Annotated in this window: 79 protein-coding genes, 4 tRNA genes and 1 pseudogene; 49 read left to right on the forward strand and 35 right to left on the reverse strand. The window is 40.0% G+C overall.

Annotation, left to right across the window (positions count from 1 at the left end; genetic code table 11):
- The first annotated feature begins 191 nt into the window (after window positions 1-191).
- The 11 genes and pseudogenes from NW213_RS12995 to NW213_RS13040 all read left to right on the forward strand — a co-directional run bounded on the left by NW213_RS12995 (window position 192) and on the right by NW213_RS13040 (window position 11038).
- Window positions 192-1178: a hypothetical protein gene (locus tag NW213_RS12995; RefSeq protein WP_258323043.1), complete on the forward strand. Its 987-nt coding sequence runs from the start codon at window positions 192-194 to the stop codon at window positions 1176-1178.
- A gap of 95 nt (window positions 1179-1273) precedes the next feature.
- Entirely contained in the window at window positions 1274-1486 is a 213-nt protein-coding gene (locus NW213_RS13000) for a DUF3791 domain-containing protein (RefSeq protein ID WP_154042757.1), read from the forward strand.
- Between the two features lie 2 nt (window positions 1487-1488).
- On the forward strand, window positions 1489-1959 hold the full coding sequence (locus NW213_RS13005; protein WP_258323044.1) for a DUF3990 domain-containing protein: 471 nt from the start codon (window positions 1489-1491) through the stop codon (window positions 1957-1959).
- On the forward strand, window positions 1956-2180 hold the full coding sequence (locus tag NW213_RS13010) for a DUF3791 domain-containing protein (protein ID WP_154042759.1): 225 nt from the start codon (window positions 1956-1958) through the stop codon (window positions 2178-2180). Before NW213_RS13005 ends, NW213_RS13010 begins: the two co-directional genes overlap by 4 nt.
- 79 nt (window positions 2181-2259) lie before the next feature.
- The gene (locus NW213_RS13015) at window positions 2260-2694 is read left to right on the forward strand and encodes an NfeD family protein (protein WP_154042760.1); all 435 of its coding nucleotides are present in this window, start codon (window positions 2260-2262) and stop codon (window positions 2692-2694) included.
- 35 nt (window positions 2695-2729) lie between these two features.
- On the forward strand, window positions 2730-3707 hold the full coding sequence (locus NW213_RS13020; protein ID WP_154042761.1) for an SPFH domain-containing protein: 978 nt from the start codon (window positions 2730-2732) through the stop codon (window positions 3705-3707).
- Between the two features lie 224 nt (window positions 3708-3931).
- Window positions 3932-7040 (forward strand): annotated as a pseudogene (locus tag NW213_RS13025) (efflux RND transporter permease subunit); the annotation flags it as partial.
- 128 nt (window positions 7041-7168) lie between these two features.
- A complete protein-coding gene (locus NW213_RS17025) occupies window positions 7169-8269 on the forward strand; it encodes a TolC family protein (protein ID WP_375338149.1) in 1101 nt (366 codons plus the stop codon).
- A gap of 9 nt (window positions 8270-8278) precedes the next feature.
- Window positions 8279-9190: an efflux RND transporter periplasmic adaptor subunit gene (locus NW213_RS13030; RefSeq protein ID WP_258323045.1), complete on the forward strand. Its 912-nt coding sequence runs from the start codon at window positions 8279-8281 to the stop codon at window positions 9188-9190.
- A 9-nt stretch (window positions 9191-9199) separates the two neighbouring features.
- Window positions 9200-10243, forward strand: coding sequence for a sensor histidine kinase (locus tag NW213_RS13035; protein WP_258323046.1), 1044 nt, complete (start codon window positions 9200-9202; stop codon window positions 10241-10243).
- Window positions 10244-10255: 12 nt separating this feature from the next.
- On the forward strand, window positions 10256-11038 hold the full coding sequence (locus NW213_RS13040; RefSeq protein WP_154042764.1) for a LytTR family DNA-binding domain-containing protein: 783 nt from the start codon (window positions 10256-10258) through the stop codon (window positions 11036-11038).
- A gap of 9 nt (window positions 11039-11047) precedes the next feature.
- Here the strand turns inward: NW213_RS13040 and NW213_RS13045 are convergent, their stop codons facing one another.
- Window positions 11048-12388: a cobyrinate a,c-diamide synthase gene (locus tag NW213_RS13045; RefSeq protein WP_154042765.1), complete on the reverse strand. Its 1341-nt coding sequence runs from the start codon at window positions 12386-12388 to the stop codon at window positions 11048-11050.
- A 184-nt stretch (window positions 12389-12572) separates the two neighbouring features.
- Between NW213_RS13045 and NW213_RS13050 the strand changes: the two genes are divergently transcribed.
- On the forward strand, window positions 12573-13376 hold the full coding sequence (locus NW213_RS13050) for an MBL fold metallo-hydrolase (RefSeq protein WP_258323047.1): 804 nt from the start codon (window positions 12573-12575) through the stop codon (window positions 13374-13376).
- Window positions 13377-13381: 5 nt separating this feature from the next.
- Here the strand turns inward: NW213_RS13050 and NW213_RS13055 are convergent, their stop codons facing one another.
- The 3 genes from NW213_RS13055 to NW213_RS13065 are packed head-to-tail and all read right to left on the reverse strand — an operon-like array spanning window position 13382 to window position 16708.
- Complete coding sequence (locus tag NW213_RS13055) at window positions 13382-13795, reverse strand: DUF1893 domain-containing protein (RefSeq protein WP_154043070.1); 414 nt, start codon at window positions 13793-13795, stop codon at window positions 13382-13384.
- Between the two features lie 20 nt (window positions 13796-13815).
- Window positions 13816-15192, reverse strand: a complete 1377-nt coding sequence (locus NW213_RS13060; protein WP_258323049.1) for an aldo/keto reductase — start codon at window positions 15190-15192, stop codon at window positions 13816-13818.
- Between the two features lie 16 nt (window positions 15193-15208).
- A complete protein-coding gene (locus NW213_RS13065) occupies window positions 15209-16708 on the reverse strand; it encodes a 4Fe-4S binding protein (protein ID WP_258323050.1) in 1500 nt (499 codons plus the stop codon).
- A 195-nt stretch (window positions 16709-16903) separates the two neighbouring features.
- On the opposite strand from NW213_RS13065, the gene NW213_RS13070 reads away from it, so the two are divergent.
- Complete coding sequence (locus NW213_RS13070) at window positions 16904-17695, forward strand: M48 family metallopeptidase (protein ID WP_154042769.1); 792 nt, start codon at window positions 16904-16906, stop codon at window positions 17693-17695.
- Window positions 17696-17739: 44 nt separating this feature from the next.
- Window positions 17740-19980 carry a family 20 glycosylhydrolase gene (locus tag NW213_RS13075; RefSeq protein ID WP_154042770.1) on the forward strand — a complete coding sequence of 747 codons (2241 nt, stop codon included), beginning with the start codon at window positions 17740-17742 and terminating at the stop codon, window positions 19978-19980.
- Between the two features lie 186 nt (window positions 19981-20166).
- Here NW213_RS13075 and xylE read toward each other — a convergent pair whose 3' ends face one another.
- The 7 genes from xylE to lon form a co-directional block, all read right to left on the reverse strand.
- On the reverse strand, window positions 20167-21645 hold the full coding sequence (xylE, locus tag NW213_RS13080) for a D-xylose transporter XylE (protein ID WP_258323051.1): 1479 nt from the start codon (window positions 21643-21645) through the stop codon (window positions 20167-20169).
- Between the two features lie 109 nt (window positions 21646-21754).
- Complete coding sequence (gene xylA, locus NW213_RS13085) at window positions 21755-23071, reverse strand: xylose isomerase (RefSeq protein WP_258323052.1); 1317 nt, start codon at window positions 23069-23071, stop codon at window positions 21755-21757.
- Between the two features lie 62 nt (window positions 23072-23133).
- Complete coding sequence (locus tag NW213_RS13090) at window positions 23134-24615, reverse strand: xylulokinase (protein WP_258323053.1); 1482 nt, start codon at window positions 24613-24615, stop codon at window positions 23134-23136.
- A gap of 17 nt (window positions 24616-24632) precedes the next feature.
- A complete protein-coding gene (locus NW213_RS13095; RefSeq protein WP_154042774.1) occupies window positions 24633-25364 on the reverse strand; it encodes an NUDIX domain-containing protein in 732 nt (243 codons plus the stop codon).
- Between the two features lie 433 nt (window positions 25365-25797).
- On the reverse strand, window positions 25798-26928 hold the full coding sequence (locus NW213_RS13100; RefSeq protein ID WP_154042775.1) for an LptF/LptG family permease: 1131 nt from the start codon (window positions 26926-26928) through the stop codon (window positions 25798-25800).
- Window positions 26929-26966: 38 nt separating this feature from the next.
- Entirely contained in the window at window positions 26967-28097 is a 1131-nt protein-coding gene (tgt, locus tag NW213_RS13105) for a tRNA guanosine(34) transglycosylase Tgt (protein ID WP_258323054.1), read from the reverse strand.
- A 24-nt stretch (window positions 28098-28121) separates the two neighbouring features.
- The gene (lon, locus tag NW213_RS13110) at window positions 28122-30581 is read right to left on the reverse strand and encodes an endopeptidase La (RefSeq protein WP_258323055.1); all 2460 of its coding nucleotides are present in this window, start codon (window positions 30579-30581) and stop codon (window positions 28122-28124) included.
- A gap of 150 nt (window positions 30582-30731) precedes the next feature.
- On the opposite strand from lon, the gene NW213_RS13115 reads away from it, so the two are divergent.
- Window positions 30732-31439 (forward strand): tRNA1(Val) (adenine(37)-N6)-methyltransferase, encoded by a 708-nt coding sequence (locus NW213_RS13115; protein WP_258323056.1) that lies wholly within the window; start codon window positions 30732-30734, stop codon window positions 31437-31439.
- Between the two features lie 69 nt (window positions 31440-31508).
- On the opposite strand, the gene NW213_RS13120 is transcribed toward NW213_RS13115, so the two are convergent.
- A complete protein-coding gene (locus NW213_RS13120; RefSeq protein WP_154042779.1) occupies window positions 31509-32561 on the reverse strand; it encodes a diacylglycerol kinase family protein in 1053 nt (350 codons plus the stop codon).
- Between the two features lie 176 nt (window positions 32562-32737).
- On the opposite strand from NW213_RS13120, the gene NW213_RS13125 reads away from it, so the two are divergent.
- Window positions 32738-33925: an aminotransferase class I/II-fold pyridoxal phosphate-dependent enzyme gene (locus NW213_RS13125; protein WP_204393717.1), complete on the forward strand. Its 1188-nt coding sequence runs from the start codon at window positions 32738-32740 to the stop codon at window positions 33923-33925.
- A gap of 111 nt (window positions 33926-34036) precedes the next feature.
- Here NW213_RS13125 and NW213_RS13130 read toward each other — a convergent pair whose 3' ends face one another.
- On the reverse strand, window positions 34037-34531 hold the full coding sequence (locus tag NW213_RS13130) for a thioredoxin family protein (protein WP_258323057.1): 495 nt from the start codon (window positions 34529-34531) through the stop codon (window positions 34037-34039).
- Window positions 34532-34888: 357 nt separating this feature from the next.
- Here NW213_RS13130 and NW213_RS13135 point away from each other — a divergent pair, with 357 nt between their 5' ends.
- From NW213_RS13135 to NW213_RS13155, 5 genes are all read left to right on the forward strand, one after another.
- Complete coding sequence (locus NW213_RS13135; RefSeq protein WP_204393713.1) at window positions 34889-36142, forward strand: DEAD/DEAH box helicase; 1254 nt, start codon at window positions 34889-34891, stop codon at window positions 36140-36142.
- Between the two features lie 17 nt (window positions 36143-36159).
- A complete protein-coding gene (locus NW213_RS13140; RefSeq protein WP_258323058.1) occupies window positions 36160-36591 on the forward strand; it encodes a BT0820 family HAD-type phosphatase in 432 nt (143 codons plus the stop codon).
- A gap of 203 nt (window positions 36592-36794) precedes the next feature.
- Window positions 36795-37100: a hypothetical protein gene (locus NW213_RS13145; protein ID WP_204392866.1), complete on the forward strand. Its 306-nt coding sequence runs from the start codon at window positions 36795-36797 to the stop codon at window positions 37098-37100.
- A gap of 113 nt (window positions 37101-37213) precedes the next feature.
- On the forward strand, window positions 37214-37936 hold the full coding sequence (locus NW213_RS13150) for an MBL fold metallo-hydrolase (protein ID WP_258323059.1): 723 nt from the start codon (window positions 37214-37216) through the stop codon (window positions 37934-37936).
- A 34-nt stretch (window positions 37937-37970) separates the two neighbouring features.
- The gene (locus tag NW213_RS13155; protein ID WP_154042786.1) at window positions 37971-38348 is read left to right on the forward strand and encodes a VOC family protein; all 378 of its coding nucleotides are present in this window, start codon (window positions 37971-37973) and stop codon (window positions 38346-38348) included.
- A 30-nt stretch (window positions 38349-38378) separates the two neighbouring features.
- Here the strand turns inward: NW213_RS13155 and NW213_RS13160 are convergent, their stop codons facing one another.
- From NW213_RS13160 to NW213_RS13175, 4 genes are all read right to left on the reverse strand, one after another.
- Window positions 38379-39155: a hypothetical protein gene (locus NW213_RS13160; RefSeq protein WP_258323060.1), complete on the reverse strand. Its 777-nt coding sequence runs from the start codon at window positions 39153-39155 to the stop codon at window positions 38379-38381.
- Between the two features lie 130 nt (window positions 39156-39285).
- Entirely contained in the window at window positions 39286-39735 is a 450-nt protein-coding gene (locus NW213_RS13165; RefSeq protein WP_204392858.1) for a DUF4293 domain-containing protein, read from the reverse strand.
- Between the two features lie 92 nt (window positions 39736-39827).
- Complete coding sequence (locus NW213_RS13170) at window positions 39828-40163, reverse strand: DNA-directed RNA polymerase subunit omega (protein ID WP_154042789.1); 336 nt, start codon at window positions 40161-40163, stop codon at window positions 39828-39830.
- 26 nt (window positions 40164-40189) lie between these two features.
- Window positions 40190-41032: an outer membrane protein assembly factor BamD gene (locus tag NW213_RS13175; RefSeq protein ID WP_154042790.1), complete on the reverse strand. Its 843-nt coding sequence runs from the start codon at window positions 41030-41032 to the stop codon at window positions 40190-40192.
- 140 nt (window positions 41033-41172) lie between these two features.
- Between NW213_RS13175 and uvrB the strand changes: the two genes are divergently transcribed.
- Window positions 41173-43200 carry an excinuclease ABC subunit UvrB gene (uvrB, locus tag NW213_RS13180; protein WP_258323061.1) on the forward strand — a complete coding sequence of 676 codons (2028 nt, stop codon included), beginning with the start codon at window positions 41173-41175 and terminating at the stop codon, window positions 43198-43200.
- Window positions 43201-43295: 95 nt separating this feature from the next.
- On the opposite strand, the gene NW213_RS13185 is transcribed toward uvrB, so the two are convergent.
- The 10 genes from NW213_RS13185 to NW213_RS13230 all read right to left on the reverse strand — a co-directional run bounded on the left by NW213_RS13185 (window position 43296) and on the right by NW213_RS13230 (window position 54197).
- Window positions 43296-44882: a peptide MFS transporter gene (locus tag NW213_RS13185; RefSeq protein ID WP_258323062.1), complete on the reverse strand. Its 1587-nt coding sequence runs from the start codon at window positions 44880-44882 to the stop codon at window positions 43296-43298.
- A 1-nt stretch (window position 44883) separates the two neighbouring features.
- A complete protein-coding gene (locus tag NW213_RS13190) occupies window positions 44884-46035 on the reverse strand; it encodes a C1 family peptidase (protein ID WP_375338150.1) in 1152 nt (383 codons plus the stop codon).
- A gap of 167 nt (window positions 46036-46202) precedes the next feature.
- Window positions 46203-47558 (reverse strand): MATE family efflux transporter, encoded by a 1356-nt coding sequence (locus NW213_RS13195; protein WP_258323063.1) that lies wholly within the window; start codon window positions 47556-47558, stop codon window positions 46203-46205.
- 126 nt (window positions 47559-47684) lie between these two features.
- Window positions 47685-48047 carry a hypothetical protein gene (locus NW213_RS13200; protein ID WP_154042794.1) on the reverse strand — a complete coding sequence of 121 codons (363 nt, stop codon included), beginning with the start codon at window positions 48045-48047 and terminating at the stop codon, window positions 47685-47687.
- A gap of 319 nt (window positions 48048-48366) precedes the next feature.
- Window positions 48367-49635 carry an NADH:ubiquinone reductase (Na(+)-transporting) subunit F gene (gene nqrF / locus NW213_RS13205; RefSeq protein WP_154042795.1) on the reverse strand — a complete coding sequence of 423 codons (1269 nt, stop codon included), beginning with the start codon at window positions 49633-49635 and terminating at the stop codon, window positions 48367-48369.
- Window positions 49636-49654: 19 nt separating this feature from the next.
- Complete coding sequence (gene nqrE, locus NW213_RS13210; RefSeq protein ID WP_154042796.1) at window positions 49655-50278, reverse strand: NADH:ubiquinone reductase (Na(+)-transporting) subunit E; 624 nt, start codon at window positions 50276-50278, stop codon at window positions 49655-49657.
- 19 nt (window positions 50279-50297) lie between these two features.
- Window positions 50298-50936, reverse strand: coding sequence for an NADH:ubiquinone reductase (Na(+)-transporting) subunit D (locus tag NW213_RS13215; RefSeq protein WP_154042797.1), 639 nt, complete (start codon window positions 50934-50936; stop codon window positions 50298-50300).
- A gap of 17 nt (window positions 50937-50953) precedes the next feature.
- A complete protein-coding gene (gene nqrC, locus NW213_RS13220) occupies window positions 50954-51634 on the reverse strand; it encodes an NADH:ubiquinone reductase (Na(+)-transporting) subunit C (protein ID WP_154042798.1) in 681 nt (226 codons plus the stop codon).
- Between the two features lie 15 nt (window positions 51635-51649).
- Window positions 51650-52813, reverse strand: a complete 1164-nt coding sequence (locus NW213_RS13225; protein WP_258323064.1) for an NADH:ubiquinone reductase (Na(+)-transporting) subunit B — start codon at window positions 52811-52813, stop codon at window positions 51650-51652.
- A gap of 34 nt (window positions 52814-52847) precedes the next feature.
- Complete coding sequence (locus NW213_RS13230) at window positions 52848-54197, reverse strand: Na(+)-translocating NADH-quinone reductase subunit A (protein ID WP_258323065.1); 1350 nt, start codon at window positions 54195-54197, stop codon at window positions 52848-52850.
- 300 nt (window positions 54198-54497) lie between these two features.
- On the opposite strand from NW213_RS13230, the gene trxA reads away from it, so the two are divergent.
- The 6 genes from trxA (at window position 54498) to NW213_RS13260 (ending at window position 60177) form a co-directional block, all read left to right on the forward strand.
- On the forward strand, window positions 54498-54941 hold the full coding sequence (trxA, locus tag NW213_RS13235) for a thioredoxin (RefSeq protein ID WP_204392843.1): 444 nt from the start codon (window positions 54498-54500) through the stop codon (window positions 54939-54941).
- A 230-nt stretch (window positions 54942-55171) separates the two neighbouring features.
- The gene (htpG, locus tag NW213_RS13240) at window positions 55172-57217 is read left to right on the forward strand and encodes a molecular chaperone HtpG (protein WP_154042802.1); all 2046 of its coding nucleotides are present in this window, start codon (window positions 55172-55174) and stop codon (window positions 57215-57217) included.
- 274 nt (window positions 57218-57491) lie between these two features.
- Window positions 57492-59804, forward strand: coding sequence for a patatin-like phospholipase family protein (locus NW213_RS13245; RefSeq protein ID WP_258323066.1), 2313 nt, complete (start codon window positions 57492-57494; stop codon window positions 59802-59804).
- Between the two features lie 93 nt (window positions 59805-59897).
- Window positions 59898-59971 (forward strand) — tRNA-Arg (locus NW213_RS13250).
- Window positions 59972-60000: 29 nt separating this feature from the next.
- Window positions 60001-60074, forward strand: a tRNA-Arg gene (locus NW213_RS13255).
- A 29-nt stretch (window positions 60075-60103) separates the two neighbouring features.
- A tRNA-Arg gene (locus tag NW213_RS13260) sits at window positions 60104-60177 on the forward strand.
- Window positions 60178-60284: 107 nt separating this feature from the next.
- Here the strand turns inward: NW213_RS13260 and NW213_RS13265 are convergent.
- The gene (locus NW213_RS13265; RefSeq protein ID WP_258323067.1) at window positions 60285-61373 is read right to left on the reverse strand and encodes an HpaII family restriction endonuclease; all 1089 of its coding nucleotides are present in this window, start codon (window positions 61371-61373) and stop codon (window positions 60285-60287) included.
- Window positions 61374-61428: 55 nt separating this feature from the next.
- On the opposite strand from NW213_RS13265, the gene NW213_RS13270 reads away from it, so the two are divergent.
- A complete protein-coding gene (locus NW213_RS13270) occupies window positions 61429-61884 on the forward strand; it encodes a LexA family transcriptional regulator (protein ID WP_154042805.1) in 456 nt (151 codons plus the stop codon).
- A gap of 8 nt (window positions 61885-61892) precedes the next feature.
- Here NW213_RS13270 and NW213_RS13275 read toward each other — a convergent pair whose 3' ends face one another.
- Window positions 61893-63170, reverse strand: a complete 1278-nt coding sequence (locus tag NW213_RS13275; protein ID WP_258323068.1) for a Y-family DNA polymerase — start codon at window positions 63168-63170, stop codon at window positions 61893-61895.
- An 18-nt stretch (window positions 63171-63188) separates the two neighbouring features.
- Window positions 63189-65657, reverse strand: coding sequence for a polysaccharide lyase family 8 super-sandwich domain-containing protein (locus NW213_RS13280; protein WP_258323069.1), 2469 nt, complete (start codon window positions 65655-65657; stop codon window positions 63189-63191).
- Window positions 65658-65876: 219 nt separating this feature from the next.
- On the opposite strand from NW213_RS13280, the gene NW213_RS13285 reads away from it, so the two are divergent.
- The 3 genes from NW213_RS13285 to NW213_RS13295 all read left to right on the forward strand — a co-directional run bounded on the left by NW213_RS13285 (window position 65877) and on the right by NW213_RS13295 (window position 70346).
- Window positions 65877-67109, forward strand: a complete 1233-nt coding sequence (locus NW213_RS13285; RefSeq protein WP_154042808.1) for a glycoside hydrolase family 88 protein — start codon at window positions 65877-65879, stop codon at window positions 67107-67109.
- Window positions 67110-67262: 153 nt separating this feature from the next.
- The gene (locus tag NW213_RS13290; RefSeq protein ID WP_154042809.1) at window positions 67263-68804 is read left to right on the forward strand and encodes a sulfatase; all 1542 of its coding nucleotides are present in this window, start codon (window positions 67263-67265) and stop codon (window positions 68802-68804) included.
- Between the two features lie 81 nt (window positions 68805-68885).
- Entirely contained in the window at window positions 68886-70346 is a 1461-nt protein-coding gene (locus NW213_RS13295) for a chondroitinase-B domain-containing protein (RefSeq protein WP_258323070.1), read from the forward strand.
- A 22-nt stretch (window positions 70347-70368) separates the two neighbouring features.
- Here the strand turns inward: NW213_RS13295 and NW213_RS13300 are convergent, their stop codons facing one another.
- Window positions 70369-70971 (reverse strand): hypothetical protein, encoded by a 603-nt coding sequence (locus NW213_RS13300; RefSeq protein ID WP_258323071.1) that lies wholly within the window; start codon window positions 70969-70971, stop codon window positions 70369-70371.
- Between the two features lie 323 nt (window positions 70972-71294).
- On the opposite strand from NW213_RS13300, the gene NW213_RS13305 reads away from it, so the two are divergent.
- The 12 genes from NW213_RS13305 to cdd all read left to right on the forward strand — a co-directional run bounded on the left by NW213_RS13305 (window position 71295) and on the right by cdd (window position 83304).
- Window positions 71295-72860 (forward strand): class I SAM-dependent DNA methyltransferase, encoded by a 1566-nt coding sequence (locus NW213_RS13305; RefSeq protein ID WP_258323072.1) that lies wholly within the window; start codon window positions 71295-71297, stop codon window positions 72858-72860.
- Complete coding sequence (locus tag NW213_RS13310; protein WP_258323073.1) at window positions 72847-74016, forward strand: restriction endonuclease subunit S; 1170 nt, start codon at window positions 72847-72849, stop codon at window positions 74014-74016. The genes NW213_RS13305 and NW213_RS13310 overlap by 14 nt, the downstream gene beginning before the upstream one ends.
- An 80-nt stretch (window positions 74017-74096) precedes the next feature.
- The gene (locus tag NW213_RS13315) at window positions 74097-75401 is read left to right on the forward strand and encodes an AAA family ATPase (protein ID WP_204404992.1); all 1305 of its coding nucleotides are present in this window, start codon (window positions 74097-74099) and stop codon (window positions 75399-75401) included.
- An 11-nt stretch (window positions 75402-75412) separates the two neighbouring features.
- On the forward strand, window positions 75413-75976 hold the full coding sequence (locus NW213_RS13320) for a hypothetical protein (protein WP_204404991.1): 564 nt from the start codon (window positions 75413-75415) through the stop codon (window positions 75974-75976).
- 37 nt (window positions 75977-76013) lie between these two features.
- Window positions 76014-79205, forward strand: a complete 3192-nt coding sequence (locus tag NW213_RS13325; protein ID WP_258323074.1) for a type I restriction endonuclease subunit R — start codon at window positions 76014-76016, stop codon at window positions 79203-79205.
- Window positions 79206-79716: 511 nt separating this feature from the next.
- The gene (locus NW213_RS13330; RefSeq protein ID WP_258323075.1) at window positions 79717-80820 is read left to right on the forward strand and encodes a YhcG family protein; all 1104 of its coding nucleotides are present in this window, start codon (window positions 79717-79719) and stop codon (window positions 80818-80820) included.
- A 229-nt stretch (window positions 80821-81049) separates the two neighbouring features.
- Complete coding sequence (locus tag NW213_RS13335; protein ID WP_154042818.1) at window positions 81050-81460, forward strand: hypothetical protein; 411 nt, start codon at window positions 81050-81052, stop codon at window positions 81458-81460.
- Between the two features lie 68 nt (window positions 81461-81528).
- Entirely contained in the window at window positions 81529-81771 is a 243-nt protein-coding gene (locus NW213_RS13340) for a hypothetical protein (protein WP_258323076.1), read from the forward strand.
- A gap of 106 nt (window positions 81772-81877) precedes the next feature.
- The gene (locus NW213_RS13345) at window positions 81878-82096 is read left to right on the forward strand and encodes a dephospho-CoA kinase (RefSeq protein ID WP_154042819.1); all 219 of its coding nucleotides are present in this window, start codon (window positions 81878-81880) and stop codon (window positions 82094-82096) included.
- 2 nt (window positions 82097-82098) lie between these two features.
- The gene (locus NW213_RS13350) at window positions 82099-82503 is read left to right on the forward strand and encodes a putative toxin-antitoxin system toxin component, PIN family (protein ID WP_258323077.1); all 405 of its coding nucleotides are present in this window, start codon (window positions 82099-82101) and stop codon (window positions 82501-82503) included.
- Window positions 82504-82563: 60 nt separating this feature from the next.
- The gene (locus NW213_RS13355; RefSeq protein WP_258323078.1) at window positions 82564-82812 is read left to right on the forward strand and encodes a hypothetical protein; all 249 of its coding nucleotides are present in this window, start codon (window positions 82564-82566) and stop codon (window positions 82810-82812) included.
- 12 nt (window positions 82813-82824) lie between these two features.
- A complete protein-coding gene (gene cdd, locus NW213_RS13360; RefSeq protein WP_258323079.1) occupies window positions 82825-83304 on the forward strand; it encodes a cytidine deaminase in 480 nt (159 codons plus the stop codon).
- Here the strand turns inward: cdd and NW213_RS13365 are convergent, their stop codons facing one another.
- Window positions 83305-84924, reverse strand: coding sequence for an ABC-F family ATP-binding cassette domain-containing protein (locus NW213_RS13365; RefSeq protein ID WP_235339617.1), 1620 nt, complete (start codon window positions 84922-84924; stop codon window positions 83305-83307).
- Between the two features lie 286 nt (window positions 84925-85210).
- Here NW213_RS13365 and NW213_RS13370 point away from each other — a divergent pair, with 286 nt between their 5' ends.
- Entirely contained in the window at window positions 85211-85822 is a 612-nt protein-coding gene (locus NW213_RS13370; RefSeq protein WP_204404986.1) for a nucleotide exchange factor GrpE, read from the forward strand.
- A 23-nt stretch (window positions 85823-85845) separates the two neighbouring features.
- Window positions 85846-87027: a molecular chaperone DnaJ gene (gene dnaJ, locus NW213_RS13375; RefSeq protein WP_204390378.1), complete on the forward strand. Its 1182-nt coding sequence runs from the start codon at window positions 85846-85848 to the stop codon at window positions 87025-87027.
- A gap of 71 nt (window positions 87028-87098) precedes the next feature.
- Here the strand turns inward: dnaJ and NW213_RS13380 are convergent, their stop codons facing one another.
- Window positions 87099-88634, reverse strand: coding sequence for an alpha-N-arabinofuranosidase (locus tag NW213_RS13380; protein WP_204390379.1), 1536 nt, complete (start codon window positions 88632-88634; stop codon window positions 87099-87101).
- A 135-nt stretch (window positions 88635-88769) separates the two neighbouring features.
- Here NW213_RS13380 and mltG point away from each other — a divergent pair, with 135 nt between their 5' ends.
- Window positions 88770-89795, forward strand: coding sequence for an endolytic transglycosylase MltG (mltG, locus tag NW213_RS13385; RefSeq protein WP_258323080.1), 1026 nt, complete (start codon window positions 88770-88772; stop codon window positions 89793-89795).
- Between the two features lie 80 nt (window positions 89796-89875).
- Here mltG and NW213_RS13390 read toward each other — a convergent pair whose 3' ends face one another.
- Together NW213_RS13390 and NW213_RS13395 are read right to left on the reverse strand one after the other, a co-directional pair.
- Entirely contained in the window at window positions 89876-90565 is a 690-nt protein-coding gene (locus NW213_RS13390) for a TrkA family potassium uptake protein (protein ID WP_204390381.1), read from the reverse strand.
- A 23-nt stretch (window positions 90566-90588) separates the two neighbouring features.
- Window positions 90589-92415 (reverse strand): TrkH family potassium uptake protein, encoded by a 1827-nt coding sequence (locus tag NW213_RS13395; protein WP_258323081.1) that lies wholly within the window; start codon window positions 92413-92415, stop codon window positions 90589-90591.
- 235 nt (window positions 92416-92650) lie between these two features.
- Here NW213_RS13395 and NW213_RS13400 point away from each other — a divergent pair, with 235 nt between their 5' ends.
- Both NW213_RS13400 and NW213_RS13405 read left to right on the forward strand, forming a co-directional pair.
- The gene (locus NW213_RS13400) at window positions 92651-94024 is read left to right on the forward strand and encodes a TrpB-like pyridoxal phosphate-dependent enzyme (RefSeq protein WP_154042828.1); all 1374 of its coding nucleotides are present in this window, start codon (window positions 92651-92653) and stop codon (window positions 94022-94024) included.
- A 236-nt stretch (window positions 94025-94260) separates the two neighbouring features.
- Window positions 94261-94332 (forward strand) — tRNA-Glu (locus tag NW213_RS13405).
- Window positions 94333-94391: the final 59 nt, after the last annotated feature.

Here is a 94391-nt window from a genome sequence, read left to right on the forward strand (position 1 = left end):
AAAAGATATATGCCCCACTACTTGTAGATATCACAAGTTCAGACTTCATAATCTTAAAACAACATCTCTTCCATGTCTACTACCTGATTAATTAGGTTACTTGCTTTAATTGTTATAGTCCACAAATTTAATTACGAAAACAGATTACAAATAATTACTCATCATATTCTTCAGTACATAGGTTTAAAAGTATGACAAACAAAATATATAAACTAGAAAAGCTTATATTATTAAAACAGAAAGCAGCATATCAAGAAATCCCACTTAGCGCCAGTGAACCAGCATTCAAAGCACATGCAAGGAAAAAGCAGTCACTTTTTCGTCAGATGGTGTTAGGAATTCCATACAATCCCAAACACAAGTTCGGTAAGTATGGGGCTTTCCTCATGGAGCCATTCGCTTCATTAGGATATAATTTCTGTGAGGTTTATCGAAACGATATACTTAATGGCATAAAGGAGCGATACGGGAAATTGAATACAGCTCTCCATGAGGGACTTATGGGCAATATGCTTAGGAGTGAACATATCCCATGGAATGTATTTTATCCAATGAAATCTGACCTGCAAGCCACAGCCGCTCTATTAAAAGAAATTCTGATAACCGACGAGATAGATAATGTAACAGATGTTCGTATAGAATGGGCTCCGCAAAAAGAAAGCGCACTTGATGACAACACTTCATTCGATACATATATTGAATATATGTACAATGGGAAAAAATGTGGTGTAGGTATTGAAGTGAAATATACTGAAGAAAGATATCCTTTTGGAAAATTAGAAAAAAAGAGAGTTATGGAGCAGGAAGATTCTCTATACGCTACCAAGACTCGACAATGCGGATTGTACACAAATGAGATATGCAACCACCACCTAAGTGAAACATTGCTTTGCAAAGATGACTACAGGCAGATATGGAGGAATCATTTATTAGGTGCTGCGATGGTTATGAACGAACAAATCGACAGATTCCATAGTATCACACTTTATCCCAATGGTAATATCCATTTCAAGAAAGTACTTCCTGAGTATGAAAAATTACTGTCGGAATATGGAAAAGCAACATTCGGCTATATTACCATCGAAAAATTCATCCTTCTTATATGTAAGCACTTTGAGATGAATGAAAAGAACAAGCAATGGGTAGACTATCTGAATACAAGATATCCTTTTATCTAAGAATGAATAAAAAAACATTACTCAATTATTTATAATAACCAAGTAATTTGTAATTTTGTTATAATTCATGCGAACTATTAAAATCTCAAATGATTATGGATAAAGAAGTTTTGGATTTTGTAACATTTTGCATCAGCTCATTGGCTGTACATCTTCATCTATCACAGAGAGAAGTTTATAAACGGCTTAAAGAATCAGGGATACTGTATGGATACATTGTCCCCTCATACGATGTACTGCATACATTTGGTTCGCGTTATCTGATGGAAGACCTGACAGATTATATGAAAGAGAAAGGAGTTCTATAATTATGAAAGTATATCATGCTTCAAGTGTTATAGTAGAAAATCCGGACACGATACATTCAAGGGAGTATCTTGATTTCGGACAGGGATTTTACATTACAACAATACGTGAACAGGCTGAAAAATACGCACAGCGTTTTCTGCGTAGAGGTAAACCTGCTTGGCTCAATATATATGAGTTAAGTTATAATATTGATAAATGGAACTTACTTCGTTTTGATTCATATAACAGCGAATGGTTGGATTATGTCGCAAATTGTCGTATAGGAAATCCTGTAGAACTTTATGATATGATTATTGGAGGTATTGCCAACGATCGTGTTATTTTAACATTAGACAGATATTTCGCAGGTGAATTATCCAAAGAGCAAGCGTTAGGTTTATTGAAATACGAAAAGCCAAATATCCAATTATGTATTCGGTCACAACAAATGATAGATGAATGTTTAACTTATATTGAAAGTATTAAATTATGACAGGAGTTTCAAAACAAATATATAAAGGAGTAAAATGCTCAAACATAATATCAAGCTTGAGTGAGATGTATCATATAACAATTGAAGAAGCTACAGATATATATTATAGTTCTGAAATAGCAGACCTTATAGACGAGGGTATTGCTGACCTACATTGCAGAAGTGACAAATATCTTGCTACAGAAATCTGGAATGATTATATCGCTCAAAATCATAATTAAGAATATCTCATATTCTCCTTTGAAAACCCGAAAACTTTTAATATCTTGACAACATAAATCTTTAAAAAACACTTATTTTATGGAAATCTGGCAAATATGGCTTGCCATAGCACTGGCACTTGTTATAATAGAAATAATCACCGTAGGTTTTGCAGCATTATGTCTGGCTATTGGAGCCGTTGGCGCAGCGGTGGCATCTTGTTTCACCGACTCTTTGGTATGGCAGATTACGGTATTCGCTGTTTTCACCTTAATATCATTTATCTATATACGCCCGTTCATGCTCAAATTTCTTTCAAGGAAGAAAGATTCGCCTAAAAGCGGAGTGGAAGCTCTTATCGGACGGACAGCCATCGTTGAGGAAGACATCATTCCGGAAACAAATAGCGGACGCGTAGCCATCGACGGGGACAGATGGAAAGCAGTATCAGAAAATGGCGATAGTATCACCGCAGGCGAGAAGGTAGAGGTCCTGAAAGTGGACAGCATAATCCTTACCGTCAGGAAAGTATGACTAACTGTATTATAAACTTATAAAAAACATTCATTATGGGAGCTTTGATTATTGTAGGGCTTGTGGCACTTGTTGTGATAGTTTTCGCAGTGCAAGGGCTTAAAATTATCCGACAGGGGGAAACAAAAGTGATTGAGAGATTGGGAAGATACCACAGCACGTTGTCTTCCGGTATAAACATAATATGGCCTATTCTTGACAGACCGAGAAAAGTTTATACACGGTATGTGGTGACCAGAATGAACGGCACTACACAGACACTGATAAGGATGTCGGACGTGATAGACCTTCGTGAACAGGTTTACGATTTCCCGGAACAGAGCGTGATTACCAAAGATAATGTGACTACCAGCATTAACGCATTGCTGTATTTCCAGATTACAGACCCGTTCAAGTCTGTATATGAGATAGAAAACCTGCCTAACGCAATAGAGAAACTTACGCAGACAACTCTACGTAACATTATCGGTGAGCTGGAACTGGACGAAACCTTGACATCGCGTGATACAATCAACTCTCGTCTTCGTGAGGTTCTTGACGAGGCAACAAACAAATGGGGAGTTAAAGTGAACCGTGTGGAACTGCAGGACATCACTCCTCCCGAAAGTGTACGCCGTGCCATGGAACAGCAGATGCAGGCAGAGCGCGAACGCCGTGCAAAGATCCTGAAGGCTGAAGGTGACAAGACATCGAAGATTCTTTATTCCGAAGGAGAAAAGGAAGCTCAGATAAACCAGGCCAAGGCACAGAAAGAATCGCAAATCCTTATGGCTCAGGGCGAGGCTGAAGCTAAAATACTTCAGGCTAAAGCGGAAGCCGAAGCCATTGAGAAAATTGCTGAAGCAATTAAAGGTTCCAGTTCAGACCCTGCTTCTTATCAGATTGCTCTGAAATACATTGAGACACTTAAGGAAATGACAAGCGGAAAGGATAACAAGACCGTTTATATCCCATACGAAGCGACCTCCCTATTAGGCTCTTTGGGAGGCATAAAAGAGATACTTAAAGGATAAACCCACGCTTAATTTAAACGTGCCCGTGTTTGACTTTAAACGTGCCCGCATTCGAAATCAAATGCGGGCACGTTTTTTTTCAGTGAAAACAGAATAAAATTTCACCTCCACAAACAGCCGTTTCACCTACGTTTTTATCAGCCTCGTAAAATACCGACACCGGAACAATGACATAATACATATTTTTGCACTATTATCAGAAATAACATAATCACGCAAAAACTATGTTTAAAAAAATCGTTCATTTCTCTATCAGAAAAAACTGTTCGTGGTTCTCACCACCTTTTTCCTGTTAGCGGGCGGAATCTATTCAATGCTTACGTTGCCAATAGATGCCGTGCCGGACATAACTAACAATCAGGTGCAGATAGTAACTGTATCGCCTACCCTTGCGCCACAGGAAGTGGAACAGCTCATCACATTCCCGATAGAAATCGCCATGAGCAACATCATGAATGTGGAAGAAATCAGATCTGTGTCAAGATTCGGACTTTCGCTCGTTACAGTGGTTTTCAAGGAAGACGTACCGACTCTGGATGCCAGGCAGTTGATTAACGAACAGATACAAACCGTGGCAGGTGAAATCCCGCCAGAATTGGGCACGCCGGAAATGATGCCTATCACTACCGGATTGGGAGAAATATACCAGTATGTACTTAAAGTAGCTCCCGGGTACGAGGACAAATATGATGCCATGGAGCTGCGGACCATCCAGGACTGGATAGTGAAAAGACAGCTCTCAGGAATACCCGGCATAGTGGAGATAAACAGTTTTGGCGGTTATCTGAAACAATACGAGGTGGCTGTTGACCCTGACGCTCTGTATTCACTGAATATCACTATAGGCGAAGTGTTCTCTGCACTCAGCAAGAACAACCAGAATACCGGAGGCAGCTATATAGAAAAGGTGAACCGTGCATACTATATCCGTTCGGAAGGTATGATTAATGACATCAAAGACATAGAACAGATTGTAGTGACCAACCGTGGCGGTATTCCTGTACACGTAGCAGATATAGGTAAAGTGAGATTTGGCGCTCCAAAACGTTTCGGAGCCATGACAAAGGATGGTGAGGGAGAATGTGTGGGCGGCATAGCGATGATGCTTAAAGGCGCAAACGCCAATGTCGTGACAGGGGAACTTGAGAAACGCATGGAGAAGGTCCAGAAGATGCTTCCCGAAGGTGTAAGCGTAGAGCCTTACCTGAACCGTTCTGAGCTTGTAAACAGAAATATATCCACAGTAATAAAGAATCTTATAGAAGGCGCCATAATAGTATTCCTTGTACTGATTATATTCCTCGGAAATGTCAGGGCAGGACTTATCGTGGCATCAATCATTCCTCTTGCCATGCTTTTCGGATTCATCATGATGAGGATATTCGGTGTGTCGGCCAATCTTATGAGTCTTGGGGCCATAGACTTCGGAATTGTGGTGGATGGTTCGATAGTGATACTTGAAGGAATCCTTGCGCATATCTACAGCAAAGGAATGATGGGCAGGACATTCACCCGCGAAGAAATGGATGAAGAGGTCGAGAAAGGTGCGGGCAACGTGGTGAGAAGTGCCACCTTTGCCGTACTTATCATCCTGATAGTGTTTTTCCCTATCCTCACTCTTACAGGAATAGAAGGAAAGTGCTTCACCCCTATGGCAAAGACATTGGTGTTCTGTATCATAGGAGCATTACTATTGTCACTGACATACGTACCTATGATGGCATCGCTGTTCCTGAAAAGAACCGTTTCTGTGAAACCTACTCTTGCCAGACTAGTTTTTCTCACGTCTCGCCTATTATTACAAAAAAGCATTGGACTTTTGTCTGAAACACATCTGGGGCACTATCGCTACATCGTTTGTGGCTCTTATAGCATCGCTGTTTCTGTTTACCAAGCTTGGAGCAGAATTTATCCCTACCCTCGATGAAGGAGACTTTGCAATGCAGATGACACTGCCTGCCGGAAGTTCCCTGAGCAAAAGTATCAGTGTCTCGCTTGAAGCAGAGAAGATTCTGAAAGAGAAATTCCCCGAGATAAAGCATGTAGTGACAAAAATAGGTACAGCGGAAGTGCCGACAGACCCTATGGCTGTGGAAGACGCGGACATAATGATTGTGATGAAACCTTTCTCTGAATGGACATCGGCCAAGAGCAGGGACGAAATGGTGGAAAAGATGAAAGCTTCACTCGAAAGTATTGAAGACGTAGAATTCAACTTCAGCCAACCTATCCAGCTCCGTTTCAACGAGCTTATGACAGGCGCTAAAGCTGATATAGCGATAAAACTGTATGGCGAAGACATGGAAGAGCTGTATAGCAAGACCAAAGAGGCAGCTCGGTATGTCGAGCAGATTCCAGGGGCATCGGATGTACTTGTAGAACAGGCTATGGGACTACCACAGCTTTTGGTGAACTATGACAGAGCCAAAATTGCCCGTTATGGTATCGATATTGAGGAGTTGAACACCATAATCCGTACTGCATACGCAGGAGAAACTGCCGGAGTTGTATTCGAAAACGAAAGGCGCTTCGACCTCGTTGTACGTCTTGACAACGAGAAGGTAAAGGATCTGAACATAAACAGACTGTTTGTACGTACTGCCGAGGGTGTACGCATACCGCTGAGTGAAGTAGCCGAGATTTCTTTCCAGAACGGACCTCTTCAGATAAACCGTGACGCTACGAAACGACGTGTGGTAATTGGTGTAAACGTAAGAAATGCGGACATCAAACAAGTGGTATCAAAGATTCAGGAGTCACTGGACAAGAACATAAAGCTCAAACCGGGATATTACTTTGAATACGGAGGGCAGTTCGAAAATCTTCAGAATGCCATCAACACTCTTACTGTTGCGATACCTATAGCGTTGATGCTCATCCTGCTATTGCTGTTTTTCGCATTCAGAAGCGTAATTTATTCGCTTGTGGTATTCTCTACCGTACCATTGTCACTTATCGGTGGTATCGTGGCGTTATGGCTCAGAGGATTGCCGTTCAGTATATCAGCCGGAGTGGGGTTCATTGCCCTGTTCGGGGTGGCAGTATTAAACGGTATTCTTATGATTAACCATTTCAACGATTTAAGAAAGAAAAACGAATACACCATGTGTACGGGAAGTATAATAAGACACGGATGTCCGCATCTGCTGAGACCTGTATTCCTTACCGGACTTGTGGCTTCATTGGGATTTGTGCCTATGGCTATAGCTACATCAGCCGGTGCGGAAGTACAAAGGCCATTGGCTACAGTGGTGATAGGCGGACTGATTGTATCTACAGTTCTGACACTGATTATCATTCCTGTGTTCTATAAACTTGTAAATAATATTTCACACTCGATTATGAGAAAAAAGAATTGCAGAAAGATGAGCGGTACAGCACGAACCATAGCAATGACAGCGATTATCCTGTCATTTGCCGTAGGTGCCAATGCCCAGAGCAGTGAGGCTAAACGAGTAAGCATGGAGGAAGCTATAGAGATTGCACTACAGAACCACCCAAGACTGAAAGTCGCTACTGCCGAGATAGAAAAGTCGAGAGCAACAAGAGGAGAAATATGGGACGGAGGAAGCACTTCTTTCAGCTATGCCTGGGGACAGTTGAACGGTGAGTTCAATAAAGACAATGAAATGAGCATAGAGCAGTCGCTAGGTTCATTCCTGACACCATTCTATAAGAATTCTCTTGTAAAATCGCAGGTCAGTACAGGAGAATACTATCGTAATATGGTTAAAAAGGAAATCATAGCCGAAGTTAAGCGTGCATGGACATATTACCAGTATGCCAACAGCATATACAGTCTGTACAAGCATCAGGATGAGATAGCACAGAGTGGAGATTTGCGCTATTCTCAGGGAGATATCGACCTGACAGAGAAAAACATGATTTCTGCTATGGCTGCAAATATGCGTACCATGCTGCTCCACTGGCAGGAAGAAGTTTCATTGGCAAAGAAAAGGCTGACATGGGTATGCTATTCAGACATTCAGATATTGCCTTCTGACGATTCTCTTGCAATATTCCAGAGCAGTGATACTGATTTATTGCCATCGGCAGACCATCTGAACTATTTCTTGGGAAAAGTGGATGAGCAGAAGAAACTGCTACAGATAGAAAGAAGCAAGTTCTTCCCTGAATTTTCATTCGGATATACACGTCAGAAAATCGCTCCTCTGAAAAACCTTAATTCGTGGATGGTAGGAGTTTCATTCCCGATATTGTTCTTCCCTCAGAAAAGCAGAAGCAAGCAGGCTAAAATCAGTCTGAGAATAGCGGAATGGGAAGCTGACAACAACAGAACCATGCTCAACAATAAGGTGGAAGAGCTGAAAGGCAGACTGAGACAGCAGAAAGAGAGTCTCCAGTACTTCACCGAAGCGGCACTCAATGAGGCAGAGTCGTTACAAAACAGCGCAGTGTCACGTTACGGTGCAAACGAGATAGACATCACTGAATTTGTACAGAGCATCAATTCAGCAAGAGACATAAAGAAATCATATATTGAGACTGTATATAACTACAACGTATCAGTACTCGAACTTGAACTATACACAGATAAATAACATCAAGACATGAAAAAGATATTTTTACCGATTAGCATATTCTCAGCCTTTATCATAATGGGCTGTTCGGGAGAAAACAGTTCATCAAATGAAACAGTAAGTGAAAACATCACTATTGAAGACACTACAGCAAATAGCAATGCGGAATCAGAAGAAACAGACGCCAACACCGGAGCTACACAGGTAATGCCTCCTGTGTCATTCAACGGAGTAATAATAATGCCTCCTAAAATGAGTTCCACACTTACACTGACCATGGGCGGCTCAATACACGAAATATCCGTATTTGAAGGCGACTACGTGAAAAGCGGAGAGATAATAGCCTCGCTAAAAAATCCGGATTTCATTCTTCTGCAGCAGGAATTCCTGACTGCCAATGCACAGACAGAATTCCTGGAAAAAGAATTCAAAAGACAGGAAAAACTTGTCTCTGAAGAGGCTGCATCTGAAAAGAAATTCGAACAGAGCAAGGCAGAATATCTTTCCATGAAGAGCCAGCTGGAAGCATCGAAAGCTAAACTTGCACTGCTGGATGTTGACACAGACAAACTTCTGAAGAACGGTATCAAAACGTATCTTGAGGTAAAGGCTCCGATAAGCGGATATGTCACAAATATGAATGTAAATCTTGGAACATATGTAGGTGAAGGAGAATCGGTATGTAAAATCATAAACAAATCGGAAATAATGCTTCTCCTTACAGCATACGAAAAAGATCTTGCACATCTGAACATCGGTGATAATCTGACATTTACTGTAAATGGCATAAAAGATACTACGTTTAATGCAGAAATTACATCTATCGACCAGACTGTAAACACAGAAAACCGATCTATAAACGTATATGCCAAGGTGAAGGAAACAAACAAATTATTCCGCCCGGGCATGTATGTAAATGCGCAACTGAATAAAAATATGTAACTTTGCGGAATGAAATATTTCAGCAGAAACAAATATCATTTGCTGGTAAATGCCATTGGGATAACCGTGGCATTTACCATGAATTTTCCGGAACTGATAGCGTTATTCAGTCCCGAAGAGGCCAACACTGTATATCCCGGGTTAGACTGGACACAGGTTGGCAGCGAAGTTCTGTTCACCTACCTCTCTATTATCATACTGTTCTGGCTTAACAGAATAATTTTCAGATTCAATGGCGAAAGCATAGAATTAAGTACAAAAAAAGTATTTATCATGTTTTTCCTGGATCTGTTGCTTAACGGAATCATGGGAAAGTGTTTCGTACTTCTTCACAGGACATACGGCATACCCGCCATTGAAGCCAGTGTACACGTATATACACATCCACTGAGAGATTTCCTTCTGGCAGGAATAATCACCCTGAGCTGTTATCTGATGAACAGAAGCCTGAAAAGCAGAAAGGTGATGATGGAAATGCAACAACTGAAGATAGAGAACATAGCCAATCAGTTTGAAGCATTGAAAAACCAGTTAAACCCACACATGCTTTTCAATTCGCTTAATACACTATATTCACTGATAAGGGAATCACCTGAAAAAGCCCAGGAATATCTGAACGAACTGTCAAAAGTAATGAGATATACCTTACAGAAAGACAGTGACTCACATTCCATATCAGTAAAAGAAGAAATGGAATTCGTGTATTCCTACATATATCTTCTGAAAATGAGATATGAGGACAATCTTACATTCAAATTCGAAATTGCCGAATCTGAAATGAACAAGAAGCTTCCAAAAATGTCTATACAGTTACTGATAGAGAACGCAGTTAAACACAACGAGATAAGCAACAGACATCCGTTAAGCATAGAAGTCAGAACAAAGAATGATTCCATTGAGGTTTCCAACAGACTACAGCTAAGAAGAGGCACTGTAAGCAGCACGGGCATAGGGCTTAGCAACCTGAGCAACAGATATAAACTGTTATATAAGAAAGATATTGAGATAATTGAAACAGATAACACATTTACTGTTGTTTTACCTCTTATATAAACCAAGACTGATATGAAGATATTTATCATTGAAGATGAAAAAGCAGCACTAAGAAATCTGAAAGCCATATTGGAGGATGTGTGCAGTGAAGCCGAAATAGTTGGCTGTGCTGACAGTATATGCGAAAGTCTGGAGTGGCTGGAAAACAATCCGATGCCCGACCTAATATTTATGGACATACATCTGGCCGACGGCTCTGCATTCGAAATTTTTGACAGTATAGATATAACCTGCCCTATTATTTTCACCACTGCATACGATGAGTATGCCCTGAAAGCTTTCAAGGTAAACAGTATAGACTATCTGCTGAAACCTATCAATGCTGAGGATCTGAAGAAAGCATTTGACAAACTAAAACTGCTTCACACAAATATGCCTTGCAAAGAACAGGAAGCAGCCCAACAGAACAACATGATAAATGAAATAATAAAAAGGCTGAATAAGGAAGAAAACTATAAATCGCATTTCCTTATTCCGGAAAAAGGCGACAGATTCATACCATTGGCTGTAGAATCTATTTTGTTCTTCTATATATCAGACGGACAGGTAAAGGCAGTCAATGCTGACGGAAAGCAATATCCTTCCACTCTTTCACTGGACGAACTTACGGAAATGCTGAATCCAAAACTTTTCTTCAGGGCAAACCGCCAGTTTCTCATTTCAAGAAAAGCAATAAAGGACATCAGCCTGTGGTTTAACGGACGTCTGGTAATAAACCTGAACATTCCAATGGACTTGAAGGATAAAATCATTATAAGCAAGGCTAAGGCCTCAGAATTTAAGGAATGGTTCTGATTTTGACTGTCATTTCCACAGCTTCATAATATCGGTTTCACCCCAATACCAATGGGTGAAGCCTGCTATCACATTCTTATATCTGTAAACTGGAGTACCGGCATCATTGCCACGTGTATTATTCACTGTCAGACACTTGATATCACGCAGTTCTGTTTTATCATCAATACCGAAAGAAGAATACCGGAATTCATGACCTTTAAGAGATATACCATTCAAATCTAAAGAACGGTATCCTGTATGCAGGCAGGAATCTTTCATTGTACAATGAAACGGAAACACGCCACTCATTTCGTATGCACTGCCACCATCGCGTACCGTCAGAGAGCTTGACAATAAAACCAAACCACCACACTCTGCCAATAAATGTCCACCGTTTTCAGCATATTCCTTCAATTGTTTCATAAAAGGTTTTCTTCTGTGTAATTGGCGTGCATAAAATTCGGGATAACCTCCTGGGATATACACAAGATCAGCTTCCGGAAGATTATTTCCGTACAGCGGACTGAAAAAAGTAATTGTACCTAAAGCCGATAGACAGTCAAGATTTTCCTTATATATCTGGTTAAATGCAGAATCGCGCGCAATCGCTATACGATATTTCCTTGGACTATAGAATTGGTATGCGGTTTCTTCTACATCGGAAGTATATGGTAACGTATATTCACATGGGAAAATACGTGTACACATTTTCAAAATACGGTCTATATCCATATTTTGCTCTATATAAACCGACACCTTTTCTGAAATCTCGTCTATTTCAGCCCTTACGGTCTGTGTATATGCTGAATGACGCGAAGGAAGTTTTAAGGTATCATCAAACGGAATATATCCCAGAGTGTGCAGCCCTGCATCGTTACAGGCATCCTTTAAATAAGAAAAATGCGTAGGAGATGACACTTGAGTGAAAACTACACCAACAATCCTTACCTGAGGACGGAAGAACTTATATCCATAAAGCATCGGAGCAATGGAATATGCAGCAGATCTGGCATTGACAACCAATATTACAGGAACTGAAAGAAGTTGCGAAATCTCCGCACTACTGCCTTGCATTCTCTTATATCCGTCAAACAATGCTGAATTACCTTCTATGACACTCACATCTGACTTCTCTCCATATTTGTTATACACATACTGGAGATGTGTCCGTCCTGCAAACCATGAGTCAAGATTTACAGAATCTGTTCCTGAAGAAATGGCATGCAATTGTGTATCCATAAAATCGGGACCACACTTGAACGGCTGCACCTTTATCCCCCTCTTTCTCAAGGCACGAAGAAGCCCTAAAGCGAAAACTGTCTTTCCGCTCCCGGATGTTGCTCCTCCTATGAGAAATTGTGGTTTCATTCAGTTACAGTCGATTAAAATTGCAGTTGCAAAAGTACAAAAAATATTCTTTCTGCATAGCATTGCCTGATGTCTATACCCATAAATTCAATGTTGCACTAGTTTTTTATGCCTATTTTTTGTAATTTCGCACAACTTTTTTCGACTTCAAAAGTCATAAGAACACAAAATACGAAATAACGATATGAATATAAAGTTTTTAAGCCTTGCCAGTGGAAGTAGCGGAAACTGCTATTATCTGAGCAATGGTAACACGTCCGTATTGATAGATGGTGGGTTGGGAATACGTTCAGTAAAAAAGATTTTTAAGGAACACTGCATAGATTTGAATGAGATTAAAGCCGTATTTGTTACACACGACCATGCTGACCACATCAAGGCTGTAGGCCATCTGGCAGGAAAGCACAACATACCTATATATGCAACACCGGAAGTGCACGAAGGTATGAAAAGAAGCTACTGTATGACTGAAAAGCTGGCCGAGAACATGAAAAGATATATCAGCAAAGGAGAGACTGTCCAGCTGAACGATCTTGAAATTACATGTTTTGAGGTCCCACACGACTCGACAGACAATGTCGGGTATAGCATAAAGATATGCGACAAGGTGTTTACGTTCATAACAGATATAGGACGCATCACTCCTACCGTAGCCCAGTTTGTAAGCATTTCCGACTATCTGGTGATGGAAGCGAACTACGATAAGACTATGCTTGACACAGGGCCTTATCCTACCCACCTGAAAGAAAGAATTGCAAGCGGCAACGGACATTTATGCAACAAGGAACTGGCAGAGTTTATTTCCTGTAATTTTCCTTCACAACTGAAATACCTGTGGCTATGCCATTTAAGCAAAGACAACAATCATCCCGAACTGGCTTTGAAGACAGTAGAAACCGCTTTAAAATCAAAGGATATAATTGTTGGCAGAGATCTGGAAGTTGTTCCTTTGAGAAGAACGTCGCCTACAGGAATCTTTGAACTGTAAATATTTCAGGAACGTATTTTGGAAAGAAAATCCGATATAAAAGGCAGCATTTTTTCCGGTTCAGACAGTCCATCGCACAATGTCTCGACAGGGCAACGTCCTGTTCCGTCACGGTTTATAATATAATTTGTCTCTATATCAAAATCGGTAATTACTCCGGCACTGCGCAATAAGGCCAATGCCGGAGTACTTATTATATGTGTATGAAGTCTTGAAACTTTTCCTAAAATCATTAGTGCAGCTGCTCCCTTCCCTACTACCTTATCGGCTATTGAAGCTCCTCCAAGTAATTCAGGCTCAGTCATAAGTATATTATACAAATCTGCTACACCTCTGCGTGAGAATGTCCGCATTTCAGCACCATTGCCTATGACGCACGACCAGCCGCCTTTCTGCAACTCATCTTTCAATGACGACATCTCACCATTCCAAGATTGAATCATAACTTATTTTGCTTTAATGACTCTACAAAACTGTCTATACGATGCAATTCACGAGGAATATTTATATCCTGCGGACAATGCTCTATACATTGTTTGCAGCCAATGCAATGGCTTGCCTGTCTCAGTTTAGGGACACTTCTGTCGTAACCTACAAGATATGCCCTGCGTGCCTTGTCATAATTCTCGTCCTTACTTGACTTCGGTACATTACCTTCGTTGACACACTTGTTGTAGTGAACCAATATGGCAGGAATATCTATACCGTATGGACATGGCATACAGTATTTACAGTCATTGCAAGGCACTGTAGGATATTTCTTTATAAGCTGTGCTGTCTCTTCAAGGAATTCCTTGTCCTCATCTGTAAGATGGACTAATGGAGAGTATGTACGGATATTGTCCTGCAAATGTTCCATATATGTCATACCGCTCAGGACAGTAAGCACCTTATCCCAAGTTCCGGCAAATCGGAAAGCCCAAGATGCAACACTCTCAGTCGGTCTGTTCTGTTTAAACCTGTCAACTATATGTTGTGGGACATTCGACAAACGACCACCAAGCAACGGTTCCATTATTATTGCCTGAATATTACGTTTTTCCAACTCCGCATAAAGATATTCTGCATTTACATTATTTCCTGATGCATGACGCCAGTCAACATAGTTCAACTGTATTTGCACGAAATCCCAATGCACCTTTTCGTGCATGGCAAGTACCTCATCGAACACTTCTTTTGTACCATGGAACGAAAATCCGAGATTACGGATTCTCCCTGCTTTTCTTTCCTCAATGAGATAGTCAAGCATTCCGTTCTCAATATATCTGGCACGGAAAGTCTTTATGCCGCCATTGCCGATGGAATGAAGCAGATAATAGTCGATATAGTCCACCTGAAGTTCCTCGAACGACCTCTTGTACATCTTTATGGAATTCTCGCGCGTATAGTTAGAGAAATTCGACAGCTTTGTTGCTACATAGAATTTATCCCTCGGATGACGTTTAAGAGCTATACCTGTCGATTTTTCCGACCATCCCTGAACATAAACCGGAGACGTGTCGTAATAGTTCACTCCATGCGCCATGGCATAGTCAATAAGCTCATTTACTGCATCCTGATCTATCACATTACCGTCACCTGCCGGAGATTTAAGTGTAGGCCATCGCATACAGCCATATCCCAGCAATGAGACCTTGTCACCACGGCTGGAAGTACGATATGTCATCTTATCCACTGGAACCGGCGAAGTAGGGTCTGAAGAGACATTTTCATCAGATTTACCTTTTCCACATCCATAAAACAGTCCGCTAACCGTAGCTGTACTTATCCCTACTATCTTTATAAAATCCCTTCGATTTATATTTTTCTTTTCCATACTACAATCTTTATTATTAAATCATTCTATGGCGTTCATGTCCCTCCACATATATTGCGCTGAAAGGACGTGACGGACAAAGGTTCTCACATGCTCCACAGCCTATACATCTTTCCACATTGACAGAAGGTATTCTAGGGGAGTTCTTATCGTCTTTATCCCGGCGTATCATCTTTATGGCGGCAGCAGGACAATGACGGGCACAGTTACCGCATTCCACTCCATCCTTAACCGCAACACAGTTCTCCATTATGAATACGGCATGTCCTATCTGGGTAGAAGCCTTGTCGGCCAGTGAGATAAGATTTATTGCACCTGTAGGACACACTTCGGAACACTTGGTACATTCCGGACGGCAATAGCCTTTTTCATACGACATTTCAGGCTGCATAAGACGCATAAGGTCCGTTGAAGGACGCAACACCTGATTGGAACATACAGAGACGCACAACTGGCATCCGGTACACTGCTTGGCGAAACTGTTCTTGCTCAATGCTCCCGGAGGAAGTATAGGTGTATTTCTATGAGGAACTTTCTTGTCTATTATTTTTGCAAGTCCGCCGTCAACCTTCATTTCCTGTGCCTTCAATGCACTTCCTGCTGTAATCACTGCAGCAGTTGTAAGAAATGCTCTTCTGGAATTGTCTGTTTCCCCCTTACTATCTGTCTTCACCTCATTTCCCTTGTCCTTACGGAAGCGAGATACATAATGTATAGCATCATGCTTACATGAATCAAGACAATTCATACATGCCACACAACGTGTGTAATCTATGTTATGATTCTTGATGTCGATACATGACGATTTGCACTGTCTGGAACAAAGACGACAGTTCTTACATTTATCTTTGTCTATCTCAATTCTGAAAATATAGAATCGTGAAATAAAGCCCAATATTGTACCTACCGGACAGATAGTATTGCAATAAGTACGTCCGTTACGCCATGCCAGAACAAATATTGTAATGAAAGTGACTATGGCTATAATAAATGTAGGAAGAGTCTTTATCCAAACCTCTGTAGAATAAAAAGCATAACTTTCTGCACGTTCTGCAAAATATGCCAGGATATTATTGCCAAACTGCCATATCGGAGCCAACAGATTTGAGGCTATCCTTCCGTATGAGCTATATGGCGACAGCAAAGCTACCACCGAGCCTGCTCCTAGAAAAAATGCGGCGATAAATATTGCCAGAACTACATATCTCAGATAAAAGAGTGCCGGCGAATAGGTGAACCTGTTTTTCTTATTCTTACGCATCCCGCCGATACGCGAAATCACATCCTGCATAATTCCTAAAGGACAAATAACGGAACAATATACACGCCCCAGAATTAATGTGAGCAGGAATAAGAATACCAATACCACTGCATTTACAGCAAATAAAGCCGGCATAAACTGAATTTTTGCCATCCAACCAAACCAGGCATGCACTGTCCCGGTAAAATCAAGGAACAATAGTGTTATACAAAGGAAAAACACCAGTGCAAGAATCTGTCTAACTTTTCTCAACATAATATAATAATGTCATTTATATACATATTCATACAAAAGTAGAAATAATAAGAATATTTTTGAAGAATTATACATGCAATGTGTAAGCGACAGGCTCTAATTAGAATGAGTATAGATAATCCGTTCCCACCACATACACTTTGAATAATCGTTTTTTTTTATCATATTTGCCTATAATATTATAATATCAACTTTATGGAAAAGAAATACATCTTTATATTCGCTCTAATATGTCTTCTCACAAGCTGTGGTTCAGTTCCACTGACAGGCAGAAAACAATTATTACTTGTTTCCGATTCTGAGGTTCTGTCGTCAAGCCTCACACAATATAATGATTATATCAAGACTGCACAAAAATCGACATCTTCATCACAAACGGCTATGGTCAAACGTGTAGGTCAGAAGATAGCCGCAGCTACAGAAGAGTATCTCAGACAAGCAGGGATGTCGGACGAGATCAAGAACTTTTCCTGGGAATTCAATCTTGTAGCCGACAAACAGGTCAATGCGTTCTGTATGCCTGGTGGAAAAATTGTGGTTTACGAAGGACTTATGAAACTAGTAGCATCAGACGATGAACTGGCTGTTGTGATAGGTCATGAGGTGGCACATGCCGTAGCTAAACACAGCAATGAAAGAATGAGCCAGCAGATTGCGGCACAATATGGGTCGCAAATACTTTCGGCTGCATTGTCTGAAAAAAGTGCTATGGTAAAAAACGTAGCTGGAACAGTTTACGGAATAGGTGCGCAGTATGGCGTGATGCTTCCTTTCTCAAGAACGCATGAGCTGGAAGCCGACTATATGGGGCTTATACTGATGACAATTGCCGGATATAATCCTGAAGTTGCCGTTAATTTCTGGCAGAAAATGTCGGCACAGTCCGGTGGCGGTGTTCCTGAATTTATGAGCACACACCCAAGTGATGCACACAGAATAAACGAAATAAACAAGATATTGCCAGAACTGAAAAAGTATAAAAAATAAGCTAATACTACCCTGAAAATCCTCAAACCACAAAACCTGATACAATGAAAAAAAGAACAATCTCATTCTTATTGTGCCTGTCGTTCCTAGCAAACTTCAATGTTACGACAGCACAAAATGTAATTCCGCACCCCCAAGAAATGACGGTGAAGGAAGGTAGATTAGAACTGTCCTCTGATTTGGCATTTAAAACAAATCTGACTGGAAAAGAGCTTGATGATATGGTGAGCTATATCAAAACTACTCCATTGAAAATAGACTATTCTGCCGACAACCGTTCGGACAGATTTATTAAAATGGAAACAGTCTCCGACAATAATTTAGGAGACGAAGGATATATTCTCAAAATATCTCCTAATGGCATAGAAATTTCAGCGCAAACATCATCAGGTCTTTTCTACGGCCTGCAGTCTGTATTACAACTGGCAGAAGAGAACGATTACAACTTCATTACTTCTATCGAAATTCTAGACAAACCGCGATTCGAATACCGTGGATTGCATCTTGACGAATCACGACACTTCAGCAGCAAGGAATTCGTAAAGAAACAACTTGATGCGCTGGCACGTTACAAGATGAACCGATTCCACTGGCACCTGACAGACGGAGCCGGATGGAGAATTGAAATAAAAAAATATCCCCGACTTACAAATTTCGCCGCATGGCGCCCATATGAGACATGGAAGGAATGGTGGAATTCTGACAGACATTACTGCAATCAGGACGACGCCAACGCTTACGGAGGCTATTACACACAAGATGATATAAAGGAGATACTTGATTATGCAGAAAAAAGGCACATCACAATAATCCCCGAAATAGAAATGCCCGGTCACTCGGAAGAGGTACTTGCAGCTTATCCCCTATTGTCATGCTCAAACGACATGTACAAGAATTCTGATTTCTGTATAGGCAAAGAAGCCACTTTCGATTTTCTGCAAGACGTACTTGACGAAGTGATTGACCTTTTCCCTTCACATTACATACATATTGGCGGTGATGAAGCAGTAAAGAGCGGATGGAAAACATGTCCTGACTGTTTAAAGAGGATGAAGGAAGAAGGTCTTGACAACATAGATGAGTTGCAAAGCTACATGATACACCGCATAGAACAGTACGTGAACAGCAAAGGACGTGACATCATAGGATGGGATGAAATACTTGAAGGAGGACTTGCTCCAAATGCCACTGTCATGTCATGGCGTGGAGAACAGGGAGGAATTACTGCCGCAAAAGCCGGTCATAAAGTAGTTATGACACCGGGAGAATTTTGCTACCTTGACGGTTATCAGGCAAATCCTTCCACCGAGCCTGAAGCCATTGGCGGTTATCTGACTCTTGAAAAGGTATATTCGTATAACCCTATACCAGCATCATTCAATAGTGAACAGGCAGAAATGATTTTAGGCGTACAGGGTAACGTGTGGAGAGAATACATGCCTACTCTTGAGCATACGGAATATATGATTTATCCGCGTATCCTTGCAATAGCAGAAGTGGGATGGACTATGCCGGAGAATAAGAACTGGAATAATTTCAAAGAACGTGTAAACAATGAAATTCCAAGACTTATAGACAAGGGATTCAACCCTTATACCCTTTCGGCAGATATAGAAACAAGAATACGCATTGATTATGACAAAAAAGAAATAAAAGTTGCCTTGACATGCGAGAAAACCGGTGTAAACATCCATTATACCACCGATGGAACAGAACCCGATGTAAACTCACCTATATATAAAGATTCGCTGACAGTGAAAGGAACAATGAAACTGTCCGCACGCGCATTTGCCAATGGCAAACCTGTAGGTAAAGTTCTCGAAAAAGACATTGATTACCATAAGGCAATAAAGAAGAAAATAACACTCAAGACCCAATATTCCAAAAACTATCCGGCATCCGGAGAAAGTACCCTTATAGACGGATATCATGGAGGACAAGGTTATAATGACGGAAAATGGCTGGGATTTCTCAATACCGATGTTGACGCTGTTATAGATTTAGGAGAAAAGACCGGCATATCAAATATATCTATTCTTGGAATGCAGGCCAAAGGGCCGTATGTGTGGCTGCCTAAATACATTCAGGTACAGATTTCGAATGACGGTAAGAAATTTAAGGACATGGACACTTTGACACATGATATTCCAACAGACATGGAAGGCGTAATATTCCATGATTTCACATGGGAGGGAAAGGCAACAGCCAGATTTATAAGAATATACGCTAAAGCGGTAGATATAGACGGAGGATGGATTTTCCTGGATGAAATTGTCGTTAAATAAATTCATGACATCAACATAAAAATATTTAAGCCCTAAAGATCATTGCGACCTTTAGGGCTTATTATTTAGCTGCAATACATTCAAAATAAATGAACGCACGTTTTACTAAAAACGACAGTTCATTTTATATAAAACGAACGCACGTTTTTTTCGCATGTCTATAATCAAAAAAATTACAACGTGGAATTACTTGTTTTTCTTCCAAAGTCTGGTCATATCTTCCAGAGTCTTGCCTTTTGTTTCAGGAACCATCTTCCATACAAATACAGCTGCAAGAATACAAATCACTCCATAAAGTCCGTAAACGAACATGTGGCCAAACTTCACACCCATATCACCTGCACTCATATTGTACATAGGAAGGAATGTAGAAGAAACAATGAAATTGAATATCCACTGGAATGCCACTGCTATAGCTACAGCTCCACCACGAATAGTATTAGGGAATATCTCTGCAATAAGAACCCAGCAGATAGGTCCCCAGCTGAACATGAACGAAGCACTGTAAATCATAATGCTGACAACAGGAACAATAGCAGGAAGGCCAGTAACTGCGTTACTCAATGCCACACCAAGTGCTCCTATGGCCATGCCTATAGATCCACATATAAGAAGAGGCTTTCTTCCAAGACGTTCAACTGTGAAAATAGCAAGAAGAGTGAATAATATGTTCACAACACCCATAAATACTGTCTGAACCATCGGGTTACCCATACCCATGCTTTCAAATATACGAGGAGCAAAATACAATACGGCATTGATACCTACAGCCTGCTGGAATACACTAAGCATGATACCTACGAAAATAACAGTCCATCCGTAAGTAAACAGTTTTTCTGTTTTTTCTTCGGCTGTAGCCTTGATATCCTGAAGTATTGCCTTAGCCTGAGTCAGACCATTGATTCTGCTAAGTACGAACAAAGCTTTTTCATCCTTGCCAACCATAGCAAGATATCTCGGAGTTTCAGGCACAAGCAAAACAAGCAATGTGAAAAGTCCTGCAGGAACAGCCTCGCTAACGAACATCAATCTCCAACCGGTCTCGATAGTCCAAGCGGCTTCTCCAGGGTTAATAATCTGATTTACACCTTCTACTGTCTTGATAACAGGATTTATATTGTCTCCCAAAATAAGGAAATTAACGAAATACACCACTAACTGACCGAATATAATGGCAAACTGGTTCCATGAAACCAATGTTCCACGAATATTACTTGGTGCAATCTCAGCTATATACATAGGACAAATGGCAGAAGCCAGACCGACACCAACTCCCCCTAGAACACGATAAAAATTGAAAGCTATCAATAATGAGTATGTAGGTTTTCCATAATCAAAGAAAAGGAACTCAGGCCAATATGAACCTAACGCTGATAGGAAGAACATAATACCTGCCATGAATAGTGAATTCTTACGTCCAAATCTTGAAGCAAAGAAACCTGATATGGCACTACCAATGATACAACCTATAAGCGCACTGGAAGAAGTAATGCCATGCCATGCATCGGTATATGTAAAATCACTTGCACCCATAAAGAATGCCTGAAGTCCTTTTTCCGCTCCAGAGATAACAGCCGTGTCGTATCCAAACAACAATCCTCCTAATACAGCTACCAGGACTATGGAAAAAAGATAAGCTTTGCTGCCTTTTTCTGTATTATTCATAATATCAAGATTATAAATTATAAAAACGAAATAAGCCGGCTCACAGCTGTCATAGGTTTAATACCGCCGACAGCCGTGCGCCGACCATGCTCTGACATTCAATCAGATATTAGCAATACATATTTACAATAGCCTCGTAAAGTTCCTGCTTACCGCTAGTCTGTTTTGGTTCGCCATTAGCCTTAGCATAAGCAACAACATCTTCAAGAGTAAGTTTACCTTCTTCGAACTCTTTACCCTTACCGCTATCGAATGAAGAATAACGGTCAGCAAGCATCTTCTTGTATGGAGATTCTTCGAGCAAACGAGCTGCATTTTCAAGAGCACGAGCCATAGCATCCATACCAGCGATGTGAGCGATGAAAATATCATCAAGGTCTGTAGAGTTACGACGAGTCTTAGCATCGAAGTTTGCACCACCGTTTCCAAGACCACCGCCACGGATAATCTGCATCATAGCCTGGATCAATTCGTAGTTGTCAATTGGGAACTGGTCTGTATCCCATCCGTTCTGATAGTCACCACGGTTAGCATCGATAGAACCAAGCATACCGTTGTCAACAGCTACAGCAAGTTCGTGTTCGAATGTGTGACCGGCAAGAGTAGCATGGTTTACTTCGATATTAACTTTGAAATCCTTGTCAAGGTTGTGAGCTTTCAAGAAACCAATAACTGTTTCAGTGTCAACATCATACTGGTGCTTAGATGGCTCCATTGGTTTTGGTTCGATAAGGAATGTACCAGTAAAGCCTTTAGAACGTGCATAGTCACGAGCAAGAGTCAACATCTGAGCCAAGTGTTCTTTTTCACGTTTCTGGTCTGTGTTAAGAAGTGACATATAACCTTCACGTCCGCCCCAGAATACATAGTTAGTACCACCAAGTTCGATAGTAGCATCGATAGCATTCTTGATCTGAACAGCAGCACGAGCTACAACGTCGAAATCAGGGTTTGTAGCAGCACCGTTCATATAACGTGCGTGTCCGAATACGTTTGCAGTACCCCACAACAGTTTAACGCCAGTTTCAGCCTGTTTCTGTTTCAGGTAAGCAACAACTTCTTTCAAGTTAGCTTCATATTCTTCGATTGTTTCTGCTTCATCACAAAGGTCAACATCATGGAAGCAATAATATTCTATACCCAATTTCTGCATGATTTCAAATCCAGCATCTGCTTTATCTTTAGCAGCCTGTACTTTGTCAGCATTTCCTTTCCAAGGGAAAGACTTAGTTCCGCCACCGAACTGGTCGCCACCTTCAGCGCACAAAGTGTGCCACCAAGCCATAGAGAACTTCAACCAGTCTTTCATCTTTTTACCCAAGATTACTTTTTCAGCATCGTAGTAACGGAAAGCCATAGGGTTTTTACTTTCTACACCTTCAAATTTGATTTTTCCAATTCCAGGAAAGTACTCTTTTGTTGCCATAATATTCAAAATTTAAAAAGTTAATATTAAAGTTGACAATTAATCTATTATATTATTTTTTATTAAAGTTTTTCCAAATATTCTACCCAACGTCCGTAAGCGTCAGCATAAGCAGCGGCATCACTCAGTTTCGGTTCGATAACTTCAAGTTTTTCGAGTGTTGCAAATGCCTCGTTATTATCCTTATAGATACCTGCTCCCATACCGGCACCTTTGGCTGCACCTACAGAACCGTCAGTATCATACAATTCAATTGTAGCACCTGTCACTCCGGCCAATGTCTCACGGAATATAGGGCTGAGGAACATATTGGCATGTCCTGCATGGATTTTCTGTACATCCATACCCATGCCCTTCATAATATCTATACCATATTTGAAAGAGAACACAATTCCTTCTTGTGCTGCACGTATAATATGGTTGCGTGTATGAAGATTAAAGTTTACACCATTTATAGAGCATCCTACTTCCTTGTTCTGAAGCATACGTTCAGCGCCATTACCGAAAGGCAATATACTAACGCCACCCGAACCTATAGGAGCCTGAGCTGCCAGATTATTCATTTCAGCGTATGAAACACCTTCAGGAACAACTGTACGCTTGATCCATGAGTTCAATATACCTGTACCGTTGATACACAGCAACACACCGAGACGTGTCTGTTCTTCTGTATGGTTGACATGAGCGAAAGTATTTACTCTTGATTTAGGATCGTAGTTCACTTTACCGTTTACACCATATACAACTCCTGAAGTACCTGCTGTAGAAGCTATTTCACCAGGATTGAATACATTAAGTGACAATGCATTGTTAGGCTGGTCTCCGGCACGATATGTAACAGGAATACCTTCTTTCAGTCCCAATTCCTGTGCTGCAGCTGCAGTAACTCTACCCTGTTCTGAGAAAGTCGGTTTGATGTCTGCAATGATTGACTTGTCGAAGCCGTAATAATCCATGAGGAAGTCAGCCACACGGTTGTTCTTGAAATCCCAGAACATTCCTTCTGACAATCCTGATACTGTAGTACAGATCTCGCCTGTCAATCGCATTGCGATGTAATCGCCCGGAAGCATTATCTTATATATCTTCTCGAATATTTCCGGTTCGTTTTCTTTTATCCATGCAAGCTTTGATGCAGTAAAGTTACCCGGAGAGTTCAGCAAATGAGACAGACATTTCTCTTCGCCTATTGTTTCGAACGCCTTTTGTCCGTATGGGACAGCTCTTGAGTCGCACCATATAATAGCAGGACGAAGAACATTCTGATTTTTATCTACACATACAAGTCCGTGCATCTGATAAGAAATACCAATTGCCTTGATATCTTCAGCCTTAACTCCGGACTCTGCCATTATTGCCTTAGTGGAAAGTTTGAGGCTTTCCCACCAGTTTGCAGGTTCCTGTTCTGCCCATCCCTGTTTAACTGCTATAATAGCCGCTTCAGTTTTAGGATAAAAAGCAGAAGCTACACACTTGCCAGTAACGGCATTTACCAAACTCGCCTTAACAGACGAACTACCAATATCATATCCTAATAAATACATGTTATTATGGTTTTAGATTATCTTCTTGTCTTATTATATATCTTCTTGTCAAATCTGTAATATCTCGCAGCCCTGTGTGAGACCCCTTGCTGGAACTCGTCCATAGGAATTACGTATTCCATCATCATAATCTTCTTATGGAAGTTTCTGACGTCGATCTGTTTGCCGAACAGAACTTCATAAAGAACTCTCAACTGCAACGCTGTAAATTTTCGTGGAAGCAGATCGAACAAACAGGATGGATTGAACTCCACATACTGACGTATGAACTTCATCGCTTCCTCTATTATAAGATTATGGTCAAACGCCAAATCCTTCACCTCATCCAAAGGAACCCATTCTGCCTGAAAATTATCCAGATTCTTGTTTAATGCTCTATCTATTTTCACAAGAGAAAGATATGCTATGGTAACAATACGTTCCACCTTTGCTTTCTCTGCCCTTTCAAGCCATCTGACGTCTTTAGGATTTTTTGTTCTGTCTTTTGAACCGAACGCTTTGAATTGCATAAGATTCACATTCTTGAATCCTGTCAACTCGTTTAACACACGCATAGCGGCTCCATCCAAATCTTCATCCATATATATAAGACTACCCGGTAATTTCATATCGTGAAATACTTCTCCGCTATCCTCGCCTATTCGTCTAAGCAGTAGGACCCTCAGTCGTTCGCCATCGAAACCAACCACTACGCAGTCAACTGAAATATGATTGTTAGCCAAAGGCATTTTGTGTTCCATACTATTCATGTGTTTATCGTTTTCGAGTGCAAATAAAAAGCATTATTTTTAATTAAGCAAGAAATAAAAGAAAAATTTTCGCAAGCTATACACGGTTAATTATCAGATAAATACATATCATATATATTACAATATCACCTTATAGTCTTTTCATAAAACATACAATATGTAATTTACGTAATATTGCCACTTTTAATTCCTGCCGGAACAAGTATAGCAAATTCTTTATATTACAGATATTTACAAATCCATTACATAAAGACAAATGTGTATAGTTATTGTATTTTTCAAACACAAAATATCCTTACATAAATTGACATGATTTTTTATAGCGACAAACTGAAAAAGCAGTACGTTAAAAAAGTATAACGAAATAACGCCCTGCAAAACAGACAACTGTTTTACGAGGCGTTACGGAATAAACTACCAACAATATTTTTTGTTATTTTGGAGCTTTTATATACAAATATATAGCAATAAACAGGAATAATATATTAGGTATCCAGACGGCCAGTACCGGCGGCACATTACCACTTATGGCAAATGTGGAAGATATGGTCTGGAAAAGTATATATGAAGCACTCAAACCTAAACCAACTCCAAGATTGAGTCCCATACCACCTTTCACTTTCTTGGAAGAAAGCGAGGCTCCTATAAGAGTCAGAATAAATGCCGCAAAAGGAGTTGCTATACGCTTGTAATATTCCACTTCAAACTCCTTTATATTTGCAAAACCACGACGTTTCTGATTGTCTATGTAGGTTTTCAATTCAGGACTTGTCAAGGTTTCATACTGATTTCGGGTAATAAGGAAGTCCTGCGGCTCCATCTTTATTATGGTATCAAGTCTCTCTCCTTTTGTGATAACCTCCTTCATACCTTTCATTTCCCTTATCATATAATCCCTCACTATCCATCTGTGCACCTTTGTTGTATCATACGTAGCACGTCGGGCTGTGAGATGCGAAACCAACTTGTTATCCTCAAACTTGTCAAGAGAGAACCTGTAGCCTGTCAGATTATAATTCTCATATCTTTCCATATAGGCGATAGTTCCAGTATCGACTACAAGCTGGATGTTCCTTGCATAATTTACTTTCTTTTTATTCTTGTATTTGGCTTCGAAGTCTATTCGAGTAATACTGCCTTTAGGTATATATTGCGAACTTAGGATATAGCTTCCAATTGCAATAATGGCAGCAGACAAGAAATATGGCACCAACAACCTCTTGAAACTCATACCCGTGGAAAACATAGCTATGATTTCCGAATTCTCCGCCAACTTACTGGTGAAAAATATCACAGATATAAAAATAAACAGAGGACTGAAAAGATTGGCATAATAAGGAACAAAGTTCATGTAGTAATCGAATATGATAGCCTCAACAGGAGCTTTATTATTGATAAAACTATCAATATTTTCATTTATATCGAACACTACAGATATAGACAGAATAAGAGCCAGGGCAAAAAAGAATGTGCCCAGGAATTTTTTCATTATATATCTGTCTATACGTCTTAACCAAAAACGTTTCAGATATTTATCCTTTATCTTTTCAAGTTTCTCCTTCATATTTTTATAGGGGTTCAATGGATTTTACTGTCCACAAATCACAATCTGGTAGAAAGACGCTCAACCATAGCAGGCTTCCAGGTAGAGAAATCACCGGCTATTATATGTGCTCTTGCTTCCTTGACAAGCCATAAGTAAAATGCCAGATTATGTATAGAAGCTATCTGCAATGCCAACAATTCTTCGGCATGGAACAAATGACGAAGGTAGGCACGACTGTACAAGGTATCTACATACGATGCACCATCAGCCTCAATAGGAGAATAATCTTTCTCCCATTTCTTATTGCGCATGTTCATTATTCCGTTCTTAGTGAACAGCATACCGTTTCTACCGTTGCGTGTCGGCATCACACAATCAAACATATCGACTCCTCGTTCTATACCTTCAAGTATATTTACTGGAGTACCTACTCCCATAAGATATCTAGGCTTATCCTGAGGGAGTATTTCATTTACCACCTCAATCATTTCGTACATCATCTCTGTAGGTTCGCCCACTGCAAGTCCGCCTATCGCATTACCATCAGCCCCTTTCGAAGCTATATATTCAGCAGAACGCTTACGCAAATCAGGATAAACACATCCCTGCACTATAGGGAACAATGACTGGTTGTATCCATACTTCGGCTCTGTCTCATTAAACCTTGTAATACACCTATCCAACCATCTGTGAGTGAGTTCCATTGATTTTTTTGCATATTGATAGTCGGAAGTACCTGGAGCACATTCATCGAATGCCATCATAATGTCCGCCCCTATTGTACGCTCAATATCCATAACCTTTTCAGGCGTAAACAAATGTTTCGAACCATCAATGTGTGAACGGAATTCTACACCTTCCTCACGCATTTTTCTTATGCCTGAAAGAGAAAAAACCTGAAATCCTCCACTGTCAGTCAGCATAGGACGGTCAAATCCGTTGAACTTATGCAATCCTCCCGCACCTTCAATAACATCCAGTCCAGGTCTCAGATAAAGATGATATGTATTGCCCAGTATTATCTGAGCTTTAATATCTTCTTTAAGTTCCGGTAGCTGCACACCTTTGACCGTACCCAATGTACCTACAGGCATAAATATCGGAGTTTCTATCTGTCCGTGATCTGTAGTGATAAGCCCCGCTCTTGCATTTGATTTGGGATCGGTATATTGTAATTCAAATTTCATATGATTATTCTAATATGGCAGTAATTATTTATTGTCATTATCTTTATTCGTCTCAGGTATAGTAAGTTTTGGCGCATTTGTAACTACTTCATCAGTCAATGCTATATCCAGGACTTCCCTAATATCATTTACATAATGGAATTTAAGACCCTTGAGATATATTTCAGGTATATTGTCTATATCCTTCTTATTTTCCTTACATAAAATGATTTCTTCTATACCGGCACGCTTTGCTGCTAGAATTTTCTCCTTAATACCTCCAACAGGCAGGACTTTTCCACGCAATGTTATTTCTCCTGTCATGGCAAGGCGATTCTTGACTTTTCTTCTTGTAAGCGCAGAAGCCAACGAAGTCACCATAGTTATACCTGCAGACGGGCCATCCTTAGGAATTGCTCCTTCTGGTACATGGATATGGATATTCCAGTTCTCGAACACTTCTTCAGGTATATCCAGCAAATCATTATGAGCCTTAAGATACTCCAGAGCAAGCATAGCAGACTCCTTCATAACATCTCCAAGATTTCCTGTCAGAGTAAGACGACTTCCTTTTCCTCTACTGAGACTGGTTTCCACAAAAAGAATTTCACCGCCAACAGCTGTCCAAGCCAGACCTGTAACTACACCGGCATAATCATTTCCCTGATATTTATCTCTTGAATACTCTACAGGACCAAGACATGCAGGTATATCCTCCGGTTTCAGTTCCTTTGAAGCCACTTCCTTACCAAGCGCTATATTATAAGCGGTACGTCTCATCACCTTGTTTATTTTCTTTTCAAGCTCGCGCACACCACTCTCTCTGGTATAATTCTCCACGATGAATTCTATAGCAGATTTTGAGAACTTGATATTGTCTTTTGTAAGTCCGTTAGCCTCCATCGCTTTAGGTATAAGATGTCTTCTGGCTATTTCTACTTTTTCTTCTGTTATATATCCGCTGACCTCTATCAGCTCCATTCTGTCAAGAAGAGGAGCAGGTATTCCACCAAGATTGTTAGCAGTAGCGATAAACATCACATTCGACAAATCATAATCAATATCTATATAGTTGTCATGGAATGTACCATTCTGTTCCGGATCAAGGACTTCAAGCATAGCAGATGCAGGATCACCCTGATTACTATTACCCAATTTATCAATTTCATCAAGAATTATCACCGGATTTGAAGAACCTGCCTTGATAAGGCTCTTTATGATTCTTCCCGGCATAGCACCTATATACGTCTTCCTATGTCCTCGTATTTCAGCTTCATCGTGTACACCTCCCAGCGACATTCTGACATATTTTCTCTTCAGAGCCGTTGCAATGGAACGTCCAAGCGATGTCTTACCCACCCCCGGAGGGCCATAAAGGCAAAGAATAGGCGATTTCATGTCACCTTTCAGCTTCAGTACAGCAAGATGTTCCAATATACGTTCTTTTACTTTTTCAAGACCATAATGATCATGATTCAAAGTTTTTTCTGCCGATTTCAGATTGAATGTCTGCGGAGTATATACATTCCATGGCAATGCCAACAAATTCTGCAGATATGAATACTGCACATTATAATCAGGCGACTGGGGATTTATACGTTCAAGTTTTGTGACTTCCTTATCGAATATTTCAGCCACTTCCTTCGACCATTGTTTTTTCTTTCCCTGTGCGCGTAAGTTATCAATCTCGCTTTCGGCACCGTTACCTAATTCATCCTGAATATTTTTCAATTGTTGCTGCAGGAAATACTCACGCTGCTGTTTGTCCAGCTCTTCGCGAGTACGCATCTGGATATTCTGTTTCAGCTTGGCAATCTCAAGTTGCTCATTCAAATAACCGATAAGGTGAATTGCCCTGTCTTTGATGTTGTCATGCTTCAGCAATTCATACTTGGAGCTCACCTCTAAAGGGAAATTAGAACATATGAAATTGATTCTTACAGAATCCCCTTCCATATCCCTCAATGCCATAAGGAAATCAGGGCCAAGTTCTTCCATACTTTCGTGTAACTTTTTCATTACATCAAAGCATGTACTCATTATAGCCTTGAATTCATTGGTTTTAGGTGATTTATTGTTTTCCACTACCGGTTCGGCAGTTCCCATAAGGAACGGATCAGTAGAAGTGATTTTCTCTATCCTGATTTTCGGACCTCCTGTATGTATCAAAGCATTTGTAGCTCCTCCCGGCAATTCTATTATACGGACTATTCTGCCTATAACGCCGAGCGGATACAAATCCTCAAATACAGGATTATCTACAGAAGCATCCTTCTGTGTAGCAAGAATTATTGGACTTTTTTTCTTATAAGCAGACTTCACCAATTCAAGTGTACTTCTTCGGCCAATGGCTACAGGCATTACTATTTCAGGGAAAATTATCATATTTCGCAACGGCAGAACCGGCATTTCCCCATTCAATTCCTCTGTAGGCATTTCAGACTGGTCAATATCTATTTTGGCTATCAAAGCTACTTCTTCTCTTTTATTTTTATCCTCAGACATATATTAATTTTGAATTATCTGTTTAAACAAACGGCTACAAAGTTAATGATTATACACATAATAATAAAACATTTTATACCAAATGTTATACTTCAGCATATGCAAACCGGGCTATTTGCGTATCTTTGCACAAACTTAACAAGGGCAATAATGGGAAACGAATATTTCAAATTTAAGAAATTCACGATCAATCAGGACAAGTGTGCAATGAAAGTAGGAACTGACGGAGTTTTGCTTGGAGCGTGGACTAATACAGAAGAAGCATCAAAAATAGCAGATATAGGAACAGGAACAGGACTTATAGCAATAATGCTTGCACAAAAATGCAATGCCACTATCACCGGGATAGAAATTGACGAAGAAGCTGCTGCACAAGCCGAAGAAAACATGAACAATACTTTATGGAAGGACAGGCTAAATGTAGTAAAAGCTGATATAAATGAATACTTCCAGAATCACAATGCAGAATATGACTTGATAGTATCTAATCCTCCGTTTTTCAATGAAAAGACAAAAGGATTCTCAGAAAAAAGGAATATAGCAAGACATACAGACGGACTATGTTTTAGCCATTTGGCACGGACTGTCTCATTTATGCTCAAAGACAAAGGTAGATTCTGCGTTATCTTACCTGCAACATCCGCTATGGATTTTATCAGTGAGGCTATAAAAAACAATTTAAGCCTGACAAAAAAGACAGAGGTCATAACAAAGCCTGGAGTTGCTCCCAAACGAGTACTCATGGAGTTCAAAAAAGATTGCAGAAATAATATAACGATTATATCACAACTACTTCTTTCAGAAAATGGAGTCAGGAGCAAAGAATATGATGATCTGACCTCGGATTTCTATCTGTGATAAAAAACAGAGAAGTACTGCAATGCACATATGTAGTAGTACTTCCCTGTCTGTATCGGTAAAAGAACATCATTCTTCAGGAGGATTGTTTTTCTTTACCAGTTTTTTCATTATTGTCTTGTTCATCTCCATCAATTGTCTATGTTTCTCGGCAATAGAAGCTGAAACAGGTTTGGCCTCAATAAAATCCGTTATGTGCTGCAAAATATTATGCGGTTCATAAATGCTTTTATTAGGTTTAGGCGGGCATATTACTTTTAAAGCAGACGGTATAATCTCAACCACAAGATCTTTAGGCCCCATCATCGGATCACCGTCAAAATGGAACACTCCCTCTGTCGCCCTATGAATAGTTATCTTCTTATCCTTCATGGTTTTTATCCGGCTATTCATGTCGATAGTTTTCGTAAATAGCTGGAAAGACAAAGATGGCACATCAAGCACAGTAAAAGGTTGCAATACTGTAATGTCCATCATACCGTCGGAAAGAGAGGCTTGCGGAGTAATATATGCATTGTTTCCATACTGTGAGGCATTTCCACACGCAATAAGAAAAGCTTTATACTTAACTGTACCCTCCGAATTCTCTATTTCATATGTTTCCGGTTCATAATGAAGACTCTCCATCAATGTATTTTCAAGATAAGTTACAAGGCCTCTTCGTTTCGATCCGGCAAATTTCAGGCTCACAAAAGCATCGAAACCTACTCCACATGTACAGAAAAAAGGATGACCGGCGATTTTTCCATAATCAATGGAACGCACATTAGCTTTATTGATAACCTGAAGTGCTTTCTGATAGTTCATAGGTATATGCAAATGACGTGCAAGACCGTTGCCGGAGCCACAAGGTATAATGCCCAATGCCGTATCGGAATGTACCAATGCACTTCCTATCTCGTTTATAGTTCCATCACCTCCTATTGCAACTACAAACGACACTTTATCTTCCACAGCCTTGCGGGCTATATCATAGCCATGACCGGCATATTCTGTCTTTATAATTCTAGGATTAAATATATTCCGATTAATATTGGATTCTATATATTCAAGGATGGCTGCTTTGTCTTGAGTGCCTGAAATAGGATTCACTATGAATATAATATCCTCTCTGATGTCCATATCTAGTACATGTTGGTTGTTTATGCAAATGTAATATATAATTTGAATATAAAACTTTCTAATAATACAAAATCTTATTTACAGGTATAAAAAATGTTCCGTATTGTTACCCTTTGTTGAAATTTTACTATCTTTGCAGGCTGTTAAAACAACGAAGAAAATCTATCTAATAAAATATGGGATTATTACAAGAAAAGTTAAGTAAATTCAGACTCCCGCAAATGTATATGGAGAAGGGGGTTTATCCTTATTTCCGCGAAATAGACAGTCACCAGGATACAGAGGTGATGATGGACGGCAAAAAGGTGTTAATGTTCGGATCAAACTCATATATGGGTTTGACATACGACCAAAGAATTATTGATGCAGCAATAGCCGCAACACGTAAGTACGGAACAGGATGCGCCGGATCCAGACTGCTGAACGGCACTCTAGACATCCATGTACAGTTGGAAAAAGAACTTGCTGAATTTATCGGTAAAGACGAAGCTCTTTGTTTCTCTACAGGTTTCACCGTAAACGAGGGAGTAATACCTCAGCTTGTGGGACGTGGCGATTACATCATTTGTGACGACCGTGACCACGCATCTATCGTTGACGGACGACGTCTTACTTTCGCTACACAGCTGAAATACAAGCACAACGATATGGAAGCTTTGGAAAAAGAACTTCAGAAATGCGAACCTGACGCAATTAAACTGATCGTTGTTGACAGTGTTTTCTCTATGGAAGGTGATTTGGCGAACTTGCCTGAGATAATCCGTCTGAAGAAAAAATACAATGCAACAGTTTATGTTGACGAAGCTCATGGAGTTGGAGTATTCGGACGTAACGGACGTGGTGTTTGCGACCATTTCGGATTAACTGACGAAGTTGATATCATAATGGGTACATTCAGTAAGTCATTGGCTTCAATCGGTGGATTCGTGGCTGCAGATAAAGACATCATCAACTGGTTACGCCATAACGCACGTTCATACATATTCCAGGCCAGCAGCACTCCTGCCGCAACAGCTGCAGCGATAGAGGCACTTCACATTTTGCAGACAGAACCGGAACGTCAGGAAAATCTGTGGAAAATAACCAATTATGCATTGAAACGCTTCCGTGAATGCGGTTTTGAAATAGGTGACACTGAGAGTCCTATCATACCATTGTATGTACGCGACACAGACAAGACTTTCCTTGTAACAAAAATGGCTTTCGATGAAGGAGTATTCATAAACCCTGTAATACCTCCTGCATGTGCACCTCAAGATACTCTTGTAAGATTTGCACTTATGGCAACACATACCAAGGAACAGATTGACTATGCAATTGACAAATTGCTGAAATGTTTCAAGGAGCTTGAAATCATAAAATAAGAGAGAGACAAAAAAGCAAAAGAGGCTGTCTTAAGGTAATAACCTAAAAGACAGCCTCTTTTGCTTTTTTGTTGTATTCAATAATTTCATCTTCAAAATCTCGAATGAATATCAATTCATATACGAGACCAATTCTTCGGCAGTAACATTCTTTGCCACTATCATTCCGTCACTATCAATAAGATAGTTGGCAAAACCATCTCTAAGACCAAACTCCTTAAAGATTTCAGAAGACTTGCCGTCTGTTTCAATGCAACAAAGCGCTGTTTCCAATCCGTCTTGTTCTACAGCCGCACGAAAAACAGATTCGTAACGGTCCATTGAAACAGAAATCATCTTAATGCGGTCCGTATTCTGCAATGCATGGCATAATTCTGCGTTCTTTACTCTCGACACTGCATCATATCCCGCCCAAAAGCTCAACAATGTATATTTGCCTTCATCGGCACGCAGGTTGAGCGACTGCTTTTCAAATTCAAGAACTGGCATCGGTGTTTTGTCACCAGGTACCAATTTCTCTGTAGGGTCTTTCTTCTCAATAAATGAGAAAGAAATTAAGGAACTGAATACTAATACAACAAAAATCGGCTTTACACTTTTAATCATGTAATGTGATTTTAGTTAATACTATCCGAGCCTGTCCTTAACAGTGATTTCATCTCGGAACATTATTTTTACATCCATATATCCGTCACGGATAATAAGTTTTGGATGCATTTATTGTTTGAAATCGACGCAAATATACGTCTTTTTTTAAGTAGCAGCATAATTTTCATAAAAATTTTTATGTTATTCAACATATTTTTATGATATACATCAATAGAAAAACTCATTATTTATGAGGTTAAAATACAAAAAAAACGTGTTTATATGGCTTATAAAGCATATTTTGATTAACTTTGCAACGTATTATCCGAAGTAATACTTTCATAACGAACACATCAGCATAAAATACAATCCAAAATGGAGTTTTCAGAATTAAATTTAGACGATAGCGTTTTAAACGCACTTGACGCCATGAACTTTAAAGAATGTACCCCAGTCCAAGAACATACCATACCTGTTCTGCTGGAAGGACATGACCTTATAGGAGTGGCACAGACCGGAACAGGTAAAACTGCAGCATATCTTTTACCTGTCCTAAGCAAATTGTGCAGTGGCAATTATCCTGAAGACTCTATAAACTGCATAATAATGTCCCCTACCCGTGAGCTCGCAATACAGATAGACAGGCAGATGGAAGCATTCTCATATTTCATGCCGGTATCAGGTGTTGCAGTATATGGAGGTAACGATGGTGTACGTTTTGAACAAGAAAAAAAAGGACTCACATTGGGAGCTGATGTCGTAATAGCTACTCCTGGACGTCTCATCAGTCATATCAGCTTAGGATATGTTGATTTATCAAAAGTGTCATTCTTCATATTAGACGAGGCCGACAGAATGCTTGACATGGGATTTTATGATGATATTATCCAGATAGTAAAGCATCTGCCTAAAGAAAGACAGACAATTATGTTCTCTGCTACTATGCCGGAAAAAATCAGACAATTGGCAGAAAACATTCTAAATAATCCTACAGAGGTAAAACTCGCAGTTTCAAAACCTGCAGAAAAAATAATTCAGGCTGCATATATCTGTTATGAATCACAGAAACTCGATATAATCAAAAGCCTCTTCTCATCACAAGAGCCGGAAAGGGTCATCATTTTTGCTTCATCCAAGATGAAAGTCAAGGAAGTAACAAAAGCACTTTTACGCATGAAGCTGAAGGTTGGTGAGATGCACTCCGACCTGGAACAGAGCCAAAGAGAGGAAATACTGCATGAATTCAGAAATGGCAGAGTAAATATCCTTGTAGCTACAGACATAGTTGCAAGAGGCATTGACATTGACGATATCAGACTTGTTATCAACTACGATGTACCACACGATTGTGAAGACTATGTACACCGTATAGGCCGTACGGCACGTGCCAACAATGACGGTTGTGCCATAACATTTGTTAGTGAAAACGAACAAACCAAATTCTATCAGATAGAAAAATTCCTGGACAAAAATATCTATAAACTACAAATGCCCGAAGGAATGGAAGATGGTCCTGAATATGCTCCTAAAACAGAAAAGAAGAAATCTTCACGTAAGCCAAGAAACGGCAAAAAGAATACTAAAAGCAGAGAAAACAAAAGCAAAGACACAAAGAAAAAGGATAAATAAATATAGGAGAAGAAGTTATGATTATAGCAGTTGACTTTGATGGTACAATAGTTGAGCATAAATATCCATACATAGGTAAGGAAATTCCATTTGCTATTGATACACTCAAAAAACTAAAAGAAGAAAGACACACCCTGATTCTTTGGACTGTGAGAGAGGATAAACTTTTGGAAGAGGCCGTAGAATTTTGCCGTGAACGTGGATTGGAATTTTATGCTATAAACAGTAATTATCCAGAAGAAAAAAAATCGCATGATCATTTCTCCAGAAAGCTGAAAGCTGATTTATTCATTGACGACAGAAATCTAGGAGGACTCCCGGACTGGGGAACTATATATAGAATGATTTCTGAAAAGCTCACTTATGAAGATATTTATAATGAAAATATAAATTCATACGAAAATAAAAGCAATAAAAAGGGTGGAATATTCAGTAAAATATTCAAATAGATTATAACTCACAAAAGTCTTATGGTTTCTATCATAAGACTTTTTTTCACACTATTCCACACTTAAGTGTAGATAAATTCCACACACCATCTATAGATATCAGACAGAAGACAACTGATTTTCAAGACATTACATCTTATTCATATTTGGCATACCATTTGAATTAAATATGATATAAACAATAAAAACAAAACAAACAAGATATGAAAAAGATTATTGCAGTATTAATGATGACTATAGGAATAGGTAATTTATTTGCTAACAGTATCGAAAAAACAAACAACTATTCTGATAACACAAAGACTTACAAATCATTTACAGAAATTGATATAAACGATTTGCCATCAAATATTCGTGAGATTTTATATTTTGATTTCAAAGATTATATCGTAAAGTCAGTAGAGGTAAAAACAGTAAACGGTACAAATATCTATCAGGTTACATTACTGGATATAGAAAATTTTGAATACTGTATTTACATAACAGAAAAAGGAACAATCATCGAATAAACTAATTTCATATTTTAAATTAAATGCCTGTCTGGACAAAAATAGATGTTCAGATGGGCATATTTTTTCTCTAAATGTGTATTTTTGCAGTAAATACTTAATATCTCCACAACATGGAAATAATATATTTGCATCATAGCGGATTTGCCATACTGGCAAACCAATTCACCATTATCATTGACTTCTTTGAAGATTCCGAATCGGAATCCTGCGGAATTATCCATGATAAATTACTCAATAAGAACGGAACAATGTATGTTCTTTCAAGTCATTTCCATGCAGACCACTTTAATAGACAAGTCCTTGAATGGAAAAAACAGAAGAACGATATTAAATACATATTCTCACATGACATTTATAAAAGAAGAAGGATTGAAAAAGATGCAGCCGTATGGTTGAAAAAAGATGAAGAATATGCAGACAATAATATTAAGATAACGGCTTTCGGTTCTACAGACGTAGGAATATCATTTATGATTGAAGCAGAAGGAAAAACATTATTCCATGCCGGCGACCTGAATAATTGGCATTGGATGGACGAAAGCCCAGAAGAAGAATGGAAAAGGGATGAGCAGAAATTTTTGAATGAACTTAAAATCATCAAAGAAAAATATGATAAAGTTGATATTGCAATGTTTCCTATAGATCCACGTCTAGGAACAGAATATATGCGTGGAGGAAAACAGTTTATAGATGCAATACAGACATCTACCTTCATCCCTATGCATTTCTGGAACGGCTATACTTCTGCAAACAAATTTCAGGAATATGCAAGGTCGCGAAATATCAACTCTCCCGAGATCAATCACAGGGGACAGATTTTCAGTAATTTATAATAGTATTTTATTCAACAAATAAAAAATAACAGACATGAAAGTAAAAGGACATTTTGATCATTTCAACATCAATGTTACAAATCTAGAAAGAAGTATCAAGTTCTATGAAACAGCATTAGGGCTTACTGAAGACCATAGAAAAGAAGCTGCCGACGGTTCATTTATATTAGTTTACCTTACTGACAAATGCTCAAACTTTATGCTTGAGCTGACATGGCTAAAAGACCATACAGAAGCATACGAGTTGGGAGAAAACGAAAGCCACCTGTGCTTCAGGGTTGAAGGCGATTATGACGAAGTAAGAAAATTCCATAAAGAGATGGAATGTGTATGTTTCGAAAACGAAAGCATGGGATTATATTTCATAAACGATCCTGATGACTATTGGATAGAAATACTTCCTGTAAAATAAAAACAGATATGGGCGGCATTTACCGCCCATTTATTTTTCAAGTTTCACATACCCCAAACGTGTATATCTCACCCCTCTACTCTCATAATGGGACATGACTTTTGCAGACAAAACATGTAATGTCTCTCCATTTTCAACCAGTCTTGAATGACAACTCAATTCGTTTGGAGAAAGGCTTCTGCCGGCAGCCTTAACAAGAAAGACAAACCTGTTACCATCACGATCTGCCGCCAACACATTCTGATCCACATAAAAATCAGCCTTATATCCATCAACTTGTTTTCTCACATTAAGAACTTTGAGTAACAACCCTTTAAGTTTATCACCCTTTTCTCCGACAAAATGGCTGACCGAGGATATTCTGTTTTTATGAACTGTTAGCTCGAAATGTACCTTCGAAAAAAGTCTTGCAAGATATACCAACTTGTCAAAACGGTCTGTATCAGGTTTAAATTTATTTGCCAACCACAACACATATGACGGTTCTACATAATATATTTCAGCCAAACGTTTTCCACGATACTTTCCAAATGGAATTATATCATCAGTACGGCCATAACTATTCTCAAACTCGGAATTATCTGAACATTCCAATCGGACGTTACAATTCTGAAGTATATCCTTAGCACGCTCTAAAGCAGCCTGAAAAGTAACTGCAAGTGTTCGTACAAATAGCGGTTGTTCACCAGGGAACAGTCTCCACAAGGCATAATAAGGTCTGAAATCGGTAGCCATACTTATTGCATAAACACCATTTGCAGATGTACGGCCATAATTAAAACTATCAATAGCGCTTGTATCAAACATAAAAGACCTCCTTCCTTTTCCTTTTATGCAATATAATATAAATATTATAAATATACAAGCGTATAATAAAAAAACCGACAAACCAATTGGTCTGCCGGTATAATATAAAAAATATATTAATCTATTTATCTCATCTCAATCTCTCATATGCCTTTACAAGCATCTCATCCTTTCCTATGGCACGAATAGCCAACCAGTCAAGAACAATACCTACAAATGGCAAACATACAATCCATGAAGGTACAAAAGTAGCATCACCCTTCAACATAAAGACGAATGCCACAACTGCCACATAATAACCTATAGCCAAAATGATATTAAACAAAGTGAACCGTATCTGCAACATTCTTTTCTTATAGATAAATATCGTTACCAATGAGATTATTGCAGAAATTATTTGAATAGCAAACAAAGCCCATGGTTCATAATTCTCTGTCCCATCCTGAGCTATCAAAGAAAGATTTGTAAATTCCGTAATAGAATTATCTGTTCCAACAAAACTACCAATAGGATTTGAAATTACTATAACAGAAAGAATTGCTACAATGAGCAAATATACAGATTGAATACGTTGTATCATAAATTAAAATTCAGTTTTCAGATTAACAATAAAAAAGCCGCTCCTTTACGAAACGGCTTTAATTTCTTCTAAGGAATATTACCAGCCCTCTTTTATTTAAGCTTCTCTATTTCCTTTGCAGGATTTCTATAATAAACCTTACCTTCTATATACTCCTGAGTAGCAATCAAAGTTGGTTTTGGAAGTTTTTCATAATAACGAGAAATCTCTATTTGCTCTCTGTTTTCAAAAACTTCTTCCAAGTTATCGTTATACGATGCAAACTCCTGAAGCTTCTTTGAAAGGTCATTCTTCATTTCAACCGCGATTTGATTAGCACGCTTGCCTATTATTGCAACAGTTTCATATACATTGCCTGTGTCTTCACACAGTTCCATCATGTTACGTGTTACGGTGTTGGTAGGAGCATTTGATTTTTTGTAATCCATAATTCGATATTTAATTATAAATGTTTTTAATATTCTTCTTCTACAGAGCCAACAAACTTGCTGGCTTCTTTAAATATATTCTCTACTTCCTTGGTGTACTTACTTTCAGGGAATTCATTCTTAAATGCATAATACTCATCTATAGTCTCACGCATACGATCTTCCTTCTTCTCAAGGACACTCTCACGAGCCATATCATATTTGGCACGGAGTATAAGTATTGACAAGTCTTCGCGAAGTTTTGTATAAGGATATTCTTTAAGAATGTTCTGTGCTGTTACAACAGCAGCCAGATAATTGTTACCTGAACTAGTCATTGACGAGTTACCTGTATAAGAACCCAGATCATAATACAACTTAGCTGAAAGATACTCCTTTTCTACCAGTTTGTCCTGCAACTCAAATATCATATTTTGAGCAATCTCATGACGTTCTGTTCCAGGGAAATATTCCATATACATCTGCAATTCCTGTATTGCCTTATATGTACTACTCTGATCAAGTCTAGGTTCAGGTGTATCCAGATACAACGCTTTTCCTGAATTAAAACGTGCCAGTTCAGTATATGTGCCACGAGGATAAGTAGTATAATATGTATTGAAATAATGAGATGCTGTAACGTAGTCACCTTGATTGAAATATGTCATAGCCAGCATATACAATGATTCCTCGCCAAATCTTGTTCCTTTCATTATAGGAATAAGTTCTTCCAGAATAGTTGCAGCCTTACTATTCTGTCCTTTGGCAAAATATGCTTTTGCAGCTTCATATTTATATTCGTAATCCGTACTCTTTAGTACGCTATTATACTCTCCACAGGAGCTCAGCAACCCTGCAGAAAGAAGAACCATAACAATATATTTTTTCATATTAACAAAAATAGTTTTGCAAAATTACTGTTTTATTGTGAATAATACAACATCAAAATCATTTTTAATGTTATTTTTACTTACCACATAGCTTTAAAACAAATATTTATGTACTTTTACACCATAAAAAACATATTTACATGAAATTCGAATTAATATCAGAATACAAACCTACCGGGGATCAGCCGGAAGCCATCAAACAACTGACAGAGGGCATCAAAAACGGTGTCAAGGCACAAACACTGCTTGGAGTAACTGGTTCCGGAAAGACATTTACCATAGCAAATGTAATAAAGGAAATAAATAAACCGACACTTATACTGAGTCACAACAAAACTCTTGCAGCACAGTTATACGGCGAATTCAAACATTTTTTTCCTAACAATGCTGTAGAATACTACGTATCATACTATGACTATTATCAGCCGGAAGCATACCTCCCATCTACCGATACTTATATCGAAAAGGATCTTGCTATAAACGATGAGATAGACAAATTAAGACTGGCTGCCACATCGGCACTTCTTTCAGGAAGAAAAGACGTGATAGTTGTTTCATCAGTGTCATGTATATACGGTATGGGAAATCCGTCTGACTTCTACGACAATGTAATAGAAATAAAGCGTGGAAAGCTGATAGACAGAAATGTTTTTCTCCGACGCCTCGTAGATAGCCTTTATGTCAGGAATGATATAGAACTGAACCGCGGAAACTTCAGAGTAAAAGGTGATACCATAGACATTTATCTAGCATATTCCGACAATATCCTGAGAGTAATATTCTGGGACGACGAAATAGATGCAATAGAAGAAATAGATCTTGTTTCCGGACATAAAATGGCAGACTTTGATGAATACAAAATTTATCCTGCCAATCTGTTTATGACTACAAAGGAAAGCACCTTACGAGCTATTCATCAGATAGAAGACGATCTGAGCAAACAAGTGGCTTTTTTCGAAGAGTCTGGCAAATTCCTTGAAGCAAAAAGAATATATGAAAGAGTGACGTACGACATGGAGATGATCAGAGAACTTGGACACTGCTCAGGTATAGAGAATTATTCCAGATATTTCGACGGACGTGAGGCTGGTACCCGCCCCTATTGTCTGTTGGATTTTTTCCCGAAAGATTTTCTCCTTGTTATTGACGAAAGCCATGTCAGTGTACCACAAATCAGAGCAATGTACGGAGGAGACAGAGCCAGAAAGAAAAACCTTGTAGAATATGGTTTCAGGCTTCCTGCAGCCATGGACAACAGACCGCTCAAATTCGAAGAGTTTGAGGAAATGGTAAATCAGGTTATATATGTCAGCGCAACACCAGCCGATTATGAACTTGTACAGAGCGAAGGTATAGTGGTCGATCAGGTAATACGCCCTACAGGGTTGCTTGACCCAATAATAGAGGTACGCCCAAGCCTGAACCAGATAGACGACCTCATGGAAGAGATTCAGCAAAGGATTGAGGCAAACGAACGTGTACTCGTCACTACACTTACCAAACGAATGGCAGAAGAACTTTCCGAGTATCTTCTGAACAACGGAATAAAATGCAGTTATATCCACAGTGATGTTGACACACTGGAACGTGTTAAAATTATGGATGAATTAAGACAGGGTATTCATGACGTGCTTATCGGTGTAAACCTTCTTCGTGAGGGCCTTGACCTGCCCGAGGTATCACTTGTAGCCATACTTGATGCTGACAAGGAAGGTTTCCTCCGTTCACATCGTTCGCTCACACAGACAGCCGGACGTGCTGCAAGAAACGTAAACGGAAAAGTGATAATGTATGCCGACAAGATTACTGAAAGCATGCAACTTACAATTGACGAAACTAACCGTCGACGCGAAAAGCAGCTTGCATACAACCAGGAACATGGAATAACACCTCAACAGATAAAGAAAGTAAGAACTCAAATTCTAGGAGATAAAGATAATAGTGCAGAAAATAAAGCCAATGCACCGAAAGCTTATACTGAACAAGCAGAAACATCATTTGCTGCGGCAGATCCCATTGTACAGTACATGTCGAAGGAACAACTTAAGAAAAGCATCGAACGCACAAGGAAACTCATGCAGGATGCAGCAAAAAATCTCGACTTTATCGAAGCTGCCCAATATAGGGATGAACTTATCAAATTGGAAGAAATGCTTAAAGACAAATAAAACAAGTATTATCTTTTATTCCTGAATAGACAAAAACAGCCACAAAAGATGTTTACCCAATAATGGCAAATGAAATCTTTTGTGGCTGTATATTTTTATTTTTCCTGCATAAGACTTTGCAGTTTTCCGGATAGAAGGAACAGCACTACAGCTGCAGTACCACTCATAAAAACGAACAAGAGAAAGAAGTCATACAGATTTTCCACATGATATCCTAAAAAACTTTTCGCTACTCCACCTTCAGGGTAATATCCGCTCAACATTCCTGCCATTTTATTAGCAGCAGATGTACTAAGATACCAAACACCCATCAAAAGAGAAGAAAACCGTGCAGGAGAAAGTTTATACACCAATGACAGTCCTATCGGAGCAAGACACAACTCGCCCATAGTATGGATAAGATATAATCCCGTAAGCCATATCATACTCACCTTGACTCCAGGTTCTACATCCTTAACACCGAAAGCAATGAACAGATACCCCATAGCCAAAAGGAAAAGACCTATGGCTTGTTTCTTTACAGAACTAGGTTCTAGTCCATTCTTACCAAGAAAAGACCATAGACCGGCAAACACAGGAGCCAATAGCACCAACATGATAGGATTAAACGATTGAAAATATGCTGCCGGCATCTCCCATCCTCCAATGTTACGGTCTGTCTGCTCATCAGCAAAGAACGTCAATGAAGCTCCGGCCTGTTCGTATGCAGCCCAAAAGAAAATCACAAAGAATGCTATGATATAGATAATTCCAATCTTTATCTTTTCACTGCGATTAAGACTATGATCTGTTATTATCAGTATAGGCATCACTATCACAGTGGCATATATAAGAGAGCCTATCCAGTCCGCCCCTGAGAAGACACTACCTCCTGTAGAAATCTGATTACCGGTTATCCAATCCCAATTCACAGAGAAAACGAGCGTCAGTGCAATTGTCGCGACTATCGCCACTATGCTTTTCGCAGAAAGCCATCCATCACCTTTTTCTAATGATTGCAAATTGTCATCTTTCTTCTGAGGCGCAATTCCTACAGGATTACCATCAGGATCGCAGATATATTTGTTCTTGAATATCTGAAAAACAACAGCTCCCAGAATCATACCGATACACGCTGCAAGAAATCCCCATTTAAAATCTTCCGGATGTCCAGTATTTCCTATCAGCCCACAAATAAGCGGGGCAAGAGTAGAACCTACATTAACCCCCATATAGAAGATAGTAAAAGCAGAGTCCTTACGCTTGTCATTGTCAGAATACAGACGGCCAACCATTGTAGATATATTAGGCTTGAAAAATCCGTTACCCATTATCAGTAGTCCTAAGCCACAGAACATCAGCCATTTTGCCACATCAACCTGATGAAAATAACATGCACTTAGAAATAAAAGGAACTGTCCTACCGCCATAACCAACGCACCAACAACAATTGACCTTCGGTTTCCCCAATATTTATCGGCAATATATCCCCCAATAAGCGGAGTCAGATAAACAAGTCCTGTGTAACTGCCATAAACCTGCGAGGCAAACTCTTTATCAAAGAGCAGTGCCTGAACCATATAAAGCATAAACAAGGCACGCATGCCATAATAACTGAAACGTTCCCACATTTCAGTCACAAAAAGAAGATACAATCCTTTGGGATGCCCTTTACTATTGTTTGTCACTTCCGTACTGTTCATCTTATTTTATTCCAAGTTTCTTCTTCAGTTCTTTACTCAAAGCATCCTTGTGCATCATTACATAAACAGTCTTGGCACGCACAAAGCTTTCAGACATATTGATATATCCACCAAAACGGTTTCTCTCAGTTCCCCATGAATTCTTTGTTATATAATATTTTGTACCGTTCTGGTCTTTTGTCAACCCAGTAATATGCATCAGATGATCGTCTGTAGTAACAAACGATTCATAACCTTCTTGCCTTATTTCAGGAGTAACATTTACTTCCGGATAAGGATGCTCGAATTTATATACTTCCTCCAGTCTTTCACCGGTTTTCATATTTTCAAAGCGTGCCCTGTCTGTCTGACTGTAATCATCCATTTTTGTTACCTCAGGATTTATGGCAACACCATTTGTAAATGAAAAACCTTTCTCGCTTACATCACCGTCCCAGCATACAGTATATCCGTTCTTCAAGGCATTGTCTGTAGCATCCATCATCTCATCAAGCGGAAGATTATACATTTTAGCATGTTCCCAGTTGTCCGGAATTTCAAGTTCAAACCTCTCATAATAAGGTTTATGCGTGAAACTTGTAAGCATAACATAATCATCCATATTCAGTCCGAGACTCTCAGCAAAACTTTTCGGAGTATATTCCTTACCATTATATGTAAATGTTTCAGGAAGTTTACCCATATAAATGTCGAACAAAGTATTCAAAAGCTCGTTATATTCAGGACTACGGTGTTTCATTTTTACAGCCTGTCCTGCTATTGCAGACATATAAGCTTCAAGCTCAGTATGATTATGAGTCTTTGAATCATAATTTATTCCACTATAAACTTCTTCTGGAACAATACCAACCTGCTGAAAAGCAGTCATCCAACTTGGCGAGATACTACCCTGTCCTATATTTCCCCTTCCACGACGAAGATAGTTATCAGCCAATTGATTCATATACTTTTGTCTGACAATAAACATTTCCGACAGATCATACTCACCTTTCCCCATTCTAAGCAACTCTGACTCCATAAAAGATGTAGTTGCAAAACACCAGCATGTTCCTGTTGCTGCCTGATTCTTTACTGAAGTAGCCTTGTTTGAAACTATGTCTGTAAACTGATACCCATTACCCTCTTGTGCCATAACGGCAGATGCAGCAGCCATTAATGCTACAAATGTCAAGTTTCTTACTCTCATCTCTCTATTTTTTAATGTCAAAAAATAATATTTATTTACATAATGAAATTTCCGTTTGCAAATATACGCAAAGCCGGGAGCAGAGTCAAGCGAAAAACACAGTTTTTCAAACTAAAATGTGTAGAGACACATAATTAGGCCCTATAAGTCATCAATCTTTTCTTGTGTTTGGACTGATAAAACCAAACTCCAATGATATCGGCCAAAGCCCAACCTATAGGAACTGACCACCATATACCCGTATAACCGATGGCAGGGACAGAAGCCAGGAAATATGCCAATGCTACACGTGTTCCTAAAGAAACAACGGTCAGCACAACAGACATTGACGGCAATGCGACAGCCCTATAATAACCGTAAAGAAGGAACAAATAGCCTATACCTACATAGAAACTTCCTTCAATGCGAAGATACTCCACACCTATATTGATAATGTCAGTCTCTTCAGGCGAAACAAAGAAAGCCATAAGCCAAGGTGACAGCAAAAAGACCAGAAACGAAACAAAAATAGAAAACGCCGTAGTAATACACACAGCAATACGAATTCCTCGGCGGATACGTTCCACACGTCCTGCCCCAAAATTCTGCGCTATAAATGTGGAAAAGGCGTTTCCAAAATCCTGTACAGGCATATATGCAAAGGAATCTATCTTTACAGCAGCTGCAAAGGCTGCCATAACGGCTGTTCCGAAACTGTTTACAAGCCCTTGTACCATAAGAATACCGAAATTCATAACGGACTGTTGTACTCCAGTTAAAAATGAATATGATGTAATCTTTGCCAGTGACTGCCTGCTGACAATGCAGTCTGTACGTTTCAGACGCAATTCCGGAAAATGCTTATAGGTATATAAACAAAGTCCTAAAGAACCTACAATCTGAGAAATCACTGTGGCAAGTGCAGCTCCTTCTACACCCATATCCAGTGTAACCATCATCAATACATCAAGAACTATATTAAGAACAACCGAAACTATCAGAAAGACCAACGGGACTACAGAATTTCCTACCGCACGAAGAAGAAAAGCATAAAAGTTATATACACAGACAGGAATCATCCCTAAGAATATAATGAGAAGATAATCATGCACCATCCGCTCCACCTCGGGAGGTGTCTGCAAGATACGTATTATAGGCGAAAGGAAAACTAAGGAACAAACATTAAGAAATAATGTTACACCCCCTACAAGCACTATCGATGAAAATATACTCCGGCGCATTTCTTTGAAATCATTCGAACCATACTGCATGGAGAACACCGCACTGCACCCCATACACAGACCTATAAAAACTGAAGTAACGAAAACTATTAGGGCGTACGATGATCCTACAGCAGCCAAAGCATCGGCACCAAGGACACGTCCTACTATCAAAGTATCAGCTATATTATAACACTGTTGTAAAAGATTTCCCAGCATCAAAGGAAAAGCAAAACGCAACATTGCTCCTGTTATGTTTCCGTTTATCAGATCTTCCTTTCCAAAATTCATATTAAACCTACTTTCCTTAAATTTTACAGGAATACAAAGTAAATATATTTTTTCCGTAAGGACAACAAAAAAAGTCTCCGCAACAAAACAAATGCTGCGGAGACTTCATATAGTTTTTATCGTTAATTACTTCTTTTCGATATCGATACCTTTGTTACGAAGAGTCATACCCATAAGTTTCAAGTAATCTGAGTACTGCTTTTCATTTAAAGTATTTTTCATCAACTTCAAATTGCCATAAACAGCCTTACGAACTTTTTCGTCCTGACCTTCTTTTGCTCTATTAGCCATTTTCATTTCTGCTTCAAAGAAATCGCAAATGTCAGCAACTTCTTCACTCTGATCAGAAGAAAGTTTAAGATACTTTCCTAACTGAGCCTTGTTGATTGAACCATTCCATTTTTCTGTAGTTTTAGTCTGGTTACCGTTTGCAAATACTGTTGCAGAAAGTGCCAATGCGGCGATAAATGTTAATCCTGATTTCATAATACCTAAAGTTTAATTTTTGTTGTTACCTAAAATACAATCTTTTTATGATTGCCTTAATTTAATCTCCAATTGACAAGTCTTGTCAAATTTTCCTGTCGTTTAGCTTAAGCTTTTATCTTTTTACCGATGCAAAGATAAGCACGTTTTCGATAACGGAAAAACAAATGAAAGGAAATATTCATTTATGCCGTCATTTGTTGACATGTATCAAGAAATGCGCGACATAATGAACAATAATGTCATTTTAATATTAATGCAATATACATAAAAATAAAGCCCGATACTTTAATGTACCGGGCTTTATATATGTAGTCAGATATTATCCACCGAAATTATCATACATGATAGAAGAAGATTCAACGCCAAGGCTGTCAAGCATCTTGACAACTGCATTCGACATCGGACCAGGACCACACATGTAGTATTCAATATCTTCAGGAGCTTCGTGATTCTTCAGATATGTGTCAAGCATAACCTGATGAACAAATCCCGGAGTATATTTAACACCGGCAGCATCAGCTGCTGGATCAGGACGGTCAAGCGCAAGATGGAAGTGGAAATTCGGGAAATCTTTTTCCAGTGCCAAGAAATCCTCAAGATAGAACACTTCGTTCAAAGCACGAGCACCATAGAAGTAGTGAAGTTCGCGGTCTGTAGTATGCAGAGTACGTGTCATGTGCATAATCTGTGCACGCAAAGGAGCCATACCGGCACCACCTCCTACCCAAATCATTTCTTTCTTGGAATCGAAAATCGGGTGGAAATCACCGTAAGGACCACTCATCAACACCTTGTCGCCCGGTTTCAGAGTAAAGATGTATGAAGAGGCTATACCTGGATTTACATCCATGAAACCGCTGCGGTCCGGTTTGAACGGAGGAGTAGCGATACGTACTGTCAACATGAATACATCACCTTCAGCCGGGTAGTTAGCCATAGAGTAAGCACGGATAGTCTCCTCTTCGTTCTTACATTTCAAGCCGAACAAACCGAATTTTTCCCATGCAGGAAGATATTCGTCACCGATAAGGCTCTTGTCGATATCCTTGTTGTAATCCATTTCAAATTTAGGAATCTTAATCTGCGCATATGAACCGGGGATAAAGTCCATATGGGCTCCTGCAGGAAGCTGCACTTTGAATTCCTTTATAAATGTAGCGACGTTCTTGTTGGAGATAACCGTACATTCGTATTCCTTGACACCCATTACTGATTCAGGAACCTTTATTGACATATCACCCTTGACCTTTACCTGACAGCCAAGACGCCAGTGGTCTTTCTGCTGTTTGCGGCTGAAGTGGCTTACTTCGGAAGGAAGAATTTCGCCGCCACCTTCTACAACCTGACACTTGCACTGACCGCATGAACCCTTACCTCCACATGCCGAAGGAAGGAATACGTTGTTCACTGCCAACGTATTGAGCAGCGTAGAACCTGATTCAACCTCCAACTGATTTTCACCGTTTATTGTTACCTTAACCTTACCGGAAGCAACAAGAAAATTCTTAGCAACCAGAAGGATTACTACCAACACCAGAATAGTCACAAGGAATACTCCAATGCTTGCCAAAATAAAATTCATATCCATTGTCTTATTCCTTTCTTTATTAGATGTTCAAACCAGAGAAACACATAAATGCCATAGCCATCAGACCCACAGTGATAAAAGTGATACCAAGCCCTTTCAGCGGAGCCGGCACATCAGAGTAAGCCATTTTTTCACGGATGGCAGCCAGGCCTACGATAGCCAGCATCCAGCCCAGACCTGAACCTAATGCATAAGAGATGGCATCAGCGACGCCTCCGATGTATTTCGGGTCTGAAGGAGTAAGGTTGATACGCTGCTGCATGAACAAAGAGGCTCCCATGATGGCACAATTCACGGCTATCAATGGCAGGAAAATACCCAGCGAGGCATACAGCGAAGGGCTGAAACGCTCCACAATCATTTCTACCAATTGTGTAATCGCCGCAATAACGGCAATAAAGAGGATAAAGCTCAAGAAGCTGAGGTCGATGCCCAAGATGCCGTCGGCAGACAATACCTTAGTCTGAAGCAAATAGTTGACAGGCAAAGTCACCACCAATACAAAAGTCACGGCTATGCCCAAGCCGACAGCTGTTTTCACATTCTTCGAAACAGCTAGGTATGAACACATACCCAAGAAGAATGCGAATATCATATTGTCCACAAAGATGGAGCGGACTAATAAACTGAAAAAATGTTCCATAATGTCTTTCCTTTACTTGTTATTCCTTATCTTGTAATTCAGGATGCTTCGCACGCTGGTACCATATCAGGCAAGCCACGATAATCAACGCCATCGGCGGCATCAGCATCAATCCGTTATTCACATAGCCTGCCTCGCTAATAGCCGGATAGTTCAGTACATTGAATCCCAACAACGTGCCAGAGCCTAAAAGCTCGCGGATGAAAGCCACAATGACCAAAATCTTGGCATAGCCCAATCCGTTGCCGAGACCATCAAGACAAGATTCCCAAGGACCGTTTGCCATCGCAAACGCTTCAAGACGTCCCATCAGGATACAGTTGGTGATAATCAGGCCGACATACACTGAAAGCTGAACGCTTACATCGTATGCAAAAGCCTTAAGCATTTCGCTTACTATAGTCACTAACGCGGCAACAACCACCAACTGGACAATGATACGGATACGGTTTGGAATTGTCTTGCGGATTAACGAAATAACCACATTCGAGAATGCGGTAATAATGGTTACCGAAAGCCCCATCACGATGGCCGGCTCTAGTTTTGAAGTTACGGCAAGTGCCGAACAAATACCCAGCACCTGCACGGTGACCGGATTATTCATGCTTATCGGGTTGGAGAACACTTCCCTATTCTTGGCTGAAAATAAATTTCCCATATTAATTTCTCCTCCTATTATTCTTTAGCGGTTAAAAACTTGGTATAGTTTCCCATGCAGTTCTTCAGCATCTGTCCTACGGCAACTGAAGTAATCGTACCTCCTGAAATACCGTCCACCTGGAATTCAGGCTTATCGACCTTTCCATTCTTTACGACATCCAGCCCGATAGCATCTCCGTCCAGCACGTTTTTATCTTTGAATTCATTCTGAAAATGCTCGGTAGCGATTTCCGCGCCCAATCCTGGAGTTTCTGATGCATGTGAGAAGTAAGTGCCGTAAACCGTATCCTTGTCATCGTTCAAAGCCACATAACCCCAGATGGCACCCCACAATCCTGTTCCGTAAACAGGAATAACGTACTTCTTCTGTCCGTCTATTTCGCAGACGAAAATATGGGCTTCTCCTTTTTCCTTATATGCTTTCTCATATCCGGTAACAAAACTGCCTTCGTACGGCTTCAGCGAACCGTCTTCAGCCACCAGCATATCTTCTTTCACTACTTCGGCAAATTTGGCTTCCGCATTTTCCACTTCACGGATACCCAAAGCCGAAAGAATTTGTTTTTTCGTATCCAGCTCTACGTTCTTTCCCTGCAGGTCGCGCAAAGAAGAATTTACGAAAGCCAGCAAGAATGCTACGATAACAACCATTACCGAAGCATAAATGATAGTATAAGAGTTACTATTCGTATTCATCGTATTTTCGGTTTTTTATTTGTTAGACATAGCACGTTTTGCACGACGCGAAATATTGTTCTGCACTACCACATAGTCAATCAGCGGCGCAAAGATATTCATCAGCAGGATAGCAAGCATCATGCCCTCAGGATAACCGGGGTTGAGCACACGTATTATGATTGCCATGGCACCAATCAGGAATCCATAAATATATTTGCCGTTCTCCGTACGTGAAGAAGTGACAGGATCGGTCGCCATAAATACGGCACCAAAACAAAAACCGCCCAAACACAAATGTTCATACCAAGGCATGTGGGCTATCGCAGTATCAGGTCCCCATTGGTTGAACACCAAACCCATCACGGCACCTCCTACAAATACAGACAGCATCGTTTTCCAGCTTGCCACACCCGACCATAACAAAATCACGGCACCGATGGCAATGGCAATCACACTGGTCTCACCAATGGAACCAGGTATCAAACCAGTCACCATGTCCCAAGAGAAGTCAGGGCATTCGGCAACTTTTGCCACACCCAACGGAGTAGCGGCAGTCAACCCATCTACAGTCTTGCCTAAACCGAAAATGCTGTTGCTAGCCACCCATACAGTGTCACCGGACATCTTAGTAGGATAAGCGAAGAACAAGAATGCACGTGTAATCAATGCAGGGTTGAAGATGTTCATACCTGTACCACCGAATACTTCCTTAGCGAAGATTACAGAGAATGCTGTAGCTACGGCAAGCATCCACAACGGACAGTCAACAGGAACAATCATAGGAATCAACATACCAGAAACAAGGAAACCTTCCTGAATTTCTTCCTTCTTCCACTGAGCTACAACGAACTCGATTCCAAGACCTACAACGTATGAAACGATGATTTTTGGCAATACGGCAAGAAAACCGTAACCGAATTTCTGAATGAAGCTACCTTCGATGCCTGCAAAAGCATAGTGCTGGTAACCTACGTTATACATACCGAACAGCAATGCCGGTATAAGCGCAATAACCACGATAGACATGATACGTTTGCTGTCTATAGCGTCGTGGATGTGCGTACCAGTCTTAGATGTTGTATTCGGAACGAAAAGGAATGTTTCGAAACCGTCGAATACAGAACGGAAAGCCTGGTATTTGCCGCCCTCTTCAAAGTTTGGCTTTATCTTATCGATATAATTTCTTAACGCTTTCATTATTATTTATATTCTTATATACACATTATATATATTAACACATTTCACGACGGAGCATGTCAAGACCTTCGCGGACAATACGCTGAAGTTCCATCTTCGAAGAACATACGAACTCGCAGATAGCGAAATCTTCAGGAGCTACTTCGTAGATACCAAGCTGTTCCATGCGGTCGATATCACCGGCAATGATAGCTTTGATAAGATATTCAGGAAGAATATCCATAGGAAGTACGCGGTCGTATTCGTTTGACATAATCATGTGACGTTCTCCACCTTTGATACGAGCGTCAAGAGTATATTCTTTCTTGCCCATCAACCAGCTGAAATATGAGTGGCTTGTACTGAACTCGTTGAAACGAGGCATGATCCATCCCAACATTTCGTGAACATCGTTACCTTCAGGGATTACAGTTACCTGACTGTGGAATGCGCCAAGGAAACCGTTGGCAGGAATCTGTTTTCCTGTCAAAGGATTACCGCTGATGTAGCGAAGTTCCTTATCCTTATTTACATTACCTGCAAGGATGTCTGTAAGCAGAGCACCAACTTTCAGTTTGCAGTAAGCCGGTTTCTTAACTTCAGAACCTGTGATAGCTACTGTACGAGTCATATCAACACGTCCTGTGTTCATCAGACGTCCGATGAAGATTACAGCCTGTGGGTCGATAGTCCAGACAGTTTCACCTTTGTTTACAGGAGCGATGTTGTTGATCTGAACACCAACATTACCTGCAGGATGAGGTCCGTCGAAAGCTGTTACAGTAACGTTCTTAGCCTGTGTAAGAGCTGCTGACTTCTGGTTAACACTAATACTTAAATAAGTCTTGGCCAATTTAGCCAAAGCATCAAGTCCTGCCTGGAAGTTGTTCTCTTCGCCTTTCAGAGCTACTTCAAAGTCAGGAGCAAGCGGATTTGTGTCGAAAGCAGAAACGAAGATAGCTCTTGGAGCCACTGTCGGATCTGCGATTACATCGTAAGGACGCTGCCTGAAGAAAGCGAACATACCTGAATTAAGAAGAAGTTCCTTAACTGCCTCTGCACTCATGGCAGATACATTCTGCTTACCGAATTCTTCGTAATCCTGTTCGGCTGCTGCCTCTACAGTAATACTCATTACCTTACGTCTAGCTCCGCGCTCTACGCTTGTCACTACGCCACTAACTGGCGAAACAAATTTCAGTTCAGGATGATTCTTGTCAATAAACAAGGGTCCTCCGGCCATTACATACTCTTGTTCTTTAACGACTACCTTAGGAGTTACTCCTGTAAAGTCATCCGGTACTATAGCATAGAACCCAGGTGCCTTTACAGCCACAACTTCTGCAGCTGCCTTACCTTTCAAGTTGATGTCCAGGCCTTTACGTAATTTAATTACATTTGCCATATCGGGTTATAAAAAATGGTTTTTAAATTTTGCCGCAAAATTAAAGAAAAAATAAGTAAAAAAGAACTTTTTCGACAGATAAATAAGGAATTTTTTCCTTATTTAAAAGAACAGTTATAAACAAATACTTATTTGGTCTGCAACATGCATTTATCATTGCTTTTTGCTTCTGTCTCCATTATAGTTTTTATCTATAATACAATAGATAAAGACTGTTGTAAACCAATAATAAAATTGATATATTTGCAAAAGAAAATCATCTGATAAAACAAATCATTCACACTAAAACATTAATTTGATATGAAAAGACTATTATTTTTCTTAGCATCTGCCGTTATCATAGCTCTTTCCACTAAAGCCCAATCCGTATCATCTGACAGCAACGGCAAAGTTATACATATAGGAAAGACAGAATTCGTGGAGAAAATATATGATTATGAAAAGAATCCTGATAAATGGATTTATAACGGAAAGAAACCTGCCATCGTAGATTTCTATGCTGACTGGTGCGGACCTTGCCGCATGTTGTCTCCAACATTGGAAAGCCTTGCCCAGAAATATAAAGATAAGATTATTATATATAAGGTGAACACAGACAAGGAACGCGAACTTGCTGCAGCTTTTGGCATAACCAGCCTTCCTACCCTGCTGTTTATTCCGATGGACAAAATGCCTCAGGTTGCACAAGGAGCACTACCAAAAGAGGACCTGGAAAAAGCAATCAACGATTTCCTGTTGAAATGACATAAAAAACGCTTTGACGTTTTACTTAAAATGCTTTGTTATTTTGCCTAAAATGACAAAGCATTTTATTTTTTAATTATTCCGCCATCAATAACGCTCCACAATTAGCCTAAACAGTCATGACATAATGTCAGTCATCAAACGTATGGCATTTATTTTGCTGATAGAATTCACGTCGATATTTCCAAATATCATAAAATCACGATTTATTAATAAAAAACATAACAGATATGCAAAAAGGTAATATCGGGGTAACTACAGAAAACATATTCCCCATCATTAAAAAGTTCTTATACAGTGACCATGAAATTTTCTTGCGCGAACTTGTTTCAAACGCTGTTGACGCGACACAGAAGTTGAAGACTCTTGCTTCGAAAGGAGAATTCAAGGGTGAATTGGGAGACCTTACCATTAGAGTAAAAGCTGAAAACGACACTATCGTAATTTCAGACCGCGGACTTGGTCTTACTGCTGAAGAAATAGACAAATATATCAACCAGATTGCATTTTCAGGTGCAAATGACTTCCTAGCCAAATATAAAGACGATGCAAACGCAATCATCGGTCATTTCGGTTTAGGTTTCTACTCTGCTTTCATGGTAGCAAAGAAGGTGGAAATCGTAACCAAATCATACCAGGAAGGTGCACAGGCTGTAAAATGGACTTGTGACGGAAGTCCTGAGTTCACTCTTGAGGAAACTGAAAAGGCTGACCGTGGTACAGACATCATACTTTATGTCGATGATGACTGCAAGGAATTCCTTGAAGAAAACCGTCTGAAAGGATTGTTGAACAAATATTGCCGCTTCCTGGCTGTGCCTGTAGCATTCGGAAAGAAAAAAGAATGGAAAGACGGCAAGCAGGTGGATACTGACGAAGACAACATCATAAACGACACATGCCCTATATGGACAAAGAAGCCAAGCGAACTTAAGGACGAGGACTACAAGAAATTCTACAGAGACCTCTACCCTATGTCAGACGAGCCTTTGTTCTGGATACATTTGAATGTTGACTATCCGTTCAATCTGACTGGTGTACTCTACTTCCCGAAAATAAAGAGCAACATCGACTTGCAGAAAAACAAGATACAGTTATACTGCAATCAGGTTTATGTAACAGACTCGGTAGAAGGTATCGTTCCTGACTTCCTGACATTGCTTCACGGTGTAATCGATTCTCCGGATATTCCGCTTAACGTATCACGTTCGTACCTGCAGAGCGACTCTAACGTAAAGAAGATTTCTACATACATAACAAAGAAAGTTGCAGACAGACTTCAGTCAATCTTCAAGAACGACCGTAAAGAATTTGAAAACAAATGGGATGACCTGAAGATTTTCATCAACTACGGAATGTTGACTCAAGAGGACTTCTATTCTAAAGCTGACAAATTTGCACTCTTCAAAGATACAGAAGGCAAATATTACACTCAGGAAGAATACAAGACTCTTATCAGCGGAAACCAGACCGACAAAGATGGCAACCTGATTTACTTGTATGCAAACAACCGTGACGAGCAGTATGCTTATATCGATGCAGCCGTAAACAAAGGCTACAACGTACTGATGATGGACGGACAGCTTGATGTTCCGATGATAAACATGCTGGAACAGAAACTGGAAAAGAGCCGTTTCACACGTGTTGACAGCGATGTTATAGACCGTCTGATTGTAAAAGACGAACAGAAAGGCGAAGAGTTGAAAGAAGACAAGCGCAGCATACTTTCTACAGTATTCAGCGGTCAGATGCCAAAACTGCAGAAGACTGAATTCCATGTAGAAACTCAGGCTATGGGCGAAAACGGTTCTCCGATAATAATCACTCAGGCCGAATATATGCGCCGTATGAAGGAAATGGCAAATATTCAGCCGGGAATGAGCTTCTATGGAGAAATGCCTGATATGTACAGCCTTGTACTGAACAGCGACCATAAACTGATCAAACAGGTTTTGAGCGACACAGAAACAGCATGCGCCGAAAAATTGGTTCCTGTAGAATCTGAAATAGCTATACTGTCACTCAGAGAAAGCGAACTCCGTAAAGCTCACGAAGGCAAGAAAGATGAAGAAATCCCTGTTGCCGAAAAAGACGAGCTGAAAGATGTAGAAAAGAAACTTGATGAACAGAAAAATCAGAAAAACAGCATTTTGAATGAATATGCAGCCGGAAACAAAGTTGTACATCAGCTTATTGACCTGGCATTACTGCAGAACGGAATGCTGAAGGGTGAAGCTCTTACAAACTTCGTAAAGAGAAGCATCGAAATGATTTAATCCCAACATTATTAATATTTAGGGCTATGCCGTTATACCAAAATGGCATAGCCCTATTTTTCACCTTATAGATACAAATCGAAATGCATATTATATATGCATATTTAGCAACAAAGCACAGCGACTAACAGCCTGGGGAAACACCGGTCAGAGTAAACAAATGCGATTTTATGTCAAACAATAAAAAAATACGGATATAATTCGACTTAGATATAAAATTTGAGTATCTTTGATAATTGACAATTACGTAACACAATCATTACTTAAAGATGGTATGAAAAAAGCATTTGCACTAATATTATTTCTAATAATCCATATAAGTGGTTCAATATTCGCACAAAAAGTCGGATTGGTTCTTAGTGGTGGCGGTGCAAAGGGAATGACACATATAGGAATAATACGTGCTTTGGAAGAAAACAACATACCTATAGACTATATTACAGGAACATCTATGGGAGCCATTGTAGGCTCATTATATGCCATGGGCTATTCTCCTGATGATATGGAAAAAATGCTCAAATCGCCTGACTTCAAGAAATGGTACTCATCCGGAGGTATAGAAGAAGACTACATGTACTATTTCAAGATGAATCCTACCACACCGGAATTTATCAATATACATCTGTCTAATATGAAAATGGCAAAAAAGGTAAAACCACGTTTTTTGCCATCAAGCGTTGTCGATCCTATGCACATGAACATTGTATTCGTTGAATTATATGCTCAGGCAACAGCAAAGTGCAAAGGCAATTTCGACAATCTTTTCATTCCATTCAGATGTGTCGCTTCGGATGTGTATAACAAAAAAGCGCTCATAATGGACAAAGGAGACCTTGGAGATGCCGTAAGGGCATCAATGAGCTTTCCGGGAATGTTCAAACCTATTGAAATAGATTCTGTATTGGCATACGACGGAGGTATATATGACAATTTCCCCGTATCTACCATGATAAAAGACTTCCATCCGGATGTAATAATAGGCAGCGTAGTCAGCTCAAATCCAAGCAAGCCCAAGGAAGGCGACATCATGGGACAGCTGGAAAACATGATTATGCAAAAGACAGACTATTCTATTCCTGATTCATTAGGCATAATGATGACATTCAAATACACCGATGTAAGTTTAATGGATTTCGACAGATACGATGAACTACACGATATCGGTTATAACAGAACCATACAGTTAATGGATTCCATAAAACAAAGGATATCCAGAAGAACAAGCTACAGAATGCTTGAGAAAAAACGTATTGACTTCAAACGTGAGATGCCGGAATTCAAATTCAGAAAAATAATAATAAACGGCACCAACGAGCAGCAGAAAAAATATATTATACGAGGATTCCATGCAAAAGACAATGAAATCTTCAGTCTGGAAGACTTGAGAAAAGGATATTTCAGACTGTTATCAGACAATATGATTGAAGAAATATTGCCACATGCTCAATATGACTATAATGACAGCACATTTACACTTATACTGGATGTAAAAATAGCAGAAGATATATCATTAAGGATAGGCGGTAATGTAGGTTCAAACGGAGCGAACCAAATTTATTTGGGGGCATCATACCATAATCTTGGAAAATACTCCAAAGAGTTTGCCATCGAAGGACAGTTGGGACAGATATATAACAATCTACAGCTTACAGGAAAAATAGACCTGCAAACAGAAATTCCGACATCGTATAGAATGATAATGTCATTATCATCATTCGACTATAAGGGACAGACACAAAACTTCTTTAACCAGATAAACAGTCCTGTTTTCAATAAGAAAGACGAAAGGTTCCTGAAAGCATATATTAGTATGCCATTCCTGAGCAAACACAAAGCTGAATTTGGAATAGGCATAGCAAGTCTTTACGACCAATATTTCCAGACCAATGTAATAGATTTCACGAACAGCGCAAGAGATAAAAGCAAATACGAGATATTGGGAGGCTCCGTAGTAATGGAAGGAAACACCCTCGACAGCAAGCTTTATGCTGTAAACGGAAAAAGGGAAAGACTTGCGGCAAATATTTACTGGGGAACGGAAAGATTTGAACAAGGTACCGGAACCGACCCATACGACGGTAATTTCAAATATACTCAGGCATGGCTGCAGATTTCATACGAACTTGAAAAATACTTCCGTCTTGGGAAGAAAATATCATTAGGTTCTTATCTGCACGCTTATTACTCTTCACGCAACTTCAGCAATAACTATCGTGCCACCATGATGCAGGCAGGAGAATTCTCTCCTACTCCACACAGCAAGATCAGTTATAACGAAGCCTTCAGAGCCAACCAGTTTGCAGGTTTAGGAGTCATACCGGTTTATAAATTCAATAATATGGTACATGCCAGATTAGGCATATACGGCTTTGTTCCTTTCTTCCCAATATATTGCAATGAAACAAATAAGGCTACTTACGGCAAAATATTCAGCAAATTTGAATATATGGGAGATTTATCATTAGTCGTAAGATTGCCGTTCGGCTCTGTAAGTGCATATTTGAACTACTACAGCTCGCCAAATAAGAATTGGAATGCCGGAATTTCCCTAGGATGGCAGATTTTTGGAGAGAGATTCATGCAATAAACAAATATTTTTTATTTTTCTTCAAAAAAATCTCTCAAAAGCTTGCACAATTAAAAATAAAGGCATACCTTTGCACCCGTTAAAAAAAGATATGGCCGCGTAGCTCAACTGAATAGAGTAGCTGACTACGGATCAGCCGGTTACAGGTTTGAATCCTGTCGCGGTCACTCTTTAATTTTAACAAAAATATAGCATTGGCCGCGTAGCTCAACTGAATAGAGTAGCTGACTACGGATCAGCCGGTTACAGGTTTGAATCCTGTCGCGGTCACTCTTTAATTTTAACAAAAATATGGCTTTGGCCGCGTAGCTCAACTGAATAGAGTAGCTGACTACGGATCAGCCGGTTACAGGTTTGAATCCTGTCGCGGTCACAAAAAAAGACATCTTTAATAAGATGTCTTTTTTGTATATCTCCATTACAATAAAGGCTTATGAAAATTCAATATTAATGAATTGCTTCATAAGCCTTTATCAATTATCAGCGTTTCAAAAGTCCAATCTTAAAATTCAGTTTAAAATAATATACGCCATTTTCACGTTCAAGGTAGCCGTATTTATCTTTTTCTGTAGAACCTTTTTCCAGGCGTGTGTTATAATAAAGGAAATCGGCAAACACTTGTCTGTATGCTTTCTGATAACACAATACCTCACCTTCAGAAGTAACAAACATAAAACCGGAAATTGCCGATTCAGTGCCATTATACATCTTGGCAGGACGCATACCCATAGCCAGCGCCAAAAGCAACTCCTTTACCTTATATTCATAGTAGCCGTGCTTGTTTATCAGTTCATCCTTTATTTTAAGCGGATTAAGTTTCTTTATTTCTTCTGTAAGCTCGGAAACTTTTGTAATACCGTCAAGCCACATTATACGTACCATCTCCGCAAACATACGGCCTGCATGCAAGTCTATCAACGAAAGATTGCTTCTGAATATCTTGTCGGCAACATCATTATATTTTAATACGCCTCCAAGGCGTTCTATCATCAACATTCGTGTTGTCACGTCGTCCTCCTCGCCTTCCGCATTTATTTTATTAATTGTAGGCACTGCAAACTTGATACCAGTCTGTTCGAACTTGAAATTGGCAGAACGGCCACCATCCAACAAAGGCAACATTTTACCTCCCAGTCTGGAGCGCACACAAAATCCTACAAGAGGAGCATTTACATCATAGAAAGCCACAGAAAAATCCGTACGATCCTCTGTCTGCGCCTCAAGATTGAAAATAGCCACTTCATCAAGGAATTCCTCTACCCCATCAGGCGACATAACATCATTGCCTGAAGTATTTTTTATAGCTTCGCGGATGAGTTCAGCCACAGTTTCAAAATCCTCTCTTGGTATCTGCTTGTCGATGTTCTCGCCCTTAATTCTTATATAATCCTTCTCAATGATGTATTGACGCGTACCATCATGTTCCTCACGCTGTACCATTGCAACCGGTATCACATTCGTTTCATCAGGTTTCACATCAGGAGTTCCCGCAGAGACATTACCATCCGCCAGAATTCTAAAAAAAGCGTATAATTCGCCCCATTCTCTTTTTGTTGCTTCAAATGCCATATTAATCATTATTAATCCGTTACAAAGATACGGATATTTATTTAACTTTGCAGACATGAAACTAATATTCTATTCAGCGGATTTAAGTACAGAACTGGATTTGCCTTTTGCCACAGAAGGCATACGTGCAGGATTTCCCAGTCCGGCTCAGGACTATATGACAGACAGCATCGACTTAAACAAGGAACTGGTGCTACATCCTGCCACAACATTTTATGCCCGTGCCGTAGGCAATTCAATGACAGGCTTTGGAATATCAGATGGCGATCTTCTGGTAATAGACAAATCCATTGAGCCTGTTGACGGAGATATAGTAGTGGCATTTATCGATGGAGAATTCACTCTCAAAAAAATAATGAAAGATGAAAACGAATGCAATCTTTGGCTTGTTCCCGGTAATGAAGACTATCCTCCGATAAAAATTACAGAAGAAAATGATTTTATTGTATGGGGAGTACTCACATATAATATAAAGAGGCAGCTGATAAGGTCGAAAAGGAAAAGAGAATAGAAACAGGATCAATCCAGATGCACCTCAATTATATCATTTATGTTTGTTGTAAAACGTTTGGACACATGTTCCCTTTTAAGTCCCCATTTCATGTCATAACCTTGTACAGCAAGTCGCACGGTATTAAATCCATTTTTACGGTTAATCTCATCAATGGCTTTTGTCAATGAAGCCCTCTTTTCACGATCTACAACATCAAACAAATCCCCCTGTACGGCATTGTCGCTGCAAGTATTCCATACCACCACTCCGGCTTTTTTATAGTAATAGCATCTACCGTCGGTTTTCCAGTTTTCCCTCAACACTTTTACTGCCGTTGAAACAAGTTCCATCATATCATTTGTAGGGACGGGGAAATACACATTAAACTGCATATAATCACTTGGCAAGTCATTCCTGAACCTGCTTGTATATGCAAACACGCTCATAGCTCCACATACAGTACCATCTTCTTTAAGTTTTCTAGAGCATTGAGATGCAAAATTGGCAACAGCTTCTTCCATCAGACCAAGGTCACTAATTCCTTCGTCAGGAAAACTGCGACTTGTACATATAGACTTCTTATTAGGCAATTCCTCTATACTGATACAACTTTCTCCTCTCAATTCCTTCCATGTGCGTACACCTGTCACAGTCAATTCTCTTCTCACCCACGCCTCGGATTTCTGCACAAAATCCCATGCCGTCTCCACTCCTATGCTTTTCAGCCTTCTGGCTATCCTGCGTCCTATCCCCCACACATCGGCTATATCAAAAAGTTTCAGTGCCTTCTCTCTTTTTTCATCAGTATCAATCATACATACTGAATGATAGCCCTTATACTTTTTGGCAAATTTACTTGCCATTTTTGCCAAAGTTCTGGTAGGCGCAATTCCAAGAGATATAGGTATTCCTGTTCCTCTGGTAATATATTTCACTATATCATGCGCATATACAGAAAGTTCTTCCGGGTTTCCCATTCCTGACATATCCATGAAAGCCTCATCTATGGAATATATGTCCAGTTTTGGCGTACATGCCGACAGTAGCGTCATAACCCTGCGGCTCATATCGCCATACAGCACATAATTACTGCTGAATACAGCAACGCCATTATCCTCAAGCAATTGCCTGACCTGATAAAAAGGTGCCCCCATCTTTATACCTAATGCCTTTGCCTCATTACTGCGGGCTATCACACAACCGTCATTGTTTGACAGTACCACACAAGGAGTGTTCCTCAAATCAGGACGGAACACTCTCTCGCACGATACAAAGAAATTATTACAATCCACAAGGGCTATCATAGGCTACTGACAGATATATTAAATTTTAAATTCAGCGGTTACCGAACTTCCGCAACGTATTCCTTCAGGAAGAGTCACTTCATACTGTTTTCCATTTATTGTTATTGTAAGACTCTTTATGGCCGGATTCATAGTAGCCTCTGTAACAGAAATTCTATATTTCCCGTCTGTTTTCTGCACCATAACTGCAGCAGGCTCTGAAACCGACATTGACAAGCCCTTATATTTCAATCCTTTATTACCAGGATAGAAGACTGCCTGCACTACTGTTTTGTCCAGTGACCTAACAGCCTGCACCAACGTGTCATTACTCATAACCTCAAACGGCAATTTCCCTTCAGGAATTCCTTTACCGGCATATACCACATATCCGTATTTGTCATCTACTGGTTTACGTCCATGCTCTGCCCAAATTCTCAGAATATTCACGTTTTTAGGCATTGACGGTGTTATCTTATTGGAAGGATTAAGTTTCTTCCAGTCAGTAGGACGTGTTTCACATGATACAAATGCTTTATTGGTGAATTCAGGTAGGACAGTATAACAGAATTTTCCGGTCTGTGACAACCATACCGGATTTTTCATGTCTGACTTCAATACCACAGCTTCACCTTCGTTTACAGGACTTATCTTACCATTCTTTACAATACACACATCATTCTCCCATGCAGTCTGGTCAATGGTGGTGCGCAAATCACCTTCTATTTCAGGTTCCATATTGGTAAGTCCGGCACCTAAAGCCACAAAATAATCTCCCAGAATGAAATATCCTTTATAGACCTTAAAACCATAAAGCATTTCATTTTCAGCTTTACCGGCATCACCTTTGTCATTTACGCCTTTCTTTTCGGAGCCGTTCATTTTTTCAAAAATAATTCCTGCCACTCCATTCTCACCACCGTCTGTTGCTCCTGCCGCAAAGTTATGCTTACTGCAATACCCTCTCCAGTTTGTCACAGGAACAAGTCTATCCATTCCTTCTCTTGCAGTTACACCAGGCATGGCCGTCACATCCCAGCCTCCCATAACTTTGAAATACTCATCACCATCACGCTGGAACAACGTAGCTCCATCAGTAGGATAGAAATTATAATTATCCGCAAAAGCCGCACTTTCCAGACCATCCGTTCTGAATGAAGCCATATTTATATCTATATGATAATCTGAGTTTTTCTTTATAAGGTCATCGTTATTGAAAAACCATCTCACACCTTTATACATTCCGTCAGAATATCCATCCATGAAAATTCTGTTTGTCTTCACTTCCTTCTGTAATGCCATAAGTTCTTTCTGTTCTTCTGCACTAAAAGAAGAAAGCCAGTTTTTCACTACCCCATCCAACATTTTTGCATATGGGATACTTTTTTCATTTGGATTATAAACATATGACCCTCTATCAAGTCCTGGAAGTCTGTAACCTTTATAATAATACCAACTTCCCCCTCTGAAAAAGTTCATCAGGGCATCAGTGTTTGTTTTATCCAACTGTTGTGCCCATGGAGTACCACGCAGCATTGTAAGCATATTGAGTGCATTTGAAGCCCCGTCTATAGGATATCCCCAAACCAGGCACTGCATACCGTGTCCCCATCCCGCACCATCTGCTGTAAAGCCTTCTGTCCAGAACGACTCTTCGTAAGTCACCTGCGAAGTCATACTTATACTTCTCTGGCATACTTCAGCAAGCAAATCAACCATAGGAACAGAGCTATACATGGCTGCTACAGGCAACAACGAACGGTATGCCAAAGCATTGCCTCCAACCCACCACACGTGATTACGAAATCTCTCGATAGAAACCACATTATTATCTGTAGCATCATTTCTCAATGGTTGTGTCCATGCCTGAAGACCTACTACCTTCAACATATCACAGGCATCTGTCACCAAAGGACCGGCTTCTCCTTTTTCAGCCTTGTCCATCAAGTCAACCATTGCAAAATAAATATTTACAGCAGCAGTAGGAATAGCAAAACATGAAGCATGGAAACGCGGTTTGTCATTAGGACGTGAGATTTCCAGCATACCATAATGTTTTATTGCTTTCATTACCTTATCAGACAAAGCTTCTTCAGCGGGCAGGTATCCCATTCTGTAAGCGCTGCATATCTGAAAGATTCTTTCCAGCGCATCGCCTATAAAGATTCCCACCTTATCGTCCGATGTATTTGCAAAACCTTTATTATATGCATCGTTCTCCTCAAAAGCTTTTTCCGTCGCATCCATATCAGAAAATGTACCATTCCCGGTAAGCAAAGAAACATACTCGCGTGCCTTCACACCATCTTTCAAAACTTTCAACCTATAAGGATTCTCGTGAAAATAGCTGCGCAATCTTTTTATAGCCTCTGTTTTATCCGAACTGGCTTCAACAGATTCTACATTATAATATTTCTTATAATTCTCAAACGCCAGATTAATTTCACTTTGCTGGGCATATACCGAACATCCCCAAAAAACCGGTAATAATAAAAGATACTTTTTCATTGTATTTATTGATTTCTTGTTTGTCGAGCAAAGATATAAAAATATTATAAAAATAGATCTTCAAAAAGGCATATACAGCATTTTATTTCGTCACGAGCGCATATTTGCGTATTTTTTTTAACCAAGAACCTTTACTAAGCCGATAAATTACATAAAAAGACAACTATTTATTCATTTTTTTATTTTATATTTGCGCAATAAATTCAAATTATTAATATCATGGAAATTAAAAAGAATTTAGGATTGGCACTTTTGTCTGCTGCAGTACTAGCATCATGCAGCACAAAGCCTGAAAAGACTGAAAGTTTTATTGATGCCGAAATCAGCAACATGGTAGCACAGCATACCATTCAAACAGACATTATCGAAAAGAGCGGTAAGATTCTCAACCCTCGTACTCTTGACAAGAACGGAAATATTCACTATGTACCTATCGATGATTGGACAAGCGGATTCTTCCCTGGAAGTATGTGGTTGGACTACGATCTGACAAAAGACGAGAAATGGAAAAAACTTGCTGAGAAATATACTGAAGCTCTTGATTCAGTGAAATACCTTAAATGGCATCACGATGTAGGTTTCATGATAGGATGCAGCTACCTTACAGGATATAGAGTTGCAGACAAACCAGAATATGTTGACGTAATCGTTGAAGCAGCAAAATCACTTTCCACTCGTTTCCGTCCGGGAGCAGGTGTAATCCAGTCATGGGATGCTGACCGCGGATGGCAGGGTAAACGCGGATGGGAATGCCCGGTTATCATTGACAACATGATGAACCTTGAATTGCTTTTCGAAGCTACTAAACTATCCGGCGACTCTACATTCCACAAGATTGCGGTTTCTCACGCTGACCAGACAATGAAGAACCACTTCCGTCCTGACAACAGCTGCTACCACGTAGTTGACTACGCACTGAAAGACGGAGCTGTTCGCAGCCGCCAGACAGCACAGGGATACGCACACGAATCAGCATGGGCTCGCGGTCAGGCATGGGCTATCTACGGATACACTACATGCTACCGTTACACTCACGACAAGAAGTATCTTGACCAGGCAGAAAATACTCTTAACTTCTACCTCAATGACAAGAACCTTCCTGAGGACCTTATCCCATACTGGGACTTCGATGCTCCTAACATTCCTAACGAACCAAGAGACGCATCTGCTGCAGCATGTATAGCATCTGCATTGTACGAAATGGATGGCTATTGCCCGGGAAAGAACTATAAGGAACTTGCAGACAAGATTCTGACAAACCTTTCTTCTCCTAACTACAAAGCCAAAGTTGGTGAAAACGGTAATTTCATCCTTATGCACTCTGTAGGTAGTATTCCTCACGGACAGGAAATAGATGTTCCATTGAACTACGCCGACTACTACTATCAGGAAGCAATTGTTCGCAAACGTAATCTGGAGAACAACCAGCCATTACCATTTGTAGGAAAATAAATTACAAGAGAGAATAAGTTAATAATTAAAAATCAAATCGGGAGAATCCCGTAGAAATATCTGTATTGCTTTGGGATGAAAAAGAATCTCGACATCACTATACGCAATACAGATATTTTTTTCTTGAAACCATCAATCAAAGCTATAAAAATCATGAGAAATCTAATTCTTCCTCTTACCGGTCTGTCACTCTTTTCTGCCGGATGCGCACAAAAGCAGGAGCAGAAAACACCGGAAATGCCTAACGTAGTATATGTTTTCCCGGATCAGTACAGAAACATGGCTATGGGCTTCTGGAACGAACCGGAATTCAACAAGAACGTCAACTTCAAGGCTGACCCAGTACACACTCCAAACATAAACAGATTTGCCAAAGAATCACTCGTGCTTTCAAATGCCATGAGTAACTGTCCTTTGAGTAGTCCGCACCGTGGAAGTCTTCTCACAGGAATGTATCCTAACGAAAGTGGAGTACCTTTGAACTGTAACTCCAACCGTCCTATCAGCTCATTGCGCACAGACCTTGAATGTATAAGCGACGTTTACAGCAAGAACGGATACGACTGTGCATACTTCGGTAAACTGCACGCCGATTTTCCAACCCCTAATGATCCGGAAAACCCGGGCAAATATGTAGAAGAGAGAATACCTGCATGGGATGCATATACTCCTAAGGAAAGACGTCACGGATTCAACTACTGGTATTCTTACGGAACTTTCGACGTACACAAGAACCCGCATTATTGGGACAACGACGGAAAGAAACACGAGCCAAAAGAATGGTCGCCTATACACGAAGCGAAAGAAGTCGTTTCATATCTGAAAAATGAAAGAAACCAGCGCGACACAAGCAAACCGTTCTTCATAATGGTAGGTATGAATCCTCCTCACAGCCCATACCGTTCGCTTGACGACTGTATGGAAGAAGATTTCAATCTCTATAAGGACCAGCCTATTGACAGTCTGCTTATCCGTCCTAATGCCGACAAGAAACGTGAGAAATCCGAATCTGCAAGATATTACTTCGCATCCGTAACAGGTGTTGACCGTGCCTTCGGTATGATACTCGACTGCCTGAAAGAAATGGGATTAGACAAGAACACAATAGTAGTATTTACTTCCGACCACGGCGAGACCATGTGCAGCCAGTTTACCGATGATCCGAAGAACTCACCGTATGCAGAGTCAATGAATGTTCCTTTCATCATCAGATACCCGGGACACCTTCGCCCAAGAGTTGACAATCTGATGATTTCAACTCCTGACATCATGCCTACAATGCTGGCTATGTGTAACCTCGAAAAGTTCATCCCAGAAGGAATACACGGACATAACTACGCTCCACTCTTCAAAGAAGAAAACACAGAGACAATAGTACGTCCTGAAGGAGCCCTCTACATACAGAACATGGATGGAGAAAAAGACAAAGACGGAAAAGTAATAAGCTATTTTCCACGTTCTAGAGGTATAAAGACACACAAATATACTTTGGCACTCTACATCGACAGGGAAAACAAGCTTACAAAGACATTACTTTTCGATGATGAGAAAGACCCGTATCAGCTGAACAATCTTTCACTTGACGAGAACAAACAGGCAGTAGAAGAGCTTCTGGCACTTATGGGCAAACAACTGAAAGAAATAAACGACCCATGGTATAAGGAACAGATACTTTCCGACATGGTAAAATATTAATACCTATTATGTCCGGCTGCCTTAATCATTCTGATTATAAAGCAGTCGGATATTTTTATCATTTCTCATAATAAATTTAAAATGAAACGCATATTATCAATTCTTCCATCACTGGCCTTTGCCACCTGTGTCATGGCTGAAAACATTACAGTAGGCACAACGCAAGACCTCGTAAATGCTGCGGCAACAGTAAAACCCAGCGATACTATTCTATTGACCGACGGAACATACAGAGACCTACGTCTTACGGTAACTGCAGACGGAACAGGCGACAAGATGATAACCATAAAAGCCAAGAACCCGGGCAAAGCATATATCTCCGGCAATTCAGCAATCGAACTACGCGGAGATTACATCCACCTGTCGGGATTGTATTTCAAGGACGGCAGCAGGAATCCTAGCGAATGGAAAACTCACGGCCCTGGTATAGTAAGCATTTATGCCGACCATTGCGAAGTGTCAGACTGCCTGTTCTACGATTTCGATAACGCTAACTCATCATATATATCTACCAATCTCGACGAAACAGGCCATGTACCTCAATATTGCCATATACACCACTGTGCATTTGTAGGCAAAACAACCCAAGATCAGGTTATAAATCTTAATAACACCAAAAAGAAAACCCTTGAAGGAGAACCTGGAAAACCGATGTATCACCGCATCAGCTATTGCTATTTCTCCAATCCCCCAAAGAAAGGCAATGCCGGAGGCGGTATCAGAGTAGGCTACTGGCGCAAAGACTACGGAAGATGTCTGATAGACCACAACCTGTTTGAAAGACAAGACTCTGAAGCCGAGATTGTGACAAGCAAATCTATGGAGAATGTATATTTCGCCAATACATTCATCAACTGTCGCGGAACACTTAATTTCCGTCATGGCGACAAGCAGGTTGCCCTGAACAACATATTCATAGGATCAGACGAAATGTACGGTTATGGCGGCATGTACATCTGGGGCAGTAACCACATTATAGGCAATAATTTCTTTTATCTTCCTAAAACGATGAAAGACAGAGGATATGCAGGTATATATTTCAACTGTGGACCGAAAGCAAGCGAACACGCTCTGGCATACGATATGGTGGTAGTGAGCAATACTTTTATAGCTGTACAAGGAACAGCATTCAACCTTGCGCCTATGTATGACAGACGTCTGAAAGCCTTTGGAGATGCAGCAGAATTGCCTCACGACATAACATTTGTCAACAATTATATATCTTCCCACAACAAGACAAAGTCTATCTGGTACGAGGAAAAAGGCAACTCAGCCAATCAGAAATGGGAAGGCAATGTGTGTTCAGGCATAGATGTTACGGGCATAAAAGGCTGGGAGAACGGTACAGCACCAAAAGGCATCACCGCAGAAGAGTTAACAAGAATTCTTCCATACACATCTATCGAAGGAATAGACATGGATTTCGTAAAGGTACTCTCCACTCCTCTTCAGGACAAACCTCTGAACAAAAAGATTACCGGCCCTTCATGGTGTGACGAATACCCGGGCAATTATGCCGAAACGGGCATCTTCGCACAGTAAAATACAGTTCTGGTGGACACGGTCACTCCTTTCCTGCCAAGATATAGACAGGATGGAATTTCGAAGCAATGTTCTTCAACACACCGTTGTCCACCAGAAGTTTTATATACCTCGACGATTTTGACAAGTTGAATCCCGTCAGTTTCTCAAAATCCTTACGCTGCATATATTCATTTTCGGCAAAATAGCCTTGCAGTCTTTTCATCACTTCCTCATCAGTCATTTTCTCCGAGTGTCGCGACTTGTCTGTCACTCTCTGTAAGTTCGCTGTTTCAAATTTTTCCAGAAGTTCCTTTTCGGGAACAAATTTTATTCCCCTCACCCATACATCAACATCAGCCTTATTTTCCGAACCGGCTTCAGAATTACATCCAAGACTCAGACTGAAATACCCCAGCCCGTCAATATGTACCGAATAACCGTCGCTCAAAGCATTATACAGTTCGTCGCTTAAGGCTGTAAGCACCGCAACCACATCGGCAGGTGTAGCGGTACACTTCATTGTGATATACTCACGAATATTTTTTGTTGTAATGACGTCCTTAGTCACTACCTTGGCATGCAGTTTTTGACTGCCGTTTTCCTCATTGCCGGGATTCTCATATAAATCATATTCTATTTCCATAATTTAAAAAACTTTGTTTCGTTTCACATTTCCAGACGTCATTATTCGTCTGTCTCCACACGTTCGTGTCAAGATCTCCACACGCTCGTGTGGAGTACTGCGCACGCTCGTGTGGAGTACTCGACACGGCCGTGTGGAGGTAAAGATGCTTAAATTTTTCGAAACGACAAAACTAACGGATAAGTTATAGTTTACTGTAACAGTATTTGTCCGCATTCGGTCTATAAAACGGAGGGAAATATCGGGATAGTGAGAAAAACTTATTATTTTTGTAGAATATTCAGCAAACGGGGAAGTCCCTGAAACAAAATTGAAAAACAGTTATGGCAAAGAAAGCAATCAAAGAAAAAAGCATAGAAGAAACATTGTGGGAATCAGCAAACAAACTGAGAGGTTCCGTAGAACCATCGGAATACAAACATGTAGTATTAAGCCTTATATTCCTGAAATACGCAAACGACCGTTTTGAAGAACGTCGCAACGAACTTATTGCCGACGGCAAGGAAGCCTTCATAGACCAGGCAGTGTTCTACAACGCAAAGAACGTATTCTTCCTGAACGAAGTAAGCCGCTGGAGCTATATCATGGAGAATGCCAAACAGAACGACATAGCCATAAAGATAGACACTGCACTTTCCACAGTGGAAAAGGACAACCCCACTCTGAAAGGAGCTTTGCCAAGCAACTACTATTCCGGTCTTGGACTTGACCGTACCAAGCTGGCCGCCCTGCTTGACGAGATAAACAAGATAGATACACTTAAAGACCCTGAACACGACCTCATAGGCCGAGTATATGAATACTTTCTTGCCAAATTCGCCATAGCCGAAGGTAAGGGAAAAGGAGAATACTATACCCCAAAGACAATAGTCAACCTCATAGCCGAAATGATCGAGCCATACAGAGGAAAGATTTACGACCCGTGTTGTGGTTCTGGCGGCATGTTCGTACAGAGCATGAAATTCATCGAAGCCCATCACGGCAACAAGCGCGACATCTCCGTTTACGGTCAGGAATACACCAACACCACATATAAGCTGGCTAAAATGAACCTTGCCATCCGTGGTATAGCCAACAATTTGGGCGAACAGGCAGCCGATACATTCCACAACGACCAGCACAAGGACCTCAAAGCCGATTTCATAATGGCAAACCCTCCTTTCAACCAGAAATCATGGCGTGCCGACAATGAGCTCAAAGACGACCCACGCTGGCACGGCTACGACGTTCCTCCTACAAGCAATGCCAACTACGGATGGATATTGAACATTGTGTCCAAAATGTCAGCCAACGGCATGGCCGGTTTCCTCCTTGCCAATGGGGCATTAAGTGGCGACGGAACAGAGCTCAACATACGCCGCCAGCTGCTGAAGAACCACCTTGTGGAAGCGATAGTAATCCTTCCCCGCAATATGTTCTATTCCACCGACATCAGCGTAACACTATGGATATTGGCAGGCAACCGCAAGGCACGCACCGTAGAACAGAACGGCGAGCTTGTGAAATACCGCAACCGCGAGAATGAAGTTCTTTTCATCGACCTCCGTCAGTGGGGCGAACCGTTTGAGAAGAAGTACATCCAGTTCCCGGCTGACCATATATCCCAAATAGCCGAGAATTTCCATAACTGGCAGCGTGAAGGACATGAAAATACCTATAAGAATATCCCTGAATACTGCTATTCCGCCACACTCGACGAAATCGAGAAGAAAGGCTGGAGCCTTGTTCCAAGCAAATACATCGAATTCAAGAACCGAGATGAGGGTGTGGACTATGACACAAAGATGAAGGAACTGCAGGCAGAAATGAAAGAGCTGCTGCTTCAGGAAGAAGAAAGCAAGAAAGAATTGTTGAATCTGTTTAAGGAATTGGGATATGGAATTGAATAAAACGGATTATAAACGATTGGGGGATTATATCCGCGAGGTGGATGTGAGGAACAGAGATTTGAAGGTGACAAAACTTGTAGGCCTTACTATTGATAAAGCATTTATTCCTTCAGTCGCTAATGTAATAGGTACAGATCTATCCAATTATAAGGTTATACGCAAAAAACAATTTGCATGTAGTCTTATGCAGGTCAGCCGCGACCAGAAAATGCCTGTAGCTATGTTTAAAGAAGATGAGGCAATCATGTCTCCTGCTTATCCTATGTTCGAGGTAATAAATGAGAAGGTATTATTACCTGAATATTTAATGATGTGGTTTACACGAAAAGAATTTGATAGGGAAGCAAGCTTTTATGCCGTTGGAGGTGTTCGTGGTAGCCTGACATGGGAAGATTTTATGGATATGACCCTTCCCATCCCTCCTATCGAACGCCAACGAGAAATAGTTTCAGAATATGAAACCCTCTCCCGCCGTATTGAGCTAAACAACAAAATGATTTCCCGCCTTGAAGAAACAGCCCAAACCCTCTATAGCAAAATGTTTATAGATGGGATTGATAAAGAAAATTTACCGGATGGGTGGAGAATGGGAACATTAGGAGAGATTGTAGATGTGAATACAAACAATTATTCATCAAAAGAAAATTGGACATATTTGAAATATATAGACAGCAGTAGCGTTACAGAAAATATATTTGAAGAATATCAAATATTTAATAAATCAGATTTGATTCCGAGTAGAGCAAAAAGGAAAGTACAGAAAAATGATATATTATATTCAACAGTACGTCCAAATTTAAAACATTATGGCATTATAAAGGACAATACAGAAAATATTATAGTATCAACAGCTTTTGCCGTTATCAGATCAAAAGTTAATTATTTTTCCAATGACCTAATATATCTTTTACTAACAGACCCCAAAAATACAGAGATATTACAAGGTATTGCCGAAATGAGTAAAGCAACGTATCCTTCTATAACACCAGAAAATATTTTAAATTTAAAAATTAATATACCAAAACATATAGATAATGAAATAATATCAATTAATAAAAATATAAAGAAAATTTTTGATTATGTGTATTTATTACATCAAGAGAATAAAAATACTAAAAAATTACAATCTATTTTATCTACGAGAATGGGAAAATAAAACATTTATAAATACACATAGTTTTGATATATAAGTGCAATTAATTACTTTTGTGAAAGATTAAATATGATTTTTTACAGATGGAAAATAAAACATATATAGAAATAAAATCAGTTGGACCGATAAAGGATGTAAAAATCTTTCTCAACAAAATAAATCTGTTTATCGGACCTCAAAGCAGTGGTAAAAGTACAATTGCAAAAGTGATTAGTTTCTGCTACTGGTTGGAGAAAAATGCGTTAATGAATCAAGGAATACAGCATATTGGTAAAACATTCTTTGAAAATAAACTTATTGTTTTCCATAAGATGAGCAGTTATTTCAGTGAAGATTCATACCTGAAATATGAAGGAGAAGCCATTAGGTTTGAATATACTACGGAAAGTTTCAATATTGAAAAGACTGAAAATTTCGGTCAACTGAAAGTTGGCAAAATAGCTTATATTCCATCTGAAAGAAATATCATATCTCTACCGGGAATATCTTCTCTTCCTTTGCCGGAAAACAATATAAGGAGTTTCCTGTTCGACTGGCTGAATATTCACAACAAATACACAAAAGAGAATGCAGTTCCATTATTCGACCTCAAAATGAAATATTACTTTCAAGAAAGTTCGAATAAGGACATCATTGTATTGGAAAACAACAAAGAAATATCGCTTGACGAAGCTTCAAGCGGAGTGCAATCTGTGGTACCTCTCTATGTTTATCTTTATTATTATACAAAATGGATATACGATAATGAAGAGGATATCTCATTCGAGAAAAAAGAAAGAATAGAGAAGGCTTTGATAAAAAGATTCATGGACGAAACGACAGTTCATTTAGGCTTAAAGAACAATTTTACAGACGAAACATACGACAAGTTCTATAAAGCGGATTTTGCTAAAGAAGTCAGAGATACATTAATAAATCGTATATATAACGATTCGGATAAATTATTATCAGAAGTAAGAGATAATATAAGCAGACCTCATTTCTCAAATATAATAATAGAAGAACCGGAACAGAATCTGTTTCCACAGACACAGGTAACACTGATGTATGATATTCTGAAAAATATCAACAAAGACAGGGACAGTCTGGTTATAACGACTCATAGTCCGTATATTCTTTATGCGCTTAACAACTGTATGTTGGGATGGATAGTAAGAGAGAACGTTCCTGAAGAGGACGAGGAATGCATGGCACAGAAAGATTCATGGATAAACCCTGAGAATGTTTCTGTCTGGGAAATAAAGGATGGCAAGTTTACTCCGTACATGGACAGCGAGAACGGAACAATACAAGACAAAAACGGCCTGATAAGAAATAACTATTTTGACAGGATTATGAAAAACGTAATGGCCGACTTTAATTCTTTGATCGGTTACTGGGACGATTAAACGGTACGGATATGGACAAAATCTTTAACAAAGCCAAGACTTACTGCAGTGACTGCTACGTTGTGGACTATACCAACGAAACTAGCAGCAGACGTGGTGTTGAGATTCACACAGAGCAACCTGAAGATATAGCCTACTTTCATGTAAAAGATCCTAAGAAGATTGAATACTGGGGAATTAACTTTGAAGAACATCCGGCTTTTTTCAAAGGTGTGAGTCAATGCGAATGCATGTTCGCTTCAAAAAAATTCAACAAGAAAGGATGGGCGTGTTTGGTAGAACTTAAATATTGCCTGGAGAAAAATGTTGAATCAAATTCAGGAGCGGCATTCGCACAGTTGAACAACACTTTGGATTTTCTTAAGGAAAAAGGTGTTCTGGACTCTGACAATTATAGAATATATCTGAACATATCTATACCTGACCACAGCAACAAAGAACCTTTTCTTTCATTCATAAGTACGCAGGATGATGTACTGGACAAACTGAAGAATGAAAGAGTACAGGTATTAGGATATAATCAGGTTTTGATTCTCAACGAAGGATTTATAAAAGTTCCAAAACAGGAAATATGATATTTATTCCTATTGCCTGAATATAAACGATAAGATTATGACCCACTTCAACGAACATTCCTTAGAAATGGCTATAATGGAGCTGTTTCAGAATGAGGGATACATATATACTAATGGCGAAGAGATACACAAGGAAATGGACGATGTACTTCTTCGTGATGATCTGCGTATGTATTTGCGAAGCCGGTATTCTGCACAGGGAATAACACAGCTTGAAACGGAAAGTGTGATTGCAAAGCTGACTGCCGACAACGGATTTACGCTTTACGACAGGAATGTGGCTACTTATCGCCTCATGACGGAAGGATTTTCGCTGAAAAGGGAAGATGCAGGACAGCCGGATTTGTTTATCGAGCCTATAGACTTTGAGAATGAGGGAAATAACATTTTCCGTATAGTAAACCAACTGGAAATACAGGGTGAGGTAAAACGTATTCCTGACGGAATTGTATATATAAACGGGCTTCCTGTAGTGGTGCTGGAATTCAAGAGTGCAGTAAAGGAAGATACCACCATAATGGATGCTTACAGGCAACTGACTGTACGCTATCGTAGGGATATTCAGGAACTGTTCAAATATAACGCGTTCGTTGTGATAAGCGACGGGGTGAACAGCAAGTACGGTTCTCTGTTTACTCCATACGATTTCTTCTACGCATGGCGCAAGGTTAATGCCGACGACAAGGCAACGGACGGTATCAGTTCGCTGCTCACAATGGTACAGGGGCTTTTCAGAAAAGAAAGGCTGCTGAGTGTGATGAAAGATTTCGTATTTACACCGGATTCGTCGAAAAAGGAAGAGAAGATAGTTTGCCGCTATCCTCAGTTCTTCGCTACTCACAAACTGTTTGAGAATATCCGCAAACATTCCAAACTGAATGGCGGAGGAGACGGTAAGGGAGGTACTTATTTCGGAGCTACGGGGTGCGGAAAGAGTTATACTATGCTGTTCCTGACACGCATGCTGATGCGAAGCCGTGAATTTGCCAGTCCTACCATTCTGCTGATTACGGACAGAACGGACCTCGACACGCAGTTGGCGGCACAGTTCGGAAGGGCAAAGGCCTTTATTGGCGACGAGTGTGTGGTGGAAGTGGAAAGCCGCGCCAAGCTGAGGGAACATCTTTCAGGCAGGACAAGCGGCGGGGTGTTTCTGACTACTATACATAAATTCACCGAAGACACGCAACTGCTGTCCGACCGTGCAAACATTATCTGTATATCAGACGAGGCTCACCGCTCGCAGACAAATCTGAAACAGCAGTTACGCCAGACTGACAAAGGATTGAAACGCAGCTACGGCTTCGCCAAATATCTGCATGACTCATTGCCTAACGCCACTTACGTGGGATTTACAGGTACTCCGATAGACGCAACCATTGACGTGTTCGGTCAGGTGGTGGATACTTACACCATGACAGAATCTGTAGCAGACGACATTACCAGAAGAATAGTATATGAAGGCCGTGCCGCAAAGGTTCTGCTTGACAACGAGAAACTTCAGGAGATTGAGGACTACTACAAGCAGTGTGAGGAAGAAGGAGCCAACGAATATCAGATAGAGGCAAGCAAGAAGGCTGTCACAAAAATGGAACAGATATTGGGCGATCCTGACAGGCTTCAGGCTGTAGCGGAGGATTTTATAAAGCATTATGAAAACCGTATAGCCGAAGGAAGCACCGTTGAAGGTAAGGTCATGTTTGTTTGCTCAAACCGCACTATAGCATATAATCTGTACAAGAAAATTGTAGCCTTACGTCCTGAATGGGCAGAAATCCCCAAAGCTAAGGTAGTAAACTTAGGTACAGGCGACACTTCGCTGGAAATTGCGGCAGCCCCTATTACAGAATATGGCAAGAAACCTCTTCCTATAGAGAGAATCAAGCTGGTAATGACACGAAGCAAGGACGATGAAGAGGATTTATACAACCTGCTGGGCAATGACGAAGACAGAAAGAAACTCGACGTACAGTTTAAAGACCCGAAATCGAATTTCAAAATCGCTATTGTTGTGGACATGTGGATTACCGGATTCGATGTGCCGTGTCTGGACACTATGTATATAGACAAACCTTTGCAACAGCATACTCTGATACAGACCATTTCAAGAGTGAACCGTGTATATCCGGGAAAGGACAAGGGACTTGTAGTCGACTATATAGGTATAAAGAACAATATGAATACTGCCCTGAAGCGTTATGCTATGGGTGACGCGAATACAGACTCGGTGGAGAGTGTGGAACAGTCTGTCACAATGGTCAAAGACGAGCTGGACATACTGCGACGCATGTTCTCCGGATTCGACTATTCAAAATTTACAGAAGGTACTCCATTGGAGCAGCTGGACTGTCTGAACAAAGGAGCCGAATTTGCACAGGCTACAAAGGAAACCGAGAACAGGTTCATGGGACATACACAGAAAATGAAATCGGCATTCAATCTGTGTACCAACAGCGAAATGATTTCTAAAGAAGAGCGTGAGGATATACATTTCTTCTGCGGTGTGCGCTCAATCATCTATAAACTTACCAAAGGAGAAACACCCGATACGTCTCAAATGAACAGACGTGTAAGCAAAATGATAGAAGAGGCTTTACAATCGGACTATGTAGAGGAAATTATCCAGATAGGAAATGATAAGGAGAATCTGGATGTCCTGAGTGAGGCATACATGGAAAGGCTGGAGAAACTGAAGATGCCAAACACTAAAGTGAAACTGATGGAAAGACTGCTGAAAATGGTTATCGGCGACTTTTCAAAGGTTAACAAGAAGCAGGGTGTGGACTTCAGCAAAAGGCTTAACGCCTTAGTGGACAAGTATAATGACCGTAAGGACAGTGCTATTTTTGCTGACGAAGTTCTTACCGAAGTGGCAAGCCAGATGGCTAACTTGCTGAAGGAGATAAACAAGGAAAAACAATCGTTCAAGGAAATGGGTATATCGTACGAAGAAAAGGCTTTCTACGACATACTGAAAAGTATAGCCAGACAATTCGGATTTGAATATCCTGAAGAAAAACTCAAAATTCTTGCAGCGGAAATAAAAAAGATTGTTGACGACAAATCAAAATATACCGACTGGGCAGCACGTGACGATATAAAAGCCGAACTGAAAATGAATCTTATCTTGGTATTGGCTGAACACGGCTACCCTCCTGTCACAAACGATGAGGTCTTCAAGGAAATTTTCGAACAGGCAGAAAACTTCAAGAAATACAATAACGAATAAGGCTTTGCAAACCTTTTGCAAAACATTTTCAAATGCCATTTAAATACTGCTTAATCAGTGTTTAAATGGTATTTAAACAGAGCATAGAAAAATGCTTGTTTCTGTAAATGACTTTTATTTAGGCAGTCTGAATGTTTGCCGTAATCCAATTAAAATGTTCAACCTGATACTGTATCATTGTATCTTTATCGTAATGGAGCTAATGATACAAGCTTGGATGTTAATGATACAAGCTTAAGTGCCAATGATACAAGTTTGAATACCAATGATACAAGCTCTTATAAATGATTTCGTAAACCGACAGCAATATGTAAATATTATATTTCCAAAGGATATAAAAAACTAAAACCTGAAAACATCATTCCAAATAAATACTTATCTTTGAATGCATTATTTGCCAGATAAAATGAGAAAATATATGGTAAAAACCATAGGGATATAATAAAGAAGACCATATTTCAGCAGAAAGAAGTCAGAATAATGACTTAAGAACAAACGAAAGGAGAAGTTTATGGAAAGCAAGAACATTATACATTCACAGGAACATCAGTTTGGTGAGGTCGTTGATATAATACTTCAGCATCGTAGCCGCGCTTCGAAAGCAGTAAATGAAGAAATGTTGCTCACTGCATGGAGTGTAGGATCTTATGTCTCCGGAAAGTTGAAAAGTGAAGAATGGGGAAGCAAGGTTGTCACACAGCTATCTGAGTACATTCGTTCACACCGCCCGGATTTGAAAGGATACAGTCGTAGCAGCATTTACAATATGGTGATGTTTTATGATGAATATTCTTCTGAGGCGTTCAGAAACACTGTGCAGCAATTCTTTTCTAATGGAATTGTGCAGCCAAAAACTGCACAATTGATGGCAAGTGATAAAGAATTTGTCCAGACAGCGTCTGGACAAATATTCAACATACTGAAAATGACGTCATTATCAAATCATTTCGAGATACTTTGCCGTTGTCGTAGTCAGGAAGAGCGTCTGTTTTATATCCTTTATTCATACAAAGAGAAATTGGCATATAGGGAACTTCAACGTTGTATATCCAACCAGACATACGCAACACTATTAGGCAATAAAAGTAATATATCGAAGGGGATGCTTGAGATTTATCCAAATGCTCCGATAATGTTCAAGGACACACTATTTGTGGATTTTCTCGGACTTCCGAAGAAACATAGTGAAACGAAATTGCGTAACGGGCTGATAGAACACATGAAGCAGTTTATTCTTGAACTGGGAAAAGACTTTATCTTTATGGATCAGGAATACCGTTTGAATGTTGGTGCATCGACTTACAAAGCTGATTTGTTATTTTTTCATAGAGGTTTGCAGGCTCTTGTGGCAGTAGAACTTAAAAAGACAAAATTCCATCCTAAAGACTTGGGACAGTTGGAATTCTATCTGGAAGCTCTCGACAGAGATGTAAAACGGTCCAATGAAAATCCGTCTATCGGTATCATTCTTTGCCCTGAATCAGACCGGGTAGTTGTGGAATATGCCATGAACCGCTGCATGAGTCCTACTATGATTGCTGAATACAAACGTATCCTCATTCCACAGGAGCGTATGCAGGAACAGCTCAGAGAGTTTTGTAATTTCTTTATATGAAGGATGAAAACGCTTATTCCTGTTGATGACCTTTATGTAGGCTGTCTGAGTGTTTGCCATAATCCCAATAAAATGTTCAACCTGATACCATATTATTGTGTATCTTTATCTTAATAAAGCTAATGATACAAGCTTGGATACCAATGATACAAGTTTGGATGCTAATGATACAAGCTCTTATAAATGATTTCATAAACCGACAGCAATATGTAAATTATTATATTTCCAAATGCTGAAAGAATTATGTTCTGAAGGTTATCTTGTTTCTGACGGTATCGGAAGAGGAACTACATATCATTTGAATAAAGATAGTAATCTTAATAGTTCAGATGGAAACCTTAACAGCTCAGATGAAAACCTTAATAGTTCGGATGAAAACCTTAACAGTTCCAATGATGATTATCTTAAGACAAATACTCAAAAAACAATTAAAAAGAAATATAGCCAAAAAGAATTATTTGGAATAATACAGAATAGTACCCAAACTTGGAAATCAGTTGAGGAAATAGCCCTTGAAATAAGGCGAAGTACACAATATCTGAAAGGGGAAATTATTCCAGTGATGGTGAATAAAGGACTTTTGGAAAGAGAACATGCTATGCCTAATCATCCGGCTCAAAGATATAAAAGGAAGTTTTGAAATTTACTCAAAAAACAGGAAAATGAGCGTACAAGAATTCATTTGCAGATTTCTAAAAACTTCACACTATGAAAGAACTGAAACAACAAGTCATTATAGAGGAACATCCTGATATAGAGATAAATTATGTAGAGGATGCAAATGTCCCTCAAGATGTCCCTCAAGATGTCCCTCAAGAAGAAGATTTAGATACCTGGATTGAAGAACAGGTTGCCACTTATCCTAAAATTACAACTGAAGAATTGGCTTCACAATCAGGGAAAGGCATAAGAACGATTAAACGCCATATAGCTAAGATGAAGAAGCTCTGATATTGATGCTACATCATTTGAGAAGTTTGAGAAGTTTTTAAAAGAAAATTAGGAAATAAAGAAATAAATTGTACTTTTGCATTATATAGATTATAAATCCAAATATATGAATGTGACAGTTTTTAATCCGGCTCAATTGCAAGTGCTTGAAATGATGTCGTTTGTGGACAGTCCTGAAGCATTAGCTGAACTTAAAAAGGCTATTTCTGACTATTTCGCCAAGCAAGCGCAAAAGGAGATTGACCGCTTGTGGGAGAATGGAGAATTGAATGAGGAAAAAGTCGATAAATTCCATCAACTACATGAACGTACTCCATATAAATGAATATGAGAAACATTGTATTGGATACTAACTCACTTATTATTGCTATTTCAGCAAAGAATGACTGCCATAAAGTGTGGCAATCATTCTTAAATGGGGATTATACGCTATGTATAAGCAACGAAATCTTAGAAGAGTATCTGGAAGTCATGACACGCAACATAAACAAATATGTAGCTGAAGCGATTATCTATACGATTCTTACTCGCGAAAACGTAAAAAGACTAACTCCACACTACCGCTTTCATTTAATTACATCAGACCAGGATGACAATAAGTTCGTAGACTGTGCGATTACAGCCAATGCTGAATACATCGTGACAGAGGATCATCATTTTAATGAACTTAAAAATATATCTTTTCCATCAGTTGCCATTATTAATCTAAAGGACTTTGCAAAAACATTATAAGTTCATTAGCTTGCATTCACTATTTTTTTGTGTATTTTTGCGAATAAACGTGCGAACAATATGAAACAAATGAAACCAGACATACACCCTTTCGTCGAGACCATGACCCTTGCAGAACTAAGAAAATTTGTCATGTTACAGCTTGAAGAGAACTACGAAAAGAGCATGGAGATAAATGACTTGAGGACAACTGTAGATAAACTCATAAAAAGTCTTGAGGAGGCCAGAATGACTATTAGTACCCTTACGGAAGCTCAATATGATAAGGTGAATGGTGAGATGGGAGATGGAAACCTAAACAAGACCTAAAAACTTCACACTATGAAAGAACTGAAACAACAAGTCATAATAAGAAAATACCAGTTCGAAGAACTTACTGACTCCGACAAACGGCTGATAGAGGCAGCCAAGGAAGCTACAAAGAGAAGCTATGCGCCATACTCGCATTTCCATGTGGGTGCTGCATCCATGCTTGACGACGGTACGATAGTGACCGGCTCAAACCAGGAGAATGCCGCCTACCCTTCCGGACTTTGTGCGGAACGCACTACCCTGTTTCATGCCGGCTCTGAATATCCCGACAAAGCTGTAACCACACTTGCCATTGCGGCGTCAAACAGCGAAGGTTTCACTGAACAGCCTGTCACTCCGTGCGGAGCGTGCCGGCAGGTGATGCTTGAAGCGGAACAGAGATACCACCGCCCAATACGTATGCTGATGTACGGCACAGCCTGTATATACGAAACAAGGGGAACAAAAGATTTGCTCCCCCTGTCGTTTGGTATTGAATCAATGGAATGATTATTTGTCGCCGTACATACGCGCGCGCATTTCCTTGATATGGTCTGACGTGATGTATTCATCATATTCCATCATCTTGTCGATGATACCGTTAGGTGTAAGTTCGATGATACGGTTGGCAACAGTCTGAATGAATTCGTGGTCGTGCGACGCAAACAGCACGTTACCCTTGTATTGTTTCAGATTGTTGTTGAACGCCTGAATAGACTCCAGGTCGAGGTGGTTTGTAGGAGTGTCGAGAATAAGACAGTTGGCATTTCTCAACTGCATACGTGCAATCATGCATCGCATCTTCTCTCCTCCTGAAAGTACGTTCACTTTCTTCAGAACTTCTTCGCCGGAGAACAGCATACGTCCGAGGAAACCCTTCATCTCAACTTCATTGCCCTGTCCGTACTGGCTCAACCAGTCAACAAGATTAAGATCGCAGTTGAAGAAATCGGTATTGTCAAGTGGAAGATATGCGGTAGTGATAGTCACACCCCAGTTGAAATGACCTGCCTGTGGCTTGCGGCGTTCGTTGATTATTTCGAAGAATGCAGTCATGGCACGCGGGTCACGGCTCAGGAATACAATCTTGTCGCCCTTCTCAACATTGAAGTTTACATCGTTGAAAAGAACAATTCCATCTTCAGTTTCGGCACGAAGTCCTGAAACTTCAAGAATCTGATTACCCGGCTCGCGGTCCATAGTGAAGATAATACCAGGATATTTACGTGATGAAGGCTTGATTTCATCCACATTAAGTTTCTCAAGCATCTTCTTACGGCTGGTAGTCTGTTTTGATTTTGCCACGTTGGCAGAGAAACGGCGTATAAATTCTTCAAGTTCCTTACGCTTTTCTTCAGCCTTAGCTTTCTGGTTCTGCTGCTGACGAAGTGCGAGCTGGCTTGATTCGTACCAGAAGCTATAGTTACCGGCAAAGAGGTTAACCTTACCGAAGTCGATATCCACTGTGTGGGTACATACAGAGTCGAGGAAGTGACGGTCGTGGCTCACTACAAGTACTGTATGTTCGAAATTTGAAAGATATTCTTCCAGCCATGTCACAGTTTCCATGTCGAGGTCGTTGGTAGGCTCGTCCAGAAGCAGGTTGTCAGGATTACCGAACAATGCCTGTGCAAGCATGACACGCACCTTTTCCTTACCGCTGAGGTCACCCATCAGCATATAGTGCTTGTCTTCCTTTATACCAAGTCCGCTAAGAAGAATAGCAGCATCGCTTTCTGCGTTCCATCCTTCAAGTTCTGCAAATTTTTCTTCAAGTTCTGCAGCCTTAATTCCGTCTTCATCGGTAAAATCTTCTTTGGCGTACAGTGCTTCGCGCTGCTTCATGATGTTCCAAAGCACAGTGTGTCCCATAAGGACTGTATCCAGTACAGTATGTTCGTCGAACTTGAAGTGGTCCTGACTAAGAACTGAAAGACGTTCGCCCGGTCCCAGCGTAACGCTTCCCTTAGTAGGGTCAAGTTCACCGGAAATTACCTTAAGAAATGTTGACTTACCTGCACCGTTGGCACCTATCACACCGTAAATATTACCGTTGGTGAACTTCATATTCACATCGTTGTACAATACTCTCTTACCGAATTGAACGGCTACATTAGAAACTGTAATCATTTTATAAGTTTGTTTGTATGTATATACCTAAATTATACTGTTATTCTGAAATTTGCGTGCAAAGGTACTAAATATCCCGCTAATTTACAATGCAGTGAAAGGCATATCACTCCCAGAACACGGCTTTTTATAAGTTTTTTTGTGTCAGTATGTCAGTTTTTTAGTAATTTTGCGGCTGTTTATGCATACAGAACATTACAGGCACGGTTTTTGTAGTACAGCCAACAGCCGTATGCAAGTCCGGCACTTAAATCACAGATTAATAATAAAATAACAACATAAAGACATGAATAAAAATCAGAATCAAAATCCGGAAGAAGAAATATTGAAGAACGAGGAAGCTGAAAACCAGCAGCAGGAAACTGAAACTCAGGCTGAAGAAACAAACTCTGCCGAAAATGCAGGTGAAGAGAAGGAAGCCGAACTTTCAGAAGAGGAAAAAGCAGCAAAAGAACTTGAAGAGACAAAACAGGCTCTTGAGGACTATAAAGACAAATATCTGCGTCTTTCGGCTGAATTTGACAATTACCGCAAACGTACAATGAAGGAAAAAGCCGAACTTATCAAAAACGGTGGCGAAAAGGCTATCTCGGCTATTCTGCCTATCCTTGACGACTTGGAACGTGCTTTGCAGAACATGCAGAAGGCAGACGATGTTAAGGCTATGTACGAAGGTATTGACCTGATACATCAGAAGTTCCTGAAAAACCTTGGTCACGAAGGGCTTGAAAAGATGAATCCTGTGGGAGAAGCTTTCGATACTGATTTCCACGAGGCAATAGCTCTTGTTCCTGCTCAGGAGGAAGCACAGAAAGGCAAGATTTTGGACTGTGTACAGACTGGTTACAAACTGAATGACAAAGTTATACGCCACGCCAAAGTGGTAGTTGCTCAATAATACAATAAAACCACATCGCAAATATGGCTACTAAAAGAGATTACTACGAAGTGCTTGGCGTGGAGAAGACAGCCACAGCAGACGAAATAAAGAAAGCATACCGTAAGAAAGCAATCCAGTATCACCCTGATAAGAATCCGGGAGACAAGGAAGCTGAAGAGAAATTCAAGGAAGCCGCAGAAGCATACGAAGTATTGAGCAATCCTGACAAGCGTTCACGCTACGACCAGTTCGGTCATGCAGGCGTAGACGGTGCTGCAGGAGGCGGATACGGAGGTTTCGGCGGACAGGGTATGTCTATGGATGATATATTCTCTATGTTTGGTGACATCTTTGGCGGACACAGCGGTTTCGGAGGATTCGGCGGTTTCGGAGGTGGCGGAGGCCAGCCAAGACAACGCAAATTCCGCGGTGCAGACCTTAGGGTAAAGGCTAAACTTACGCTGAAGGAAATTGCTGAAGGAACAGAAAAGAAATTCAAGGTAAAGAAATATGTTCCTTGTTCACACTGTCACGGAACAGGTGCCGAAGGAAACAGCGGAACAGAGACTTGTCCTACATGTCACGGAACAGGTAGCGTGACACGTACTCAGCAGAGTATCTTCGGAATGATGCAGACTCAGTCCGTATGTCCTCAGTGTAACGGTGAAGGAAAAATCATCAAGAACAAGTGTAAGGAATGTAACGGCGAAGGCGTAGTTTACGGCGAAGAAGTAGTTACAGTAAAAATACCTGCCGGAGTGGCAGAAGGTATGCAGGTTACCATCAACGGTAAGGGTAATGCCGGAAAGCACAACGGTGTGGCAGGCGACCTGCTTGTTCTTATAGAAGAAGAAAAGCATCCTGAACTGATAAGAGACGAAAGCGACCTTATTTATAATCTGCTTCTTAGTGTTCCTCAGGCAGCGCTTGGTGGTACAGTGGAAATCCCTACAATAGACGGCAAGGCTAAAATCAAGATTGAACCGGGAACACAGCCTGGTAAGGTTCTCCGTCTGAGAGGCAAAGGTCTGCCTAACATCAACAGCTACGGCTACAGCACCGGAACAGGTGACTTGCTGGTTAACGTAAGTGTATATATCCCTGAAACTCTTACAAAAGAAGAACGTCAGGCACTCGAAAAATGGCAGGAATCCGAAAGTTTCAAGCCTAACACCAGTCTGAAGGAAAAAATCTTCAAGAAATTCAGAAGTCTTTTCGACTGATTGATACATATATAAAAATAGAGCGGTACTTTTCTTAAAGCGCCGCTCTATTTTTTTGCATTATTCAAATATTATTTCAACTCCAAAGTTACGATAGATTTGGCAGGAAGTTTCACATTCAAGACATTCTTCGAAATCTTTGCTCCCTTGAATTCTTTCGGGCAAACTACGTTTGGCTTTTCAAAGGTATTGTAGTCATCTATATTTTCAGATGTCAATATTCTTCCTGACACTGACTTGAGTGTTTCGCCGTCAAGTTTAATGGTTATTTCCTGTTCCTCGTCAAGGCTTACGTTCGACAGTGATATATGTGTCACACCATCCTTGCGTGAAGCTGTTGCGCTCACCATCGGAACTTCGCGGTTGTCTCTCACTACCTTGTAATTACATTCAAGGTTCAAAGGAAGATATGTGGCATCCTGATGAACATTATACATTTCGAACACATGATATGTAGGAGTAAGCACCATCTTGTCTTCTTTAGTGAGAATCATTGACTGAAGAACGTTTGCTATCTGAGCAATGTTAGTCATCTTCACACGGTCTGTATATTTATGGAACACATCAAGTGAAAGAGAAGCTACAAATGCGTCACGCATAGTGTTCTGCTGATAAAGATGTCCAGGAATAGAGCCAGGTTCCTGATCCCACCATGTACCCCATTCGTCAACCATCAGGGCAATCTGTTTCTTAGGATCGTATTTATCCATTATGGCGATGTGGCGTTTCAATACGTCTTCAATTTCAAGACACTTACCCATTGTCCAGTAGTAATCATCGTCAGTGAATTCCGTAGCCGAACCTTTGCTACCTTCCCATCCTGTAACGGTGTAATAATGCAAAGAAACACCGTCCATTCTGTGACCGATATTCTTCATCAATGTTTCAGTCCAATCGTAATCATAGTCGCTTGCACCGCTGGCAATCTTGAACAGAACATTTCCGTTATAGTTTCTGCAATATGTTGAATAACGGCGATAAAGGTCTGAATAATACTCAGGACGCATGCTTCCACCGCATCCCCAGCTTTCGTTCCCTACTCCGAAATATTTAACCTTCCATGGCTTTTCACGTCCGTTTTCCTTACGCAGTTTCGCCATAGGGCTACCCTGTTCGGCTGTCATATATTCCACCCATTTTGCCATCTCCTCTACAGTTCCGCTTCCTACGTTACCGCTGATATAAGGTTCGCAACCAAGCATCTCACATAGATTGAGGAATTCATGAGTACCGAAGCTGTTGTCTTCCACTGTACCTCCCCAGTTGTTGTTCACCATACGCGGACGGTTCTCCTTAGGTCCGATTCCGTCCATCCAGTGATATTCGTCGGCAAAACAACCTCCCGGCCATCTCAATACAGGAACCTTCAGTTTCTTCAATGCTTCAAGAACATCTGTTCTGTAACCGTCAACGTTAGGTATTGAGGAATTCTCGCCTACCCACAGACCACCATAAATACATGTTCCAAGATGTTCTGCAAACTGCCCGTAAATTTCTTTCGGGATAATCTGATTTCCTTTCTCAGGATAAATTTCGATACTTGCTTTCTGCTGTGCAAATGCAGGAATTCCTGCCATAAAAGCCAATGCCAATAGTGTATTTTTCATGTTTGTAAATAAAATAAATTATAAGATTATAGTTTGAGTATGGAGCAAAGATACTATAAATATGATATTAGCAAAAAAATAATTGCCAAAAATACACTTATTTTCATATCTTTGTAGCATTAACCAGTTTTTTATATGAAGAAGAAAGCATTAATTATCTCCTTTTCCGTGATTTCAGCAATTATTCTGTCTGCTGCAATCGGCACATACTTATTGTTATTTAGCAAACCTTTCAACATTAATAATCCTACGTTTATTTATATAGATGAGGACGACTCTTCCGACTCTGTTTTTGTCAAAATTGAAAGAAATCTTAACCCCAAAAGTATGTCAGGGATGAAGTTTCTGGCAAAAATCAAAGGTTATGGAGAGGACATACATACCGGAGCATACAGGATAAGCCCGCAATCATCCGTACTTGAAGCCTTCAAAAAGATTGAATCCGGAAGACAGACTCCTGTGAAACTGATAATTCCGAGTGTAAGAACTATGGACAAACTGGCATCAAGAGTAGCCAGACAGATTATGGCTGATTCAGCCAGCATATCTGCCCTGCTGAATGACAGCAGCTACATAGCCACACTTGGATATGACAAAGCTACTATTCCCGCACTTTTTATACCTAATACGTATGAGGTATATTGGAATATGACAGCTGAAAGCTTCATTAAAAGAATGGTAAAGGAAAATAAGAATTTCTGGAGCACAGAACGTATGGCAAAGGCAGAAGCGCTGAATATGACCACTACCGAAGTATGCACCCTGGCATCAATAGTAGATGAAGAAACTGCCAACAACGCAGAAAAGCCTCTTGTGGCAGGACTCTACATAAACAGGCTCAAAAGAGGGATGCTTCTCCAGGCCGACCCTACAGTAAAATTCAGCCTACAGGACTTCGGACTTAGAAGAATACTGTTCAAACATCTGGAAACGGACAGCCCCTATAATACCTACAAATATGCCGGACTACCTCCCGGACCAATCAGAATTGCATCAGTAGCGGGAATAAACAGTGTTTTGAATTATTCAAAACATAATTACATTTACATGTGTGCAAAAGAGGATTTCTCCGGAACTCACAATTTTGCCTCTACCCTAAGCGAGCATAACATAAACGCAAGAAAGTATCAGCAGGCATTGAACAGAAGAAACATAAAATAAACATCTGATATAGACAGAGGGATTAGTCTTGACATTTCATCAATACTAATCCCTAATGTTTTTATAAAGCTATACTGTCTTTATTTTACAGATTTCCAGAACTTGATAAAATCGGCATACTGACCATAACAAACCAGACCGTCATCCTGTTTCAACTCGTAATCCTCAGGATAAGATACTTCTGAAACTTTCTCAACCTTTGATATTCCAAGAATATTTGAAGTATGTTTTCCCATAATCACGGATATAATACGTATCTTGAATTCTTCCTCTATGCTTAACTCATTGATTTTATATCCTATGAGTTTGGAAGGTATTGAGAATTTAAATACGTAATTGTTTTCATCAACGGAGAAATGCTCAACTTCGGCATTAAGCTCCATAAGCTGTACCAGAAGCCTTGCAGCATCTTTTTCCGGAGTCAATATTCTATCCAATGAAAATGCGTCAAGAACAGCCTTATGCACTTCATCTACGGCACGTGCATATATATGCTTTACGTTATGTTTCTTCAATAATGATACAATCCTTACGGAAGCTCCGAAGTTCTCGCCTATGGCCACAATGACTATATCCACACTGTTAAGAGGCAGAACAGACAGCGCCATCTCATCTGTAACATCGAGGACATACGTTGTGGCAACCTTGTCTTTATAACGTTCCGCCTGAAGTTCCTCTGAGTCAACACCGACAACTTCGTGACCTAGAGCCGTAAGCTCTTCTGCCAACACTCCACCATAATTGCCTAATCCTATAATAAGATATTTCATATCGAATGTATTTTATTGTTTTATCAGTTTATTATAATATTGTCGCTTGGATATTTGTAGTTTTTCTTTTTCTCCTGTCTTATAAGTCCGCTTACCAATGTAAAAGCTCCTACACGTCCTACAAACATAAGGACTATTATCAGAAGTTTGCCGGCATTGCTCAAAGTCGGTGTAAGATCAAGGCTGGAGCCTACCGTACTCAAAGCAGATACACATTCAAAGACTAATGCCATGACAGACGCATTCGGTTCTATGACAGTCATCAGGAATATTGCAAAGAAAACAATAAGAAGATAAAGAATCAAAGCCGCATTTGAACGTTTTACCGAATCGGATGAAATCTCGCGATGTAGAATATATGTTCTCTCCACCCCTCTAAGCACGGCAAAAAGGTTTATCAGAATCACAGCAAAGACATTTATCTTCACACCTCCGGCAGTTGACTGTGTTCCGCCACCTATCATCATCAGAATAATCATAAGCAGAAGAGTCTGTGTGGAAAGTGTGGTAAGTCCGACACTGGCAAAACCCGCAGTTCGTGGACATACGGAATTGAAGAAGGCGTGAACCACTTTGTCTGCCGTATCCATACCGGCAAAAGCATGATTCCATTCAAAAAGAAGAATGACAATTGTTCCCAGCAACAAAAGTGCTCCTGTCATAAACAAAACAATCTTGGTATTCAGATTGTACAAATGAATTTTCTTGATGAACCTGCGACGACGGAAAAACAGTCGGGAAAAACAATATCGGAAATAATAGAATATCGTGTCTTTCATATTCACCAATATAGGGAAACCTATACCGCCAAATACAATAAGCAATGACAATACGATATAAAGAAAATTGTGATTATGCATCACCATGTCATTACCCATTCCACCAGGAAGTGTAGAAAAACCGGCGTTACAGAATGCTGATATGGAATGAAAAGCTGCAAAATAAAGCTCCTCATAAAACGTCATTCCAAGGGTTCCGTGTATGTCAATCCATATCAGAAACATACCTATTCCCTCAATGGCAAGAGTAAATCCCAATATATATAATAATGTAGATAATAATGAGTTCAATGAATTGGTACTTATCATATCACCTACAGCCAACTGGTTGTAAAGCGACGTATTCCCCATAAAGAACATGGCGAAGAAGCTGGTTATAGTCATCACTCCCAAACCACCTATTTGAATAAGCAGCATTATTATAATCTGACCTTCCATGGTAAATGTGGAAGGAACATCAACAGATACAAGTCCGGTTACACACGTTGCACTGGTGGATATAAACAACGCATCTATCCACGATATGCCATTATATGTAGCCCTTGGAAGCATCAGAAGTCCGGCTCCGACAATTATTATTATAAAAAAGCTTGACGCCAGAATAAGTGAAGGATTTGTTTTTCGTCCCAAAAGCCGGACAAAAAAACCGGACAGCAACGTAAAGGACATAAGCAGAAGAACAGCTCCCTTGTAATAACTGCTATTGAAGAATATCCATATCCAATATGCCGCATTACCAGGTTCCGGCAGATGAAAGACAACAGGCAACAGTGTAAGATAAAGACCTATATCAAGCAACCAAGTCCACACTGTGAACTTATTGCCTTCATCGTTTGAAAACAGATGACTTAATGCTGTATTGACCAAAAAAACAATCCAAACGGAATTTGAAACAGTATGAAGTACGGAATGTACATTTTCCGTAACCGTGAAACCGTAACGATATACTATAGAAGCTATGAATAAAACAGCAGCAAAACATGCTAGCCATGAAAACCAGTCAACCACCTGATAAATGCGGGGCAATACAAGCTTCTTTCTATATAATATTAAACGTTCCCAATTATCCATATTCTTTTTAACTTTAAAAAGAGACATGCAAACTTACGGAAAAAAAATGGTGAAACAGCCAATAGCATACAAAAAGTTGAGTTTACCACTCAATTAGCACAAAACGCAATTATTAAATAGATTTTTCCTTACATTATTCTATCTATTTTTAATATTTAGTATCAAATAATCGAGTATTTCTTTGCTAAATAAACTTTTTTGTCTATTTTTGAGCAGAACTTTAAAATAAATAGCCATGAGCGAGAAACAGAAAAGATTTTTCCTAAAGGAAAACGAGATACCTACACACTGGTATAATATTCAAGCGGACATGAAGAACAAGCCAATGCCGCCACTCAATCCTGCTACAAAAGAACCGTTGAAGGCAGAAGATCTTTACCCTATCTTTGCAAAAGAACTGTGCCATCAGGAGCTGAACCAGACTGACGCATGGATAGAAATTCCGGAAGAGGTTAGAGAAATGTATAAATACTACAGAAGCACCCCACTTGTAAGAGCATATGGTCTGGAAAAAGCTTTGGGAACACCGGCACACATATATTTCAAAAATGAAAGTGTAAGTCCGATTGGTTCTCATAAACTTAATTCGGCACTGGCACAGGCATATTACTGCAAGAAGGAAGGTGTGACAAACATCACTACCGAAACCGGAGCAGGACAATGGGGAGCTGCCCTGTCATATGCGGCCCGCGTGTTCGGACTTGAAGCTGCAGTTTATCAGGTAAAAATCAGCTACGAACAGAAACCTTACAGACGAAGCATAATGCAGACTTTCGGTGCACAGGTCACTCCTTCGCCATCTATGTCAACACGTGCAGGAAAAGATATTCTTACAAAATATCCAAATCATCAGGGATCACTGGGAACAGCCATCTCAGAGGCTATAGAGCTAGCAAGAACAACTCCTAACTGTAAATACACTCTTGGATCGGTATTAAGCCACGTTACACTGCATCAGACCGTCATCGGACTGGAAGCCGAAAAACAGATGGAAATGGCAGGAGAATATCCTGACATAATTATCGGATGCTTTGGCGGTGGTTCAAATTTCGGCGGTATCTGTTTCCCATTTATGCGCCACACTATCCTGGAAGGCAAAAAGACAAGATATATAGCAGCAGAACCTGCATCCTGCCCTAAACTGACAAGAGGTAAGTTTGAATACGATTTCGGAGACGAAGCCGGATACACTCCTCTCCTGCCAATGTACACTTTGGGGCATAATTTCGCACCTGCCAATATTCATGCTGGAGGTTTGAGATATCATGGTGCAGGTGTCATCGTGTCACAACTTCTGAAAGACGGATTAATGGAAGCTGTAGATGTGAAACAACTTGACACATTCGATGCCGGTATCATGTTTGCAAAAGCCGAAGGTATAATTCCTGCTCCGGAATCATGCCATGCAATAGCAGCTACAATCAATGAAGCCAAGAAATGTATCGAAACAGGCGAAGAGAAAGTAATTCTGTTCAATCTGTCAGGACATGGACTTATTGACATGAGTGCATACGACCAATACTTGTCCGGCAACCTTACAAACTACGAGCTTAGTGAAGAGGAAATAGAAAAAAATCTGGAAGAAGTAAAAAATCTTGGACAGAAATAAGGAATACACACAATACATATAATAATTAATACAACATCCTTAAAATAAGTATGTTAATTAATAAAGTCTGATGTTATCTTCAATTTCCATAAATGAAATAATATCAGACTTTATCTTTTTTGAGCTGTTTTTACGTCGAAAAGTTTGCATATTTAAAAAATATTCGTACCTTTGCACCCGCAATCGGAAATCATCACCGAGGCAATAAGAAAACCGGATATTCCGGAACATAGGATGGCCCGTTCGTCTATCGGTTAGGACGCAAGATTTTCATTCTTGAAAGGGGGGTTCGATTCCCCCACGGGCTACAAAAAAACAAAGCTGCCGGATATTCCGGAGCATAAGGATGGCCCGTTCGTCTATCGGT

Origin of the sequence: Bacteroides sp. ET336 (assembly GCF_024733815.1) — a bacterium.
GTDB classification, from domain to species: Bacteria; Bacteroidota; Bacteroidia; order Bacteroidales; family Bacteroidaceae; genus Phocaeicola; species Phocaeicola cellulolyticus.

Bases quoted from the DNA above. Each gene is read 5' to 3' on its own strand.
- NW213_RS12995 (WP_258323043.1), top strand. From the start codon at position 192: ATGACAAACAAAATATATAAACTAGAAAAGCTTATATTATTAAAACAG.
- NW213_RS13000 (WP_154042757.1), top strand. From the start codon at position 1,274: ATGGATAAAGAAGTTTTGGATTTTGTAACATTTTGCATCAGCTCATTG.
- NW213_RS13005 (WP_258323044.1), top strand. From the start codon at position 1,489: ATGAAAGTATATCATGCTTCAAGTGTTATAGTAGAAAATCCGGACACG.
- NW213_RS13010 (WP_154042759.1), top strand. From the start codon at position 1,956: ATGACAGGAGTTTCAAAACAAATATATAAAGGAGTAAAATGCTCAAAC.
- NW213_RS13015 (WP_154042760.1), top strand. From the start codon at position 2,260: ATGGAAATCTGGCAAATATGGCTTGCCATAGCACTGGCACTTGTTATA.
- NW213_RS13020 (WP_154042761.1), top strand. From the start codon at position 2,730: ATGGGAGCTTTGATTATTGTAGGGCTTGTGGCACTTGTTGTGATAGTT.
- NW213_RS17025 (WP_375338149.1), top strand. From the start codon at position 7,169: ATGGAGGAAGCTATAGAGATTGCACTACAGAACCACCCAAGACTGAAA.
- NW213_RS13030 (WP_258323045.1), top strand. From the start codon at position 8,279: ATGAAAAAGATATTTTTACCGATTAGCATATTCTCAGCCTTTATCATA.
- NW213_RS13035 (WP_258323046.1), top strand. From the start codon at position 9,200: ATGAAATATTTCAGCAGAAACAAATATCATTTGCTGGTAAATGCCATT.
- NW213_RS13040 (WP_154042764.1), top strand. From the start codon at position 10,256: ATGAAGATATTTATCATTGAAGATGAAAAAGCAGCACTAAGAAATCTG.
- NW213_RS13045 (WP_154042765.1), bottom strand. From the start codon at position 12,388: ATGAAACCACAATTTCTCATAGGAGGAGCAACATCCGGGAGCGGAAAG.
- NW213_RS13050 (WP_258323047.1), top strand. From the start codon at position 12,573: ATGAATATAAAGTTTTTAAGCCTTGCCAGTGGAAGTAGCGGAAACTGC.
- NW213_RS13055 (WP_154043070.1), bottom strand. From the start codon at position 13,795: ATGTCGTCATTGAAAGATGAGTTGCAGAAAGGCGGCTGGTCGTGCGTC.
- NW213_RS13060 (WP_258323049.1), bottom strand. From the start codon at position 15,192: ATGGAAAAGAAAAATATAAATCGAAGGGATTTTATAAAGATAGTAGGG.
- NW213_RS13065 (WP_258323050.1), bottom strand. From the start codon at position 16,708: ATGTTGAGAAAAGTTAGACAGATTCTTGCACTGGTGTTTTTCCTTTGT.
- NW213_RS13070 (WP_154042769.1), top strand. From the start codon at position 16,904: ATGGAAAAGAAATACATCTTTATATTCGCTCTAATATGTCTTCTCACA.
- NW213_RS13075 (WP_154042770.1), top strand. From the start codon at position 17,740: ATGAAAAAAAGAACAATCTCATTCTTATTGTGCCTGTCGTTCCTAGCA.
- xylE (WP_258323051.1), bottom strand. From the start codon at position 21,645: ATGAATAATACAGAAAAAGGCAGCAAAGCTTATCTTTTTTCCATAGTC.
- xylA (WP_258323052.1), bottom strand. From the start codon at position 23,071: ATGGCAACAAAAGAGTACTTTCCTGGAATTGGAAAAATCAAATTTGAA.
- NW213_RS13090 (WP_258323053.1), bottom strand. From the start codon at position 24,615: ATGTATTTATTAGGATATGATATTGGTAGTTCGTCTGTTAAGGCGAGT.
- NW213_RS13095 (WP_154042774.1), bottom strand. From the start codon at position 25,364: ATGAATAGTATGGAACACAAAATGCCTTTGGCTAACAATCATATTTCA.
- NW213_RS13100 (WP_154042775.1), bottom strand. From the start codon at position 26,928: ATGAAGGAGAAACTTGAAAAGATAAAGGATAAATATCTGAAACGTTTT.
- tgt (WP_258323054.1), bottom strand. From the start codon at position 28,097: ATGAAATTTGAATTACAATATACCGATCCCAAATCAAATGCAAGAGCG.
- lon (WP_258323055.1), bottom strand. From the start codon at position 30,581: ATGTCTGAGGATAAAAATAAAAGAGAAGAAGTAGCTTTGATAGCCAAA.
- NW213_RS13115 (WP_258323056.1), top strand. From the start codon at position 30,732: ATGGGAAACGAATATTTCAAATTTAAGAAATTCACGATCAATCAGGAC.
- NW213_RS13120 (WP_154042779.1), bottom strand. From the start codon at position 32,561: ATGGACATCAGAGAGGATATTATATTCATAGTGAATCCTATTTCAGGC.
- NW213_RS13125 (WP_204393717.1), top strand. From the start codon at position 32,738: ATGGGATTATTACAAGAAAAGTTAAGTAAATTCAGACTCCCGCAAATG.
- NW213_RS13130 (WP_258323057.1), bottom strand. From the start codon at position 34,531: ATGATTAAAAGTGTAAAGCCGATTTTTGTTGTATTAGTATTCAGTTCC.
- NW213_RS13135 (WP_204393713.1), top strand. From the start codon at position 34,889: ATGGAGTTTTCAGAATTAAATTTAGACGATAGCGTTTTAAACGCACTT.
- NW213_RS13140 (WP_258323058.1), top strand. From the start codon at position 36,160: ATGATTATAGCAGTTGACTTTGATGGTACAATAGTTGAGCATAAATAT.
- NW213_RS13145 (WP_204392866.1), top strand. From the start codon at position 36,795: ATGAAAAAGATTATTGCAGTATTAATGATGACTATAGGAATAGGTAAT.
- NW213_RS13150 (WP_258323059.1), top strand. From the start codon at position 37,214: ATGGAAATAATATATTTGCATCATAGCGGATTTGCCATACTGGCAAAC.
- NW213_RS13155 (WP_154042786.1), top strand. From the start codon at position 37,971: ATGAAAGTAAAAGGACATTTTGATCATTTCAACATCAATGTTACAAAT.
- NW213_RS13160 (WP_258323060.1), bottom strand. From the start codon at position 39,155: ATGTTTGATACAAGCGCTATTGATAGTTTTAATTATGGCCGTACATCT.
- NW213_RS13165 (WP_204392858.1), bottom strand. From the start codon at position 39,735: ATGATACAACGTATTCAATCTGTATATTTGCTCATTGTAGCAATTCTT.
- NW213_RS13170 (WP_154042789.1), bottom strand. From the start codon at position 40,163: ATGGATTACAAAAAATCAAATGCTCCTACCAACACCGTAACACGTAAC.
- NW213_RS13175 (WP_154042790.1), bottom strand. From the start codon at position 41,032: ATGAAAAAATATATTGTTATGGTTCTTCTTTCTGCAGGGTTGCTGAGC.
- uvrB (WP_258323061.1), top strand. From the start codon at position 41,173: ATGAAATTCGAATTAATATCAGAATACAAACCTACCGGGGATCAGCCG.
- NW213_RS13185 (WP_258323062.1), bottom strand. From the start codon at position 44,882: ATGAACAGTACGGAAGTGACAAACAATAGTAAAGGGCATCCCAAAGGA.
- NW213_RS13190 (WP_375338150.1), bottom strand. From the start codon at position 46,035: ATGGCTGCTGCATCTGCCGTTATGGCACAAGAGGGTAATGGGTATCAG.
- NW213_RS13195 (WP_258323063.1), bottom strand. From the start codon at position 47,558: ATGAATTTTGGAAAGGAAGATCTGATAAACGGAAACATAACAGGAGCA.
- nqrF (WP_154042795.1), bottom strand. From the start codon at position 49,635: ATGGATATGAATTTTATTTTGGCAAGCATTGGAGTATTCCTTGTGACT.
- nqrE (WP_154042796.1), bottom strand. From the start codon at position 50,278: ATGGAACATTTTTTCAGTTTATTAGTCCGCTCCATCTTTGTGGACAAT.
- NW213_RS13215 (WP_154042797.1), bottom strand. From the start codon at position 50,936: ATGGGAAATTTATTTTCAGCCAAGAATAGGGAAGTGTTCTCCAACCCG.
- nqrC (WP_154042798.1), bottom strand. From the start codon at position 51,634: ATGAATACGAATAGTAACTCTTATACTATCATTTATGCTTCGGTAATG.
- NW213_RS13225 (WP_258323064.1), bottom strand. From the start codon at position 52,813: ATGAAAGCGTTAAGAAATTATATCGATAAGATAAAGCCAAACTTTGAA.
- NW213_RS13230 (WP_258323065.1), bottom strand. From the start codon at position 54,197: ATGGCAAATGTAATTAAATTACGTAAAGGCCTGGACATCAACTTGAAA.
- trxA (WP_204392843.1), top strand. From the start codon at position 54,498: ATGAAAAGACTATTATTTTTCTTAGCATCTGCCGTTATCATAGCTCTT.
- htpG (WP_154042802.1), top strand. From the start codon at position 55,172: ATGCAAAAAGGTAATATCGGGGTAACTACAGAAAACATATTCCCCATC.
- NW213_RS13245 (WP_258323066.1), top strand. From the start codon at position 57,492: ATGAAAAAAGCATTTGCACTAATATTATTTCTAATAATCCATATAAGT.
- NW213_RS13265 (WP_258323067.1), bottom strand. From the start codon at position 61,373: ATGGCATTTGAAGCAACAAAAAGAGAATGGGGCGAATTATACGCTTTT.
- NW213_RS13270 (WP_154042805.1), top strand. From the start codon at position 61,429: ATGAAACTAATATTCTATTCAGCGGATTTAAGTACAGAACTGGATTTG.
- NW213_RS13275 (WP_258323068.1), bottom strand. From the start codon at position 63,170: ATGATAGCCCTTGTGGATTGTAATAATTTCTTTGTATCGTGCGAGAGA.
- NW213_RS13280 (WP_258323069.1), bottom strand. From the start codon at position 65,657: ATGAAAAAGTATCTTTTATTATTACCGGTTTTTTGGGGATGTTCGGTA.
- NW213_RS13285 (WP_154042808.1), top strand. From the start codon at position 65,877: ATGGAAATTAAAAAGAATTTAGGATTGGCACTTTTGTCTGCTGCAGTA.
- NW213_RS13290 (WP_154042809.1), top strand. From the start codon at position 67,263: ATGAGAAATCTAATTCTTCCTCTTACCGGTCTGTCACTCTTTTCTGCC.
- NW213_RS13295 (WP_258323070.1), top strand. From the start codon at position 68,886: ATGAAACGCATATTATCAATTCTTCCATCACTGGCCTTTGCCACCTGT.
- NW213_RS13300 (WP_258323071.1), bottom strand. From the start codon at position 70,971: ATGGAAATAGAATATGATTTATATGAGAATCCCGGCAATGAGGAAAAC.
- NW213_RS13305 (WP_258323072.1), top strand. From the start codon at position 71,295: ATGGCAAAGAAAGCAATCAAAGAAAAAAGCATAGAAGAAACATTGTGG.
- NW213_RS13310 (WP_258323073.1), top strand. From the start codon at position 72,847: ATGGAATTGAATAAAACGGATTATAAACGATTGGGGGATTATATCCGC.
- NW213_RS13315 (WP_204404992.1), top strand. From the start codon at position 74,097: ATGGAAAATAAAACATATATAGAAATAAAATCAGTTGGACCGATAAAG.
- NW213_RS13320 (WP_204404991.1), top strand. From the start codon at position 75,413: ATGGACAAAATCTTTAACAAAGCCAAGACTTACTGCAGTGACTGCTAC.
- NW213_RS13325 (WP_258323074.1), top strand. From the start codon at position 76,014: ATGACCCACTTCAACGAACATTCCTTAGAAATGGCTATAATGGAGCTG.
- NW213_RS13330 (WP_258323075.1), top strand. From the start codon at position 79,717: ATGGAAAGCAAGAACATTATACATTCACAGGAACATCAGTTTGGTGAG.
- NW213_RS13335 (WP_154042818.1), top strand. From the start codon at position 81,050: ATGCTGAAAGAATTATGTTCTGAAGGTTATCTTGTTTCTGACGGTATC.
- NW213_RS13340 (WP_258323076.1), top strand. From the start codon at position 81,529: ATGAAAGAACTGAAACAACAAGTCATTATAGAGGAACATCCTGATATA.
- NW213_RS13345 (WP_154042819.1), top strand. From the start codon at position 81,878: ATGAATGTGACAGTTTTTAATCCGGCTCAATTGCAAGTGCTTGAAATG.
- NW213_RS13350 (WP_258323077.1), top strand. From the start codon at position 82,099: ATGAGAAACATTGTATTGGATACTAACTCACTTATTATTGCTATTTCA.
- NW213_RS13355 (WP_258323078.1), top strand. From the start codon at position 82,564: ATGAAACAAATGAAACCAGACATACACCCTTTCGTCGAGACCATGACC.
- cdd (WP_258323079.1), top strand. From the start codon at position 82,825: ATGAAAGAACTGAAACAACAAGTCATAATAAGAAAATACCAGTTCGAA.
- NW213_RS13365 (WP_235339617.1), bottom strand. From the start codon at position 84,924: ATGATTACAGTTTCTAATGTAGCCGTTCAATTCGGTAAGAGAGTATTG.
- NW213_RS13370 (WP_204404986.1), top strand. From the start codon at position 85,211: ATGAATAAAAATCAGAATCAAAATCCGGAAGAAGAAATATTGAAGAAC.
- dnaJ (WP_204390378.1), top strand. From the start codon at position 85,846: ATGGCTACTAAAAGAGATTACTACGAAGTGCTTGGCGTGGAGAAGACA.
- NW213_RS13380 (WP_204390379.1), bottom strand. From the start codon at position 88,634: ATGAAAAATACACTATTGGCATTGGCTTTTATGGCAGGAATTCCTGCA.
- mltG (WP_258323080.1), top strand. From the start codon at position 88,770: ATGAAGAAGAAAGCATTAATTATCTCCTTTTCCGTGATTTCAGCAATT.
- NW213_RS13390 (WP_204390381.1), bottom strand. From the start codon at position 90,565: ATGAAATATCTTATTATAGGATTAGGCAATTATGGTGGAGTGTTGGCA.
- NW213_RS13395 (WP_258323081.1), bottom strand. From the start codon at position 92,415: ATGGATAATTGGGAACGTTTAATATTATATAGAAAGAAGCTTGTATTG.
- NW213_RS13400 (WP_154042828.1), top strand. From the start codon at position 92,651: ATGAGCGAGAAACAGAAAAGATTTTTCCTAAAGGAAAACGAGATACCT.